Genomic DNA, 112,944 nt, shown 5'->3' with positions numbered 1-112,944 from the left:
GCGGTCTGGGTCGGGAACCACCTCAGACCGTGGCTCCCGACGCTACTGGCCTTGACCGCGAACTCGCCCGTCTACCTGGACCAGGACACCGGCTTCGCGAGCTGGCGTTGGCTGATGTGGTCGAGATGGCCGTGCGCGGGCGCACCGCCGTACCTCGAGTCGGCAGAGCACTACGACAGACTCGTCGGAGTGCATCTGGCGGCGGGCACGATCATGGACGAGCAGATGGTCTATTGGGATGTGCGGCCGTCCACGCATCTGCCGACGATCGAGGTGCGGGTGAGCGATGTCCCGCTGACCGTGGACGAGACGGTGCTGTTGGCGACCCTGGCTCGGGCGCTGGTGATGACTGCGCTGCGGGACGGTGGACCAGGACCGAGGGTCGACCCGGAGGTGTTGCGGGCGGCGTACTGGCTGGCTGCTCGGGACGGGCTCACACGGGACGGGGTGGACGTGTTGGCGGGGGAGACCGTGCCGATGGCGCAGGTGGTCGGCCGGCTGCTGCGAGAGGTCGCTCCGGCGCTCGAAGAACTCGGCGCGGTCGACCTCGTGCGGGACGGCGTCGAGCGGGTGCTGCGTGATGGCAACGGCGCGATGAAGCAACGGCGCGCGTTCCGTGAGGGCGACGACGTGGTCGCCCTCACGGAGGTCGGCTCCTAGCCGCGGAGGAAGTCCTCGAGGCCGTGGAGGTCGTCGGTGTTGAGGTAGTCGACGCCGGCGTCGGTGAGTTCGCGCCAGAGGGCCTCGCGGGCGGCTCCGGGGGTGTCCGGGGTGGCCCAGAAGCGGACCTTGTAGCCGGCGTGGTGTGCGGTGGTGACGATGTCGTGCAGCTTGGTCTTCTCGGCTGCCGGCATCGGTCCGACGCCCTGCCAGGTGAACGCGTTGGTCCAGTTGTCGCTGACCAGCGGCATCAGCGACGCCGGCATCCCGGACTGCAGGTCGGCGAGGCGTCCGTCGTACCCGGCGTAGCGGATCTTCTGCGCCTTGAGTGCGTCGAGTGGGCGGTTGCCGCTGATCACCGAGGTGACGGCGCCCTTCACCACCCGTCCGTCGACGAACGCCGTGCTGATCCCGCGGTACTTCGCCAGCGCCTTGTCGACCGCGGCGTACGTCGACGGTCCGTCGCTCTTGATGTCGATCAGCAACTGGAAGTCCCGCCCGTGCTTGTACACCTGCCCGTGGTTCTCACGAACCCGGTCGGCCAGCGGCTGCAGGTACAGGCTCTCCAGGGTGCGACCTGGCTTGGCGTCGGCGAGGTCATGGGCGACACGCAGTTCACCGTCGACCAGCCACACGTCCGCCTCGACGCTGTTGAACCCACGGTCCACCGCGTCCTGCAGCGGTCGCCGGTGGTCGTAGTCGTTGTGCGCATGCGCGGAAGGCAGCGCGCGGACCGCCGGAGCGTCGTACGCCTTCGGCAGCCGGAACCCGTTCGCCCGTACGACGTCCCGGACCCGGTCGGGGTAGTCGCTGATGATCCCGTCCACACCCTGGTCGACGAACCACTGGAGGGTCGCCGGGTCGTCGACGGTCCACGGGATCACTTCGAGACCGGCGGCGTGCGCCGCCTTCACGGTGTCCTTGGTGAAGTACGGCCGGAACGCCGGGTCGCTGATCGTCCCGCCCTGCGGGAACCCGTCGACCGGCGAGATCGCCGAGGCACCGAAGGACTTGACCGCCTGGATCGGGTCGCCGCCGAAGTCGTCGATGTCGATCCCGCCGAGCCACGGCGACTTGCCCGGCTTGCCGACCTGCAGGAAGTCGTAGTTGTCGAGGGCGACCAGCGGCAGCTCCGGCATCACCTGGCGCATCCGCATCAGCGAGCCCCAGTCGAAGCTCTGGATCGTCACCTGCCGGGCGATCCGGGCCTTGCGGATCTCGCGCGCGACGACCTGGACGAACTGCTCGCGCGGCGCGGTCTCGGACGGCGCACCGGCCTCGACCTTGGTCTCCACGTTCAGCTTCACGTCGTTCGCGTGGTAGCGGTGCACGAGCGCGAAGACGTCCTTCAGCTCGGGCATCCGGGCGCCCGGGTCGGGCTGCTGCTGCGGGACGTTCGAGAGCGGCTGCGAACCACAGTCGAGCTGCTTGACCTGCTTGAGCGTCAGCGTGTTGACGAACTTGCCGACGTACGGGTACTCCGGGTCGCCCGCGGTGTACGGCGCGGTGTCGCGGCACTTCTTGCCGTCGACCTTGCGGTCGTGAGTGACCACGGCGTACCCGTCCTGGGTGATCTGGACGTCGAGTTCGAGCGTGCTGACGCCGAGCCGCAGACCGTGCGAGAACGAGGCGATCGTGCTCTCCACGGTCAGACCGAGTCCGCCGCGGTGGGCCTGGATGTCGAAGTCGCCGCGGGTGGCGGCGGCCGGGGCGGCCGGAAGCAGTAGTCCGGCGATCAGCGCGCAGGGGAGTACTGCGCGGGGAAGGCGGCGCATGAGGGGTCCCTTCCAGAGGGGTGGTGGGCGGACGCCCCTGAGGCTGGCTGCCGCAGGAGTACCCACGTCCTCGTGAAGGTAACCGACAAACGGCCCACTGGTGACCAGACGACTACGGCGCGGAGGTGATCCGCCGTACCGACTGGCTCTCGGCTGTGATCGTGCCGTCCTTGAACGCCTTGTCGATCGTGCCTTCGGTACGCCGGGTCAGCGTGAGGTCGACGGGACAGGTGGTCGCCTGCGTGTTGCCAGGTGAGGTGCCAGGTGAGGTGCCAGCTGACGCTGTGCCCGCGACGGGCTTGATCGAGCCGATCGGGATGCTGGCCGACGTACGGCCTGCCTCCAACTGCAGGCTGCCGGTCTGGACGCACTGGCCGGCCCAGGTGAGGATCGTTGGCGTCTCCGACGGCTGACTCTCGAACCGCACCGGGATCGCCGCCCGGCGCGAATACGTCGTGGCCGCCGGCGGAGCGACCAGACGTACTCGCTCGGGCAGTTTGACGGTGGACTGCGGTGCCGCGTCGTCGTTGCTGCCGCGGGTCTGGTCGAACGTGATCTCGGTGCCTGGATCGACCACGCCGTCGAGCTGACCGGTGTACTCCGTGACTCCGGCCGCACGGTGGTGCTTCAGGTCCACGTCCTTCCCGCCACCGGAGGCTTTGATCGACTCGCCGTCCCCGAGCTCGACGAACGTCAGCGTGCCGACGCGGAACGAGGCGCTGACGTCCGCGGCCTCGGTCGACTCGGGCAGGGTGACCACGTAGGTGGCCGTCATTCCACTGGTGCGGATGTCCTTGGAGTCGACCGTGGAGCAGCCGGCGAGGACGAGCAGCACTGCGAGGGCGGCGATCCGTTTCACGAAGAGCGAAGCTAGCAGCGCGTGGGGTTAGGGCGTGCTCCTGCGGAGGACTACTCGTACTGGAGTGCCTCCAGTGGGTTGAGTCGCGCCGCGCGGCGAGCCGGCCAGATCGCGGCGAAGATCCCGACGACCACCGAAAGGACCGCGAAGATCACCAGCTGGCCGACCGGGACGGTGAACGCGATCTCCTCCAGCCGGGAGGCCAGCAGGGCGGCGAGCACCAGGCCCAGGACGATCCCGATCACCGCGCCGATCAAGGCCGTGATCACGCTCTCCTGCCGGATCATCCGTTTCACCTGGCCTCTGGTCAGACCGATCGCGCGCAGCATGCCGAGCTCGCGGGTCCGCTCGAAGACCGTCAGTACCAGCGTGTTCACGATGCCGAACAGGCTGACCAGCACCGACAACGCGAGCAGGACGTAGAGCACGTTCAGCAGGCTCCTGATGCTGTCCGTCTGGGCCTTCTTGAACTCCTCGATCGTCACGGCCTTGGCGTTCGGGAACGAGCCCAGGGCGTCGTTCAGGGCGGCGGTGTTGGCAGCCGTCACCCCGCCCTGCATCTTCAGGAAGGTGTAGATGTTCTGCGGCTGGGGGTTCACGGCGTCGAAGGTGGTCGTCGCGATCGTCACGTTGCCGAACGGCGATCCGCCCGCGGGCGGCTTGAAGATGCCGCGCACCGTGAACGGGACCTTCTTGCCGGTCACCATCGTCAGCGTGATGGGCGAGCCGAGACTGAGCGAGTGCGCCTTGGCGTAGTCCGAGTCGACGATCGCGCCGTTCGGTGCCAGTGCGGACAGCGACGCCTGGGAGCCGGCCTGCCAGTCGAAGTTCAGCAACCCGGAGGCGTCCTGGTCGACGGCCGTGATCTGGATGGTCTTGTCGAAGGCCTGGGCCTCGCCGCCGCGGACACTGGTCAGCTGCTGGACCTCCGGCACCCTGGCCGCCGCGGCGGCGACCGTCGGCGGCAACGGGCTGAAGTTGTTCTGCGCGGTGATCGCGTAGTCCGAGGTGGAGATCCGGTCGACCGCGTCCTCGAACGGCTTGATCAGGCCGGCCCCGAGCATGGCCACCAGCGTGACGAGCGCGAGCCCGATCATCAGGGCCGCCGCGGTCGACGCGGTTCGATGCGGATCACGCCGGCTGTTCTGGCCGCCGATCCGGACCGCCGGCCGGTCCGGGAGGACGCGGGGGAATTCGGGATGCTTGCCGAACAGCCTCCGGATCGCCCAGAACGGGACCAGGATGATCGGCCAGATCAGCGCCGTCAGGACGACGACCGACCAGCGCGCGACCGGATCCGCGAGGGCCGCCAACGGACGGACGAGGCGCGAGGAGAACGCGGCGATCCCGATGAACAGCAACAGCACCCCGACGCCGAGCAGGGTGAGCAGCGTGCGTGTCTTCAACCCGTTGGCGAACAGACCGACGACCACCAGCGCGATGCCGGCGGCGGCGAGCAGTGCGGCACCCAGCGGACGGAACGGGTGCAACCGGCCGGGCGCGATCGACGCGCCTTCGCGGACCGCGGCGATCGGGGGTACGCGGGTCGCCCGCCAGGCCGGCCGCAGGCTGGCGAGGATCGTCACCACGACGCCGACCACCAGCGCGACCACGATCGTCCGGGTCTTGAAGACCAGCCCGTCGTTGGGCAGCGTGAAACCGATAGAGTCGAACAGGTTGAACAGCCCGGTCGCGATCGCGAGCCCCAGGAACAGCCCGACGATCGCGGACAGCAGTCCGGTGACGAACGCCTCGAGGACGACGGATCCGAGGATCTGCCGGCGGGAGGCGCCGAGGGTCCGGAGCGTGGCGAACTCGCGGGTGCGCTGCGCGATCGTGATCGACAACGAGTTCGCGATCACGAACGATCCGACGAACAGGGCGATCGCGCCGAACACGAGCAGGAACGTCTGCAGGAAGTTCAGGAAACTCGTCGTGTCCGACGCGTCGTTGGCCGCCTGTTGCTCGGCGGTCCGGACCTGGGTCCCCGGCGGGAGGACCCGCTGGACCGCGCTGACGAGCTCCTGGTCGCTGGTGCCGCTCTTTGCGGCGATCAGGATCTGGTCGAGCTTGCCCCGTTTGTCGAACAGTCGCTGTGCGGTCCCGAGGTCGAACCCGGCCAGCGTCGCGCCGCCGATCGACGACACCGCGCCGAACTGGACCAGCCCGGAGATCCGCATCCGCTGTTCGGCGCCACGGGCCTGGATGCCGATCGCGTCGCCGGCGTGGATTCCCTTCTTCTGTGCGGTCTGGGTGTCGATCACCACCTCGCCGGGATGCGGCCAGGACCCGTTGACCAGGGTGAGCGAGTTGAACTGCGGCAGGGCGGGATCGACGCTGAAGCCGAGGTTCGGCGCGCCGCCGAAGACGATCGCCTTGCCGTCCTTGCCGATCAGCTGCGCCGCACCGCTGACCCCGCCGCCGGCCGCGCCGACCTGGGGCAGGTCGCGGACCTTCGGCAACAGGGTCTCGGAGAACGACGGCGCGGTGGATCCGTTCTGGCCCGCTTCGAACGCGGTCTTCCCGGTGATCGCGGCGTCGGTGTTCTTGTAGTTCTGGGTGAAGATCGAGTTGAACGCGGACGTGATCGAGTCGGTCAGGACGTAGGTCCCCGAGATCAGCGAGACCCCGAGCACGACGCCGATCGCGGTCAGCGCGGTCCGGAGTTTGCGCGCCAGCAGGCCCTGCAGGGCGAACCGGATCACTGCAGGTCCAGCGTGTCGATGATCTGCAGGATCTCGTGCTGGTCGGAGCGTCCGGTCTCCTTCACGATCTCGCCGTCGGCCAGGTACAGCACCCGGTCGGCCATCGCGGCCGCGCGGGCGTCGTGGGTGACCATCACGGTGGTCTGCCCGTACTTGTCCACCGACGACCGCATCAGCGTGAGGATCTCGCCGCTGGTCCGGGAGTCGAGGTTACCGGTCGGTTCGTCGGCGAACACCACCGTCGGCCGGGACACCAGGGCGCGCGCGATCGCGACTCGTTGCTGCTGGCCGCCGGACAGCTCCGCCGGGCGGTGCCCGAGGCGGTCGGTGAGGCCGACCCGGTCGACCAGCTCGTCGAAGTACTCCCGCTCCGGTTTCTCGCCGGCGATGGTCAGTGGCAGCACGATGTTGTCCCGCGCGGTGAGCATCGGCAGCAGGTTGAAGAACTGGAAGATGAAGCCGATGTGCCGTCGGCGGAGCTTGGTCAGCGCGTCGTCACCGAGAGTCGTGATCTCGGTGCTGTCGATCTGCACCGAGCCGGACGTCGGGCGGTCCAGGCCTGCGAGGATGTGCATCAGCGTGGACTTGCCCGAGCCGGACGGTCCCATCACCGCCGTCAGCTGGCCGGGTTCGATCCGCACGCTCACGCCGCGCAGCGCGTGGACGGCGGTGTCCCCCTCGCCGTACACGCGGACGACGTCCGCGGCGCGGACGACCTCGGTCGGCCGTCCGGAATCAGTTGTTGTCTGGCCGTTCACGGAGACCATGCGCCCTCCCCGGCGGATCAGCGGCCCCCCGGCCGATCGGTCACCTCTTTCGAGTGTGCGCCTCCTCGGCGATCAGATCTACCCACCCCAGGCGTCATCCGGGCGGCGCGTTGACCCGATGGGCATGCCTCGACGCGGTCCGTGAGCAGACCTGCGGTGGCGACAGCGCCGCGTTGCCCCGGGCAACTCAGAGGTGGTTGCTACCAGCAACAGTTGCCGGGGAAGAAGAAGGCGTCGGACCGGGAAGCGCCTCACGGCGCGTGGCCGCTCGTAGCGGCTTATTTTGGGACCCGGGGCTTGCACCGGCCCGACACCTCGAACAGTGTAGCGGGTGCCCAAACCCCTTGTCCTGTTGAGATCTCGGGCTCCGAGACGCTATAACACCCCGATGCGCCGGACGCAACTACCAGAGATTTCCGGCGCGTTCGGCCCGGGCCGCGGTCTGCAGCTGGTCAGCGGTCTCGACCAGTTTCGACGCGGACAGGACCTGGTCGTGGCCGTCGTCGGCCAGGTGCGCGCGCCCGGTCGCCACGATCCGCGCGAACGCGGCCGCCCGGTCCAGCGTGGTCGCGAAGTCACCGGTCGCGACACCCCGCAGTACGGCGTCCACCATCTCGCGGACCTCGGTCGGGCCCGGGGGCTCCGCGACACCGGCGACGACGGCGTGTACTTCGGCGTACTTGCGGCCGGTGGCGAACTCGCGGGAGACCGCTTCGGCGTTGGAGTGGACCCACGAGCGCAGGACGTACAGTCGCCAGAGGGCGCCCGGCAGTGAGTCGGCGGGGGAGTCGGACCAGAGCTCGGCGAGCTCGTCCAGACCGTACTCGTCGGCGAGTTTGACTACCCGCGCGTGCACCTCGGCGTCCTCGGACTTCCGCACGCCGCGAATCAGCAGCTCGGCGGTCCGGTGGGCGGCCTCGGTCACGGTCGCCGGGTCGGCCGCACCGGGCAGCGACTCGAACAACTTGTTGCCGGGCATGATCGGCCGACGCGGATTGGGGGTCGTCACGGCCTCCATGGTGCCTGACGCGGCCGAGCGCCGCATGCCGACGCGTCCCGGCACCGGGAAAACGCGTTGCAGCGGCTGATCTACTGTTCCCGTGATTCCTCTGGACGGCTCACCGGAAGCCCTCGCCCTCCGGTCCGCGTACGACGAGCAGATCCGCTCCCGCCCGGGCAGCGCGAACGGCGGCCGGATCGAACGCCTCGGTGCGCTGATCCGCAAGGTCGGCTTCGAGGGCGACGGCTTCCTGCAGTACCTCGGCGGTCTCGACGGGGCCGAGCTGGACCAGCTGATCGCCGACCAGGTCGAGTACTTCGGGAAGCTCGGGACGAGGGTCGAGTGGAAGTACTACTCGCACGATCTCCCGGCGGATCTGCCGGCCCGCCTCACCGCGGCCGGATTCGTCCCGGACGAGGAGGAATGCCTGCTCATCGGTGACGTCGCCGAGCTGGCGAGCGACGTCGTACTGCCGGAAGGGATCCGGTTGCGCGAGATCACGTCGCGCGCGGACCTGGAGCGGATGCAGGCGATGGAGGAGGAAGTGTGGGGTCACTCGCACTCCTGGCTGCCGGACGCACTGACCGCGGCGATCGCCGACGACGATCCGGCGACCGTGGTGGTGGCGGAGACCGACGAGGACGACCCGAAGGTCGTCTGCGGGTCGTGGATCCGGTTCCACACCGGCACCGACTTCGCGTCGCTCTGGGGCGGCTCGACGCTGCCGGAGTGGCGCGGCCGGGGCATCTACCGGGCACAGGTCGCGTACCGGCGGAACCTGGCGGTCGAGCGCGGGTACAAGTACCTGCAGGTCGACGCGTCGCCGGACAGCCGCGGCATCCTCGCCCGGCTCGGACTGCGACCGGTCTCGGTGACGGTGCCTTATATCTGGAAGCCGGGCTCCTGACCGGGTGAGTCAGTACGCTCGGCACCATGGCGGGTGCAACGGGCGGGGCCGGCAAGAGCAGTCAGCTGGCCAAGAACCTGGTCAAGTACGGCGTGCGGTACGGGCCGTTGGTCGTCGAGGCGGTCCGGCACGGGCGTGAACCCGCCCAGCAGGCGGTGCAGGCCGCGTGGGCGAAGAGGTCCGCCCGGCGCAAGGCGGTCGAGCATGCTCTCACCGTGCGCGACGGTTCGTTGCTGAAGGTGATCAAGGACGGCGCGGCGATCTTCTTCGTGTTCTCCGGGGACGCGATCGTGACGACGTACCCGGCGGTGCCGCAGAGCAGTTATCCCGAGCTGCTCCGGCACGCGGACCTGGACAAGCGCGAGGCCGCGGTGGTGCTGGCCGCGCGGCGGGTGAAGCTCACGCCGCACCTGCCGAGGGTCCGCCGCAAACGTTGACGCGGGCGTAACATCCCGGACCCGGTGGGGCAACAGGCCGGTCGCAGAGTGGATCGCGTTGGTTAGCAGGTTTCCACGAGGGAGGGCGTCCGCATGCTCTGGAAGATCAGGACCGAACTCGCCGACCGGCCCGGTGCCCTGGCCGAACTCGCTGCACGGTGTGGTGCGGACGACATCAACATCCTCCACCTGGAGGTCTTCACCGCCGAGACCGGTGCGATCGACGAGTTGGTCGTCTCCACCGGGGTCGGATGGACCGCTGACGGTCTGGCGGCTCTGGTCGCGGAAGCCGGTTGCGTCGGTACGACGGTGCGCCCGTGCCAGGCCGACGTACTGAACGATGCCCCGACGCGGTACTTGCGCGCCGTATTGCGGCTGATCGACGACCCGGTGTCGGTGGACGACGAACTGGGGAACCTGCAGGGCTTCGAGGAGTACACGCCGGCCGAATGGGCCCGCGCCGATGTGCTGGTCGAGATCGCCGGCCGGCTGTCCGAGCGCTTCGAGGCGCCGGCGGGGCCCCGGCCCGGGAGCGGCGTACCGATGCTGCGGACGGCGACCGTCGAGGACGCCGACGCCGTCGTGGCGATGCACGAGCGGTGCTCGTACGAGAGCCGAACGCGCCGGTACCACGTCCCGATGCCGAAGCTCACCACCCGGACCGCGCGGCACCTGTCCGCGCCCGCCGGTGGCGTGTCGATCGTGGCCTGCGTCGACGACGCGGTGATCGGGATGGCGACCGCGGCGCCGTGGGAGGAACTCGGGAGTACGACGATGGAGGTCGCCGTCCTGGTCGAGGACGGCTGGCAGGGACAGGGTCTCGGGCTGCGGTTGCTGCGCCAGGTGGTCGACTCCGCCCGGGCGCTCGGCGCCGACCGGGTCGTCTGCATGGTGCAGCCGGAGAACCACGCGATGCTACGGACCCTCGAGCGGTTGCGGATGCGCTCCAGGGTGGTGCGGGACGGCGACAGTCTGATGGTGAGTGTCGCACTGTCCGACCGGAGCCTGTCCTATGCGATGGATCGGCCGTCCGTGCAATATCGTCATACCCGTGCCACCCCTTCCCACCGGTCGGAACCCACACGGTCTGCTGGTCAACCTGCCCGCGAGCACGCGCTCGCCGCTCTTTCAGCTCTTCAGCCGCTTTCTGGTCGCGCTGGGACTGCTGACCGTGATGGTGCTGATCGTGGTGGTCGACCGTGACGGGTACCGGGACAACTACGACGGCAAAGTCGACCTGATCGACAGCATCTACTACGCAACCGTCACGCTCACCACGACCGGGTACGGCGACATCACGCCGGTGACGCCCGCGGCCCGGCTGGTGAACGCCTTCATCGTGACTCCGCTGCGGATCGCGTTCCTGGTGGTTCTGGTCGGTACGACACTGGAAGTGCTGGCCAACGAGGGTCGCCGGATCATGCGCGACACGCGCTGGAGGAAACGGATGAAGGACCACACCATCGTCGTCGGGTACGGCACCAAGGGCCGGTCCGCGGTGCAGACGCTGCTCAGCAACGGGGTGAAGCGGGACAGCATCGTGGTGATCGACCCGCGGGCGCAGGCGATCGGTGACGCCGGCAACGACCAGATGGCCGCGTTCCACGGCGACGCGACCAACCGGACGGTACTGCGGCGCGCCGAGGTGATGTCCGCGCGCGAGGTGATCGTCACCACCGACCGGGACGACTCGGCGGTGCTGGTGACGCTCGCGGTCCGGCAGCTGAACCCGAGCGCGCACATCGTGGTAGCGGTCCGCGAGGAGGACAACGTGCCGCTGCTGCGGCAGAGCGGCGCCGACGCCGTCGTCACCTCGTCCGAGGCGGTCGGCCGGTTGCTCGGCCTGTCCGCGGTCAGCCCGAACCTCGGTGAGGTGATGGAGGACCTGCTGACGTACGGCGAGGGTCTCGAGGTGGCCGAGCGGCCGGTGCTCGGCCGCGAGGTCGGGAAGCCGCCGTCCGCCGTACCGGACCGGGTGGTCTCCGTGGTCCGCGACGGCAAGGTGCACCGGTACTACGACTCGAACGTGTCGGTGCTGGCGGCCGGCGACAAGCTGATCGTGGTCCGGCCGGCCAAGGAGACTCCGTGGGCGGAGCGCCCGGGCGCCGAGGAAGACGACGAGTAGCTCGTCGGACACCACTCGTCACACCGCTCCTCATGCTGTAGATAACAGCTTGGCCATCCGGCCGTCCTGAGGTTGACCGCTGGGCGACGGCGCCCTACTGTCGGGCTTGTAAACGATTACAAGAACGATTACAGGAGGTCGGCGTGAGTCGTCCGACGATCGCCGGGGTGGCCCGGGCGGCCGGGGTCTCGGTGGCGTCGGTGTCGCGTGTGCTGAACGGGCTGCCGGCCACCGAGGAGATGGCCGAGCGCGTCCAGCGGGCCGTCTCCGAGCTCGGGTACGTGCCGGACGCGCGGGCCCGGTCGCTGAAGGTCGGGCGGACGTTCCAGCTGACGCTGGCGGTCGCGGACGTCGGCAACCCGGTGTACGTGACGATGATGCGGGCGGTCGAGGAGGTCGTGGCGGCGGCCGGGTACCGGTTGGTGGTGACCACCACCGGGCCGGACGTGGTCGACGAGATCGCCCTGGTGCGGGGGATGGCCCGCGGGTACGCCGACGGTCTGCTGATCAGCCCGATCCGCGTCGACGAGGATCTGGTGAAGTCGATCCGCGAGTGCGAGGTCCCGGTGGTGGTCGCCGGTAGCGTGCCCGCCAAGGCCGGTGTCGACACGGTCCGCGCCAACTCGCCGAAGGGCATCCTGCTCGCCGTCGACCACCTGCTGTCCTGCGGCCGCAAGCGCATCGCGTTCCTGAACGGCCCCGCCGACACCGTCCCGGGAGCCGCGCGTTCCAAGGGTTTCACCGACGCGCTGAAGGCCCACGACCTGCAAGCCGTCGCGGTCGCCGAGGCAACGGACTTCACGTTCGCCGCGGGACGCGAGGCGGCCGCCGGTCTGCTGGCCGCCGGCGGGTTCGACGCGGTGGTCTGTGCGAACGATCTGCTCGCCGTCGGGTTGATGCACGAGCTCGCGGCCGCCGGACTCGCCGTACCGGCCGATGTGGCCGTGGTCGGGATGGACGACAGCGAACTGGCCGAGCAGAGTTTCCCGCCGTTGACCAGTGTGAACCTGGGGTCGGCGGAGCGCGGGCGGCGAGCCGCCGAGTTGTTGCTGGCCCGCATCGAGGACAACGACCGGACGCCGCGGCGCATCGTCGTACAACCCTCCCTCAGTATCAGGAGGTCTACCCCATGAGCGCGACCCTGACCGCGCCTCCGCAGCTGGAGAAGAAGAAGCCTGGTGGGAAGCCGAGGCAGAACCGGGAGGCGATCTTCCTCTTCCTGCCCGCGCTGCTGCCGGTGCTCGTCCTGAGCGTCTACCCGCTGATCCGCGGGATCGCGCTCGGGTTCACCGACGCGCGCGCCGGCCTGCACGTCGAGACGAACTTCGTCGGCTTCGACAACTTCGCGAAACTCCTGCACAACAACCTGTTCTGGGACTCGTTCCGGATCGGCGTGATCTGGACCTTGTCGGTGACGATCCTGCAGTTCGTCGCCGCCCTCGGCCTCGCGCTGCTGCTGAACACCGACCTGAAGTTCCGCGGTGTCGCCCGGACGCTCGCGCTGATCCCGTGGGCGATGCCCCCGGTGGTGGTCGCGATCATGTGGCGGCTGCTGCTGCACCCGACCAACGGCCCGGTCAACGAGATCCTGCAGAAGCTGCACCTGACCGACCACCCGATCAACTTCCTCGGCGACTTCAGTACGGCGCTCCCTGCGGTGATCGTGGTCGGTATCTGGGTCGGTATGCCGATGACCACCGTCACGCTGCTGGCCGGCCTGCAGGGCATCGATCGGACCCTCTACGAAGCGGCCGCCGTCGACGGCGCCGGTGCGTGGAGCCAGTTCTGGTACATCACGCTGCCGCAGCTGAAGACCGTGATCGTCGCGATCACCAGCCTGGACATGATCTGGAACTTCAACTCGTTCGGCCTGGTCTACGTGCTCACCGCGGGCGGCCCCGGCGGCAAGACGATGCTGCCGATGTTGTTCGCCTACAACGAGGCGTTCCGCTACGGGAACTTCGGGATGGCCGCGGCGATGGGTGACGTGATGGTCGTCATCATCATCGTGTTCCTCTTCTTCTACCTGCGGAACCGGCTGCGGAGCGAGGCATGAGAACGCGTCCGGCCACCCGCTTCCTGCAGTACGTCGCGGTGATCTGCTACCTGGTGTTCCTCGGCTTCCCGCTGCTCTGGCTGATCTCCAGTTCGCTGAAGTCGCCGCAGGAGTTCGCGAGCATCTCGCCGAGCCTGCTGCCGAAGCACTTCGACCTCTCGAACTACTCCGACGCGATGAACGAGCAAGGTCTGGTCCGTGGTCTCGGCAACAGCCTGCAGATCTCGATCTACAGCACGATCCTGGTGCTGATCGTCGCGTTGCCGGTGTCGTACGCGCTGGCGCGGTTCCGCAGCCGGCTGCGTCCGTTGACCAACGGCTGGATCCTGGTCAGCCAGGTGTTCCCGGTGATCCTGATCGTGATCCCGCTGTTCATGATCCTGCGGCCGTTGCACCTGACGAACACGATCCCCGGCGTGGTGATCGTGTACATGGTCTGGTCGCTGCCGTTCGCGCTCTGGATGCTCCAGGGGTACGTCGCCGCGGTGCCGCGCGAACTGGAAGAGGCAGCGTCCGTGGACGGTGCCGGCCGGTTGCGGACGATCGTCTCGATCGTGATGCCGCTGCTCCGGCCGGGACTGATCGCGACCGCGATGTTCACCTTCATCTCGGCGTGGAACGAGTTCTTCTTCGCCCTGGTGCTCTTGCAGGATCCGCAGCTCAAGACCCTTCCGCTGGTACTCGCCCGCTTCGTCGGGGCCGAGGGCCAGGTGCAGTTCGGTCCATTGGCCGCCGCCTCGGTCCTCGCGACCGTGCCAAGTCTCGTGTTCTTCGCCTTCCTCCAACGCCGGTTGACCTCCGGTTTGTTGAGCGGCGCAGTCAAGGGTTAGGAGAAGTAATGAAGAAGGTAATGACCGCGCTGCTCGCGGCAAGCGCCCTGGTGACGCTTGCGGCCTGCGGTGGTAACAGCAACGACAGTTCGGGTTCGAGTGATCCGAACGAGAAGGTGACGCTCAAGTTCCAGAGCCTCGCCTTCCAGAAGACGACGGTGGCCGCGACGAAGAAGATCGTCGACGACTGGAACGCCGCGAACCCGAACATCCAGGTCGAGTACGTCCAGGGCAGCTGGGACTCGGTGCACGACCAGCTGGTCACCCAGTTCCAGGGCGGGACCGCGCCGGACATCATCCACGACGAGTCCGCCGACATCACCGGGTTCATCAACCAGGGGTACCTCGCCGACCTCTCGCCGTACCTGAGCAAGGAGACCAAGGACGCCGTCTCGCAGGGTGTCTGGGACACGGTCTCCAAGGACGGCAAGGTGTACGCCGCGCCGACCCTGCTGCAGTCGTACGTCGTGTTCGCGAACTCGGCGCTGCTCAAGCAGGCCGGGGTGACCGCGGCCGGTGACTCGCTGAGCTGGGACGACCTGGCCGCGGACGCGAAGAAGCTCACCGTCAACGGCAAGTACGGTCTCGGCTGGGGCCTGAAGAGCCCGACCGCGACGATGCTGAACCTCGGCCTGAACTTCGACGCGAAGTTCTTCGACGGCAGCGGCCAGGACGCGAAGGCGACCGTCGGCGACGCCGAGCTCGAGGTGCCGAAGCGGATCCACGCGATGGCCTACGACGACAAGTCGATCGACCCGACCTCGCTGACGCAGAGCGGTTCCGATGTCCTGCCCGGGTTCTACGCCGGGAAGTACGGGATGATCGTGGCCGGCAACTACGTCGCGCAGCAGATCGCCGAAGAGGCCCCGAAGGGCTTCCAGTGGGAGGTGCTGCCGCCGCTGAAGGGGACCAGCAGCAAGCAGGCCGCGAACCCGCAGACGCTGTCGGTGCCCGCCGAGGGCAAGCACGTCGAGCAGTCGGCGAAGTTCGTCGACTACTTCATGAAGGCCGAGAACCTGGCCGCGGTCGGTCAGGGCGACTGGCTGATCCCGACCACGCAGGCGGCCCGGGACGCGATCCAGAAGGCGACCGGCGGCAAGAACGGCTGGCAGCAGATCCTTGCCAGCGGCACCGAGCTGACCAAGGCGCCGTTCCAGAGCGTGGAGAACTACCCGAAGTGGAAGGACCAGATCGCGACGCCGGCGTTCCAGGAGTTCCTGGCGAACAAGACCGACGCCGCGGCGCTGGGGAAGAAGCTGAGCGACGGATGGGGCCAGGTCAACAGCTGATGCCTGCACAAGCCAACACCGCCTTGGAGCAGAAGGCACGAGGAGTCCTCGTCGGTTCCGCGGTCGGTGACGCGATCGGTGGAGCCGTCGAGGGCTGGACGCCCGAGGCGATCCGGGAGCGGCACGGCGGCTGGGTGACCGGCATCGTCGGCCCGTGGTACGACGATTGGCGGACGGCGCGCCCGATCGCGCCGTACCACAAGGGCGACGGCCACATCACCGACGACACCTTGATGACGCACGCACTGGTCGAGGTGTACGACGAGCGGCGGGCCCACCTGGACGCCTACGCGGTCGCCGAGTCGCTGGTCCCGAAGATGCTGAACGGGACCCGCTGGGTCCCGGAGCTCGAGGCGGACGCGCTGCTCCTGCAGCGCGTCTTCCTCGCCGAGAAGTGGCTGGTCGCGCGCCTGCACTACGGGCATGTCGATCCGCGGGAGGCCGGCGTCGGCAACATCGTCAACTGCGGTGCGGCGATGTACATGGCGCCGGTCGGGATCGCCAACGCGGGTGACCCCGAGGGTGCGTACGCCGAGGCGCTCGATGTCGCCGGTGCGCACCAGTCGAGCTACGGGCGGGAGGCGGCCGGCGTGTTCGCGGCCGCCGTCGCCGCCGCGATGATCCCCGGCGCGACGCCCGCGTCGGCGGTCGGAGCCGCACTCGACCTGGCCAAGGACGGCACTCGGAGGGCCGTCGAGGCGGTGGCCGAGGCTGTCTCCCGGGGCGACGGTCTCACCGACTGGGAGGAGGCGATTCCGGTCCTGCGGAAGGCGATCGAGCCCTACGACACGGTCGGTCCGAACTACCGTGAGCTGTCGATGGACGCCCGTCGTCCGAGCCGTACCAAGGCGATCGAGGAGCTCCCGGTGGCGCTCGGCTTCGTGCTGGTCTCCGAGGGAGATGTCCGCCGGGCCGTCCTGGGTGGCACGAACTACGGTCGCGACGCGGACTCGATCGCGTCGATGGCGGGTGCGATCACCGGTGCGTTGAGCGGGCGGGACGGCGTACCGGAGGACTGGGCCGCGAAGATCGCGGACGCGAGCAAGACGGACCTGGACGAGCCGGGTCGCGTGATGGCCTCGGTGGTGCGGGACATCCGTGCGGCCGACGCCGAGCGGTGGGCCCGGCGCGCGGCCGCATTGGACGCGCTGGTCTGAGATGTCAGTTGCTGTCTCAGTCGGCATAGCCCTCGAGTTCGACGATGCGGGAGTAGCCGTGGTCGTTGGAGTCGCGGATGACGAGCTGGACAGCGTCGACCGGACGCGGGTCGAAGCTCACCGTTACGCGGCCCTCGACGTTCCCGCGGATCTCTCCGACGGTGGTCCAGGTGCCGCCGACGCGGACCTGGACGTCGAAGTCGCGGATGCCCATCACGGCCGCGGGGTACGTGGTCGAGTCGAGGGTCTGCAGCACCACGCGGCCGACGCTGGTCGACGCGACGAAGTCGACGCCGTACGTGTCGGGGAAGACGCCCTTGGTGTTGTCGTGCCAACCGCTGGCACCCCACTGCGCGGAGTCCGCGTTGCCGTCGACGCCACCGCAGAGCCGCATGTTGCCGTTGGTGGAGGACGCGACGGCCTGTTCACCGAGCAGGACGTTGTCGCGGGCCGGGACGGGCAGGATGGCGACCGGGACCTTCAGGTGGTCGCGGCCGACGCTCAGGTCGACGGTGTGGGTCGCGGGTGCGGTGCCGCGCGGGACGGTGATCTCGAGCGGCGCCTTCACCAGTTGGCCGGCCGGAAGGTAGCTGGAGAACTGGTGCCGGGACAGCGTCAGCTCGGCGTCGCCGGAGACACGCATGTCGGCGACGGTGGCTTTGTGGCCGGTATTGGTCATCCCGAGCGTGAGCTTGCCGGACGGGAAGCACGGCAGCGGGACGACCTCCACCGGCTGCGGCGTGGCACTGATGTCGATCTGATTGTTGTTGCTGGTAGCAACGAGAGCGGCAGGGGCGAGCAGGAGCAGGAGAGCGGCGCGTTTCATCAGCGTGTCCGTTCAGGCCAGGTGGGTTCCGGGACGGCCGTCCTCGACGACCAGGGTGGCGCGGGTGGACGCCGTACCGCCAGGTGTGGTGACGCGGTCGACGATGCGGAACTCCGACGTCCAGTGCGTGCGGTCGAGGCGGCAGCTGAGGTAGCCGCGCTGGACGTTCTGGAACTTGACGTGCGGGTTCTCGGCGAGCAGTGCGCGGCCGGTCGCGTCGGCGTCGACGCCGTCCTTACCGGACGAGATCGACGTGGTGACGAACTCGGTGCCCACGGCCGGCGTGGACTGATCGGCGAAGTCGACGCGCAGGTCGGAGGCGACGCTGCGGTGCAGGTCTCCGGTCAGTACGACGAAGTTCCGCACGTCCCGGTCCCGGACGCCGGACAGGACGCGGTCGCGCGAGGCGACGTACCCGTTCCAGGTGTCCATCGGGAGCTCGAGTTCCGGCCCGGTCCTGCGGTCGAGCTGGGCCATCGCGACCTGTTGCGCGACGACGCTCCAGCGGCTGGTCGACTTGCCGAGCGTGTCGAGCAGCCAGCGTTCCTGCGCGGCGCCGGTGATGGTGCGGGCCGGGTCGGCCGACACAGCGTCCGGCGGCAGCCAGCCACCGGTGCTGGTCTGGTCGTCGCGGAACTGCCGCGTGTCCAGAACGCTCAGGTCGGCGGTGCGGCCGTAGCGCAGGTGCCGGTGCAAGCGGATCGACGGGCCGTCGGGGGACTGGTCGAGACGCAACGGCATGTGCTCCCAGTACGCGCGGAATCCGTTCGCCCGGCGGACCAGGAACTCGTCGTACGGCAGACCGTCCTCGGAGACGTACCCGGCCCAGTTGCCCTCGACCTCGTGGTCGTCGAGGGTGACGATCCACGGCGCCGCGGCATGCGCGGCCTGCAGGTCGGGGTCGGTCTTGTGCAGGGCGTAGCGCGCCCGGTACTCGTCGAGGGTGAAGATCTCGCCGGCGAAGTCGACCGGGACGGCCTGGTTGCGGACGCCCGCGGCCGGACCGACGCCGACCTCGTAGATGTAGTCACCGAGGAACAGCACGACGTCGTGATCCCGGCGTACGACGTCCTGGTACGCGGTGTAGAAGCCGTCGTAGAAGGCCTGGCAGGACGCGACCGCCATCGTGACGGCGGGCTCGTCGGACGGCGCGGGCGCGGTGCGCGTCCGACCGGTCGGACTGAGTTGGCCGTTGGCGCGGAAGCGGTAGAAGTAGTGGCGCCACGGACGCAGGCCGCGGACGTCGACGTGCACGGTGTGCGCGTACTCCGGACGCGCGTGGGCCGTGCCGCGTCGTACCACCGTGCGGAACGTCGCGTCCTCGGCGACCTCCCACTCGACGTCGACCGCGCGGTCGTCCATCCCGCCGAACGGTTCGAGCGGTCCGGGGGCGAGCCGGGTCCAGATCACCACGGCATCGGGGAGCGGGTCGCCCGAGGCGACCCCGAGCGTGAACAGCGGCCTTTTGTCGGTGCGGTGCGGTATTCCTACCGCATCGGCGAGGTCGGGGAGGTTTCCAGTCAGAGCGAGCGCGGCGGCGGCGCCGGTGGCGGTCAGCAGACCGCGGCGGGTGACCATGGCCGGAAGTATCGGCCCGCGCGGAGCGAACGATCCAGGTGTGTGTTTCGCCTGGCGCAACACGGGAAGGAAGAGCCTCGATGAGATTGACCTGGGTGCAGCCGGAGGACCTCCTCCCGCACCAACTGGTCCAAGCGCGTTCCGAGGGGGTCGACGTCACCGACGTACAGGCCCGCTGGATCGCCGCCGGTGGTACGACGGATGCGCCGGTGTCCGGCGCCTCGGCCGAGCCGGCGACGCCTGCCTTGCGGGCGTTGGCGCGGGAGTTGCTCGACGTACTCGACGCCCGGACCGCGCCGTGGAGTGCGCCGGAGATTCCCGAGCTGCCGTCGCTGGGCGCGCCGGTCGATCTCGAGACCCGGACCTTGAACGCATGGCTCGGCCGCGCCGCCGGGAACCTGCTCGGCAAACCGGTGGAGAAGATTCCGCGCGAAGGCATCCGGGAGATCCTGGCGAGCTCCGGTCAGTGGCCGTTGACGCGGTACATCACCGCGATCGGCGTACCGGACGACGTGCAGCGGCGCTGGCCGTGGAACCGGCGGTCGAAGCCGACCAGCCTGCGCGAGGTCATCGACGGCATGCCCGAGGACGACGACCTCAACTTCGCGATCCTCGCACTCCTGATGCTCGAGCGGTACGGGCGTGGGCTCAGCACCGAGGACGTGGCGCAGAGCTGGCTGAGCGACCTGCCCGCGGGCCGGGTGTTCACCGCCGAGCGCGTTGCCTACCGCAACCTTCTGGAAGGTGTCGAGCCGGCCCGCGCGGCCGTCGTCGGGAACCCGTTCCGCGAGTGGATCGGCGCCCAGATCCGCACCGACGTCTACGGCTGGGCCCACCCGGGCGACCGGACAGCGGCCGCCCGCCTCGCCCTGGTCGACGCCCGGCTCAGTCACACCGGCGCCGGCGTCGACGGGGCACTGTGGGTGGCCGCGATGTCCGCCGCGGCCCTCGTCCTCGACGACCCCGTGAAGGCCGCGATCGCCGGTCTGGACGTGCTCGGCCAGGGCGCGATCGCCCGGGCGGTCCGCTTCGGACTCGGCCTCGCCGACGCCGAGCTGGACGAGGCACTCGACGCGCTGCACGCGGAGTACGGCGACCTGCACTGGGTGCACGCGGTGAACAACACCGCCCTCGCCGCCTACGCGCTGACCGCACCGGACTTCGGTACCGCGATCGGTCGCGCGGTCATGGGTGGCTGGGACACCGACTCGGTGGGCGCCACGGTCGGAGCCGTGTTTGGCGCGACGCGTGGGGTTCCGGCAGAGTGGTCCACACCACTGGACAACCGGGTGGCCACGAGCCTGCCGGGAATGAATCAGATCGCGATCGGCGAGCTGGCGCGGAGGACTGTGGAGGTGGCCAGGGGTGGCGTCTGAGGTCGTGGTCGTGGGCAGCGCGAACGTGGACCTGGTGCTTCCGGTCCAGCGCATCCCGCGGCCGGGGGAGACAGTCTTGGCGGGGCCGATGACCCGTGGTCCCGGTGGCAAGGGCGCCAACCAGGCGGTCGCGTCGGCGCGGGCCGGTGCCCGGACGGCGATGGTCGTCGCCCTGGGCGCCGACGACGGCGGCGCCCTGTTGCGGGCCGCGCTCGAGGACTCCGGTGTCGACCTCTCGCTGGCGACGACCAGCGACGCCCCGACCGGAACGGCGATCATCACGGTCGAGGAGAGCGGTGAGAACTCGATCGTCGTCGCTCCCGGTGCGAACGGCGAGCTGAACCTGTCGGCCGCCGCGGCGGCCGCGATCGGCGATGCGAGAATCGTGCTTTCCCAATTGGAGATCCCGTTCCCGACGGTGCAGGCGGCCGCGGCGGCGTCGGCGTACTTCATCCTGAACGCGGCGCCGGCGGCCGAGCTGTCCGACGCGCTGCTCGCCGGGGTTGACCTGCTGGTGGTGAACGAGTCCGAGGCCGAGGCGATCGCCGGGCCGGACCGGTCCGCGCTGCTGAAGAAGGTGCCGGCCGCGATCGTCACGCTCGGCGGCGACGGCGCGGTGATCCTGACTCGCGACTCGGGCGAGATCGCGGTGCCCGGCGTCCGCGTGGACGTCGTCGACACGACGGCGGCCGGCGACACGTTCTGCGGCGTGCTGGCGGCAGCTTTGGCTTCCGCATCAGCTAACGACTCGATCACGGCAGGCGACCTGACGAACGCGGTCCGACGCGCTAACGTTGCTGCTTCATTGAGTGTTCAGTTCTCGGGGGCGATTCCCTCGGTGCCGCACGGGGATGCAATCGACGCGCGTTATGCGGAGGTGTACCTGTGAATCCGCTCGAACCGCGGCCCATCGACCTACCTGCCCGGGTCGATCTGGGGGCCGGGGCGGACCTGTCGTTCCTGGACGACGCCAAGATCCTCGGCGCCCCCGAGGACCCGGCCGAGCTGCCGCGCTGGCGGGCCAAGCTCGCCGAGTGGCGGTTCGGCGCCTTCGAAAGGACCCGCTACGACGGCTCGCACTACGACGAACCAGGTCGCGAGTGGACGCAGACGGCATACTCCGTGGCGCTGGTCTGGCTCTGGGACGACCTGCTGTACGACGTCGGGACCGGGAAGTTCACGCCGGAGAAGTTCGTCCGGCACGGCGTCGACGAGTTCGGTGGGCACGACGCCATCGTGCTCTGGCACGCCTACCCGGTGATCGGGATCGACGACCGGAACCAGTTCGACTTCTACCGTGATGTCCCGGGCCTGCGGGAGCTGATCGACGACCTGCACCGGCTCGGCCTGAAGGTGTTCTTCGACTACAACCCGTGGGACGTCGGCACCCGCCGCGCGGCCCGCTCGGACGCGGACGAGTTCGCCGCCCTGGTCAGTGACTACGACGTCGACGGCGTCTTCCTGGACACCCTGAAGGAAGGCGACCCGGCGTTCACCCGGGCGATCCGGCAGGCGAACCCGGCGATCGCGCTGGAAGGCGAGTCCCGGTTGCCGATGGCAAGGATCGGGGACCATGCGCTGTCCTGGGCGCAGTGGTTCGCGGACACCGACGCCCCCGGCGTACTGCGGGCGCACCTGTTCGAGCGCCGGCACATGATGCACCACACCCGCCGGTGGAACCGCGACCACAGCGACGAGCTGCAGTCGGCCTGGGTGAACGGCGTCGGCATGCTGATCTGGGAGTCGGTGTTCTCGGCGTGGGTCGGGTGGAACGCCCGCGACCGCGCGACGCTGCGCCGGATGGTCGCCGCCCAGCGCGCGTTCGCGCCGGTGCTGATCAACGGCGACTGGATCCAGCTGACGCCCGAGATCCCGGAGAAGGCCCGTGAGCACGGTGTCCACGGATCGCGGTTCGACCTGGCCGACATCACCTTCTGGACGCTGATCAACCGCGACGAGCAGGACTTCGACGGCATCGTGCTGCGCTCCGAGGACCAGGTCGGCGACTGGTACGACGTGACGACCGGCGTGCCGATCACCGCGGACGACGACGGCGTCCACCTGGTCGTCCCCGGCCGTGGTGTGGCCGGCATCGTCCGGGTCGGCGCGACCGCCGGCGCCTCGTGCCGGGCGACAGCCCGAAGGCTGGGCACGATGCCGCGGGCGCATGTCGACGAGTCCGCGTTCCCGGTGCGACCGGCCGAGCGCGTCGTGGTGCCTGCCGTCGCGGGGCCGGTCGAGATCGGTGCGGCGGTCGTCGTGCCGGCGGGGGAGCGGACGCTGACTGTGACGCACCGGCGGCGCGAAACCGGTTTGTACGACACCGCGCCGTACGTCGAGGAGTGGAAGCCGCTGCCGCCTCGCCTGCACGACATCCAGACCGTGACGCGGGAGGTGTCGCTGCCGGAGGTCTCGGTGGCGATCACCGAGGTGACGAACGCGGAGTACGCCGCGTTCCTGGCCGCGACGGGCTACCGGCCGCTGGTGACGAACCGGTTCCTGAAGCACTGGGTGGACGGCGCGCCGGTGCCGGGCACCGAGGACCAGCCGGTGACGTACGTCGACCTGCCGGACGCGAGGGCCTACGCGGCCTGGCGTGGTGGCCGGCTCCCCACCGAGGACGAGTGGCAGGTCGCTGCCGCCCTCGACGGGTTCGTCCGCTTGGAGCCGCTGGTCTGGAACCTGACCGAGAGCGAGCACCGCGACGGCCGCAGCCGGTTCTGCATCGTGAAGGGCGGCTCGCACTACGTCGCCGAGGGCTCCGACTGGTACGCCGACGGCGGACCGCAGGAACCCGAGGTGAGCTTCAAACTGGTGCTCACCGGTGGCGGTCTCGACCGCTCGGCGACCATCGGTTTCCGGTGCGCGGGATGAGACCTGCAGCGCTTGACGGTGTGAAGGTGCTCGAGGCGGCGACGCTGTTCGCGGGACCGCTGGCGGCGACCTTCCTCGGTGACTTCGGCGCCGACGTGACGAAGATCGAGCACCCGTCCCGGCCGGACGCCGCGCGGACGCACGGCGCTTCGAAGGACGGGGTCGGGCTCTGGTTCAAGACCCTCGGCCGGAACAAGCGGCTCGCGACGCTGGACCTGTCCCGTGGCCGCGAGGTGTTCCTCGACCTGGTCAAGTCCCATGACGTGCTGGTCGAGAACTTCCGGCCCGGCACGCTGGAGCGCTGGGGGCTCGGGCCGGACGTGCTGCTCGAGGCCAATCCGCGGCTGGTGATCGCGCGGGTGACGGCGTTCGGGCAGGTCGGGCCGTGGTCGCGGCGTCCCGGGTTCGGGTCGCTGGCCGAGGCGATGAGTGGTTTCGCGGCGGTCACCGGTGAGCCGGACGGCCCGCCGACGCTGCCGCCGTTCGGTCTCGCCGACGGGATCACCGCGCTCGCGACGGCGTACGCCGTGCTGGTGGCGTTGCGTGAACGGGACCGGTCCGGAGCGGGCCAGGTGATCGACATGGCGATCATCGAGCCGATCCTGATGATGCTCGGGGGCGGGATCACGGCGTACCAGCAGACCGGGTACGTGCAGCCGCGGCTCGGGAACCGGTCGTCGAACAACGCCCCGCGGAACGTGTACCGGACCCTCGACGGGCGCTGGGTCGCGGTGTCGACGAGTTCGCAGAGCATCGCCGAGCGGGTGGTGACGCTGGTCGGCCGCGCCGATCTGGTCGCCGAGCCGTGGTTCGCGACCGGGCGGGAGCGGGCCGAGCATGCCGACGAGCTCGACGACGCGGTCGGATCGTGGATCGCGGAGCGGTCGCTGGAGCTGGTGATGGCGGAGTTCGAGAAGGCCGAGGCCGCGGTCGGACCGGTGCACGACATCCGCGGGATCGTCGCCGATCCGCAGTACGCCGCCCTCGGGACGATCGTCAGCGTCGACGACGAGGAGCTCGGCGGACCGGTCGAGATGCAGAATGTGTTGTTCCGGCTGTCCGAGTCGCCGGGGTCGATCAAGTGGGCCGGACGGCCGCACGGTGCGAACACCGACGAGGTGCTCGCCGAGATCGGAGTGACACCGGACCAGCTCGCGGCACTGCGAGCAGCTGGGGTTGTCTAGGTGTAGTCGCCTGGAGGGGGCTTTCAAGTGCTGACGGCACTGTATGTTCCGGCCAACCGGCCGGACCGGTTCGCAAAGGCTGTTGCCGCGGGCCCTGATCTGGTCGTGTTCGACCTGGAGGACGCGGTCCCGGTCGCGGACAAGGCGGACGCCCGCGGCTGGGCGGTCGCCTGGCTCGCGGCGAACGTGAACGGCCCGGTGGAGATCCGGGTGAACGCCTTGAACTCGCCGTGGATCGAGGACGACCTGGCCGCGATCTCCGCGGTCCCGGCGGTGCGGATCCGGGTGCCGAAGGTGGAGAGCGCGGACGATGTCCGGGCCGTGCTGGACAAGGTGCCGACGGCAAGGATCACCGCGCTGATCGAGTCGCCGCTCGGGGTCGAGCGGGCGTTCGAGATCGCCACGGCGGACCCGCGGGTGGTCGCGATCGGCCTCGGCGAGGCTGACCTGTCGAGTGCGCTCGGCGTCGACGGTCCGGCGGGGCTCGGCTGGGCCCGTGGCCGGTTGGTCTCGGCGTCCCGGGCGGCAGGGCTCGGCGCGCCGATGATGTCGGTGTTCCCGAACGTGCAGGACGTCGACGGACTTCGCCGTACGTCGGAGGAGGGCCGCGGTCTCGGGTTCGTCGGCCGGACGGCGATCCACCCGCGGCAGCTGCCCACCATCGTCGAGGCGTTCACGCCGCCGGCGGATCAGGTGGCCGCGGCGGAGGCGCTGCTGGCGGCGGTGGACGAGGCCGGCGTCGGTGACGGCGGGGTGATCGTGCTGCCCGACGGCCGGATGGTCGACCCGGCGATGGTCGGGCGCGCCCGCGAGCTCAGCACCCTGATGCGGGAGATCGAGTCCCGGTCACGTTAGGCTCGAAGCATGCTGCCGCGCAGTGTTGATGCCGTGGTGATCGGCTCGGGACCGAACGGTCTGGTGAGCGCGATCACGCTCGCCGACGCGGGCTGGGACGTGCTGGTGCTGGAGGCCGCCGACACGTTCGGCGGGGCCGTCCGGTCGACCGAGGAAGGCGGCTGGACGAGCGATCGTTTCAGTTCGAACTACCCGTTGGGCGTCGCGTCCCCGGTGATCCGCGCGCTGGAGCTGGAGAAGTTCGGCCTGAAATGGGCGCACGCGCCGCTGCCGCTGGTGCACCTGCTCGACGAGGACGGCGCCGCGGCCGCGATCCATCCGGACCCGGAGGACACGGCGAAGTCGCTCGGCGCCGAGCACCCGGGCGACGGGGACGCATGGCTGCGGCTGTACCAGCAGTACGTCTCGGTGCGCGAGCCGTTGCTGAACGCGCTGCTCACCACCTGGCCCCCGGTCGTTCCGGGGGTCAAGCTGGCCCGCAAGCTCGGGTCGGTCGGTGAGCTGCTGCGGTTCGCGCGGTTCATGGCGATGCCGATGCACCGGATGGGCCAGGAGCTGTTCACCGGCAAGCACGGTCCGGCGATCATCGCCGGGAACGCGCTGCACGCGGACGCGCCGTTGTCGGGCAGCGTCAGCGGCACGATGGGCTGGCTGCTCGCGATGCTGGCACAGGATGTCGGCTATCCGGTGGCGACCGGCGGCTCGTCCGCGTTCTCGGGAGCGATGGTGCGCCGCGCCGAGCGGGCCGGCGCATTGCTGGTCCCGGGCATGCCGGTGACCCGGGTCGACGTCTCCGCGGGCCGCGTGACCGCCGTAAACACGGCGTCGGGAGAGACGGTCGCGGTCGAGCGGGCGGTCGTCGCGGACACGTCCGCACCGGTCCTGTACGGCGACTTGTTGCCCGAGGCACTGATTCCCGCGGGTCTGCGGCGCGATCTGGACGAGCGGTTCGAATGGGACTACCCGACGGTCAAGCTGAACTTCCGGCTCAGCGGCCCGATCCCGTGGAAGGCGGTCGAGGCCCGGTCGGCGGGCGTCGTCCACCTGGGTGGGACGGCCGATGAGCTCGTGCACCTGTCGGCCGATCTCGACACCGGGCGGGTGCCGTCGCAGCCGTTCCTGCTGATCGGGCAGACGACGAAGGCGGACCCGTCGCGCTCGCCGGAGGGCACCGAGGCGGTCTGGGCGTACGCGCACCTGCCGCGCGGCATCGCCGACGACGCGGCGGCGGAGAAGCTGGCCGGCCGGATGGAGCGGGCGATCGAGCGGTTCGCGCCCGGGTTCGGCGATCTGGTCATCGGCCGCGACCTGCAGCGACCGTCGACGCTGGAGTCGGCGAACGCCGCCCTCGGGTACGGCGCGCTCGGTGGCGGGACGATGCAACTGCACCAGCAGTTGGTGTTCCGCCCGACGATCGGGCTCGGCAGTGCGCGGACGTTCGTCGACGGCCTGTACCTCGGCAGTTCCGCGATTCACCCCGGTGGTGGCGTGCACGGCGCCTGCGGACACCTCGCGGCCCGGACCGCGCTGCGCGACGCGTCGGTCATCGGCCCGATCACCCGCAGGATCCCGACCGCCGCCTTGCGACATCTGCAGCGGTGAAACTCGACGAGGCTGGGTGCCGGGCCCGGGTGGCAGCCGCGCGGGTCGGACGGCTGGCAACGGTCGGCGAGGATCTGCGCCCTCACCTCGTGCCGGTGACGTACGCCGTCCATGGTGACGAACTGTTCATCGCGATCGACCAGAAGCCGAAGACGACGACCGCCCTGAAGCGGTTGCGCAACATCGAGTCGAATCCGCGCGTCGCAGTACTGGTCGACGAGTACGACGAGGACTGGACGCATCTGTGGTGGGTCCGCGTGGATGCTGTCGCACGCGTGGCGGCGGAGCACGCGGCGGCCGTCGAGCTGCTGGTGGCGAAGTACCCGCAGTACGAGGCGGACCCGCCGCGCGGGCCGGTGATCGTGGTCCGGGCGGAGCGATGGTCGGGGTGGGCCTTTCGGTGATCGGCAGCTCGACAGGAGGTGTCCGCCCGGCGCGGGTGCGTTCGCGCTCGGCGACCCGGCCGATCGGGCCCAGTGGACGTATACGTACTGTCGAGCTGCTGACTGTTCGGCGCGTAGGCTCGGCGGGGTGAACGTGGAGGAGTTGCTGCGCGAACTCGCGCCGCAGGTGCTGGGGTTTCTGGTGCGGCGGCACGGGCAGTTCGATCTGTGTGAGGACGCCGTGCAGGAGGCGTTGCTCGCGGCGGCGACGCAGTGGCCGGTGAACGGCGTACCGGAGAACCCGCGCGGGTGGCTGATCACGGTCGCGACTCGGCGGCTGACCGATGCGTTCCGTAGCGAGAGCGCGCGCCGGCGGCGGGAGGACAACGTCGCGGCGATGGCCGGGCCGGAGGAGTTGGTGGCCCCAGGCGCCGATATCGGCGAGGCGCCGGACACCGACGACACGTTGACGCTGCTCTTCCTGTGTTGCCATCCAGCTGTCACTCCGGCCTCGCAGGTCGCGCTGACGTTGCGCGCGGTCGGCGGTCTGAGTACGGCGGAGATCGCCCGCGCCTTCATGGTGCCCGAGGCAACGATGGCGCCGCGGATCAGCCGGGCCAAGAAGAGCATCAAGGCGGCCGGCAGCCGGTTCGAGATGCCGCCCGAGTCCGAGCAGGCCGAGCGGCTGCGCGTCGTACTGCAGGTGCTGTACCTGATCTTCAACGAGGGCTACACCGCGAGCTCGGGGGAGGAGCTGCAGCGGGTCGAGCTGACGGCGGAAGCGATCCGGCTGGCGCGGATGTTGCGCGCGGCGCTGCCGGACGACGGCGAGGTCGCGGGCCTGCTGGCGTTGATGTTGCTGACCGATTCGCGGCGCGCGGCGCGGACGACCGCCGACGGCGAGCTGGTGCCGATCGACGAGCAGGACCGGACGTTGTGGGACCGTGCCCAGATCACCGAGGGTGCGGACCTGACCTTGGAGACGCTGAAGAAGGGCACGGTCGGGCCGTATCAGTTGCAGGCCGCGATCGCCGCCGTACACGCGGAGGCGCCGAGCGCGGAGGAGACCGACTGGCGGCAGATCTACTCGCTGTACCTGGTGCTCGAGCAACTCGCTCCGAACCCGATGGTGACGCTCAACCGGGCGATCGCGCTCGCTCAGGTCGAAGGACCACAGGCGGGTCTCGACCTGCTCGCGACCCTGGAAGGCGATAAGAACATCACCGAGACGCACCGCCTGGACGCCGTCCGCGCGCACCTCTACGAGCGCGCGGGCGACGTCTCCAAGGCGCGCGACCTCTACCTCACCGCCGCCCGCCGTACGACGAGCCTCCCGGAGCAGCGCTACCTGCAGGCGAAGGCCGACGCGATCACCCGGTAGTGACCTTTCGTCCGGTCTCGTGTGACTCGATGGCGGCGTGTGCGAGTTGCAGCGCTCGCCGACCCGCGCGGGCGTGCACCGGCGGCTGCTCACCGGCACGGAGAGCGTCCAGCAGTGCGTCGACATGACGGTCGAAAGTGCCGGCGAAGTTGCGCGCCTCGTCATCGAAGTACGTCGAGTGCCAGCGTTGCTCGACCGGGTCGCCCGCCTTGCTGAACGTCAGCGCGCGGACGGTGTCGTGGATCACCAGGCGGCCTTCTGTGCCGTTGATCTCGATGCGCTGCGTGTCGGGATACGCGTACGACGAGTCGTACGTGCCGAGCATCGTGCCGACCGCGCGGTTCTCGAAGTCGAGCGCGAGGGCGACTGTGCTGAAGGCGCCGTACGTCTTGTCGGTCATGTGCGCGGAGACCGCGGTGATCGCGCCGGCCAGGTGCTCGAGCATGTCGAACCCGTGGCACTGCGTCTCGATCAGGCCCGCATGCGGCGATCCGCCTCGGTTCGCCTCGCCGCCGAACCGCCAGGTCGCGAAGACGAGCTCGCCGAGCTCACCCGCGTCGATCAGCGCCTTCGCGCGCTGGACGGGTTCGGCGTACCGGTGGTTGAAGTTGATCGCGAAGAAGTTGCCGCCCGCCTCGTCGAGCAGCGTGTCCGCCTCGGTGAGGTCGAAGACGAGCGGCTTCTCGACCAGCAGCGGTACGCCGGTGCGCACCAGCCTGAGCGTGATGTCGTAGTGGTCCTCGTTCGGCAGGCAGACCGTGATCAGCTCGGGGCGCGCGTCGCGCAGCATCTCGTCCAGATCCGTGTACGGCGTGGTGCCGTACTGCTGGGCGCGCGCCTCGGTCCGGGCCGCGGTGCGACCGAAGACGCCGACCAGTTCGGTGTCCGGGCGGCGGGAGAAGATCCGCGCGTGGTGCTCGCCCCACCCGCCGGCGCCGACGACCGCGACTCTCACGAGGCGCCCTCCTGGGTGATGACGACCTTGCCCGTCTCGCCGGCCATGAACAGCCGGAACGCTTGGCTGATCTCCTCGACCGGGAAGCGGTGGCTGATGACCCGCGAGATGAGCTCTTGGTGCTCGGACAGGATCGCAAGGTTGCCGGGCATCTCGTCGTACCGGAAGTACTCGCTGCCGAGGACGGCGTGCTCGGGGCTGATCAGGTCGTCGGAGGCGTTCAGTGTCACGCCCTCACCGTGTCCGACGCAGATCAGCGCGCCGCGCTTGCTGATGATGTCGAGCGCGGTCCGGCGTGCGGACTCCTTGCCAGAGGCATCGAACGCGACATCGGGATGGCCGGCCGCGGAGACGTCGTCGGCGAGCAGCGGGATCGCGCCGAACGTCTCGGCGAAGTCGAGCCGCCAGCGGGACACGTCGGAGATGTAGACCGGGACGTCGGCGCCGTACGTGAGCTTGCTCATCACGGTCAGGCCGAGGCCGATCGGGCCGGCGCCGGCGATGTAGACGCTCTCGACGTCCTGGCGGACGAGCGCCGCGCGGCCGAGGGCGTGCGTGCTGGTGCCCATCACGTCGAGCAGCATCGTGGCGTTGCCGATCTCGATGTCGTCGGTGACGGGGAAGAAGTTGGACTCGTGGACGAGTTCGTACGGGCCGTAGCCGCCGTCGTGGGAGAAACCCATGTCGGCGCGTTTCGCGAAGCACTGGTTGGTGGCGCCGTACTTGCAGCTGCGGCACTCGCCGCAGTAGTCCATCAGGAAGACGGCGCCGCGAGTGCCGACCGGGGTGCTGGTGCCTTCACCTGTGAGCAGCACGGTGCCGGCCGCCTCGTGGCCAGGGACCACGGAGGAGCCGTCGAAATACTGGTGGCGGTCGGTGCCGCACAGAGCGTTGGCCTGGACGGAGAGCAGGAGCTGCCCCGGTCCGGGATCGGCGTACTCGTGATCCGCGAACTCGATCTTTCCGGCTCCGGTGAACCTGGGGGCGAGAGCGGTACGTGTCATGGTGCGGGAATTTACTACGTAGCAAATCTGCGCCACAAGAGGTCACGCAGAGATGGTCTCAGCGGGTGCTGCTCTCCCGGATCCGGAGTTCGTAGCCGGCCATCCGGTGCTGCGGGAGGTGGTCCTCGGCGAGTTGTTCCTCGAGCAGGTCCAGCGCGTTGACCGCGATCTCACCCAGCAGCGGCGCGACCGTGCTCAAGGTCGGCGTGGACAGACTCGACTCGACGATGTCGTCGAACCCGATCACCGACACATCACCCGGTACGTCGACGTTCGCGCGCTGCAACGCGCGCAGCGCGCCCAGTGCCGCGGAGTCGTTCATCGCGAAGATCCCGTCGGGTCTCAGGTCCGCGAAGGTCCGCGTAACAGCGTCGGCCGCGGCGGTTGCCGTCCAGCCGCAGTCGACCAGCAGCGCTTCGGTGATCCCGTGCTTCTTGAGAGCGGCCTGGTAGCCCTGGCGGCGGAGCTGGTACGAGCGTTTCGGGCCGTGGTTCGCGCCGAGCAGCAGGATGCGTTTGCGGCCGGTGTCGAGCAGGTGGGTGACCGCGGCCTGGGCCGCCTCGCGGTTCTTGATCCCGACGTGGTCGATCGCACTGCCCGGCTCCCGGTCCCCGACCAGGACGACCGGGCGGGTACTGCGCTGATCGGTGCGGCCGAGCGAGACCGCACTCATGATCACGCCGTCGGTGAGGACCTCGCCGCCGCCGCGAAGCAGTTCGAGTTCGGTCTCGTGGCGACCGCCGGTGGTCTCGACGAGGACCGTCGTACCGCGGTCCCGGGCGGCCGTGACGATCGCTTCGGCGAGGTCGGCGAAGTACCGCTCACGGAAGGTCGGGACGGCCAGCGTGACGGTGCCCGCGCGGCCGGTGCGCAGGCGGCGGGCGGCGGTGTTCGGGCGGTACCCGAGGGCGTCGAGGCTGGCCTGGACGCGGGCGCGGGTGGCGGGGGCGACGTGCACGTAGTTGTTCACGACGTTCGAGACGGTCCGCTGCGACACACCCGCGTGGCGCGCCACATCGGACATGCTGACCGCCACCGCCTGCCCTCCTTCTGCCGAGTTGCGTCAGGTTATCAACGGGCTAGGCGTGACCTGGGTTGTAACTTCGGTTTACAGTAGCCGCATGAGCCTTGACGAGCGGACGCGCGGGCGGCGGGACGCGATCGGCGTCGGAGTCGCCTTCCTGAACCGGCTGGCCCAGTGGCGGGCGATCGACCGCTTCAGGCTGCGCAAACCGGCCGAACGGGTGGTTTTCGAGGCGACCAAGACCGGATTCCGGACAGCAGGAGCGCTCTCCCGGCGGTTCACCGCGGCCTCGAAGCTGGCGTCGCCGTCACGGCTGCCGGCGGCGCCGGGGAGTGGGCGGTTCGACCTGACGCCGACCGACGACCAGCAGATGATGGTCGACGTCGTCCGTTCGTTCGCGTCCGACGTACTGCGGCCGGCCGCATCCGCCGCCGATGTGGAGTGCGCGACCGACGGCAAGGTGCTGGAGTCGTCCGCCGAGCTCGGGCTGAGTCTGATCGAAGTACCCGAGGAGCTCGGCGGCATCGTGACCGAGCGGTCCGAGATGACCGGCGTACTGGTCGCCGAGGCGCTCGCGCACGGCGACATGGGCCAGGCCGTCGCGTGCCTCGCGCCGTCGGCGGTGAGTACCGCGATCTCGTTGTGGGGTGACGAGACGCAGCAGGCGACGTACCTGCCGGCCTTCACCGGATCGTCGGTCCCGGCCGCCGCGCTGGCGTTGCTCGAGCCGCGCGCGTTGTTCGATCCGTTCGCGCCGCAGACGCGGTACACAGGTGGGCTGCTGAACGGCGTGAAGTCACTGGTCCCTCGGGCCGCCGACGCGGAACTGTTCGTGATCGGCGCGCAGACCGATGCCGGGCCGCGGCTGTTCGTGGTCGAGCCGGACCATCCCGGCGTCACGATCGAGGCCGAGCCGTCGATGGGGCTGCGCGCGGCGTCACTCAGCCGGGTGATCCTGAGCGACGTACCGGCGGTCCCGTTGGGGTCGGTCGAGGACTACGCCGAGTGCGTGCGGTTGTCGCGGCTCGGGTGGTGCGCGCTGGCCCTGGGTACGGCGCGGGCGGTGCTCGACTACGTCACGCCGTACGTGAACTCGCGGGAAGCCTTCGGGGAGCCGATCAGCCATCGCCAGTCGGTGGCGTTCATGGTCGCGAACATCGGGATCGAGCTCGAGGGCATGAAGCTCGTCACGTACCGGGCCGGATCGCGTGCCTCACAAGGGCTTCCGTTCGCTCGCGAGGTCGCGCTGGCGCGGCGGTTGTGCACCGAGAAGGGCATGCAGATCGGGACGGACGGCGTACAACTGCTCGGCGGGCACGGGTTCGTCAAGGAGCATCCGGTGGAGCGGTGGTACCGCGACCTGCGGGCCGTCGGCGTGATGGAAGGTGCGGTGCTGGTCTGATGATCAACCTGGAGACGCCCCGGAAGTTCCGCGCCTTCGTCAACCAGGCGCACCAGGTCGCGGCCGAGATGCTGCGGCCGAACTCGCGCCGCTACGACCTCGCCGAGCACGAGTACCCGGTCGAACTGGACATGCTCGCCGCGATGGTCGACGGACTAGGGGCCTCAGGCACCGGTTCCGGAGCGGGCGCGTCCGGGGTACGGCGTACCGCGGCCGCCGATGACGGCGTCGTCAACGGGTCGAACCTGTCGTCGGTGCTGTCGATCATGGAGATGTGCTGGGGCGACGTCGGACTGCTGCTGTCGATGCCGCGCCAGGGCCTCGGCAACTCGGCGATCGCGTCCGTCGCGTCGGACGAACAACTCCAGCGCTTCGACGGCCTCTGGGCCGCGATGGCGATCACCGAGCCCGACTGCGGCTCGGACTCCGCCCGCATCCAGACCACCGCACGTCTCGACGGCGACGCCTACGTTCTCAACGGCGAGAAGATCTTCGTCACCGCCGGCGGCCGCTGCGACGCCGTCGTCGTCTGGGCCACCCTCGACAAGACCCTCGGCCGCGCCGCGATCAAGTCCTTCGTGGTCATGAAGGACACGCCCGGGATGACGGTGGAACGGCTGGAGCACAAGCTGGGGATCCGCGCCTCGGACACCGCCACGCTGCGCTTCGAGAACTGCCGGGTGCCGCGCGAGAACCTGCTGGGCTCGCCTGAGGTGGATGCGGAGAAGGGGTTCGCGGGGGTCATGCAGACCTTCGACAACACCCGCCCGCTGGTCGCCGCGATGGCCGTCGGCTGCGCCCGCGCCGCCCTCGAACTCACCCGCGACCTGCTGTCCGAGGCAGGCGTCGAGATCGACTACGACCGCCCCGCCCACCAGCAGCCCGCCGCGGCCGCGACGTACCTCGCGATGGAAGCCGACTGGGAAGCCGCCTACCTCCTCACCCTCCAGGCCGCCTGGATGGCCGACAACGGCCACCCCAACTCCCTCCAAGCCTCCATGGCCAAAGCCAAAGCCGGCCGCACCGCCAACGACATAACCCTCCGCTGCGTAGAACTGACCGGCCCCCTCGGCTACTCCGAACACCACCTCCTCGAAAAATGGTCCCGAGACACCAAGATCCTCGACATCTTCGAAGGCACCCAACAAATCCAACAACTAATCGTCGCCCGCCGCCTCCTCGGCAAAACCTCCGCCGAGCTCAAATAGCCTTGTTAAAAGGGCTCTCGCCACTCATGGACCTCTTGCTAGAGCAGCCCAAGGCCCGGGTCCGGAGGCGCGTGTTCTGGTCCGGTTTCCGTCCTGGTCCGTGACTGGTCCGTCAGCCGCCGCGCAAGTCGCGTCAGCCGCCGGTCGACAGCCTGCCGGGCGCGGTCGTAGGACGACGGCAGCATATGCGTGTACATCTGGAGCGTGAAGCCCGGGTCGTGGTGGCCGAGGTACTCGGAAAGTTCCTTGATGTTGACGCCGTCCGCGAGCGTGATGCTGGCGAAGTAGTGGCGGAGCGCATGCAGCCCGGTCGTGCGGTCGGTCTTGAACCGCCGGCGTCCGCGGCTGTCCTTGTAGGGCGGCGGGATCACGCCAACTGCTGCGAGAGCAGGCTTCCACACGAGTTCGTCATGCAGACGGGCCGTGAGGTGTCTGCCATCCGGCCAACTGAAGATCAGGTCGTGTTCCTGCACGTCGCCGTCGACTTGCTCCCACGGCAGCGAGATACTTGTCGCTCCAAACCGCTCGAGGTGGCCCTTGACGACCTTCGCGAGTGCGGGAGCCATCGGAACGAAACGCTCCTTGTCGTTCTTGAGGAGCGCAAAGACGAATGTCTTCCCAAGCGGAATCCTCGATCTCCTAGCGGGTGGGGGCGTTGGGATAAGCGTAACGTGAAGCCAATGAAAAGGCGGCACGTCAACCGGGTCTATTGGTACTGTGCCCGCAGGAAGTGGAGCTGCTGATGCGTTTTCCCTTAGAAATTTGGCTTGACTCCAGGTCGGGATGGTGGATCATAGAGCCGCTGTCGAGTGTTCAAGGTGACCTGCATGAATGTGATCTGCTTCGGGTGGCGCTGGAAACGACAGCCGTCGGCAGTGGCATCGCATTGATGGATATCAGTGTCCCTGGCGTTGGTGACGTCCTGCGTCTGTCCTTCGAAACCTCGTCGGCAACTCTTCAGTTGGATGATCTCAGTGGCGTGCCCCGAGATTCGCTCGGTCAAATTTCAGGAACCGACTTTGCCGAACCTGACTGGTTCTCATTGGAAGCGATGCGCGGCGACCTTGAAATGAACTCCAGCAGGCAATTTTACGAATGGGTGAAACGCGACTGATTGCGCGAATCCCGGAGCTCTGCCGACACCGGCGGCCCAGGAGGTCATGAGGGTGAGTGGATTGCTCGGGGATTCTCCAGTCGTGAGTCTACTGCTGGGCTGATGTTGTTGCCGGGTGCCCTGCGGATCCGTAATCTCTGAGGAGCAGCAGCAGGTCATGTCCGTATCGAGTATCCAGGAACATTTGCTGCTCGCGTCGGCCTCGGGCGGTGGGCGGTCGGGCTCGTCGGTGTGGAGCGCGGATGCGGTGCTGACGACGCGCGGCCAGACGTGGTCGGCAGGAGGGTTTGTCTGCGGGAATGGTTGATCGCCAGAGACAGGACGGCGGCACGGAACGGGGACAGGGCGGCTGAACACACAGTCACCACCACCGACGGCGTTGCTGGCACGACACGTTGAGCTGCTGGGTGTTGGTGCTACCGCTTCTTCTCTATCAGAGGTCGAGCAGGATGCGGAGCATACGGTGATGTGGCCGATGGCGTGTTGCGTCGGCTGCTCTTCACCTTGGATTTGATCCCGCCATTCGTCATACTCCGAACGCCGACGCGACCGAGCCTGTGGGCGGTTTGGTCGCGGTCAGAACCTCTTGATTGCTGACATTGCGGGGTTCGCAGGCTGTTGGTGTGATTCAGGCGGGACTCATGGGGGCGCTGTCGCCGCCAGATCTAAGTGGATCAACCACTGGGATCAGCAGTAGGCGATCGCGCGTCAGGCACCTCCTGAAATGGACAGCCAGGGCGACTGGTGCGCTTGTGCTTCGCCGCAGGCGCGGTCGCCTTCGCCGCCAGCTCTGCCTTTAACGTCTACCGATGGAGGAAGAAAGAAATCAGCGGACGCAGGGCTGCCGTCAATATCGGCACAGACCTTCTTCTGGGCCGCATTAAGCCGATCCGGATGGCTCGGGTCAAGTACCGTCAGCGGTGGACGCCGCGCGGTAGAATGGGTTCGAGTTGGCGATGGCGATGGCGATGGCTGCGGCCAGGCGGCGGCATAGGACTTGCCAGGTACGGCGCGGTGAGTCACCGCCGAGCGTTCCGGCAGCATCGGCCGCGGTACATGGGCCGCTGGGGAGCCAATGGTTACAGCAACTACGGTCTTTGGTCTTGACCTCATGTGTGCGGAGGAGCAGCGTGCGGGTGTTGTGCCGGAGAGTCTTCATCGAGGCGCCCCGATGGACGTACCGGCTGATGGGCTCGGCAGGTGGAACCCTGTCCCTGCGCACTGTCCTGCTCTGCGTAGCAGTCGCAGGGTTTGCTGGTGGAGGTTGGGCTTTGATCAGCTGGGTCACAGGCAACCACGGACCGGCCGATGCGTTCTGGTACGGCGCTGTTGCCGGCCTGCTGTTGTTCGTGGTCTGGGCGATCTACTCCGGGATCGTCGGCCTAACGCTTGAGGCTCGCGACCGCCGACGCACGAAGTCGTGAGGATGGCGGGATTGCTCGAGAAGCCTCCGGTCGTGAGCCTGATGTTTTGGGGCTCTTCACGCTTGAGGGTTTAGTTGGGGTCTGAATCCGCCGGTTTCGAGTAGGGATCTGGCGATGTAGTTGGTGAGGTTGCGGAATCCGAGGGCCGAGCCGTACCGCCGCAACCGGGGTCGCGACTTGTACCGATCGCCCCCGTACGACCGAGGAGTCGCCGTGATCGTCATCATGCTTGTGCTGGCAGGGATCACGGCGGCCCTCGTCGTCGCGTCCGTCTGGGGCGATCGACGCCACATCGGCACTCCGAAGGCGTTGATCGTTATAGCGTCTTGGCTGGCCATCCCATCGGTGCTCTACCCCCGCGTGGCGCAGGAGTTCTCCGCCTCCAAGACGCTCCTGATCGTGTGTGGAATCATTTGGTACGCCTTGCTCGTCACTGGTGGGCGTCTCGTCTACATGACCGACCTCATGTTGCGGGAACGGAGCGACGAAGAGCCCATGACGGCGGAAGACAGACGCATCAACAGACGCGTGCGGAGTGCACAGATCGCAATGATTGCCGGGGCTTTGGTTGCTGCGGTGTTCGCCGTTTTCGCAATCCACTGACGTCACGCCGCTCTCACAACGATGCGGCTGACGACAGACCACCTGGGGTATTCCGACGGCATCGGCGATCACCAGTTGAATCACGCCTGCCGGCTCCTGAGCGTGTTCATTGCGGGTGACGCCTTCAGGCAAGTACCGACGCAGCAAGGAAAACCGAACACCGCGGCATCGTCACCACCGCAGCTTCCACCTGGACCTCCACCGCCGCGTACGACGCTGCCGGCACCCTCATCACCCAGAAACTGCCCGGTGGCATCACCCAAACCAACACCATCGACAACACCGGCGAACCCGTCGGCCTCAGCTACACCGGCCAAGTCACCACCACCAACTCCGACGGATCAACCACCATCGACCCCAACGGTCCCTGGCTGTCCTGGTCCCTCCAAAACGACGTCACCGGACGCGTGACCCACGAATGGACCCCCGACGGCAACGCCTTCACTACTGCGGACGGCAGCGTCGGGACGTTGGGGTGTGTCCGACTTCGTGATCAGGACGTTCATGGCGAAGACGTTCGACTCGCGATGCTACCTCGGTCAAGGCAAACGTAAACCCGATCGCGACAGCGACAGTGCATAACGATGTCCTGTGCTCCGCAGGAGATGGGAGCGTCGAACGAGGCCGCTGGGTGACAGACATGGGCTGGTTCTGGCGGGTGTCTGGCATCAGCAGGTCAGATCGATGTCTGCAGGGGCAGCATGTGCAGATAGCGGCCGCTTGTCGAGCGGACTGGTTGCCGCCCTGGCTATGCGCTTGGCGAGGCGATCGTAGGTTCTCCGTTGCCGCGCCTCGACGTCGAACGGCTGGCTTCCGAGGATTCCGGTCCCGTGGATGTTGTACAGCTCTCGGTAGCTGGCAACGTCGCGGACGAGGGAAGCGAAGGCCTCGGTAGATGGGGACACGTGGTGGACGAGGGCCTGGTACCAGGGCGTGGATTCGTTGCGAGCCAGCCAAGCCAGGTGGTTTGCGCGATCGATGATTTGGGGCTTCGAGTTCGTGGAGCGGCGCGATGAGCGTCGGGTCGGTGACGTTGGTGGCTGGAGCGACTAGCCCGGCAAGCAGGATCGGCTGCTGGTCGGGGCGGTTGAGTGATCTGGTGACCAGGCGCTCAACTCTCGTATGGAGAACCGCCGCGAGGTCGTTGGCGTCGCTCAACCGGGACTGATTCACTGCTTGGTGGACTGTCTCTGTCGCGTTGAGACCGATGGCCTCTGCTCGGCGCAGCTCAGCGACGAGGGCGCCGTACGCAGAAGACGCCTCGAGGGCGGCTTGATCGGCGCTGCTCAGCCCGCTGGTCGCTGCGGCGGCGTTACAGCGATTGCGGGCATCGAGCTGGCAGAGGTGCTCGTAGATCGGTATGAGCCGGTCGAGGCGGGTCGCGTTGTCAAGTTCTCGACGCATGACTTCGTGAGCTGATTGTTCGACGCCGGGGACGTTGAGGACGGCTTCGAGGACGTCTTGCATGGTCTGTTCGGGATGGGGCTCGTGGAGATCTGACCAACTCTGATGGGTCGCGACATAGGCCGTGTTGGTGTCGCGTCCGCGGGTCATGCCGACGTACATCAGTGCCCGGGTCAGTTGCTCGGTGACGAGTAGGTGGGCGGTGTCGACGGTGGTGCCTTGGGCTCGGTGGGCCGTGGTGGCGTAGGCGAGCTCGACGGACTCCTGGACATAGGCGCCGGGCAGCGTGACGGTCTCCCCAGTGTGGTTCTGGACAGTGAGCGAGCCATCGGACCACCGTTGGATGACGGTCCAGCTGTCGCCGTTCTTCACGAATTGGCGGCTGCCGTAGGCGAGGCGGCGATTGTTGAGGCGGGTGACGATGTGATCGCCGAGACCGACGTGATTGCCGTTGTGGAGTTCGATGCCGTCGGGTTCGACTTCGCCGGTGATGATGCGATCGAGGCGAGCGCGGGCATTCAGGCGGGCGACGGTCATGTTGTCAGCGGCGATGAGGAGGCTGGCTTTTCCCGTGTTGGTGTCGGCAAGCCAGGCCTTGTAAGCGGCGTCCTCCATCTGGTCGCTGGAGCCGGCGGTTAGGCGGTCGTGGTCGTCGTAGGCGTCGATTGCTGCGCGGTTGCCGGCGCGGAGGGCGAGACTGGCGTCGCGCTCCCACGGGTTGGTGAAGCGCCAGACATCGGTGAGTTCGGCGGCCTCGGTGTCCTTGGCGATGAGACGGAAGGCGCCGCCGGTATCGGCGGCGGACAGCTGAGCGTCGTCTCCGACGAGAAGGAGTTTCGCGCCGCTGGCATCGGCAGCGCGGGGCTCGGGCACGTGTACGCCGCGTCGCGGCCGCTGAGGTCGACGGAGTCGGCGACGCCGTCGACGATGACCGGCACGCCGGCATCGGCTTTCAGCTGGTCGAGCGTGGCGGCCGGCGCAGTGGACTTGAGCGTGACGCTGATCCCGGAGTAGTCGCCGCTGGGCCCGGCCGAGTCGACGACGTCGCTGTGACCGGCCACCAGCTTCTTCACGCGCTGACCGAGCTGGGGGAGGAGCTGCGACAGGCATATCTGACTGCCGATGGACCGCGCCGGCGCGAACTCACGCGGCAACGACACGAGCTCGAGCTCGAGTTCTCGAGCATCCTCGAACCGGGATCCGTGGCCTCGGTTCGTCACGGCGCGGCGAATGGTTGATCTGCTTCGGGCCGAGACCCGCGACGAGCGACTGCAGTTCCGGCGGTGGGTTGCGATCGGCGGCACGTTAGCGTTGCTGAGCAGCCGCATTGTTGGCCGACCTCAAGCACTTAGTCGCGTGCGCCCCGCACGCCAAAGACTCCACCGCCCTTACTCGCGCAGCCCGGCCGCACCCGGACGGAGTGACCGTCGCCGACGTACGGCAAGCGCTGTTGGAAGCCGTGCGGCCCGGGCGGGCGGGTGCGCGCATCCGGATGCCGGACGCCTCCTTCGGCGCCATGCGGATCTGGCACTGAGATCGGGAACTGGAGCAGGCGCAGACATCCCCGCCAGACCGTCCAGGTCCGTCACTCGGCGCAGTCGGCTCCGACGTCCGGGAATCTGCAGCTGTGGAGCGTCGTCGCGGTCCGCGACGCGGATCGTCGTACCCGGCTGGCGAAACTGGCCGGCGAGCAGAACTTCATCGCGCAGGCACCGCTGTTCCTGGTCTGGCTGGCCGACCTCGCGCGGGCTAGGCATGTCACCACTCGTCGGGGCGATCCGCAATCACCCGCTGGAGGTGTCTGACGAACTCGGCCTGCCTTCGCACATCTTTCCCGTCTTCGGGCTGACTGTTGGTCGCCCGGATCAGTTCGACGCGACAGCCGTGAAGCCACGTCTGCCGCAGGGGGCGGTCCTGCATCACGAGCAGTACGAACTCCAGCAACAGGCGGCCCACGTGGAGACCTACGAGCAACTCCTGAACGACTTCTACATCACCGTCGGCCTTCCGTCCGGCTGGATCGATCGCGTCATCACCCGCTTCGGCGCCGTCGCCGGCCTGAAGGGCCGCGAGCATCTCCGTGCGGCCCTCCAGGACAGAGGCTTCGAACTGCGCTGACTGCTACACGTGGGCGCCGAAGAGCTCGTCGATGCGGCGGGCCCAATCGGGGTACTGCTGCATCTTGCGGGCGGCGATCTCATAGACGGCGTTGCCGAGCTCCGGGTCGCTGTCGTCGGTGAAGCGGACGGCGCTCATCTGCTCGAGCTTGTTCAGGATCAGTTCGTCCCCGCTGATGTGTACGGGGTCGTGCATGTAGCGCTCGAGTGCTTCCAGGTCCGGGATCGCCGCGAGGTACGAGTGGGTGAAGCCGTCCGCCGGGTTGCCGAAGTCTTTGCCGACGGCACCGAACGCGACGGGCTCGAGCGACGCCGTCCGGCGCATCACCGCCAGCACTTCCTCCTGCTCCTCGACGGTGACGCCATCCTTGAACCGGATCCGTAACAGATTCACGATCATCACAATCTCCAAATGCACTAGTCAGTGCAATCTACTGTACGCCTGAGTTCAGCAGGTTACCCTGGCCGGGTGACAACCGCGCGCGGACGTATCGACAAGCGCCAGGCGATCCTGGACGCGGCCTTCACCGTCTTCGCCCGGGACGGGTACCGCCAGGCGAGCGTGGACACCGTCGCGGCCACCGCCGGTGTCGCGAAGCACACGATCTACAACCACTTCGGCGACAAGGAGTCGCTGTTCCGCGCCGCGGTCGCCGCGCTCGCCGACGACGCCCTTGCCCGCAATCTGGCGGCGGTCGAGTCGCTGCGCCCGGACCGGGAGCCGGCCGCGGCGCTCGCCGAGGTCGGCCGGGAGCTTGCCGAGTGTTACTGCGACGAGAAGTCGTGGGCACTGCGCCGGCTGCTGTACGCCGAGTTCGGGAGCATGCCGGAGCTGCAGGACATCGTCCGGGACCGCGCGACCGACAAGGTGAACGACGCGCTCGCCGACCGCTTGGCCCGCCTGGCTCTGGCGGGGAAGCTGCGAATCACGGACCCGGCCATGGCCGCCGAACAGTTCGGCGCACTGCTGACCGCGCCACTGGAGACCCGCTCGCGCCTCGGCACGCGGACGCTGAGCAAGGCCGAGCTCGACGAGGTCACGGACAACGCCGTACAGACGTTCCTGCGCGCGTTCGGTGTCTAGCCCGAGGTGCGGACGGCGGTCCGCGCGGAGCCGAACAGTCGGCCTGGCGCGGGGCCGCCGGACGTGTGCCACTCATCAACCGAGGCTTGATGCCTGTGTTCGCGCCTGGCGGGCGGTCGAATTGCGTTTGCGACCGTGCTTCGTGAGTGGCTGGGGTCCGCACGGGTCGCCAGACTCAGAGGAGCCGCCGCCGGACAAGCCGATCAACCGGCCAAAGCGCTCAGTTGGGCTTCGCGGACGGCGGCGGTTTGGCCTTGGACGAGTACGAAGAGGGCTGAGCGGGCGTGGAGTTGGGCCGTGTCGTCGTCGGTCAGGCCGTGGCCGGCGCGGGCTACGAGCAGTGCGCGCGTGAGGGTGGCGAGTGCTTCACCGCTGGCGACCTTGAGGGCGAGCCGCTCCTCGATGCGTTGCGGAGCAGCCGGTCCGGCCGCCGCGACCTCGTCGGTGATCGCGTAGGCCTGCTCCCGGATCCGCGCCACCCGCGGCGCCCATGTGTCGGCAACCCGGTTGGCCGCGGGATGCGACGACGTACGCAACTCGTCCAGAACCGTTGCCGCTAGCCCGAAATGATGTGGACGCGCATCGGCAGCGGCCGCGATGTCCGCGGCGCGCCAGCTCTCCAGGTCCTGCGCGGCGATGATGTGCCGTTCAGGTACGGCGATCCCTTTGAGCGTCACACGTTCGGTACGGCTCCCACCCGCCGCACTCAGCCGCAGCGGCTGCGCGTCGACGCCCTCGCCGACCGGGACCAGTCCGTAGACCACGCGCGGCCCACCCGGGTCACTTTTGTCGACGCCGGCCACGCCAAGCCACTCGTTGAGACCCCAGCCGCTGACCCACGAGATCGTCCCTTCGAAGAGCCAGCCGTCCGAGGTCCGATGCGCCGCGACATACCTGTCGGGATACCGCCGTACGTCGCTCAACGCCGCGCCCAGGAACACCTCCCCACGCAGAATCCGAGCGGTCAGCTCCGGGTCGAGTTCGCGGCTCGCGTCCTCGGCGGCCTGGCGGATGCGGCCGACCTGTGGGCCGTGCTGGGCCCAGACCAGCCAGGTGTTGAAGCAGGCGCCGGCGATGATCTCGTGCAGTTGACGGTCCGCGGCCCGATCGAGGTCCGCGCCGCCGTACTCTGCCGCGGCCAGATGGTTCAGCGTGCCAAGCTGTCCGAGTTCCCGGATTGTGCTGTCCGTCACGCTGCCGCGATCGGTCTCGAGCGCCCGAGGTCGCAGCTGTGCTTCCGCGTACGTCGCGACCCGTCCGAGCAGCGAGCCGGTCACCGCCGGAACCGGCTGATCATCCACCGCCGTCATCTCGTCTCCCACCCTTGATCGCCTGGTGAGACGCGACTCTACTAAGTAATTAATGTCTATAGATTTTCTAGACATAACGTGAGACTCGGGGCCGTAACCAAAGGAAGTTCCACCATGCGCACATCCAGGAGATTCGTCGTCGCAACGACCGCTTTGTCGGTCGCAACGCTGTTGCTGTCGGCCTGTGGTGGATCGTCCGCGGGCAGCGAGAGCGCCGGCGGCACCCCGCAGTACGGGGGCACGCTGACCTTCTACGACCCGGTGTCCTACACGGCATGGGTTCCGACCAACTCGATCTGGTCCAACAGCCAGGTGACCGACAACCTGGCCGAGCGGTTGATCTGGCAGGACCCGGCGACCGGCGACTTCAAGCCCTGGTTGGCAGCGAGCTGGGAGGTCAGCGCCGACCATCTGACGTACACGTTCCATCTGCGCAAGGGCGTGACCTTCAGCAACGGCGACCCGCTCGACGCGGAGACCGTGAAGCTGAACTTCGACCAGCATGGTCTGGGCGACAAGAAGCTGGCGATCCCACCGGACTCGTTCTGGGTCAACTACAGGGGGACCACGGTCGTGGATCCGCAGACGCTGCGCGTGACGCTCACCAAGCCGAACGCCGGCTTCCTGCAGGTGCTTTCGAACTACCGGGCCAGCTCGATCCTCGGCAAGCCGTTCCTGAAGCAGGACCTCAATGGCCAGGGCAAGCTGGAGAACTGGGTCGGTACCGGACCGTTCGTGGTCGAGAAGGTCGACGGCACCACCGGGGTCACCCTCAAGCGCCGCGACGACTACAACTGGGCGCCGGTGGGCTCCGGGCATCAGGGCAAGGCGTACCTGGAGAAGATTGTCTTCAAGACAGTACCCGAGGCCGGCACCCGCGTCGGTGCCTTGCAGTCCGGCGAGGCACAGATCGCTCGCAACATCGCGCCGTACGACGAGCAGACGGTGACTGCGGGCGGCGGGAAGGTCGATGCGATCCCGGTACAGGGTGAGACCAACAAGCTCGCGTTCCAGCTCGATGCGAACCCGTTGACGCAGGACAAGAACATCCGTTTGGCGTTGCAGGCGGCAACGGATCGGCAGGAGATCAACAAGACGGTCCTGTCGCCGAGCTACCCGGTGCCGACGAGTCTGCTGGTGAAGGATACGCCGCTGCGTGGCGACTCGAGCAAGTACCTCACGTACGACTTGGGCAAGGCGAAGTCGCTCCTCGACGCCGACGGCTGGACGGTCGGCGCGGACGGAATCCGGGTGAAGAACGGCCAGCGTCTGCACTTCGACATCTGGGTCTCGCCGTACTACCAGGTCTCGCAGGCGGTGCTCGAGCTGCTGCAGTCCCAGTGGAAGAAGGCGGGCGTCGAGCTCAAGATCAACAGCGCGTCGTTGACCGAGTACCAGGCTCTCGAGACGACGCGCGGCGCCAAGTGGTCGTTCACGCAAGGCCAGACCTCGACAGGTGAACCGAGCGTACTGCGCGCCTCGTACGGCAGTGATCGCTACAACGTGCTGCACAGTCCGAAGCCGGACGCGAAGCTCGAGGCACTGCTGAGCGCCCAGGCGCTGGAGTTCGATCCGGTGAAGCGCAAGGCCGCGATCCAGGCGATCGAGGACTACATCCTCGGGCAGGGCTATGTGATCCCGTTGTACGACGAGACGCAGGTGTTCGGTCTTGCTCCGCGAGTGCACGACTTCGGTACGGAGTCCACCGGGCGGTCCTGGTTCTACAACACGTGGTTGTCGAAATGACGGCGTACATCGGGAAGCGCCTCGCGCAGGCCGTGCTGGTGTTGTGGGCTGCGTACACGTTGTCGTTCGTCCTGCTCAGCGCGTTGCCAGGCGACTCGGTACACAACCGCATCGCGAACCCTGAGGCGCAGATTTCGCCGGAGGCGGCGAAGGTGATGCTGGCGTACTACGGTCTCGATCGGCCGCTCGCCTCGCAATATCTGCATGCGCTGACGGCTGCGTTCCGGGGTGAGTTCGGTTACTCGCTGAGCAGCGGCGAGTCGGTTGGTCACTTGATCGGCGAGGCGTTGCCGAGCACGCTGCACCTGACCGGGCTCGGTCTGGTGTTCGGCGTGCTGTTCGCGGGCGTCGTGGCGGTGTTGATCAACTACGGCCCTTGGCGGTGGTTGCGTTCACTGGTGACTGCGGTGCCTTCGTTGTTCGCGTCGGTGCCGACGTTCGTCGTGGGGATCGTGGCCTTGCAGTACTTGTCGTTCCGGCTGCGGCTGATTCCGTCGGTGGACGACGGGTCGTTGCGTGCCCTGGTCGCGCCCGCGGCGACGCTCGGGCTGGTGGTGGCCGCGCCGTTGGCGCAGGTGCTGGCGACGTCGATGCGGGTGACGCGTCGTCAGCCCTTCGTGCACGTGTTGCAGGCCAAGGGCGCAGGCGAGGGCTACATCTTCCGCAAGGACGTACTGCGCAACTCGTCGCTGCCCGTATTGACGCTGCTGGGCCTGGCGGTCGGTGAGCTGATCGCCGGCTCGGTCGTGACGGAATCGGTCTACGCGCGGGCAGGGATCGGTCAGCTGACGGTCAGCGCGGTCAATACCCAGGACTTACCGGTGGTGCAGGGCGTCGTGCTGCTGAGCACGGCGGCGTACGTCGCGGTCAACCTCGTCGTCGATCTGCTCTATCCGCTGGTCGATCCGCGGATCCTTGTCGAGGGCAGCTCGCGGCGCACCTCACGCCGACGGGCGGCTGAGCCAGGCCTCGACGTGCCCGCTGCGGCTACCCCCGGTCTGTCGCCCGGGGCAGGCGCAGAGCCGCCCGCGCGGCGGCTCCCGGCCGAGGTGGCGATGCCATGAGCGCAGTCGTTGCTGAGGGCATCGGACGGCAGACAGGCCGGGGCTCTCAGGTGTTGCGGTGGATCGCCGGGCACTGGAGCCTGTTGCTGGCGGGCGTGGTCGTGGCGTTGGTGTTGCTCTGGGCGATTGTGCCGGGGTTGTTCACGGCGTACGGGCCGACGGAGGTTGATCCGGCCGGGAAGTTGCAGCCGCCGTCGGGGGCGCACTGGATCGGGACGGATCAGTTGGGGCGGGATCAGTTCGCGCGGCTCGTCTACGGGGCGCGTGCTTCGTTGAGCGGATCGGCGATCGCGGTGCTGGTGGGTGTCGTCATGGGGTCGGTTGTCGGAGTGCTTGCCGGTTGGTTCGGCGGGGTGATCGACAGCGTGGTGATGCGCCTGATCGACGTATTGTTGTCGATTCCGGGTTTCCTGTTCGCGATCACGATCGTGGTGCTGCTCGGGTTCGGGATCGTGCAGGCTGCGGTCGCGGTCGGGCTGACGTCGTCCGCGACATTCGCGCGACTGATCCGGGCGGAGGTACTGCGAGCCCGCGCGAGCGCCTACGTCGACGCTGCGGTCACGAGTGGCGCGTCGACGTACTCGATCCTGCTCCGGCACGTGCTGCCGAACTCGATCGCGCCGACGTTCGCGCTGATCACCGTGCAGTTCGGGATCGCGATCATCTGGATCGCCTCGCTGAGCTTCCTCGGACTGGGCGCCCAGCCGCCGGACCCGGAGTGGGGCCGGCTGGTGGCGGACGGACGCAACTACATCGCGACCCGGGGATACCTGACGCTCTGGCCCGGTCTGACGGTCGTGGCGGTTGTGCTGGCCACGAATCACATCTCGCACCACCTGTCAGGAAGGCGAAGCGCATGACCGAGGACTTGCTGATTGTTGATAACCTGACTGTTGACTATCGCGTTCGGCACGGAGTCAGCCGGGCCGTCGCCGGGGTGTCGTTCGAGCTGGGTCCGGGACGGGTCCTGGCGCTGGTGGGCGAGTCGGGTTCGGGCAAGACCACGACTGGTCACGCGATCCTCGGCCTGCTCGCGGACAACGCGATCGTGACCGGCGGCTCCATCCGGTACCGCGACGAGCCGATCCACGACCTGCCCGCGCACAAGCTGCGCGAGCTGCTCGGTACGTCGATCAGCCTGATCCCGCAGGACCCGACCGTTTCGCTCGATCCGGTCCGGCGGATCGGTCACCAGATCGAGGACGTACTGCGTCTGCACACCGAACTCGATGCGCATCAACGACGGACCAAGGTTCTCGAACTGCTCGAACTGGTCGGCTTCACCGACGTCACGCGCCGGTTTCGGCAGTATCCCCACGAGTTGTCCGGAGGCATGCGGCAGCGGGTGCTGGTCGCTGCCGCGGTTGCGGCCGAGCCGGACCTGATGATCGCGGACGAGCCGACCTCAGGACTCGACGTGACGGTGCAGGCTCAGGTACTCGACCTGATCGACGACCTCCGGGTCCGGACCGGTACGGCCGTCGTACTGATCACGCACGACCTGGGAGTCGCGTCCGATCGCGCTGATCTGATCGGAGTCATGCGACAGGGCGAGCTGGTCGAACTCGGTCCGGCGCGGCAGGTGCTCGACAATCCGCAGCACCCGTACACCCAGCAGCTGCTGGCCAGTGTCCCGTCGCGGCTGGACCTGTCGCGCGAACGGCCGCTCGTCACGGAGCCATCGCGTGAACGGCCGCTCGTCGCGGAGCCGGCGCCGGTGATCGAGGTGCGGAACTTGCGCAAGGTGTACGACGGATTCGTCGCGGTGGACGATGTGTCGTTCACCGTCCACGCCGGACGGACGCTGTCGATCGTGGGGGAGTCCGGCAGCGGAAAGTCCACGACGGCGCGAGTTCTGACCGGTTTGACCGACGCGACGTCGGGAAGCGTGTCGCTCCTCGGGACGGAGATCACCGGGTTGTCCCGCCGCGACTTCCGGCCGTTGCGGCGCGACGTACAGATCGTGTTCCAGAACCCGTACTCGTCGTTCGATCCCAGGTTCGACGTGTACGACGTGGTGGCCGAGCCGCTGCTGTCGTTCACGCCGGCGAGGCAGTGGCCGCCGCGGCGCAGCCGCCGCACGCATGAGGAACGGGTCGTCCAGGCGCTGGAGGCGGCCGCGTTACCGGCGGACTTCGTGGACCGGCGTCCGCGCGAACTGTCGGGTGGCCAGCGGCAGCGCGTCGCGATCGCACGGGCACTGGTCCTCGAGCCGCGGATCGTCGTACTCGACGAACCGATCTCCGCACTGGACGTGTCGGTGCAGGCCCAGATCCTCGAGCTGCTGTGCGAACTGCAGGACCGGCTGGGACTGACGTACGTGTTCATCTCACATGACCTCGCCGTAGTTCGCGCGATCTCCGACCAGGTCGCCGTGATGCACCGCGGCCGCATCGTCGAACAGGGCGATGTGGCGCAGGTGTTCAACGCACCAACTGCCGACTACACGGTCCAATTGCTCAGCGCCGTGGCCGGTAAGGCCCTCGCCGACGCAGGAAAGGGAATCTCATGACCGACCGCGCCAGATCGGCCACCACCTCAACCACCCGAACCCCACCCGCGGCCCCAGCTCAATCCCCGGTGTCGCCCCGCGTCGCAGGGCCGGCGACGCTCGCGGAGGCATTACCCGGGTTCCGGGCGGTGTTCGAGCGGTTGGCGGCGGGGGCGGGGGAACGGGATCTCACCAGGACGCATCCGTTCGAGCTGGTCCGTGAGCTGGCGGAGGTTGGGTTCGGGCGGTTGCGAGTGCCGCTCGAGTACGGCGGGTACGGCGTCGACCTGCCCACGCTGTTCGACCTGCTCGCTGAGGCGGGGCAGGCCGATTCGAACGTGCCGCAGATCCTGCGCGGCCACTTCTCGGCCATCGAGATCCTCCGCAACAGCAACGACCCTGAGAGCGCCGCGTACTGGCTCCGCCGGATCGCCGCAGGCGCGATCTTCGGCAACGCCCAGTCCGAGCCGGCGGGGATCTCCCAGACCCGCCCCGCGGCGGACCAGGCCGTGGCGCGAGGTGTCACTGGGTTCGAGATCTCCACGCGGCTGCATCGGGTCGATGGAAGGTTGGTTGTTTCGGGCACCAAGTTCTACTCGACCGGGTCGCTGTTCGCGGACTTCATCCGGGTGGCGGTGATCGACGAGGACGGGCAGCGGGCGTTTGCCGTCGTACCGGCGCGGCACGCCGGTGTCGTGCATGTGGACGACTGGGACGGTGTGGGGCAGCGCCTCACCGGAAGCGGTACGACGCGCTTCGAAGCGGTCCCGGTCCCCGAACACGGCCTGCTGGGACTGGTCCGGGAGGCGTTGCGGTCTCTCCCGGCCTTCTTCCAGATCGTGCATCTCGCGAACCTCGCCGGTATCGCCCGCAGCATCCGCGACGAGAGCATCGCCGTCGTGCGCTCGCGGCAGCGAACAAGCCTGCACGCCCTCTCGACCGAGGCGACCGCGGATCCGGAGGTGCTCGGCGTCATCGGTACCTTGCACGCGAGATCGCTGACCGCCGACACGCTGCTGCGGCGGGCCGCGGACGGGCTGGAGACAGCCAACGCCGACGGCACACCAGAGGCGTACGCCGCCAACTTCGCCGACGTGTCCGCTGCCCAGGTCGCGATCATCGAGGCCGTCCTCGACGCCGCGACCATCGCGTTCAATGCGGGCGGATCGTCGGCCGTCCGCGAGCGTACGCACCTCGACCGGCACTGGCGCAACGCACGAACGCTCGCCTCCCACAACCCGGTCATCCACAAGCCTCGCGTGGTCGGCGCGTACCTCGTCAACGGCACCCCGCCGGACAGCTCGTTCGACCGCGTGCTGGTCGATCGGAAGGAGAGCGACCATGAGTCGTGAACTGCATCTGAATGTGAACATCCTGAACGCCGGCGTCTTCGGCGGATCCTGGCGGTTTCCGGGAACGGAAGCGACCGCCAGTTACACCATCGACCACTACGCCGAGATCGCGAAGAAGGCCGAGGCTGCTCAGTTGGACGCGATCTTCCTCGCCGACGGTCCGGTGCTCGACCCCCAGGTCCGGCACCGCCCCGGCAACAACCTGGAGCCGACGACCGTGCTGGCACGGATTGCCTCGCAGACGGAGCGGATCGGGCTGATCGGCACGCTGTCGTCGTCGTACAACGACCCGGTCGAGCTGGCCCGCCGGGTCGCCGACCTGGACTATGTGTCCGGCGGCCGGGTCGGCTGGAACGTCGTCACGACCGCCGGGCCGGTTGCCGCAGGCAACTTCGGGCGCGACGGCGAACCGGATCACGCGCTGCGGTACCGCCGGGCCGCGGACTTCGTGGAGCAGGTCGTCACGACGTGGGCGGAGCGGACCGAGCACACCTCGCCGCAGGGCCGCCCGGTGGTCGTGCAAGCAGGTGGGTCCAGCGACGGACGTCGGTTGGCGTCCCGGATCGGTGAGGTGATCTTCTCCGCCGATCAGGACCTCGACCACGCCTGCGCCTTCCGCGACGAGATCCGCGCGGGGGCGGCCGACTTCGGCCGCCGGCCCGAGGAGGTCGTCGTACTGCCAGGGCTTTCGACCGTTGTCGGCAGCACCGAGGCCGAGGCCAGGCAACGACGCGAGGTGCTGGATGAGGTACTGCCCGATGCGTATGCGCGTGGACGCCTCGCCGGGCAGCTGGGGTTCTCCCTCGACGGCCTCGACGACGACAAGCCGATCCCGGCCGACTTGCTGGTCGCGCCCGACGAGGCGGGTGGATCGCAGACGTTCTACCGCATGGTCAAGGGGATCATCGACCGCGAGAACCCGACGTTACGGCAGCTGCTGAAGAAGCTGAGTGGCGGCGGTGGGCACCGGATCGTCGTCGGTACGCCGGAGCAGATCGCCGACGACATCGAGCGCTGGTTCCACGCCGGCGCCGCGGACGGGTTCAACGTGATGCCCGACGTACTGCCGTCCGGATTCGACCACTTCGTCGAGCAGGTCGTTCCCGAGCTGCGTCGGCGTGGGCTGTTCCGGCACGAGTACGCGGGCACGACGCTGCGCGACCACCTCGGTCTCGGCGTACCGGATGTGCCCCGCGGAGCATGGGGTCCCTTGGAGGCCGCCCGATGAGCATTCCGATCGTTCTCGAGTTGGGAGTGGGGCGGCTGGTCGATGCGGATGGGCGTGGGCCCGACTCGCCCCTGGTCACCGACCTGACAAGTGCTGTCCGGATCGCGCAGGTCGCGGAGGCTGCGGGAGTCGCCGGTCTGCGGGTGCTCGACGCGGTACCGGGGTTCGCCGTGCTCGACCCGACAGTGGTCGTGTCGTTCCTGGCCGCGCGTACGTCGGCGCTCGGGTATCTGGCGGACGTACCGACGACGCATCACGCGCCGTACAACCTGGCTCGGCGGACTCTGTCGATCGATCGCGCGACCGGCGGGCGGGCGGGGCTTGTCCTGCGGCCCGGAGAGGGCGACGAGGTGACGGACGCCGTCGTACCCGATCCGTCGGCGAGCGATCCGAAGCAGCGCTGGTGCGAGTATGCGGAGATTCTCCGGCGGTTGTGGGACTCGTTCCCGGCCGAGGCGCTGGTCGGCGATCAGGAGACGGGGGTGTTCGTCCGCGACGAACTGATCCGCCCGGCCGGGTTCGACGGCCGGTTCTACCGGGTCGCCGGTGCGCTCGACGGCCCGTCGTCGGTGCAGGGCCGGCCGGTGCAGGTGGCCGCGGTCACCGACGCCGCCGAGATCGCCTGCGTGGTCGGCCACGCCGACGCCGTGATCGTCGACATTGCCGCCGCGCCACTCGCCGACGCTGCCCTGACCAGCGAGCTGGAACGACGCGGTCGCACGCGCGGCGAGGTCACCTTGCTCGGGCGGATCCAGGTGCCGCCGGGCGTCGACGCGGACTGGCTCCACGACCAGGTGACGACTCAATCCCTGGACGGCCTCGTTCTGACGCTGAACGGCACCATCCACGAATTCCTCACACTGATCGAGAGCGCAGTGTCGCGGCTCGTGGTTCCTGCGCCCACCCACAGCCTGCGGGAGGCCCTCGGCTTGACACGGATCGCACCCGACGGAGCTGCCACTGACACGACACATGCAACGGACTCGGCGGTGAGCGCAGCACCGGACCCGGCAACCGAAGATGCGCCGGACGCGGCAGCGGCGGCGGTGGCGGGAGGGACCGAGGTGGTCGAGGTCGGGGTTGGTGTGGCGAGGCCTGCCGGTGCTGGACGGGAGGGGGTGGCATGACTGCCATCTCTACGGCGGCGAGGCATGGCGCAGGTGTCTCGGTCGAGGGGATCCGGGCTGGCGTTGCTCCGGTGCTGGAGCGGCTTGCTGCGACTGCTCGTGGGCGTGAAGGTACCCGGGACTACCCGTTCGAGGAGGTGAGGGCGCTCGCGGAGCAGCGGATCACGCTGATCGGTGTCGCGGCTGCGGACGGTGGTGCGGGCGGCGCCTTGCGCGACGTCGTGGAGTTGATCATCGCGATCGCCCGTGCGGACTCCAACATCGCGCAGGCGCTTCGTTCGAGCTTCCTGACCGCAGCGAGCGTGATCGCACGCCAGGATCTGCCGCATCGGGAACGGACACTGGAGCGGCTGCGGAACGGCGACCTGTTTGCTGGCACGGCCAACGAGCGCGGCGGAGCTGCGGGCGCGGTCGCGACGAGACTGCTCCGCAAGGGTGGTGCGTATGTGCTCAGCGGTGCGAAGTACTACTCGACCGGTGGCCTGTTCGCGCAGTGGTTCGGTGGTACGGCGACCGACGAGGACGGCAAGATCGTCCGCTTCACGATTCCGGCCGATCGAGAAGGCGTGGAGCGGCTCGATGACTTCGACGCGATCGGGCAACGGCTGACCGCGAGCGGGACGACCCGGCTCAACGACGTGGAGGTCTATCCTGACGAGCTGATCCGTGCCGATGAGGCGCTCCCGCGGAATCCGTGGCAGGGGTCGTTCGCGCAGCTGTACCTCGCGTCGATCGAGGCCGGCATCGCCGGAGCCGCGCTCGACGACGCGATCGCGTTCGCGCGGGACAAGGCCCGGCCGATCAAACACAGCACGGCGGACCGCGCGATCGACGATCCGTACGTTCGCCACGTCGTCGGCGAGATCGCCGCCCGAGCGAACGCAGCCCGGGCCGTCGTACTGCTGGCAGCCGAAGAAGTGGGCGCTGTGCCAACTGCCGTCGCCCACGTGCCGGATACCACGGCTGTGGGCGTGCCAGGCGTGACGGCAGCCGCCCACGACACCCCACTCGCCCCGACTACGCCCACCGATCCGGTGCGGGCTGCGGGTGCTCGTGCGGCGTTGGCCGTGGCGCAGGCGCAGTACGTCGCGGTCGAGTCGGCGCTGCGGGCGGGGGAGTTGGTGTTCGACGTCGGCGGCGGGTCGGCGACGGATGTTGGTGCGGCGCTCGATCGGCACTGGCGGAATGCGCGGACCGTTGCCAACCACAACCCGCGCAACTGGAAGGCCGCGGTCGTCGGCGGATTCCACCTCACCGGCGACGAACCACCCACGTCCGGACTGTTCTGAAAGGACTGACATGGCACTTGAACTCGATCGCCGTCTCGGTCGCACCGGCGTCCTCGTACCACCGCTCACCCTCGGCACGATGAACTTCGGCCGCTGGGCCACCGAAGAAGACAGCATCCCGATCATCCGCGCCGCGATCGACGCCGGAGTGACGGTTCTCGACACGGCCGACGTGTACGGCGACGGCCGCTCCGAGGAGATTGTCGGCAAGGCGATTGTCGATAATCCGACCAGGCGGGAAGACCTGTTCCTGGCGAGCAAGTTCCACGGCCAGGTAGGTGACAACCCGCAGCACGCGGGCAACAGCAGGCGCTGGATCACCCAGGCGGTGGAGAACAGCCTGCGCCGACTCGGCACCGACTACCTCGACCTCTACCAAGCCCATCGACCCGACCCGCACACCGACCTGCTGGAAACCCTCCAGACCCTCGACGGCCTGGTCCGTGCCGGCAAGATCCGGTACTACGGAACTTCGGTTTTCCCGGCGCACCAACTGGTCGAGGCGCACTGGCTCGCGGAGAAGCACGGGCTGATCGCGCCACACACCGAGCAGGTGCCGTACTCGCTGCTGGTTCGCGGTGTGGAGCGCGAGGTGTTCCCCGTCGTACAGAAGTACGGCGTCGGCGTGATCAGCTACGGACCACTCGCCGCGGGATGGTTGTCCGGCAAGTACCGCCTGGGTGGCGCGCAGCCGGACTCGGCTCGCGCGGGCCTGATCGCCGGCCGCTTCGACATCTCGCTCGAACGCAACCAACGCAAACTCGCCGCCGCCGACGCCTTGGCGCAACTTGCTGAGGACAACGACCTGGCGCTCGTGGAACTCGCGATCGCGTTCGCGCTCAACCACCCGGCGGTCAGCAGTGTGATCATCGGACCGCGGACCCGGGAACACCTGGACGCCTATCTGCGCGCGGCCGACGTCCAGCTCGACGGCGAGCTGCTCGACCGGATCGACGAGATCGTTGACCCCGGCACCCAGTTCCTGGAGCGCGACACCGGTCGCGACACCCCGTCCTTACAACCGGCCGCACTCCGCCGGGCAACCCACCGAGAGGTATGAGATGAGCTACAGCGCCGACCCGTCCCGATACGAGACCCTGCCATACCGCCGGGCCGGCTCCTCGGGGCTTGTGCTCCCGGCGGTCTCGTTCGGACTCTGGCAGAAGTTCGGCACGGACTACGCGTACGAGACGCAGCGCGAGATCATCCTGCACGCGTTCGACCTGGGCATCAGCCACTTCGACAACGCGGACCGCTACGGGCCGCCGCACCGTGCTGCGCAGGAGAACTTCGGGCGGGTGCTGACCAAGGACCTGGCCCGGTACCGCGACGAGCTGATCCTGTCCACGAAGGCCGGCAACCCGATCGGCCGGAGCCCTTATCTGACGGGCGGGTCGCGAAAGTCGATCCTGACGTCGCTCGAGCACAGTCTGCGCGACCTCGGCACCGATTACGTCGACATCTTCTACCACCACAGCCCGGATCTGGAGACGCCGCTGGAGGAGAGCGTCGGCGCGCTGGTCAGCGCCGTACAGCAGGGCAAGGCGTTGTACGCCGGGATCAGCAACTACCTGCCCGACCGGGCGCACGCCGCGGCCGAGTTGTTGCGTGCGGCCGGCGTGCCGCTGCTCATCCACCAGACCCGCTACTCCATCTACGACCGTCGCCCAGAGCAGAACGGTCTGCTGGAGACCGCCGGCCAGGACGGTTTCGGGGTCATCGTCTACAGCCCGCTCGCCCAAGGCCTGCTCACGGACAAGTACCTCGACAACATTCCGGACGGCGCACGTGCGAAGAACAGCACGTTCCTCTCACCCGACGTCATCGACGAGACCTACAGGCGCCGTACGACGGAACTCAACAAGCTCGCCGAGTCCCGCGGACAGTCCCTCGCCCAGCTCGCCCTGCAATGGGTCCTCCGCCGCGACGAGGTCACCTCCGCCCTGATCGGCGCCAGTTCCACCACGCAACTGGACCACAACCTCCAGGCGCTGAGCTTCCCACCGCTGACCGACGACGAACTGACGATCGTGAACGAGCACGGCGTCCACGGCACCGGGCTGAAACTGTGAGCGATGCCGCTGCCGCGGGCGAGGTCGTGACGAAGGGCCGTATCGGCGCCGGGACCGATGACGGCCGGCCTTTCCGGCTCGGGTTCTTGCTGCATCTGGACAACGACAACGCGCCGGCGGCCGCGTACCGGCAGGCGATCGAGCTGTTCCAGGCCGCCGAGGAGCTTGGGTACGACTCCGGTTGGGTGATCCACCGGCACTTCCGGCAGGGCAACGAGCACGTCTCGGCGCCGCTGGTACTGCTCGCTGCGATCGCCGAGCACACCAGCCGGATCCATCTCGGCACAGGTGTTTATGTTCTGCCGCTGGAGAATCCGCTAGTCGTGGCGGAGGCGGCCGCGACCCTCGACGAGCTCAGTGGCGGGCGACTGCAGCTGGGGGTCGGCTCGGGTCCGTTCCCGGGTGCCTGGGAGGCGTTCGGCAAGCCGCTGGAGGACCGGCACACGTTGTACGACGCGGGTGTGACCGGCCTGCACCGCTTGTTCTCCGGGCATCCCGTGAACAGTCTGGGCGAGGTGCTCCATCCTCCCGCTCGCGGGTTGCGACGCAGGTTGTGGCAGGCAACGTCGTCGGATCCGGCCGTCGCGATCGCATCCGCTCAGGCGGCCGGCCGTGCAGGCGACGGCTTGCAACTGTCCCGCGCGACGGCGTTCAACCGGCAGCAGACACCTGAGCGGCAGGCGGAGATCGTCGCGGCTTTCCGGGATGCACACACGGCCGCGCACCCCGGGAGAACCCCGCGGGTGCAGGTCTCGCGGGCGATCTATCCGCATCCGGATCGCGCGACGGCCGTGGCTGCTGTCGCGCCCGGAGCTGTCCGCTGGCAGTCGTGGATCGCGTCGCGCCGCGGTTTGCCCGAGCTGACGGTCGAGGAGTTCCTGGCACAGGACACCGCATTGCTCGGTCCGGCGGACGGCATCGCCGCCGGTCTGGCCGCGGACCCGGCCCTCGAGCACGTCACCGACCTACTGGTCAGCTTCGTGCCCGGCGTACCACCACTGGACGAACATCTCCGATTGTTGCAGACGGCAACTGACGTCGTGCGTCTGCTCGGCTGGACGGAGTCACGATGACCTTTCACCTGATCGCCTCGCTGATGACGCCGGGGCACTTCCGGAGCGCCTGGCGCCTGCCGGACGCGGACCCGAACGCGTACCTCGACATCGACTACTTCCGCGGACTCGCGCGGACGGCCGACGAGACCGGGCTGGATGCGATCTTCCTCGGTGACGCGCCGGCGCTCGGACCGGAGATCGCCACCAGCCCTGGCACCGGCATCGATCCGCTGATCCTGCTCGGACACCTGGCGGCCGTCACCGAGCGTGTTGGCGTACTGATCACCAGTTCGACCAGCTACAACTCGCCGTACAACCTGGCCCGCCGTTTCCAGGCGCTCGACATCGTCACCAGGGGCCGCGCCGCGGTCAACCTCGTGACCACCTACGCACCAGCCGCCGCGGCGAACTTCGGGCAGACCGAGCCCGCGGCGAAGGAGACCCGATACCGACGTGCGTACGAGTTCCTCACCGTCGTACGCCGCCTGTGGGACAGCTGGGAGCCAGGCGCGATCGTCGCTGACAAACAGACCGGCCGGTACGCCGATCCCGAACTGATCCACGGAGCCGACCATCACGGCGAGTTCTTCTCCGTCGCAGGACCCCTGCCTGTACCGGGCGAGCATCCCGTGGTGGTCCAGGCAGGCGGATCCGAGGGCGGACTGAAACTCGGCGCCGAACTCGCCGACGTCGTGTTCACCGTCGCACAGACGCAGGCCAAGGCGATCGGCTTCCGCGACGACATCCGCCGCCGGGCCGTCGCCGCGGGACGCGGAGCGGACGACGTCAAGGTCTCCTTGGGCGTCATCGTGCTGGTCGGTGAGACCGAGGACGATGCCCGCGAACGAGCCGACGAGCTGTACGCCACTCTGGGCATCGACCAGCTCGCTCGCGGCGTCCTGACCGCACTCGGCCTCGGGGATCGCGACCTCGACGAACCGATCCGGCCGGAGGACCTCCCATCCGTACCACTGGCCGAGGCCGGCTCCGTCGGCTTCCAGGTCAGCACCCGGGCCCTGCTGGCTGACAAACCACTGTCGGCCCGGGAGTTGGCGCGGCACGCCCCGGGCAGTGGCCATCGTCTGCTGATCGGCACCGCGCAGCACATCGCCGACGACCTGACTGCGTGGTGGCACGCAGGCACCGCGGACGGTTTCACGATCATGTACGCCGACACCACCGTCGACTTCGACCGCTTCGCCCGACTGGTCGTACCGCTGCTGATCGAACGCGGGCTGTTCACACCGGCGGAGTACGGCTCGACGTTGCGCGAGCGGTTGGGCGTACCGCAGTACGGACAGCGTCGTGCCGACGACACGGCAGCGGCAGGCTGAGGCAATGCACTTCGATGCCTGGTGATCAGGCCTCTTGGGACAGGACCAGCTCCGGATTCCAGATCGCGTGCTCGTAGGCGGCTCGCAGCGACTCCGGCTTCGCCTGCGCCGGTGTCGCCGGCGCCGGGAGATGCTGGTCCTCCAGGAAGAGGTCACGACCGATGGCGTCGACCAGGCGGGGGATTCCGGTCGCGAGGCTCTGGACGTCGCCGACCGGGATCCCGAAGCTGAGTCCGGCGGCGGCCGAGAAGACATGGATCCGCCCGGCCCACGGCGCTGTACCGGCCCGCTTCTCGACGAGCTCGTAGCCGTCGCCGAGATAGGGATAGCCTCCAAGTGCCTCGTCGGCGAGCTCGCTCGGCGGCTCGTAGCGATCGGCCCACAGTGCCACCTGGTCTGCGATCTCGGCCAGCTCCGGACGGGTGTGCGGGTCGTACTGGTAGCCGGTGCCCGCGATCACGAAGTCGAACAGGTGCGAACCGTCAGCCGCGTCGACACGAATTCTGCCGTCCTCGATGCGGTCCGCGACATCCTCATGGAGTGCGGCCGCCGCCGTCTTGTCGGCGGTCAGGAGGACATGATCATCGACATCGCACTCACCATGGCCGCGAGGAAGGCCGTCGCCCCTGCTTGACTGGCGCAACCGTGCGTGTCTGAGACTCGGAACCTGTCGTCAGCACGAGTCAGTTGTGCGGTCAGTGGTCGCGACAGCTACGAGGCCTTGGCCCGTGCGCAGACTCACACTGCGCAGCTTAGTGGCGCCGGTTCAGTCCGCTTCGGCCAGTTCGCCGACAGCGAGTGCGCTCCCAGGCAAGCGCGACGCCAGGTCGTGCGCCTTGGTGCTGACCCCGCCACTTGCGTCGGTGACGACGAAGACGTCGTACTCCTCGTCCAGGGCGTGGATGGCGGGCATGGCGACGCAGAACTCCGTCCACAGTCCCGCGATGATCAGCTTCTCGGGCGCGGTGTTCTCCACGGCGTCGACCACACGCCGGTCTTCCCAGGTGTTGACGGAGGTGGGGTTGATCGGCTGCTGGTCGGGAAGACGTCCTGACGTGTCACGTTGTTTCCTTCTCTGTGATGGGCTGAAGGCCAGCGGGATGGGCGGATTCAGAGCTGTTCGGGCGTGGCCATTCGGTAGACGAACTGGCCGAGCCCGGACTGCGCGATGGAGAAGAGCACCCCGGCCAGCCCCTCTTGGGTGCCGGCCATACCTAGATCGCCCAGGCGGACCGCTTCGTAGCCCGCGTCGAGACTGAGTTGCTTGACGAGACCTTCGGCCTGATCGTCACCTGCCCACAGGTTGCTCGGTCGTACCCGGGCATCGGCGAGCTGCCCGAAGAGGGAGGCGAAGTTGGCGCTGAACGCCTTCGCGGTCGGCCCGCCCGTCATCGCCTTGACGTACTCGGCGTTGGAGGCGAACCCGGCCGGAGGCTGCGCACCGCCGTAGAGGTTCGTGGCATCGAGCACCGCCTTGCCCTCGAGCCCCACGACGGACGACAGTGCCGACTCCACGGCCGTGCCCGGAACGGCGAGCAGCACCGCATCTGCCGCACCGGCATCCCCGCCGTCACGCCCCAGCCGTGTCACCTGGTGCCCAGCGCGTCCCCACAAGTCGGCCAGCCCACCGCCGATGTTGCCTCGCCCGATCACCGTGATGTTCATGTCTTCTCCTCGTCATGGCTGTGTCCGACGCCGGGGGAGGCCGACCGCCGATCGGATCCGGCCAAGCCCGACCGGACCTGACGGGACAGGGCGGAGCCTCTCCCGTGGCGTGTAACGACGCTATGGCGACCACCTGGCAGGCGTCCAAGACTTGTCCTGAGGCCGGACGATAAGATCTGTCTATCGATATCAACCCCCGCCTCCTGCGCTACTTCCTCGCCGTGGCCGAGGAGCTTCACTTCGGTCGCGCAGCCATGCGCCTCTACATCTCCCAGCCGTCCTTGAGCCATCAGATCCGCAAGCTCGAGGGAACCCTCGGTACGCCGCTGTTCGTGCGCTCCAGTCGTTGGGTTCAGCTCACCGCTGCGGGCCGGACGCTGCTGAAGGAGGCGCCGGCAGCGCTGGCCGCGCTGGAAAAAGCTGTGGAGCTCACTCGCCTGGCCGGAGCGGGGTCCGCGACCACGATCCGGTTGGGCTATACCCCGGTCGCGAGTTTCGGCACGTTCGCCGTGCTCTTGGACGCTCTCCAGGAGGCGCATCCTGACTTCGTGATCGATGCTCGAGAGATCTTCAGCGCCGAGATCCCCGAGCGGCTCTGCGCCGGTGACCTGGACATCGGCCTCGCTCTGTCCCCGCCGGCCTTCGACGGCGTGGACAGTGAGATCCTGCGCCGGGAGGTTGTCTCCGCGCTGCTGAGCACGCGCCACCGCCTCAGCGAGACGCCGAAGATCCCATTGAAGGACCTCCGCGACGAGACGCTGCTGCTCTTCCCACGCCGACTCGCTCCGGCGTACTACGACGGCATCGTCGCCGCGTGCCAGGAGGCGGGCTTCGCACCTCAGATCTGCGCTTTCGAGGACCCACCGGTCAACGCCATGCTCGCCCGGCTCTCCGGCGGCCGCGAGGTTGGCCTGGCTCCCGCGTCGTTCGCGGAGCACGCCGCGAAGCTCGGCACCACCCTCACCGTTCGCGACGTCGTCGATCCGCCGATCGCGGCAGACCTGTCGATCCTGTGGCCGACGAACGATCCGTCACCTGCGATCGCGAGTGTGCTGGCCACAGCGCGACGCTGCGCCGAACGCCACGAATGGCTGGGCAGTCCCATCGCGTGACAGGAGCGACGATGTGCGGGGCGCGCTTGTGGCGAACCAGGCGAGCGGCACTACCCGAGTTACCCCGAACTGAGCTCGTGCGCTCGCTTCAACACATCCAGTTGAGCCGAGTTGTAGAGCGCCCGCAGGGCCTGGCCAACGGCGTGCCTCGCCGCCTCGGCCTGGTGAGCGGTCGCGGCCTTGGGCTCCAGCGTCAGCGACCCGTTGGCGCCGACGAACGGTGCCATCCGTTCAGCGAGCGCTTGTCGCGTCGCCTCGTCCGCGTCCGCTGGAAGGTCGCGAAATGCTTCGTCGAGGGCCTCGTGGGGATTGGCCTCGAGGAGCTGCCGCAAAGCGGCCATGGACTCCTCGGAGAACAGTTGTGCGTAGATCGTCAGGAGCGCGCGGTCGTTGTCGCGTAGGGGCTGCGCGACGTCGTGGAAGGTGGTGGGCACGTCGGGCGTCGCGCCGTGCTGGGACAGTGTGGCCAGCTCTCGCCGGATGCTCTGGATCCGTTGAACCGTCGCCTCCAGTTCGGCGTCGATCTCCCGGAAGACGGAGTGGTGTCCGTCGGCGGCTGTTCCCAGCTCCGCGACCTGCGCCAGCGACAGCCCCAGGCCCGTCAGCCGCTTGATCTGTAACAGTCGCGTCAGGTGGTGCACCTCGTAGCTCTTGTTGTATCCGTTGGGTTCGCGGTCGGGCTCGTCGAGCAGTCCGATCTCGTGGTAGTAGCGCACCGTCTTCACTGTCGTGCCCGACAGCTCGGCGATCTCGCGCGTGCTCCACGTCATGGTGCCTCCCTTCCTCGGTGGGGCTGGACGGTATGACGTGACGCCGTCGTCGTCACGTCATACCTTCTAGCCCTTAACGCGTGCGCGGCGCTCACGCATCCAGACCAGGGCGACCATTGCGACGTTGACAGCGGCGAGGATCAGCAGGGATGCGTCGCCGGTGTCGCTGGATCGGTCGATCGTGTAGCCCTTGCCGTCCGCCATCAGGGTGTTGACGCTCGAGAACAGGACGTTGTTGGCGATGTGGAATGCTGCCGACGCCTCGATGCCGTGGCTGATGATCGCCACCAGTCCCGTGGCGACGCCGATGAAGGTGTAGTAGCCGAACAGCCAAGGGTCGCTGGAGCCGTGGACGACCGCGAAGGCAACGCTGGAGACCACCAGACCGACGGCCAGCGCAGGGCGAACCGCGCGGACCCAGGACGCGGCGGCTGGGAGCACTGTGCTGCGGAACATCAACTCCTCGCCGACCGATTGGATGGGGGTGCTCAGGAGCGTGACCACCAGCATGAGGATCGTCGTACCGGAGACCCCGAACGCCACCCATCCCGGAGACTCGGGTGCGACAAGCGCCACGACGCCGATGCCGGTACCCACCAGCACGGCGGCGCCGAGCAGATACTGCGCGAGACGTCGGCCGTCGAATGTCCGCGGTGCGCTGATCAGGCTGCGCCACGGCACCTTGGCCAGCGAGGCGAGCAGCAGGATCGCCAGTACGCCCGCCATTCCCACGCTCAGGTTGATCGCGAGGAACTTCAGCGGCGTGAAGGTGGCCGACATCGGGTCGTCGGAGCCCTCGATGACGCCGACGACCTGGTAGAAGACGATCTGGAGCACGACCATCACCAGGCCGGCACGATGATGACGACGAACGGTTTACACCAACTCATCTGCAGGTGCGCGCCGAACGGGCGCGAACTGTCAACACTTGCGACGGTCGGTACCTGTCCTGTGGGGCTGCCGGATTCCGATGTGCGCACGAGGAGCGTTCCTTTCTCGAGGGTGGATCGATGGATCCACCGACGAGTGGACACTGTGCCGTAGGGGCAGATGCAAACGCGCTGTGTCGTGGTTCCCCGCGCGGCTGGGTGGTCGGCGTCTGAACCGCAGGGTAGCCGCTTCCGAACCGGCTGATCGATAGACAGGTCCTATCGTCCGGCGTCGGGACAAGTCTTGGACGCCCCTCAGGCAGTTGCCGTAGCGTCGTGTCACGCCACGGGAGAGGCTGCGGCGTGCCTGGTCGGGTCCGGTCGAGCTTGGCCGGGTCCGGTCGGGGTCGGCGTACCTCGGCGCCGGACACAGCCGTGGCGAGGAGAAGCATGACGAACGTTGGCCCAAACCGCGACAGCGGCCCACGAAAAGGACAGCCAGGTGACTGAGGAATTGATCGACAACAACGGTGCCTCCGTGACGGTCAGACTCGTTGTAGATCGCCCGATCAGCTCCTACACGGTGAACCTTGCCGAGAAATCGCCTGTCGGCAGGGCAGACTTCGTCGATTCTCCCGGCGGTGACCGCATCTTCTTTCACACCGAGGTAGACCCGGAGTTCGGTGGACGGGGTCTGGCCGGGCTACTGGTACGCGAGGCGCTGACAGACAGCATTCGCAAGAACCTCACCGTCGTGCCTGTGTGCCCGCTGTTCGCTCGCCACCTGAGCAAGCACGGCGATGAATTCGTCGCCAAGGGTGGTGTGTTCCGCCGGCCGACACCCGCCGACATCGCACTGGCCGAAGAAGCAGTAGCAGAGGCCACGTGAATGCAAGTGTTCATCATCGGGATGAGCGGCGCGATCGGTGGTCTGCTCGCCGACCGGCTGCGTGACCGCGGTGTCGTCGTCCGTGGGCTCGTCCGTGGTGCGAACCAGCAGGCCGATCTTCAGTCGAAGGGTGTCGAGGCCACGGTTGGCAACCTGGGCACGATGTCGGTTGACGAGCTGGCGCGGGCCGTCGAAGGCTCTGACGTCATCGTGTACACCGCAGGATCCAACGGCGGTGCACGTGACATCACCGACACGATCGACGGCAACGGGGTCTCGACCGCCCTGAAGGCGGCCGAACAGGCGGGTGTCAGACGATTCGCGCTGGTGTCGGTCTTCCCTGAATCGTGGCGTGAGCGCGCCCTGGGCGAAGAGGTCGAGCACTACTTCGCGGTCAAGAAGGCTGCGGACGTGGCGGTCACGCGCAGCGGGCTCGACTGGTTGATCTTGAGACCCTCCCTCCTGCTGGACGACCCGGGAGTTGGGACGATCTCGCTGGGTCCTGCGGAAGTGCACGACGACATCGCCCGAGAGGATGTCGCCGACACGTTGGCCGAACTGCTCTGCGAGCCGCGGATCTCGTGCCAGATCCTCGAGCTGAATCGCGGTACGACTCCGATCGGGAAGGCCGTCGCCGCCAACGTCCGAAGCGTCTGAACCGCACAAGATGCACCGTTTCTGAGCCGCGAGTTCCGACGCGAACCTCGACCCGGCACGTTCCAACCACACAACGTCAACTCGCGGCAAGCGACCGGCAGCGGGCCGGTCGGCCACGAAAGGAAGAGATCATGGGCTACATCGCCGTCGGTGAAGAGAACAGCACCGCGATCGAGTTGTACTACGAGGACCAGGGGTCGGGTCAGCCCGTCGTCCTGATCCACGGGTATCCGTTGAACGGGCACAGCTGGGAGCGTCAGACGCGCGAACTCCTTGCTGCGGGATATCGGGTGATCACGTATGACCGTCGTGGGTTCGGACAGTCGTCGAAGGTTGCCTCCGGCTACGACTACGACACGTTCGCCGCGGATTTGAACACGGTCCTGGAGACCCTGGACCTCCGTGATGTCGTACTGGTCGGCTTCTCCATGGGCACCGGGGAACTCGCCCGTTACGTAGCACGCTACGGTCACGAGCGAGTGGCGAAGCTCGCGTTCCTCGCGTCGCTGGAACCGTTCCTCGTCGCACAGGACGACAATCCCGACGGCGTGCCGCAGAAAGTCTTCGACGGTATCGCGGCAGCGGCGAAGAGCGACCGGTATGCATGGTTCACGCAGTTCTTCGCGGACTTCTACAACCTCGACGAGAACCTTGGCTCGCGCATCAGTCAGGCGGTCGTCGACGGCAGCTGGAATGTCGCGATCAGCAGCGCCCCGGTGGCCGCGTACGCCGTCGTCCCGTCGTGGATCGAAGACTTCCGCGGTGACATCGAGGCGGTGCGCGGCAGTGGCAAGCCGACGCTGATCCTGCACGGCACCAAGGACAACATCCTTCCCATCGATGCCACCGGACGCCGCTTCCACGCCGCGTTCCCCGAGGCAGAGTACGTCGAGATCGAGGGCGCCCCGCACGGCCTCCTCTGGACTCACGCGGACGAGGTCAACACCGCGCTGAAGGCGTTCCTCTCGTAGCTGCATTCGGACAGGAGGTCACGCCAGCCTCCGGCCGGTACACGTTCTGCGGACTGCACTCTGCCGACCAGGGCCTCCTCCTGCCTCAAGCGCGCGGCTGGCTCGCGCCCGAAAGTTCCCGGCCGCGCAAGTCGTCGCGAGAGTCGGCACCAGGCTCGTCCGACGGGTGAAGAACCGTCGTATCAGCCGGCGCTCGACCTGCCTGCCGTGCCTGGTTCCGGAACTGTGCGGGCGACGCGCCGACCACGCGGCGGAACGCAGTACTGAAGGCGCTCTCGGACAGGTAGCCGGTGGCCCGTGCGAGCTCGGAGATCGACAACGTGTCGCGGGCGAGGGCGTCGCGGGCCAGACTCATTCGCCACTGGATCAGGTACTCCAGGGGTGGGACCCCGACGTGGCTCTTGAAGGCCTGGGCAAAGGCGGACCGTGACATGTGACTGAGCTCCGCGAGCTCGTTGAGGCTCCAGGGATGCGCCACGTCCGCATGTACGGCACGCAGGGCGGCGCCGATGCCATCCTCGTTCAGGGCGCCCAGCCAGCCGGTGGGCCGGTCGGTCTGGGCGGCGTGAGCGCGCAGCATGTGCACGAGCAGGATCTGTGCGAGGTGGTTCTGCACCAGCGGGCCGCCCGCTGCGGTGACCCCGACCTCGTCGGCCAGGAGATTGATCAGTTGCGCGAGCTGCAGGCCATGAGGATCGGCCTCGCGGACAATCACGAGCGGCAGCAGGAGATCGGTCAGGAGGGCAGCGTTCTGGTCGTCGAACGCGATGTGCCCGACGCAGAGATAGAGGTCCCCCTCAGAGGCCGGGCCGATCTGCACGAGCCCGTCTTCGGCGGCGGCCAACACCGGCGCCGCGGGGCGCGGGGTCGCGTCGAGCGTGCTGGCCAGGACGTACGGCGGAGGGTTGCCCAGCATGAACGTGTCACCCTGCTGCAGGAGCACTGGCTCGTGCCCGTCGAGGACGAGCCAGCAGGTACCGCTGACGAGGCCCCCGATCCGCACGTGCGGGAACGTGTCGAACCGCAACGCCCACTCGCCCACAGCGCGGACGCTGGGCCCGATCACCGTACGGGGCCGGAGCAGGCCGATCGCATCGGCCACTGGATCCCGAAAGCCGAGCACCACACCATCCTCCTGGACGATACGTAAAGAAGTCCGGACTCTTCCTTATGGATAGTATCCCAGGCCTCCTGAATGATCGATGGTGCAGGCGAACCATGAGTACACGACCTCAGCCCCGGGACACCCGGGCGAGAAAGGCAAGTCATGTCCGACTTCACCATCCGAGAGTTCTACGACCGCTACACCGAGGCGCTCAACGCGCACGAGTTCGACCGCATGGACGAGTTCGTCGCCGAGTCGATCCTCTCGCACGGCCGGCCGGCCACCCGGGCCGACGTCGTCGCGGCGCTCAAGGGCATTGCCGACGCGGTTCCCGACATCCGTTGGGAGATCAAGGAGGTCGTGATCGACGCCGAAGGTGAGACCCTGTCGTGCCACTCGGTCAACCACGGCACCCCCACCAAGGAATGGCTCGGGGTGGCTCCCACAGGCGCTCAGATCGAGATCGATGAGATCGCCATGTACAAGGTCCACGACGGAAAGTTCGTCCAGATGTCGAACGTCCACGATGTCGAGGCCCTGAAGAAGCAGCTCGCGGGCTGACCCCCGGGGCTAAGCCACGTGAGCCCGACGTATGCGGCGCCTCGCCCGGACGGGCAGGGCGCCGCATACTCAACGGCGCCAGCCCCCGCCCGGCTGTGCCGGGGCCGCCAACGGCCGACTCCCGCGAGGCCGGATCCGACCGCCCTCGGCGCTCGAGCATGCCGACCACGTCTCAGACAGGAAGCGAAACCCCATGTCAGGTTCGAACCCCTACGAGTGGTTAGGGGACTTCGTCGGACAAGTACCCGAGTTCGTCCAGCCCATCATCGTTGGGGTCGCCGGTGCGATCCCGTACATCGAGGGCGAGGGATCAGCGGCACTGGGCGTCTTCGCGGGCATTCACCCCGTGGTGGCCGCCATGTCGGGCGCGGCAGGCAACATCATCGCCGTGGTCCTGGTCGTTCTGCTCAGTTCCCGGGTCCGCACGGCCGCGCTGGCGCGCCGTACCCACCGCACCACGACAACGGTTTCCACCGCGCTCTCGACGGAGTCGCCTGGCGCCGCAGCCGGTGCGACGGACGGGCACACACGGGAGAGCGAGCGAGTCGAGAAGCAATCCAGGGGTCACAAGCGACTGCGCCGGTGGCTGGTCCGGTTCGGTGTCCCCGGTGCCAGCCTCCTGGGTCCCTTGGCTTTGGGGACTCATTTCACCGCCGCGACGCTGGTCGCCACGGGCGTGAGCAAGCGCTGGGTCATCCTCTGGCAGGTGATCGCGATCATGCTGTGGGCAGCCCTGCTCGCCCTGGCCGCGAGTGGCCTGGTCACCCTAATCGAGGCCGAATGACCGTCGGCCGACCTGGCGAGGAAAGTGGCGCGAAGGCAAAGGGCCGAAGCGGGCCTCGAACGGTCGCGCCGCGCCGGAACGCGCCTTGGCGTTCCGTGTGGTTGTGGGTGCCGTCGGTTCTCCTGGCGATCCTCGTCTCGGTGCTGCTGTGGCTCAACCGCAGCCCAGGGTGGGGCTGGAGCCAGCTCGCGGGGCTGTTTGCCGCGTTCGTCGTGGTCGCGCCGTGCTGGGCGCGACGCGGCGTCCTGTTCGGAGTGGGCGGGTGGCTCGTTGCGGCGGCCGTGCTCAGTGGTGCTGCGGTGCTGGCCTACCCGGCGCCACAGATACGCATCGCCGGTGGCGACGATCCGCGCCCCACGCAGGCCGTCGCGACGCGCGAGGGACCGGTGACGGGTGTGCGCAACGACGCCGGTACGGTCGAGATCTTCGCGGGCATCCCGTACGCACTGCCACCCGTGGGGGACTTGCGGTGGCGAGCGCCGCAGCCACCTGCGCGGCGCACCGGAGTGCTGACCGCGGACCGGTTCTCCGCCGCGCCGGTACAGGGCACTTCCACGTTCTTCACCCGCGCTTTGTCCCAGGTCGTCGATGTGCCGCTGGAGAACACACTCCTGAACCCGTACCCGGTCAGCGAGGACAGCCTGTACCTCAACATCTGGCGCGCTACGACACCAACCTCGAACAAGCTGCCGGTGCTGGTGTACATACCGGGTGGCGGCTTCGCTACAGGTTCAGGCGCCTTGCCGCTGTACGACGGCGAGGCACTAGCCTCCAGCGGTGAGGTCATCGAGGTCACGATCAACTACCGGCTAGGTGTGCTGGGTTTCCTCTCCCATCCCGAGCTGGCCGCCGAGTCCGGGTACCGTGCCTCGGGCAACTACGGGATCCTGGACCAGATCGCCGCCCTGGACTGGCTCCGTCACAACATCGCCGGCTTCGGTGGGGACCCTGACCGGGTCACGGTCGCCGGTGAGTCGGCAGGCGGTGAGAGCGTCTGCCTCCTGGGCGCGACACCGCTGGCAGAAGGGCTCCTTGACGGCATCATCGGCGCCAGCGGGGCCTGCATGGGGACCACCGGGAACACCGAGGACGGCGACCAGGCCGACACCCGGGCGGTGGCCGAGGCGGCCGGCCGGCGGCTGGTGCGGGAGCTGGGCGGTCCCACGATCAACGAGATGCGGCGCATGCCCGTCGACCAGATCACGAAGGCGGCCGCGGCGGTCGGCCCGCACTGGCGGCCCTCGATCGACGGTCACCTGCTGGATCGGTCACCCGCGGAGATCTACGCCAGCGGTGCCCAGCTCGACGTACCCCTGCTCGTCGGGAGCAACGCGAACGAGAGCTCCCTGGCACTGGCCCGCCCGCCGAACACGGACGTGGACGCCTACCAGACGTCAGTTCGGGAGAAATACGGCGACGACGCCCGGCAGTTCCTCGAGCTGTACCCCGGTGCGACCGAGGAACAGGTCCTCAACTCGCTCCTGCACTCTCAGACGGATCAGGTCATGACCCGGGCGATGCACCGCTGGGCACACCTCCAGACGCAGAGCGGCCGGGCTCCGGCATACCTGTACTTCTTCACGCACACACCTCCCGAGGAGGGCCTGGAGAAGTACGGCGCCTATCACGGCGCAGAGGTGATGTACGCCTACGACAATCTCGGCAAGGACGGCGACGCCGACTACGGCCCGACCGACTACCGACTGCGTGACCTGATGCGCGGCTACTGGCTGAACTTCGTCGCTACCGGGGATCCGAACGGGGGTGGCCTGCCGGCCTGGTCGACGGTGGGCCAGGCCCCTCAGCGCGTCATGGAGCTTGGCGCGGACAGCGCCATGAGACCCCGCCCGCGACCTCGGGCCATCGACTTCTGGATGAGCTATACCGGGCCGACACCTTGAGGTTCCCCGACGCCCAGGTTGTTCGCTCGTCGACCCGCCCCGCCCCGGGGAGCCATAGTGGCCGAGCATTTTCGGCCGGGGTGAGCCAGTCGCGCGCTTGATGTGGGCGGACCGGCCTGATCGGCAGACTGAAGGCCGTTGGAAGACGCGTGCCCGCTCGCGGAAGAGAAGGCCGGCGCCGTCGACCGCGATGCGGTCCTCCACCGCGGAAACGATCAGCGAGGAGGTGCCCGTGATCGGCGCTTCGCCGTCCGCGCCGAAGACGAGCATCTGGGACTGCACGGTGGCCGAAGCCGTGGGCGGGTGATCCGCTCAGCGGGATCCCTGCGGTAAGTCAGTCGTTCCCGGTCACCGGGAACGACTGCTCGCGCGGCGCGATGTTGGCCGGGGACGCTGGGGCGGACCAACCTCCGAGAAGGGTGCCATGACCAGCGAGCTAACTATCAACTTGGCCGCAGACAGGTTGTGCGAGGCAACCAACCGCAGCCGGCCGGTCGCTCCGGTTCGCGATCTGCTGACCGGCATCGACGACGCCTATCGAGTCCAGCAGGAGCTGGTACGGCGCCGGACCACGGAAAACGCACGTGTCGTCGGCCGCAAGATCGGGTTGACGTCGGACGCCGTGCAACGTCAACTCGGCGTCGACCAGCCGGACTACGGCGTGCTGTTCGATGACATGGCCTACGTCGATGGCGCGACAGTTCCCACGGATCGGTTGTTGCAACCGCGGATCGAGGCGGAGGTCGCCTTCGTTCTCGCCGAGGATCTCCGTGGCGACATCGGTCCGGCTGAGGTGCGGGCGGCGGTGGCCGCCGTACTACCGGCGTTGGAGATCGTCGACAGCCGGATTGCCGATTGGGATATCACGATCGTCGACACGGTGGCGGACAACGGCTCGAGCGGGCTCTATGTCCTGGGCTCGGAGCCGCGCTCGCTGGACCAGGTCGAGCCGAAGGACGTGAAGATGACGATGGCGATCGATGGGGCTGTGGTGTCAACGGGGGACGGTTCGGCCTGTCTCGGTGATCCGCTGGCGGCGTTGCTCTGGCTTGCCCGGCTCGCCGATCGCACTGGCGATCCGCTCAGGGCCGGCCAAGTCGTGCTGTCGGGTGCGCTCGGCCCGATGGTTCCGGTGGCCCTGGGCAACGAGATTCGTGCCCAGATCGACCCGCTCGGATCGGTGGCGGTGCGAATCGGTGTACCGGCGTGCGAAGCGGAAGGACAGCCATGAGCCGGACGAAGGTGGCGGTGATCGGCTCGGGCAATATCGGGACCGATCTGATGATCAAGATCCGGCGCTTGTCGACGACGCTCGAGCTTGCCGCCATGGTCGGCATCGATCCTGCGTCCGACGGTCTCGCCCGGGCCGCGAGGTTCGGGGTGCCGACGACGTCCGACGGTGTGGACGGGCTGCTGGCGATGGACGGTTTCGACGAGATCGCGATCGTCTTCGACGCGACGTCGGCCAAGGCGCACGAGGTCAACGCGGCCAAGCTCGCACCGTATGGCAAGCGACTGATCGACCTGACTCCGGCTGCCATCGGGCCGTACGTCGTGCCGCCGGTGAATCTCGGCGAGCACCTCGACGCGCGCAACCTGAACATGGTGACCTGCGGCGGTCAGGCAACCATCCCGATCGTGGCCGCGATCTCGCGGGTCACCGCCGTCGCGTACGCCGAGATCGTGGCATCGATCGCGTCCCGTTCCGCGGGTCCTGGGACCAGGGCCAACATCGACGAGTTCACCGAGACCACGGCGGCCGCGATCGAGACCGTCGGTGGGGCACGGCGTGGCAAGGCGATCATCGTCCTCAATCCGGCCGAGCCACCCCTGATCATGCGCGACACCGTGCTCGCCTTGATCGGCGATGCCGACCACGAAGCGATTCGCGCCGCGGTTGATGCCATGGTGCAGGAAGTGGCGACATACGTGCCTGGCTATCGCCTCAAGCAGCGGGTCCAGTTCCGTGCGCTCTCCGCCGACGAACCGCTGCACACGCTGACGCCGTTGGCGGTGACGCACCAGGTGAGTGTCTTCCTGGAAGTCGAAGGTGCTGCGCACTACCTCCCGGCCTACGCGGGGAACCTGGACATCATGACCTCAGCGGCGCTCCGGACCGCGGAGTCGCTCGCGGCCCGGCTCCACACCACGGAGGCTGCCCGATGACCGACCTCTATCTACAGGACGTGACGCTCCGGGACGGGCTGCACGCCTTGCGGCACCGCATCGATCCGGCGACCGTACGGCAGATTGTCGCCGCGGCCGATGCCGCGGGTGTTGACGCGATCGAGGTCGCGCATGGTGACGGCCTGGCAGGCGGTTCGCTGAACTACGGGCCGGGGAGCCATCTGGACTGGGAGTGGATCGAGGCCGCCTCCGAGGTCATCGACAACGCCCGTCTGACGACGCTCCTGCTTCCAGGCATCGGCACGATCCACGAGCTTCGGCGTGCCTTCGACCTCGGCGTTCGGTCGGTCCGGGTGGCGACACACTGCACCGAAGCGGACGTTTCGGCGCAGCACATAGCGGCGGCGCGGGAGCTCGGGATGGATGTGTCGGGATTCCTGATGATGAGTCACCTGGCGTCGCCGGCGGATCTGGCGGCGCAGGCGAAATTGATGGAGTCGTACGGCGCGCATTGTGTGTATGTCACCGACTCGGGCGGTCACCTGACCATGAACGGCGTACGGGATCGAGTTCGGGCATACCGCGATGTTCTCGGTCCGGCCACGGAGATCGGCATCCACGCGCATCAGAACCTCAGTCTCGCGGTGGCGAACAGTGTGGTGGCGGTCGAGGAGGGTGTTCGCCGGGTGGATGCTTCGCTGGCCGGCTTGGGAGCCGGTGCCGGCAACTGCCCGATCGAGCCGTTCGTCGCCGTGGCGACTCTGCAGGGTTGGTCGCATCGATGCGATCTGGCTGCGCTCGAGGACGCGGCCGACGAGGTCGTGAGGCCGCTGATGGATCGCCCGGTGCAGGTCGATCGCGAGACGCTGACTCTGGGGTTCGCCGGTGTCTACTCGAGCTTCCTGCGGCATGCGGAGGCCGCGTCCGCGCGGTACGGCGTCGATGTCCGGGAGATCCTCACGGAGGTCGGGCGTCGCCAGTTGATCGGGGGTCAGGAGGACATGATCGTCGACATCGCCCTCGACCATCTGGCGTCGCGGGTCAGCTGAGATCGCTGACGATCAGCGACTCCAGTACGTCGGCCAGCTGAGCCGGCCGCGAGCCGAACGGAGCGTGGCCGGTGTCGATCGTGGCCCGGGCGAAGGCGGTTGCGGGCGCGAGTTCGTCTGCTTGCCGGATCATCACGTCCTGGAGCTCGATCGGCAGGGCCCGGTCCTTCGACGTGCGGATGTACGCGCGGGGGATCCGGCCCCATCGGGCGGCCGTCGCGCCTGTCTCGGACGCCAGGAAGGAGACCGGCTGGTCCGGCGTCAACGTGAGGGCGTAGGCAAGGAACTCCTCTCGGCCGAGGTCGCCGAAGTAGGCGTCGTGCAACTCCTCGAGATAGCCGGGGTCGATCGATCGGGGGTTGATCCGGACGGCGCCTGTCTGCGAGGGATCGCCCAGATATAGGCCACTGCCGAGCACTGTCCGCGCCTGCGGCAGCGCGAGGTACGCACCGGCCGTGGCGAGCTGCGTCGGGACGAATGCGGCGACGTACACGAGCTGACCGATCAGTTCCGGCGCGAGTTCCGCTGCGCGCGTGACGATCGCGCCGCCCATGCTGTGCGCGACCACGATCGGCCGGCGCCGCCAGGTCCCGAGCAGGTCGACGACGGCCTGTGCGGCGACATCCAGCGTGACATCAGCGATCGGCGATCTCTCGGTCGCCAGCTGCTCGGCGTCCTGACTCAGATAGGCGGCCGGGAAGCGCGCCCGGATGCCGTGCCCTGGAAGGTCGGGAGCGACAACCTGGTGGCCTCGGGCAACCAGTTCGCTGGTCAGCGCTCCCCAGTGTGCGCCGCCGTGCCAGGCTCCGTGGATCAGCATGAAATCAGACATTGTCGCCACCTTTCGCCGACAGGATCGTCACCAGTACGGCGGCGAGCTCTGCCGGCTGCTCCTCGGGGACATAATGGCCGCTGCGCTCCACCAGGTACGTCGACACGTCCACGGCAGCCGCCTGCGCGACCGATTCGAGCCAGGTCAGCCCGACGCCGTACCTCGCACCGATCACGTTCACCGGCATCGTCAGTGGTGTGTCCCGGCTCAACCTCTTGTTGTCGGACAGGTCGATCGGAAGGCTGCGGTAGTAGCCCATAACGGCCCGTAGAGCGCCCGGCGCCGCCAGCGCCCTGGCGTAATGGGCGAGAGCGTCGTCGTCGATCGCGTCCGTGACGAACAGGCCGATCGAGTCGCGCCGGAACATGAACTCGAGATACGCACGTTCACGGCCGGTGATGAGCAGCTCGGGCAGGTCGGGGACCATATTGAACCCGAAGTGCCAGGACCCACCGAGCAACGGGTTGGCAGCGTGCTCGCTACCGCCGAGTCCTGGGATCCCGGCCTCGACCAGGGTGACGCTTCGCACCGCGTCGGGGAACTTCGCGGCCAGTGGGTACGCGACCTGGCCGCCGACATCGTGTCCCACTACGTGGAAGGTCTCGAAGCCGAGCAGTTGCATGAGCTCGTGCATGACCTGCGCGACCGACACCTTGTCGTACTCCCGCAGGTGGCGCGAGCTCGCGCCGAAGCCGGGCAGGTCGGGTACGACGACGGTGAACTCCTGCTCGAGCAGCGGAGCGACGTGTCGCCAGGCGTGGCGCGTTTGCGGCCACCCGTGCAACAGCAGGACCGGTGGACCGGTACCGGAGACCGAGCAGTTGATCACGGCCTGCGAGAGCCGGAGCCGAACAGGTTGGTTCATGCTCAGCACTCTCCCGCACTCGCCGGACCCGGGCTGCGGGCGGTTTCCGGTGGGTGGGAAGGGTGCGTTGAGGGTGCTGGAGTCGCGACCCTACGGTCTCGGCAGGCGATCCCCGAACGAATCCCGGAGGCCATCGTGATCGACGGCATGAGAGTCCTGAGCTTCTCGCACTTCGTGCAGGGGCCGGCGGCTTCGCAGTACCTCGCCGACCTCGGCGCCGACGTCGTCAAGGTCGAGCCGCCGTCGGGTTCCTGGGAACGCAAGGTCGGCAGCGCCGGGATCCGCCTCGCGGACGTTAGCGTCACGTTCCTTGCGGTCAATCGGAACAAGCGGTCGATCGCGGTCGACCTGAAGCATCCGGACGCGCAGGCGGTGCTCCGGCCGTTGATCGAGCGTGCGGACGTGGTGATGGAGAACTATCGCGGGGGCGCACTGGAGAAGCTCGGGTTCGGGTACGACGCGGTCCGGGCGATCAAGCCGGACATCATCTATGCGTCGGCGACCGGCTGGGGGAGCCGCGGACCGATGGCTGCGCGGCCCGGTGTCGATCTTCTCGTGCAGGCGCGGACCGGCATGGTATCGGTGACCGGCGAATCCGACCGGCCCGTGGCGGCCGGCACGCCGGTGGTCGATCACCATGGCGCGGCGCTGCTCGCGATGGGTGTGCTCGCGGCGTATGTCCGAAAGCTCACTACCGGTGAAGGGACTCGAGTCGAGTCGAGCCTGCTCGGTGCGGGAATGGATCTGCAGGCCGAGTCGCTCGCCCTGTACCTGTCCGGGCGAAAGACGCCGGCCGACGTCCAGCGGCCCCACGAGCTCGCATGCTGGTCGATCGATGCGCCTTACGGCGTCTACGAGCTCAAGGACGGGTACGCGGTGATCGCGCTCAGCGGCACGATGGACGACTTCGCGGATGCGCTGGGTTCGGATGCGCTGGCGGGATTCGACCAGCTCGATCGGCGCCGTCGTCGTACCGAATTCACCGAGATCCTCGCAGACCTTCTCCGCGGCTGGACCTATCAGCAGTTGGACGAGACGCTCACACCGCGCGGCTTCTGGATCGAGCGGGTCGCCGGGTACGACGACGTACGGCAGGATCCGCAGATTGCCGCCGAGGGGTTACTTGGACAGATCCCCGTCCAGGGCGAGGTGGCCACCGTCGTCAACCATCCGATTCGGTACGACGGGGAGCTGCCCGGACTGCGGACAGCGCCGGCCGAGCTGGGTGCGCACACCCGTTCGGTGCTTGCCGAGGCGGGCTTCAGCCTGGCGGAGATCGATGCCTTCGTGTCGTCGGGCGCCGTACGTGAGCAGGCCGTCCGATGAGGGCCTTGGTGTGTCCTCGCCTCGGGACCCCGGACGTTCTGGACCTGGTGGAGCTCCCGGATCCGGTGCCGGGCCAGGGAGAGATCGTGGTCGCTGTCAGCCACGTGGGTCTCAACTTCCACGACACCTTGGTGATCGCCGGAACTCATGTCGTGAAACCGGATCCGCCGTTCTCACCAGGCAGTGAGTACGCCGGCGTCGTCAGCGCGATCGGCCCAGGCGTACACACAGTGTCGATCGGTGATCGCGTTGTCGGCAACGAGGAGTACGGCTGCGCACGCGAGGCCGTCGTCGTCAGGGCAGACCGGGTCACACGCATCCCGGATGGGGTATCCCAACGAGATGCCGCGGCGGTTCTGGTCGCGTATTCCACGGCGTACCACGCGCTCGTGCAGCGGGCGGATCTGCGACCGGGGGAGACGCTCGTCGTGCTGGGCGCCGGCGGCGGCGTCGGTTCGGCAGCAGTGGACGTGGGGAAGCTGCTCGGGGCAAAGGTGATTGCGGCGGCCTCGGCCCGCGACCGCGCCGAGACAGCACTCGCCAGGGGCGCGGACGACTGCTTCTCGTACGGCGGCGAGCCGGTGAAGGAGGCGATCCGGGATCGAACCGGAGGTGCGGGGGCCGACGTGATCTTCGACCCGATCGGCGGCCCGGTTGCTGAGTCCGCTGTCCGCGCGTTGCGCTGGCAGGGACGGCACCTGGTGGTCGGGTTCGCGACCGGCAAGATCCCTCGCATCGCGTTCAACATCCCGCTGGTCAAGGGTGCGTCGGTCGTCGGTGTCTTCCTCGGCGAGTTCATCCGGCGCGATCGCGCGACCCACGAGGAGAACCTGCGGCGCATCTTCGACTGGGTGATCGAGCGCCGGTTGCAGCCGCTCGTGCACGGTGTCGTCCCGCTGGCCGACGGGCCGGACGCGCTGCGGTTGCTGGCTGCCGGACAGGCGCGCGGCAAATTGTTGCTCCACGCGATCGGCTCAGGTACGCCGTGAACCGGCGGCTGTGGATCGGCCTGGCCGCGCTGATGTGCGGCACTCTTCTCGCGCCGCTGAACTCCTCGATGATCGCTGTGGCGCTGACCCCGATCCAACGGCACTACGAACTGACTGTCGCCGGTGCCAGCTGGCTCGTCACGATCTTCTACCTGACGGCCGGCGTGGCCCAGCCGGTCATGGGCCGGATCGCCGATGCGTTCGGTCCTCGCAGGGTGTTCGCTTGCGGCATGGTCGCCGCCACGATCGCCGCTGGATTCGCCCCGTTCGCGCCGTCACCGCTCTGGCTGGTGCTGTGCCGAGCCGTCCAGGCGATCGGTGTCTCGACCTCGTTCCCTTCCGCCTTGGTGATCTTGCGGCGTCACGGACAGGGCGGACGACTCAGTGTCGTCGCGACCGTGAACACGATCAGCGGGGCGGTCGGGCCGGTGCTCGGCGGTGTGCTCACCACGACGTTCGGCTGGACCTCGCTGTTCTGGATCAACCTGCCGCTGACCATCGGCGCTCTCGTCGTCGCTCTGACAGTGCTGGGACCGGACGTGCGGACAGTCGCTCCGGGCTTTCGTGCGACGGTGTCGGCAATCGATCCGCTGGGCGTCCTCGCCTTCGCGGCCACGATCGTTTGTCTGCTCGACGTGATGCTCGGTCTGCCGCATCTCGACGTCCTGCCCGGACTTCTCGGCGTCTTGGTCGCCGGCACGTTGTTCCTGTGGCGCGAGCGCCGCGCACGGCTGCCGTTCGTCGACGTGGTTGCCCTTCACCGGTCACCGGGGTTGCTGAGCGTGCTCGCGACGTTCGTCCTCTTCAACCTGGCCTACTACGGTGCCTTCTACGGGCTGCCGTTGTGGTTCCAGAACGTCAGAGGACTGGCTGCGAGAGATGCGGGACTGCTGATCTTTCCGATCGCGGCCTTCGGTGCGCTGGCGACCATGGCGGGCAGCCGGCTGATGCAGTTGGCCGGCCTCGGCCGGACACTGATCGTCAGCGCGATGCTGCTCGTCGCGGGCCTGGCCGGCGTCATGCTGTTCGGTCCGGACACGCAGATCTGGCAGATCGTTGCTGTAGGCATCGTGCTCGGCGTTCCGTACGGTCTGTCCAACCTCGGTCTGCAGCGGTTGATGTACGAGCGCACACCGGAGCACCTGACCGGAGTCGTCGGCGGTCTGTTCCAGTCGTCGCGCTACCTCGGTGCGATCCTGGCGGTCGGATTGGTCGGTTCGACCGCACAGTCCGGGATCGGCGCGCTGGCCGCCGCGATGGCAGCGGTGGCGGTAGTAGCTCTGCTGATGACATGGCGTGACACCCGGGTGCGGCGTCCACCTGGTGCGACACGGCCTGGCGCCGTGGTCCGAGAGGTAAACTCGCGGTGACCAGCGACAGCCGGATCGACTCCGGGCATGCGCGGAGAGTGATGACAATGGCTCTTCCAACAGACGTCCCCAGCGATCCCAGTCGCTCGGTGTCCAGCCGGGTGTTCGCGCTGTTGAACGCGTTCACCCCGGATAGCCCCGCGCTGCGCCTCGTCGACCTGCAGGCGGCGACCGGTCTGCCGGTGTCGACCGTCCACCGGATTGCTGCCGAACTGGTCGAGCTCGGTGCCCTCGAGAAGGATCGCGACGGGTATTACCGCATCGGACTGCGGATGTGGGAGCTCGGCTCCCTGTGTCCGCAGCCGCGGACGCTACGCGATGTGTCGCTGCCGTTCATGCACGATCTGTACGAAGCAACGTCCGAGAACATCCACTTGGCCGTGCTGGACGGCGACGACGTGCTGTACGTCGAACGCGTGTGGGGTGCGCGATCGGTGGATGTGGCCTCGCTCGTCGGCGGCCGCTACCCGTTGCACGCCACCGGCGTCGGCAAGGTGTTACTCAGTTACTCGTCGCAGCAGTTCCAGGAGTCCGTGCTGCGCGCCGGGCTGAAGCGGTACACGCCGCACACGATCATCATGCCGGGCATGCTGATGCGGGCGCTGAGCGACGTACGCAAGACCGGAATCGCTCGTTGCATCGAGGAGTTGACGCTCGGTACGGTCTCGGTCGCGGTGCCGATCTTCGCGCCCGACCGGCGAGTGGTGGCGGCGCTGTCGGTCGTGATGCACACCAGGGCGCGTTCGCTGGCGGGCGTTGAGCCGGCGCTGCGCCTGGCCGCCAGTTCGATCACCCGCGAGCTCGCCAAGGGCTACGACGAGACCTACCACGAGCGCGGCTTCAAGCGCGACGGGCGAGAAGTCCGTCGATCGTGACACCTTCGATGCGCTGCCGCTGCTGCGTCGGCAGATCGAGTGCCGCCACCGTCGCCCGCGGGTCGAGGTCGGCGAGGTCGAACGGGTAGTCGGTTCCGAGCAGGACGTGGTCCGAACCGAAATCCTCTACGAGGCGGCGCAGCAGCGGCGTGGAGAACGTGGCGGTGTCGTAGTACAGGCGGGACAGGTAGTTGCTCGGTGGCTGTGCGGTGGTGTGTGCGATCTCCTTGCGTTCCCAGCCAAGATCGAGCCGGCCCTGCAACGCGGGCAGGCAACCGCCGCCGTGGGCGAGGCAGAGTGTGAGGTCATGTCTGTCCAAGACCCCGCCGAGGACGAGGCGGCTGACGGCGAGCGCGGTCTCCAGGGGGAAGCCGGCCAACTGCGGAAGCCAGTACGACCCCAGTCGCTCGCCGCCGGGGACGGCGTTCGGATGTAGGAACACGAACACCTGGCGATCGGCCAGCATCTCCCACAACGACTCGTGCCGTGGATCGTCGAGCTCGGCGCGGTATCCGTGCGTACCGAGCGCGATCCCGGCGCAGGACAGTTCGTCGAGACACCTGGTCGCCTCGCCGAGCGCGTCCGGCGAGCCGAGCGGGACGAAGCCTAGTGGAATGAACTTGTCCGTGTCGGCGCACAGCAGGTCCACGAGTGCATCGTTGGCACGTCGCGCGACGTCGATGACCCGCTGAGGATCGCGTTCGTCCGGGCAGGTGACGAACGGCGGGAGTGACACCAGTTGCTGATCCACGCCCATGCGCTGCATGTCCACGACCCGCTCATCCAGGTCGTACTGCGTGCGCGGCAGCGGGATCGGAGCGCCGCGACCGATACCCGAGACGGCGGGATCGATGCGGACCACGTCACGATCGACCGCCGCGAGTCCCTGACCGGTGAGCCAGTCGAGCAACGGCATCGGCAGCGCATGGCTGTGAACATCGACAACTCTTTCGCCGTTCATCCGACCGACACCATCCCCCGAAGAGCGCCGCAGTCGACCCGGCCCATGACGTTGCGTGGCAGCACCGGAACCGCGACAACGTCGACGAACCTGATAGGCGCTGCAGGCAACGGTATGTCGTGGGCCTCTGCCGACTCGGCGAACAGCACGGCCTCCATGGGCCCAACCTTCACCACGGCGCTCTGCAGGCCGGTCGTGTTTGCGATCTCTTCCTCCAGGTCGGCCGGGCAGACGAACTTGTGATCGACGACGAAGACATCAGTCAGCCGGTTGAGGTAGTGCAGGTAACCGATCTCGTCGATCCTGCACACGTCACCGGTGCGGACCCAGCCGTCGCGGAATGCGGATGCGTCGTGCGCGGGATCCAGGTAGCCGTCCATGGCCGATGGTCCGCGTACGCACAGCTCGCCGGCTACACCGGTGGGCAGTTGACGGCCGGCGAGGTCGTGGATCTGGAGGGTCATGCCCGGATACGGCAGACCGAGTGAGGTGCGTCGTCGTAGGTCGGAGGACGCATGGTCGGCGGGCGTCGTCATCGCAATGGTCTTGGGTACTTCGACCTGGCCGAAGATTCCGCAGAGGACCTGTCCGAACAGCTCGTGCGCCCGGTCGATCTCTGCGGGTTCGAGCACTGCACCGCTGTAGCAGAGCAGCTCGACGGACGACCAGTCGGCGTCGTCGACGCCTCGGTGTGACATCAGCGCTCGGAGTGCCGGCGGCATCATCATCAAGATGTTCGGATGATGCCGGCGCGTGGCGTCGATCAGTGTCGCCGCGTCGAAGCGCTCCAGCATGACGAAGGTGCCGCCGCGCGCCAGTGTCGGCAGCACCATGTTGCCGAAGCCACCCGACACGGGTTCCGGACACAGCACGCGCGGCTGATCCGGCCAGGGAAGCTGTGCCATCGTCAGGGTGGCGACCGCGCAGAGGGCACCGCTGGACAGCAGCACGCCTCTGACTCCGCCGCTCGTGCCGGAGGTGTAGGCGAGCCGAACAAGCGAGGAGGGAGGGGCGACCTCGCCCACGGTCACGGACCGACTCGTCAGATCGACGGGCGGGCTCGCCAGGTCGTGACGCAGATTGCGCCAGCCGGCGACGTCGGCGTCGGTCCACCAGTGGATGTCCTGGTCGGACGAACGGCTCTCGAACAGCCCAGCGGCAAGGGTTCGGTCGACGATCACTGCGGCCGGGTCGGTGGCGCCTAGCCGCCCAAGCAGGTCCGCGTCATCGAGGCCGGTCATCGGCAGCGCCGCCGAGCGGAATCCTGCGACGTAGCAGGCGGCGTTGATGAGCCACTGCAACGGGTCGTTCCGCCTGATCTGTACGACGGTGTCGCCCGGACCGACGCCGTACGAGCGCAGCAACCCGACGATGCGCACGACTGCGGACTCGGCGTCGCGGTACGTGATCTCCTCCGTGCCGCACACCAGGGCGGTCCGCTCCGGGTACCTGCGCAGCGCGGTCAGGACCAGGTCTCCGATCGAACCGAAGGACCGATCCGCAGCGTTGGTCACAGGCGTTCGTCCGGCATGACGGTTCCGCAGTGTTTGCAGGTCCGCGCATCGATGTCGGCGTAGAAGCGCTGGTACGCCCCTGCCACCGGGTCGGTGGTGTAGTCGGCCACGTGCACGCTCTCCTCATGCAGGAAAACGTCACACCCTGGGCAGAACCAACGGAACCGGTCGAGCTCGCCGGGCTTGCGGAGCCGCTCGATGACGAGCACGTAGGAGTCGGGCCCGAACCGCGGCGAGTGCGCGACACCGGTCGGTGTGAAGATCGACGCGCCCTCGGGGATGACTGCGACGCCCTCGGTCTGGTCCTCGTTGCGGTAGTGCAGGTTCATCTCGCCACGGATCATGAACATCACCTCGTCGCTCGGGTTGAGGTGGAATTCGCTGCGGTACTCACGGCCACGGGCGATGAACGCGAGCGACTCGCTCTCCTGCCACAGGACCTTGACGCGCTTGCCGCTCGCGCCGAGTTCTGCCGCGAACTTGTCCAGTTCGACGATGGGCATCTGGCTGGGGATCATGATCGTCCTTCCTTGGCTGCTTCAGCTGAGTTGGTGCGGGTCGAAGACCGGTTGCCCGGCGACCAGCGTCAGCTCGACCTGGGTTTCGAGGAGACTTTTGTCGTCGACGGTGAGCGGGTCGCGGTCGAGGACGGCGAGATCGGCGTACTTGCCCGGTTCGATCGTCCCTTTTCGATGCAGTTCGCCGGTGTGCGCCGCTCCGGAGCGGGTGTAGAGCGCCAGCGCCTCCGCTCGCGACACTGCTTGTCGAGTACCTGTCACGACGCCCTGCGCGTCGGCCCGTGTTGTCATCGCGTAGATGTTCTGGAACGGGGCGAGCCGGTTGATCGGGTAGTCGGTTCCGGCCGCGACGTGGCCCAGGCCTGCGACGTCTACGAGATCTCTGAGCGGTACGGCGTCCGCGGTGCGCTGCCGGCCGAGATGACCCTCGATCGTCCGCACGTTCCGCCACAGGAAGGGGGTCTGCGCCGCGACGAGTACTCCGAGCGCGGCGGCGCGCTTGATTTGGTCGGGCTGGATGAGGCTGGCGTGGATCAGTACGTCTGGGGCGAGACCAGGCGTTCGTGATGTCTCCATGACGTCGAGAGCCAGATCGATCGCCGCGTCGCCGACGACGTGAATACCGACCGGCCAGCCGGACCGATGGGCGACAGTCACCAGTTCCGTCAGCCTCGAGCGATCCACGATCAGCTCGCCGTGGTAGTCGTCGCGGTTGGCGTAGGGGTCGCGGGTGGCCGCCGTACCCAGGGTCATGCCGCCGTCGATCTGGAGCTTGATACCGCGCTCCTGCAGCCAGGGACTGGCCGGCCGGGGCCCGCCGGCGAGCAAGTCCGACCACTCGGACGCGCTGACGGAGGGATTGAGCTCGCCGGACGGTGTCACCATCGCCGCGACCCGAAGCGTTGAGCGTCCGTCGAGCTTCGCCAGGACTTCGACGTCCTGGCGTGCTGTCGCGCCGGCGACCACCGACGTGATGCCGTGAGCATTGAGGACTGCCATCGCATCGGCGAGTTGCCGGGTCCGCTGTTCGTCGGTCCAGACCGGTACGACGCGGGCCACGAACTGCATGCCGTCCTCGATCAGATGGCCGGACGGATGACCGCCGGCCTCGCGGTCGACGATGCTCGCGGGATGATCGCTGCGCTCGTCGAGTCCGGCCGCTCGCAAGGCCGCCGTGCTCGCCGCGGCGCTGTGGCCGAACGGGAGGTAGACGGGTCTGCCACCAGTTGCCGCGTCGAGCTCGTGCCGGTTCGGCGCACGGCGTTCGGCGAGTTGGTTCGCCGGGTTCCACATGCGGCCCCGGACCCAGCTGTCCGTGGGCAGCGTGGCTGCGTGGGCGCGGATCCGATCGAGGGCTTCGGCCAGCGTGGTGACGCCCTCGAAGCCGACCGTGTCGTGATCGAGGCCGGCGTCCTCGAAATGACAGTGTGAGTCGATCAGTCCTGGTACGACGGTTCGGCCGGCGAGGTCGACGGCACGTGTAGCAGGCCCGGAGTACTGGCGCAGCTCGTCGCGGGAGCCGACGGCGATGATCGTCCCGGCACGAACCGCGACGGCTTCGGCGATCGTGCCCGCGTCGTCCAGTGTGTGGACCGTTCCACCGGTCAGCAACAGGTCCGCACTCGGCGTGGTCATCGTGGTGCTACTCCTGCACGACGGCGGCGATGCACTCGATCTCGACCAGCACGCCGGTCCGGTGCGGTGTCGCGATCAGCGTCGTACGCGCGGGGAAGTGCGGGTTCGACTCGAAGAACCGGCGATAAACGGCGTTGAACGCCGGGAAGTCCTCGACGTTGCGGAGGTAGCAGTTGCATTTCAGGATGCTCGCGCTGCTGCCGCCGGCGGCCTCGACCACCGAGACGAGGTTCTTCAGCGTCTGCTCGGCCTGTTGCTCGAAGTCCTCGGAGACGATCGTCCGGGTTGCCGGGTCCAGCGGACCGGTTCCTGAGCAGTAGATGGTTCCGTTGTGCACGATCGCCTGTGACAGCGGTGCCTTCGTTCCGGTCGAGAAGCCGACGGTCGGTGCGTTCTGGGTGCTGATCGACTGAATGGTCATCGTGTCTCCTGCTGGTCGGAAGGCGTCTCAGGCATTGGCGATCTCCATCACGATCGCCTTCGGCTCGGTGAAGAACTCCCGGCTGTATGTTCCTCCCTCACGGCCGACGCCCGAGTTCTTGGCCCCTCCGAACGGCGCCCGAAGGTCCCGGACGAAGAAGCAGTTGGTCCAGACCGTGCCGACGCGTAGCGCCCTGGACACCCGATGCGCGCGGGACAGGTCGCGGGTGAACAGCATGGCGTTGAGGCCGTACGGCGTGTCGTTCGCCGCGGCGATCGCGGCGGGTTCGTCGTCGAAGGGCAAGATGACGACGACCGGGCCGAACACCTCCTCCTGGGTGATCCGGGCGTGCTGTTCGGCGCCGATGACGACGGTCGGCCGGACGGTCCAGCCGCCTCCGACACCGCCGGTGTGGAGCCGCGCACCGTCGGCCACCGCGATGTCCAGATAGCCGCTGACCTTGCGGAAGTGCTCCTCCGAGGACAGCGGGCCGATCTGCGTTCCGTCACGCTTGGGATCGCCGATGACGAGCTGGTCCGCCGCGCGGGTGAAGCGCTCCAGGAATTCGTCGAAGATGCCACGCTGGACGTACAGCCGGCTGCCGGCCAGGCACACCTGGCCGCTGTTGCTGTAGATCGCCTTGATCGACCAGGACACGGCCTGTTCGAGATCGGCGTCGTCGAACACGATGTTCGCGCCCTTGCCGCCCAGCTCCAGGCTGACCGGGGTGAGGTTCAGTGCCGCGGCCCGGGAGATGGCGCGGCCGGTCGTCGACTCACCGGTGAAGGTGATCCGGTCGACGAGCGGCGACTCTGTCAGGGCCTGGCCCACGGAGCGCGGGCCGAATCCGTGGACGACGTTGAGCACGCCCGGCGGCAGACCTGCCTCGAGAGCCAGCCGCGCCAGGATCGTTGCCGAGGCGGGGGATTGCTCGGCCGGCTTCAGGACGACGGTGTTGCCCCAGGCAAGGGCCGGGGCGACTTTCCAGCTGGCCATCATCAACGGGAAGTTCCAGGGCGCGATCGCGGCCACCACGCCGGCCGGCTCGTACTGCGTGTAGGCGTGGTGACCGCTGGGCATCGGGTACGACTCGGCCGGGGTCACCGTCGAGTGGTCCGCGAAGAACCGGAAGTTCTGTGCCGAACGCTGGACGTCGTGACCGCGGGTCTCGCTGATCGGTTTGCCCATGTCGGTCGTGTCGGCGAGTGCGAGCTCGTCGGCGTTGGCCAGGATCAGGTCGGCCAGCCGGTGCAGCACCTGGCCGCGCTCGGCCAGGCTCATCCGTGCCCATGGTCCGTCGTCGAAGGCCTTCCGGGCCGCGTCGACGGCGCGTTCGGCGTCGGGGACCGAGCCGAGCGCAACGGTTGACCATGGAGCCTGCTCCCACGGATCGACGGACGGGAAGGTGGCGCCGTCGATCGAGGGCACCTCCTCACCCGCGATGACGTGACCGAACGACTCCATCGCCGTGCCTCCTGTGCTGTCCTCGCGGACCTGTTTGGCCCGCTGACGACGTCACTGTCCGTCGGCCGGTCCGTCCGGGACAATCACCACTTTCCATCCACCGGAAACGGGGCTCGCGCTGCACCCCGCACCTGGAAGGTCGGTCGCTTCCCGGTGACCGGAAGGCACAGCTTGGCCGCTCCGGTCGGCGCTGCCCAGCATGGGTTGTCCACCAGCGCTTGGGAGCAACTGTGAACGAAACACTACGCACACGTGCGGACGCTACGACCTTCCATCCGGAGGGGACGCCGGTGCCCTTGGACGGCCTCCGCCATCCGCGGATCGCGCCGTCCCTGGCCTTTGTCCTCACCCGGCCGGTTGCCGGCCGGACCCTGAATGTCGCGGAGGTACTGGCAGCCGTCGGATTCGTCGTGCCCGCCCTGGCACTCACCGATTCGCGTGCGGCAGATCCGGCGCGTGACGACCTGCTCGCGGACAATGCGGCGGCTGTCGGTGCGGTGCTCGGTTCCCGCCGTACGCCGATCGAATCCATCGACCCGCGCCTCGAGGGATGCACACTGCACCATCGCGGACTGCTCGTCGGAACCGGTGTCGCAGCGGCTGTGGGGTCGCCTCTGACGGCCCTCGCGTGGTTGGTCAACGAACGCCTGGGTCGCGGCGAGGAGCTGCCGGCCGGACAGGTGCTGCTCGTCGGGCCGATCGTTCCGCCGGTACCGGTGCGAGCCGGAGACACGGTGACCGCCGCGTTCACGCATCTCGGCCGGGTGACAGCTGCCTTCCTCGAGGCCCCGAAAGGCGACCGATGACCTACAAGTGGAATGTCTCCAGCGCCGCGCACACGCTGATCGACGCCGAGAACCGGAGACAGGAACTCGGCAAGATCACCGACGAGTGGCCGGAGCTGGATCTCGACGTCGCCTACCAGGTTCAGGACGAGACGCTGGCCCGCAGGTTGATGCGGGGCGAGCACGTCACCGGTGTCAAGCTCGGGCTGACCTCGCGGGCGAAGCAGGAACGGATGGGAATCAGCTCACCCCTGACAGCGTGGCTGACCGACGCGATGACGCTGGCCGAAGGCGTTCCACTCCAGCTCGACAGCCTGATCCACCCACGGGTCGAGCCGGAGATCGTCTTCGTTCTGGGGGAGGCGATCGAAGGTCCGGGGATCACTGCGGCGGTCGCGCTGCAGGCGGTTCGCTCGGTGCACGCTGGACTGGAGGTCATCGACAGTCGCTACCGGGACTTCGACTTCCGGTTGCCTGACGTAGTGGCGGACAACGCCTCCTCCGGTCGAATCGTCACCGGAGGGCTGTCCGTCGCACCGGCCGGCCTCGACCTCGCACTGGAACCGTGCGTCCTGCACGTCAACGGCGAGGTCGTGCACACCGCCACGGGTGCGGCCGTTCAAGGACATCCGGCGGAGGCGCTGGCGCTGGCGGCGAACACACTGGCTGCCCGAGGGGTGGCGCTCCAGCCCGGCTGGATCGTGTACACCGGCGGACTGACCGACGCAGTACACCTCCAGGCCGGAGACCACGTCGTCGCCGAGTTCGGCCATCTGGGTTCGGTCGTGATGACTGCTTCCTGAGGCATTCGTCAGCGGCCGCGGACGGTCTCGGACCAGGCCTTCCAGTGCTCGCGGAAGGCCTCACTCCGGACCGCCCGCAGCTGCTCGGTGATCTCGCGATCGATCACCTCGTTGAGCGAGTGCGTGGCGCCTGCCCTGATCAGGCGCTTCGTTGCTGCCGCGGCGGCCACCGGCGCCTCGGCGAGCCGGCCGGCGTATCGGAGAGCTTGTCCGAGGCAATCGTCGGCGACCGTGTCGAGCAGGCCGATGCGCAATGCTTCGGCCGCGCCGACGCGGCGCCCGGTGAGCGCGATCTCGGTCGCCCGGCCAGGACCGACCGCGTTCGCCAGCAGCCACGACGCGCCGAAGTCCGGGACCAGGGCCATCTTGATGAACGGGCTGGAGAAGACCGCTGCGTCGCTTCCGACGCGAAGGTCGCAGGCCAGCGCGAGGGCCATCCCCGCACCGACGGCTGCCCCGTCGACGCTCGCGACTGTCGGCTTACCGGTGCCGGCGAGCTCGCTGACCGACGAGAACTCCCGAGTCATCCGGGTGCGAGCCGCCTCGGGGGACTCGTCGCCCATGTCGCCGATCACATCCAGGTCGCCACCGGCGCAGAACGATCCGCCCCTGCCGGAGAGCACGATGACACGAACCTGGTCGTCGTCGTTGAGGCTCTGGAGCATGCCAGGTAGGCCATCCAGCAGCGCTCGATCCAACGCGTTGCGCCGATGCGGCCGGTCCAGCTCCACCAGCGCGACGCCATTCGCCGAACGCGTCAGGATGAGGCCAGGGATCTGCTCGTCGAGAGTGGCGGCGGTGCGGTCGATTGTCGTCATGGGTTCCCTCGGTCGGTGGTCGGTGCTGCCGAGGTTGCCAGCGGGGCCGCGGCACGGCCACGTGTTGTTCTCGCACAATGGGAAGGGCTGCTGGTCTCTGGCCCGCGCGGATCGCATGCTCGCCGCGAGACAGCCGCACATCGCAGATCGGAGAAAGTTGTGACTAGCAACGAAGAGCACGTCGGACCGCGGCAGCTGAGCGGGAAGACGGCGGTGGTCACCGGCGCGGCATCCGGTATCGGACGGGAGACCGCGCTGGTGTTCGCCGCCCGCGGGGCACGGGTGCTCGCGGTGGACCTGAACCCCGACGGTCTGGAGTCGCTCCGGCTGGAGGAGCCGGCGATCGAGATCCTGGCGCAGGACCTGACGGCCTCCGACGCAGCCGGGCGGGTGTTCACGGCGTGTCAGGAGCGGCACGGTACGCCCAACGTGCTCGCGAACATCGCCGGCAAGGCAGGCGACCGGCCGGTCGCCGACACCTCCGACGACGACTTCGAGTTCTTCGTCCGGCTGAACCTGACGACGACGTTCGCGATGAGCCGCGAGGCGGTCGCCGCGTTCGGGCCGGACGGCGGGGCGATCGTCAACACGTCATCGACGTTCGGGCTGGTCGGTGTCCAGGGCTCGGCGCCGTACTCCGCGGCCAAAGGAGCGGTCAGCAGCCTGACGCGGCAGATGGCCGCCGACTACGGACGGCAGAACATCCGCGTGAATGCCGTCGCCCCAGGCCTGATCGAGACCCCGGCGACGGCGGCGAAGGTCGCCGAGGGCGTGTTCGACGACCTCGTCACGAGGTCACGACCGTTGCCGCGGATCGGCCGACCGGCCGACATCGCCCACACCTTCGCTTTCCTCGCGAGCGACGACGCCGCCTTCATCACCGGAGTCACCATTCCCGTCTGCGGCGGCTGGAGCACCACCCGCTTCCGCGAGCGCTGAGCGGCGTTCCTCGATGGTCCTCCCGCCGGCTGCCCAGCGGTTCGGCGGGAGCTCGCGGACGAGGATCCGGACCGACTCGGGTGGCGCTTGCAGGCTCTGGACCGTTGCGATGTGCAGTGCGTCGATCAGAGCGCGGATCTGCTCGTCGGTCCGGCCGGCCAGCAGCGAGACTTCGATGATGGGCATCGCTTTCCTTTCGTACGGCGGCTGTGCGCCTGACGCTCGCGCACAGCCGCCGTGTTGAGTCGCCTTCGGGTCAGTTCTGGCCGGCGGAGACTTCCGCGGGCTCGTCCAGGGTGACGTCCGCGAGGTCGACGCCCTTCGTTTCCGGCAAGGTGAAGACCAGGATGGCCAGGCCGATGGCCATCGCGATGACCGGATACCACAAGGCGGTGGTGAAGCTGCCGACCTGTGCGCCTATTGCGACCATGGTCGCCGGCAGCAGGCCGCCGAAGACGCCGACGCCGAGCTGGTAAGGAACAGACAGCGCGGTCGCCCGGATCCGGGTCGGGAACACCTCTGCCATCGCCGCCGAGGCCGGCCCCTGTGCCAGCTGGGCGTACGCGACCAGGAGCAGCAAGAGGAGTGCGACTTTCAGGACGGCGCTGTCGAAGAAGTCTCCGAGGCCGCCGATCTTGATCGAGGTCGCCGAGCCCTTGACGGGATATCCAGCCGAGCCGAGTGCCTTGGTCAGGTCGGCGTCGAGAGTAGGACCGGATACCTCGATGTCGTTGACCTGGACCGTCGTGGGGCCGGTTGTGTTCACCCGGTCGAAGGTCACCGAGTTCGACTGCAGGATCTTCCGGGCCCGATCGCAGTCCGAGGTGAATTTCGTCGTACCGGCCGGGTTGAACTGGAACGAGCAGGTGCTCGGGTCGGCCTTGATCGTCACGGTCGTCCGGTCCTGGGCGTGCTTCAGTTCCGGGTTGGCCGTCCCGCTGATCGCGTTGGTGATCGGGAACACGGTCAGTGCGGCCAGAGCCAGGCCTGCGAACAGCACCGGCCGGCGCCCGATCCGGTCCGACAGCCAGCACGCGAACACGCAGAGGAAGAATCCGATCAGCATGATCACGAGGAAGATGCAGTTCACCGTGAAGGAGTCGATCTTCAGGTTGGTCTTCATCGTGGTGAGCATGTAGACGGTGGACAGGTAGCCGATGAACGACTGGGCCGACGCCATCACGAACACGACGGCGACCATCCGGATCCGCTTGCGGGAGCCGAACGCCTCGCGCAGAGGCGCCTTGGCCTGCGTTCCCTGCGCCTTCATCTGCTGGAACAGCGGACTCTCGTGCAGCTTCGACCGGATCCACACCGACAGCGCCAGCGGGAGGATCGAGACCAGGAACGGGACTCGCCAGCCCCAGGCCGCGTACGCCTCCGAGCCGACGATTCGCTCGACGACGAGTTGGACCGCGAGTGACAGGCTCAGCGCGAGTGCCGTCGTACCGGTCAGCCAGCCGACGAAGAAGCCACGCTGGCTCCTCGGCGCGTACTCCGACACGTAGGTGACGGCCGCACCGAACTCCCCGCTGACGGCGAGACCTTGCAGGATCCGGCAACTCACCAGCAGGATCGGTGCCAGAACGCCGATCTGCGCTGACGTGGGCAGGATGCCGACGACCACCGTCGAGAGTCCCATCAGGATCAGCGTGATGAGAAAGACCACCTTGCGGCCGACCATGTCGGTCAGCCGGGCGAACAGCAGCGCCCCGATCGGACGGACGATGAAGCCCGCGGCGAACGTCAGCAGGGCGAACACCGTCTGTGCCGACGGGCTGTAGTCGCCGAAGAACTTCGCTCCGATCACTGGGACCAAGGCCCCGTAGAGGAAGAAGTCGTACCACTCGAAGGCCGTTCCGACGGCCGACGCCCCGACGATCTTGAGTTCTTGTCTGTTCATGGCACTGTCCTTTGTCCATCCCGGCCGCGCTGTGCGGTGGGGTGACGCTAGGCCTGTGTGTGACGTCTCCAACGCAGTCTCTTCCCATCAGATGGAAAGGGCACGGAAGGAGACGCCGCTTCCCGATGGGTGGAAATGCGGGGGCGGTTTCGCGGTGTGCAGGCGCTGACACTGAGGCCTGCATCGCTCGATCCGTGACCCCAGGAGTTTCCGTTGGCCAGCACACGACATGCAAGAACCTCGATCGCATCGTTGATCGCTGTGAGCGCCCTGCTGCTCGCGGGCTGCTCGTCGACCGGTAACGCGGCCGAAGCCCAGTCTCGGTTGACCGTCGGCCTGAGCTCGACGGTCGACTGTCTGGATCCACATCAGACGCCGAACACACCGCCGTTGCACGTGGCCCGGCAGTTCGTCGACAGCCTGACCGATCAGGACCCCGCATCGGGACGTCTGACTCCATGGCTGGCGACCTCCTGGACCGCGAACTCCGACGCGACCGTGTTCACCTTCACCTTGCGCGAGCGCGCGACGTTCAGCGACGGTACGGCGGTTGACGCGGCCGCGGTCGTCGCGAACCTGAAGGACGTGGCCGCACTCGGTGCCAAGTCGCCGCTTGGCGCCGGCTATCTGCGGGACTTCGCCGGTGCGACGGCGACCGGGGCGAACCGCGTCACCGTGAGGTTCGCCAAGCCCAATGCGCAGTTCCTGCAGGCCACCTCGATGGTGACCCTCGGGTTGTTGTCGACGAGAACACTGTCGCTGGACTCGAAACGACGCTGCGCAGGTGAGCTTGTCGGCTCGGGCCCGTTCGTACTCAAGAGCGTCGACGAGAACGAAGAGATCAAGCTGGTACGGCGTGACGGCTACGACTGGGCCGGTGCACAGGCCAAGCACATGGGTCCGGCGCATCTCGCCGAGCTCGACTTCTCGATCGTTCCTGACGCCAGTGCTCGGCACGGCAGTCTCGCCTCCGGTCAGCTCGACGTCGACACACAGGTTCTGCAGCAGGACGAGAGGAGCTTCGGCACGGGTGGTTCGAGCCTGCTGTCAGCGACTCGCCCGGGCATCGTGTACACGCTGCTGCCCAACGAATCCCGCCTGGTCCTTCAGGATCCCGCCGTACGCCGGGCGATCGCAGCCGGGATCGATCGCTCGGCCTTCGCGCCGTTGCTGTCCAAGGCCGAGCGCGCCGCGACCAGTGCGCTGGCCTCGACCACTCCCGGCTACACCGACCAGTCGAGCCTGCTGCGCTATGCGCCCGACGAGGCGAAGCGTTTGCTCGACAGCGCCGGTTGGAGCGGTGGCCCCGGCGGAATTCGTACCAAGCAGGGCCGTCCGCTTGCCCTGACGCTCGTCTACTCGGCAACCGAACGCTATGGAACCGTTTACCAGTTGATGGCTCAGCAGTTGCGTGAGATCGGGGTCGACCTGCAGCTGAAGCCTCTCGACGACGCCACCAACAACGCACGTCAGGCGGCAGGAGACTACGACTTCGTGTCCTGGTCCGTGACTCGTGCAGACCCGACCATCTTGGCGAGCATCTACCCGGTCGCGAGTGCGGATCCGCTCCGACGGACCAAGGCCGATGTACTCGACACTTCGATCGCAGCGATCGGATCGGTCGTCGATGACGCCCGGCGTACCCCACTGGTCACTGCCGCGGTTCGGGCGATCCTCGACGGCGCGCACGGCATCCCGTTGTTCGAGCAGGCGGCGTCAGTCGGACTCGGCCGAGGCGTGAACGGGGTACGGTTCGACGCCTCGAGCCGTCCGATCTTCTACGACGCGGAGGCGGCACGATGAGAGAAGCGGTCGATCAGCGCACCGCCTGGAACGACTTCGGCAACGGCACCATGGTCGGCGCGGAAGCGTTCGTCCGCGCCGCAGACGCCTTGCTGGCGTCGGCGCTCGAGCACATCGGCGGTGGCGACGCGGCGCGGGATGATCTCGTGGCAGGCCTGCAGGCGATCCTCACCGTCGACACGTCGTACTCGACCTTGCGGCTGGATGTCGGTCCGGTCGGTCACGGCCCGCGGCAGGAACTCGCACGGAACGCCGAGGCAGTCTCGGCGTACATCCTCTCGTTGGTACGGCGGGCCGCGGCCGAACCGGTGCACCGGCTCGCCGACATCCGGAGCAGCTGCGTGGGCTACCTGTGGACCGAACCGGTGATCGAGCGGCTGATCGGGGCCGGCGACAACCATCCCGCTCGCAACCTCTACAACGAGTGGCAGTGGCAGCTCGTCCTGTTGCGTGACCTGTTGATGGTGTTCGCCAATCCGGACGCTGTGCGCTTTTGCGCGGATCATGACGGACTGACGCGGCTGCAGACGGCGCGAGACGGCTTCGTGGTGCAGGCAATGACTCGGAGGATCGCCCATGTCGCGGTCGTCGATCTCGCGGCGGACTTCCTCGTCGGACACCACGAGTCCGGAGCCTTCGGCTTCACTGATGGTGGTGCCTCCGTCCTGCCCTCTGTTGTCAGTGCGCCGGCGCTCGACGTACCGGCGTACCTGCTGACCTACTCGCCGACATCGGAGGTCGGTACGACGTTCTTCTTCCCGGAACGGGACGACTACTACTCACCCTCTGTCGTGCAGCCGGAGCCGGACCCGAAGCCGGTAGAGGAGATCGAGGTCGTCGAGCTGTCGAGCCGGGTGACCGACGGTCCGGTACGCGGCGACGGGCACCGGACCCTCCGGCTGACTGTCGGATTCGATGAGCACGAGTGGTCGGTGGATCTCGGACAGGCGCTGCGCGGACACCGATACGCCCGGCGCCCGGATCTGCCGTCCGGTGAGGCGGCAACCGGCCTGAGCGGGTGGTCAGGCTGCGCCGTCCTTCGCGCCGAGGACAACGTCAGCGGTCGTGGCGGGTTCCAGCTGATTCCAACCGGTGGGCAGCCGGCGCTCGGGCTGGCTTTGCTCGGACGGCTCCGCCCCGGCAACGTTGTGCTCTACGCCGGACAGGACCTGGAGGCGTTGTCGGCACGGCTCGGCCCAGACCTGGTACTGATCGATGTGCGGGGTTGAGATGAGCACTGTCCCCAGGTTCGTGATCACCAGGATCGCTCAAGCGGTCTTGGTGGTGTGGATCGCGTACACGGTGACCTTTCTCGCGCTCTTCATCCTGCCGTCGGACCCGATCCGGCTGATGATCGGCCCGGAGAACAAGGTCAGCGATCAGAGCGTCGCGGCGCTGGAGCACGAGTACGGCTTCGATCGGCCCTGGCTCGTGCGGTACGGCGACGGGCTGTGGCACGCCGTACGCGGCGACTTCGGTGTCTCGCTCAGGACCGGGCGATCCGTCACCGGGTCGATCACGGCCGCGCTGCCTCGGACCATCGAGCTGGCGGGGCTGGCCCTGGCGATCGCAGTCGTCGTGGGAGCAGCGGTGGCCTGGTTCAGTGCATACACCCGTCGTCGTTGGCTGCGGCAACTACTGCTGGCGGTGCCGGCGATCTCGCTTTCACTGCCGACGTTCTGGTTAGGGATCCTGCTGTTGCAGGCGTTCTCCTTCGGCTACCGGATCTTCCCGGCGCGCGGTGGGCTGGTGCTGCCCGCGGTGACGCTGGCGGTGCCTTCTTCCGCACTGCTGGCGCAAGTGCTTTCGGCGCGGCTGATCGAGGCGATGGGGGATCCGTACGTCGATACCGCTCGCGCGCAGGGCGCCACGCGTGCCCGGGCTCTCAACGCGCATGCTCTGCGCAATGCGGTCATGCCGGCCTTGACGATGCTGGCGTTGCTGATCGGCTGGGTGATGTCCGGGTCCGTTGTGATCGAGACCGTCTTCGCCCGCAACGGTGTGGGCAGGCTCATCACGAGCGCAGTGGCCGGACAGGACCTGACGATGATGCTCGCGCTGGTGACCCTGACGACCTCGATCTTCGTGGTCGTGACCCTGGTCGTCGATCTGCTGCACCCGTTGATCGATCCTCGTGTGCTGCTCGACCGTCGGACCGCATGATGCGATCACTTCGGATTGCGTGGATCCTCGTGTGCTGTTCGGTTGTCGGACTGGTTGTCGCGTGCGCGTTGTTCCCCGGTCTCTTCACCTCTGCCGATCCGATCCGCGGACTTGTCGCGGATCGCCTGCGGCCGCCGAGCAGCGCACACCTGCTCGGCACGGACGAGCTCGGTCGAGACGTGTTGAGCCGAGTAGTCCACGGGGCGTCGCTGTCGCTGCAGGCCGCGGTGATCGCTGTGACCGTCGCTGTCGTTGCTGGGTCCACCGTCGGTCTGGTGGCCGGAACTGGGTCCCGGTCGATCGACGACTTCCTGATGCGGGTCGTCGAGGTGATGCTGTCGATCCCGTCGTTCCTGCTCGTCCTGGCGATTGTGCTCGCGCTGGGTTTCGGCACGATCCACGTGGCCGTCGCGGTCGGGATCTCGGCATCGGCCAGTTCCGCCCGGATCATCCGCTCCGAGGCCGTGCGGGTCCGGACATCGGGATACGTCGAGGCGGCCCGGGCGTGCGGAACACGATGGCCGGTCACGATCGTCCGGCACATCCTGCCGAACTCGCTGACCCCGGTCGCGGCGCTCGCTTCTGTCGAGTTCGGCAACGCCGTACTCGCGGTCGCCGCGCTCAGCTTCCTCGGGTTCGGCGCCACGCCACCGACGCCCGAGTGGGGAGCGATGATCGCCGGCGGCCAGGACTACCTCGACTCCGCGTGGTGGCTGACCGCCTGCCCCGGACTCGTGCTGACCGTCGTCGTGCTCGCGGCGAACCAACTCGCAGCGATCTTGCGGCACGGTGCGCGATGACGCTGTCCGTCGAGGGACTGTCGATCCGATACGGCCGGCAGCGAGCTGTCGAGGCTGTGACACTTCGGGTCGGTCGCGGGGAGGTGGTCGCTGTGGTGGGGGAGTCCGGGTCGGGCAAGTCGACCTTGGCTCACGCGCTCGCCGGCTTGCTCCCGGACGAGGCACGGCTCGATGCGGGGACGATCACCTTCGCGGGTCGGCAGGTCCAGGCACTGTCCGATCGAGGCTGGACCCGGCTGCGCGGGCGGCAGATCGCCTTTGTCCCTCAGGATCCAGGCACCGCATTGAACCCGCTGCTGACCGTCCGGCGACAGATCACCGAAGCTCTGCGACAACAAGGCCTGACCGAGCCCAGCGCCGAGAGCGCGCTGATCGATATGGGCGTTCCGGATCCGGAGCGGATCCTCAAGATGTTGCCGCACGAGCTGTCCGGCGGCTACCGTCAGCGAGTACTGCTCGCGATGGCCACGATCGGCCGGCCCGCACTGCTGATCGCCGACGAGCCGACGTCGGCGCTGGATGTGACCGTGCAGCGGACCGTTCTGGATCGCCTGCAACTGGTCGTACGGCGGGACGACGCGGCGCTCGTTCTGATCACGCATGACCTGGCGGTTGCCGCGGAGCGTGCCGATCGGATCGTTGTCCTGCGCAACGGCCGCGTTGTCGAGCAGGGGGCCACGTCCGAAGTGCTCGGGAACCCCCAACGCGAGTACACCCGGCTGTTGCTCCGCTCAACGCCACGGATCGTGGTGCCGGAATTCCGCGGGCCCGTCGGAGGGCGCCCCTTGCTGCGGCTGACCGCTGTGTCCAAGACGTACTCCGGCCGCCGCGGGACGACCACGGCTGTGCAGGACGTCTCGCTGTCGATCCAGCCGGGGCGGACGCTCGGCCTGGTGGGCGCCTCGGGCTGTGGCAAGTCGACACTCGCGCGGATGATCAACCTGCTCGTCGAACCAACCACTGGCAGCATCGAGCTGAACGGAGCCACTGTCTCGGGGAACCGGCGGGACTTCCGGCAGCAGGTGCAGCTGGTTGCCCAGAACCCGTACGACGCCCTCGATCCGCGGATGACCGTCGAGAAGATCATCGGTGAGCCGCTACGGGCGTTCCACGTCGGCTCCCGGCGTGAACGACGTACCCGTGTGCGCGAGCTTCTCGAGGACGTCGGACTCGAGCCAGAGCTGGCAGATCGAAGGCCGCGGGCATTGTCCGGCGGCCAGCGTCAGCGGGTGGCCATCGCCCGCGCGCTTGCCCTGAATCCCAGCTTGCTCGTTCTGGACGAACCCGTGTCCGCGCTGGATGTCGTCGTACAGGCGCGGATCCTGGAACTCCTCCTCAGGCTGCAGCAGGAGCGCGACCTTGCCTACTTGCTGATCTCGCACGACCTCGCGGTCGTCAGCTCGTTGTCGGACACGATCGCGGTCATGGACGCCGGCCGCGTCGTCGAACACGGGCCTACCGCTGAGGTAGTCACCACTCCCGACAACCCCATCACGAGATCCTTGCTCGAGGCTGTCCCGTCCGGCGGCCGCCTGTCAGGAACGATCTGAGAGCGGGAAGTTCAGAGGGCGTCTTCGTAGGTTCTCAGGATCTTCAGGAAGAGCCTTGAGCCGTTTGGTGCGGCCCACCATCCGCGGCATCAGGAGCAGGAACGATGCGTACGAGGAAGGCCACCTCGGCCCAGCGCTGGACGCGGCTTAGGGCTGCCGTCCCCACATGGTCGACGGCGAGCTGCTGTGTGGCTCAGGTGCAGTCGGTGTCGAGGAGTGGGGAGGGGCTCAGGGTTGTGCCTTGCTCGATCGGGAGGGTTGAGTCGGCGGACCACGCTGACCACGAGTCGACGTACAGGCCTATGGGTTGGCCGATGAGGGCCGCTCCGAAGACCAGGAGCGAGCTCGATACTCCGCCGCCGCAGTAGGCGCCGACCTCCTGCCCGCCGACCGCGCGGCGACGCAGGAACCACTTGCGCAGTTCGGTTGCCGGGACTAACCGGCCGTCGGGGCCGACGAGGTCGGTCGACGGTGCGTGGACGGCGTGTGGCACATGACCGCTGCGAGGTTCGTCGAGACTGCCGTTGTAGGCAGCGGCGGAGCGGGCGTCGAGCAGGGTGCCGTACTGCGAGATCTCGAGTACCTGTTCCACGTCGAGAACCCGGACGGCCCCGGCTGCCAAAGGCGCGGGAGCGGGCGGTCGTGTGCGCGGTGGCTCGAGAGGCGCTGTCCGGCCGCCAGTACCAACCCAAGCGGGCAGGCCACCGTCGAGGACGCGGACGGAGCGGTATCCGGCCCAGGTCAGCGTGAACCAGGCGCGGGTGGCGGAAGACAGTTCCTCGGTGCGGCGGGTGTACACGACGATGTCGTCGGTCGCCTGGACGCCGTACGCACGCAGTACGGCGTGCAGGTCACCGGCATGGGGCAGCGGGAGGTGGCCGCTGGTGGCGGTGGGGGAGCCGGCGAAGTCATCTTTGACCGTGGTCGCGACGGCGCCGGGGATGCTGCCGAGGACGGGATCCGGTCCGTCGGCCATCACCCGCCAGGGAGCGACCTCGAGGAAGACGAGGTGCGCGGCATCGCGCTGCGCTGTCGCGGCGTCGATCAGGTACTCCGTCGCGCGGCCGCTGATCGCGGACGATGTCACTGCTGCAGCTCGGATGTGTGCGGGACGAAGACGACCGGCAGGCTTTCTTTCAGGGCGTTGTAGATCCGGCAGCGTTTCTTGTACTCGGCGACGAGTTGGTCCGCCGTGAGATTGTCGACGCCGTCGATGAAGCACTCCATGATCAGCGTCCCGAGGTAGTCGCCCTCGACCTTCCGTTCGATCCGGGCAAAGATCTCCACCTGCCGCTCTGGTTGCCCACGCTCGACGAAATCGTGCCGGAAGGCGTTCAGCGCGCAGGACACCAGCGATGCGATCAGTAGGTCGAGGGAGCTGGCCTCCTCGCCCGGACCGCCGCTGCGTACAGAGCCGTCGGACACGATCTCGAAACCCGGGCCACTGATGGTGTAGCGCCCGCGAACGTCAGTGGTCTGGCCGTGCAGGTTGCTGACCACAGTGACGCGTTCGTTCATCGCACGAGTCTATGAACGAGCAGCGTCGCCGGTGAGTGCTTCCGGATGCTGGACGGTACGGGTGGTGGCGGTGCGCAGCTCGTCGGCGAGCAGTGCGACGACCCTGGTCAGCGACCGGTTGTCCTCCTGCAGTACGGCGACCTGGTGCTCGAGATCGGCGATCTTCGCCTCCAGGTCCCGCCGGCCGCCCTTGCGCTGTCTGGGTGCGGGCGCCGGGTCCCACCCGTCGGTGTCGCCGGCGTCGTAGTCGTAGCTGCCGTCGTCGTAGCGCGCGACCCACTTGCGCAGCGACTGCGGGCCGACCTCGAACTCCTCGGAGACCTCACGGACGATCGAGCGGTTGTCGGGTTCGTCCCGGCGGCGCTGCAGCACCCGCTCGACGGCGCGCTCGCGAACCTCGTCGCTGTACTTCTTGTCGAACACCACGCCGCGATACTACGCGCATGCAAGAGGTTATGTATCCACTATCACACTGAAAGTCGACTAAGTTGCTCGACATATGAGACATGTCCTGACGCTCATCGCGGCCGTGTCACGATGTCGGCAACACACGATCCAGTCGCTTCGCTATATAGCGTCATGTGATCTTTTACTGAGAGGAATCCGCCGTGCCCAGCTTCCGTCGGCTTGCCGGAGTGGTCGCCACCTTCGCCTTGCTCGCCACTGCCGCCTGCTCCGGGAACTCGCCCCAAGCAGCTACCTCGGGGGCGGATCGCAACGGCGGCACCCTGAACATCGGCCTGAGTGCGGAGCCCACCGGGATCGACGCGGCCGTGGTCAACCAGGTCTGGCGAACGGTGGCTCGTGCCCTGTCGGACTCGCTGGTGTTCTACAACCCGGACACCAAGAAGCTCGAGCCGTGGCTGGCGACCAGCTGGACCGAGAGCGCCGACGCCCGGACGTACTCGTTCAAGCTGCGCGACGACGTCACGTTCCACGACGGCACGAAGCTCACGTCGGCGGTGGTCAAGGCCAACCTGGAGAGCCTGAACCGGCCGGGGATCCACTCCAGTGCGAAGACGATCGTCCAGGGAATCAGCAAGATCACGACGCCGACGGAGCACGACATCACCGTCCAGTTCGCGAAGCCGAACGCCGCGTTCCTGGTATCGCTGTCGCGGGCGTACGTCGGCATCGTGTCGGAGAAGACGGCCAAGCTCCCGGTCGCCGAGCGGCAGAAGTGGATCGACGGGTCCGGCCCCTTCTACCTGCAGGAGTACGTGCCGAACCAGCACATCGTGCTGAAGAAGCGCGACGACTACCACTGGGCTCCGAAGTACTTCAAGCACGATGGACCGGCGTACCTGGACGAGGTCGTCTACAAGATCATCCCGGAGGACTCGGTCCGCAACGGCGCCGTGATCGGTGACGACGAGCTTCAGTTCATCTACTGGGTGAACGCCAAGTACGTGCCGCAGTTGCAGGGCGCCGGGCTGACGATCTCGAAGACGCTGAACCCGGCGACCGGTCTGGAGCTGCCGATCAACTCCTCGTCCAAGTTCCTCAAGGACGTCCGCGTCCGGCAGGCGTTGCAGGTCGGGGTGAACCGGGAGGAGCTCGTCAAGATCGCCTCCGGCGGCATCGACCAGCCGGCGACCGGACCGCTGAGCAAGGACAACCCGTTCTACTCGGATCAGAGCGCGCTGCTGAAGTACGACCCGGACAAGGCGAAGTCCCTGCTGGAGCAGGCCGGCTGGAGCAAGGTCGGCGCCGACGGCATCCGGGTGAACGCGGCGGGACAGCGGCTGTCGCTGCGGGCGCCTCGCGACGACGCCGCGTTCCAGGTGCTGCAGGACCAGTGGAAGAAGCTCGGCATCGAGTTGGTGCTCGATCCGCCGCTAGCGGCCGAGGCGAACGAGAAGCTGCTGAGTGGCACGTACGACGTCGCCTACTGGTACGCGTCCTCGCCGGAGCCCGACGTACTGCGCGCCAACTACGGCACCACGACGGGCTCGAACCGGAGCTTCATCGCGAAGGACGACTCGAAGGGCCAGGAGCTGGACCGGCTGCTGCAGGAGCAGAACCAGACGATCGACAAGGCCAAGCGTCAGCAGCTTGTCGATCAGGCCTCGCGGATCCTGGTCGAGCAGGCCTATGACATCCCGGTGTCCAACGACGTCGACGTCTGGGCCTACTCGCCGCGGTTGCACGACATCTTGCCGGTGGGTCTCGACCAGTTCCTGATCAATGCCTGGCTCGAGAAGAAGTGACCCGATGCTGAGGTACGGCGTGCGCCGGCTGCTGTACGGCGGCATCGTGATCTGGGGCGCTTTCACCGGGGCGTTCTTCCTGCTCTACATCGTTCCCGGTGACGCGGCCGGTGGTCTGACGGCGGGGGCCGACGGTGCGGACGTGAAGCAGTTGCTGGCCGAGCAGCGCGAGCTGCTCGGCTTGAACCGGCCGGTCCTGGTGCAGTACTGGGACGCGCTGACCGGGGCGCTGACCGGCGACTTCGGTCAGAGCGTCTATCAGCGGCGCCCCGCCGTGCAGGTCTACTTCGAGTCGTTCCCGGAGACGCTGAAGCTGGCGTTCCTCGGGTTGCTCCTGGCGGTCGTGCTCGGCGTGACGCTGTCGGTCCTCATCGAGTTGACGAACTGGCGATGGGCCCGCGAGCTGCTGATCTCGTTGCCTCCGGTCGCGGTCTCGTTGCCACCGTTCCTCGTCGGCCTCGTGCTGCTCCAGATCTTCGCGTTCCAGCTGCACCTGATCAAAGCTGTCGGAGACAAGGGATTCGGCGGACTGCTGGTCGCATCGATCGCGCTGGCGGTCGCGGGCGGCGGCAGCATCTCGCAGTTGCTCACCGCGAACCTCCGCGGCGCGCTGACGTCGCCGTACGTCGAGACCGCGCGGAACTGGGGCCTGAGCCGCTTCGACATCGTCGTGCGGCACGCACTGAAGAACGCCGCGCTCCCGGTGATCACGTCGCTCGGAACGACCGTCGGCGTGATGGTCGGCGGAACCGTGCTCACCGAGACGGTGTTCTCCCGGCTCGGTGTCGGCCGGCTGGTCGTCGACGCGGTCAACGGCCGGGACATGCCGCTGGTTCTGGTCGCGGTGACGATCAGCGCGGTGATCTTCGTGGTGGTGAATCTGGTGGTCGACGCCGTCTATCCACTGATCGACAAGCGGATCCGATTGGACGCATGACATGGCGACACTCGAGCTCAACGCGCCGGCGATCTCCAGCCGGCTGGTCGCCGTACTTCGGTCGCCCGGCCTGCTGGCGTCGTACCTGTGGGTCCTGGTGATCGTGCTCGCGGCGATCCATCCGGGACTGTTCGTCTCCGGCGATCCGCTCCAGCAGGACGCGTCGCAGATGCTGCTGCCGCCGAGCGCGCACCACCTGTTCGGTACCGACGACTTCGGCCGGGACCAGTTCACCCGGACCGTCCATGGCACCCGACTGTCGCTGCAGGCGGCCGTGGTCGCGGTCCTGATCGGCCTGATCAGTGGATCGCTGCTCGGCCTGATCGCCGGTGCGCTGCGCGGCAAGGTCGACAGCGTGCTGATGCGGGTCGTCGACATCATGCTGGCGGTGCCGAGCCTGATCGTGTCGCTGGCGATCATCTCCGCGCTCGGCCGCGGCACGCTGAACATCGCCGTTGCCATCGGCATCAACAGTACGGCGGGATTCGCGCGGCTGATGCGTGCCGAAGTGCTGAAGGTGAGCAATTCCAAGTACGTCGAGGCGTCGGTCTTCGCGGGGCACGGGTACGTGTACCGGCTGTTCCGGCACGTCGTCCCGAACGCGTCCCGCTCCGTGCTGGCCGCCGCGACGATGGACATCGGCACGGCGATCCTCACGGTTGCCGCGCTGAGCTTCCTCGGCCTCGGTGCGCCGCCGCCGACGCCGGAATGGGGCCTGCTGGTCGCCGCGGGCCGCACCTTCATCGGCGTCCAGTGGTGGCTCAGCCTGCTGCCCGGGCTCGTCATCGTTCTGACGGTGCTCGCCGTCTACCGGATCGGCCGGTCGTTCAACCGCGGGAGGACAAGTGTCATCGCCTGAATCCGAGCCTGAACCGCTGCTCAGCCTGCGCAACGTCGGCGTCGAGTTCAGCCTGCCCGGCCGGCCCGCGGCCAGGGTGCTGGACGACGTCAGCCTGACTGTCGCCGCCGGGTCGGTGGTGGCGGTCGTCGGTGAGTCCGGATCGGGGAAGTCCACGCTCGGCCGCGTCGTCACCGGCACCCTGGCGGAGAACGGCCGGATCACCGGCGGCACCGTCGTCCTCGGTGGCAGGACCCTGACCGGACTGTCCGAGCGGCAGTACCGCGGTGTCCGCGGCAAGGAGATCGGCTACATCCCGCAGGACGCACTGCTCGGCCTGAACCCGCTGGTGCCGGTCGGTGTGCAGGCGGGCGAACCGTTGCGCGCTCACGGACTGGCATCCAAGCCGGAGCGGCGGGAGCGGGTCATCGACCTGTTCGCGAAGGTCGGTCTGCGAAACCCGGAGAAGCTGTACTCGCGCTATCCGCACGAGCTCTCCGGAGGGATGTGCCAGCGCGTGCTGATCGCGGCGGCGATGTCCACCCAGCCGCGGCTGCTGATCGCCGACGAGCCGACGACCGCACTCGACGTCACCGTTCAGAAGACGATCCTCGACCTGCTGTCCGGACTCGTGGAGACCGAGGATCTCGCGATCCTGCTCGTCACGCACGACCTCGGCGTCGCCGGCGAGCGGGCGGACGAGATCGCCGTACTGAAGGACGGACGGCTGGTTCGCGGCGGGCGGACCGAGGAGGTCGTGGCCGACCCGGGAGACGAGTACACCGGACGGCTGCTGCGGTCCTCGTCGCTCGGCTTCTCCGGTGTCCGCGCGGCGAACAAGCGGCTGGAGTACTCGCGGACGGTCCCGGCGGACTCGCCGGTCGTGGTGGAGGCGAAGGGCATCAAGAAGGCCTTCGGTGACGTCACGGCGGTCGCCGGTGCCGATTTCCAGGTGCGCAAGGGGACGACGCTCGGGATCGTCGGCGAGTCGGGATCCGGTAAGACAACGCTGGTCCGGATCTTGGCCGGCCTGACCGCGGCCGACGCCGGCACCGTCGAGATCGACGCCGCACCGGTCGTGCATCATCGTCGCGGCGCGGGTCTGGCCGACCTGTACCGCAAGGTGCAGTTGGTCTACCAGGACCCGTTCGCCTCGCTGAATCCACGCTCCACCGTGCGCGCGATCCTCGACGAGCCGCTCAAGGGCCACAAGATCGGCAACGCGACGCAGCGGGCCCAGCGGATCGACGAACTGCTGGACGTGACCGGGCTCCCGGCGTCCGTCGCCGATCGGTACACCGCGGAACTGTCCGGCGGTCAGCGGCAGCGGGTCGCCATCGCCCGCGCGCTCGCGCCCCACCCCGAGGTGGTGATCCTGGACGAGCCGGTGTCCGCGCTCGACGTCACGGTCCAGCGGCAGATCCTCGACCTGCTCGGCACGTTGCAGCGCGAGCTCGCTCTCACCTATCTGTTCATCTCGCACGACCTGGGCGTCATCGCCGAGGTGTCCGACGAGATCGTCGTACTCCAGCACGGGCGGATCGTGGAGCGCGGCGCCGCGCTCGGGATCCTCACCCAGCCGCGGACCGACTACGTCAAGGAACTGCTGGCGTCGATCCCCGGCGCCGCCGAACCCTCGTCTGCACTTTCCTCATGAGGAGACCCATGCGCCAGCTCCATCTGGGCTACATGTACTGGCTGAACGGCACCCACTGGGGTGGCTGGCGGCATCCGGACGCGCCGACGGCGCACGCGTTCGAGCTGGAGTACGCGACAAAGGCGCTGAGGATCGTCGAGGACGCGAAGTTCGACTTCTTCTTCCTCGGCGACACACTGCCCGGCGACATCGTCCGTGAGCAGTGGATCACCACCCACAACACCGGGCGGCTCGAACCGTTCACGCTGGCCTCGCAGCTCGCCCTGCAGTCGTCGAAGATCGGGCTCGTCGTCACGGCGCACCCGACGTTCTACGAGCCGTACATCCTGGCCCGTCTCACCGCTTCGCTGGACCACCTCAGCGGCGGCCGGCTGGCCTGGAACGTCGTCCTCGGCGCCAACGATCTGGCAGCGCGGAACTTCAGCCTTCCCGACCTCGGGGGAGCCGACCGATACGAGCGTGCGGACGAGTTCATCGCGGTCATCCAGCGGCTGTGGGACAGCATCGAGCAAGGCGCCTACCTGCAGGACAAGAGCACCGGGCGGTACATCGACGAGAGCAAGATCCACCGCCTGAACTGGCAGGGCAAGTACTTCCAGGTGGCCGGCACGCTGCCACTGGAGCGGCCGCCACAGGGGCACATTCCGTTGCTGTACGCCGGGGCGTCCGAGCTGTCCCGGGAGCTGACCGCGAGGTGGGCCGACGTGAACTTCACCGGCCCCGCGACGCCGGAGGAGTCGATCGCGTTCAACGCCGACGTCCGGCAACGCGCCGTACGCCTGCGGGGGCGGACCGATCCGATCTTCTTCCTGCCCGGCATCGCTCCGCTCATCGGTGACACTCGCGCGGATGCGATCGAGTTGTACGAAGGACTGAACACGCTGCTGCCGTTCGACGACGACCTGGTCGAAGGCGACCAGGACGAGTCGTTCTGGTCAGGTCCGGACTGGGAGCGGATCGCTTCCTCGCGCTTCCCGCTGCCGAAGGGGGTGCGCAGCGTCCGGTCGTTGTCCGAGCGGATCGGGGCCGACCTGCGGCCGCTCGGCCCGGACGGCGTGATCAAGCCGGACGCCGCCGAGCGGTTCAACGACTACGGCCAGGGACTGCTGCGAGCGTTGACGGATCGGACCGACCGCACGGTCGACACGGGGGCGGTGCGGGTGCGCGACCTGCTGCACGCTGCCGTCGCCGGCGGCTTCCCGCTGGTCATCGGGACCGCGGAACACGTCGCCGACACCCTGATCGACTGGTTCGACCGCGGCGCGGCCGAGGGCTTCAACGTGAACTCGCCGTACCTGTGGAACCAGCTCGAGCGCTTCACCGGTGAGGTGGTGCCGATCCTGCAGGAGCGCGGCGTGTTCCGTACCGAGTACACCACCGACACCTTCCGCGGGCACTTCGGCCTCGATGTCCCGCCCAACACGTTCACACAGGAGTGACATGTCGAATCGACGGAAGCTGCGCCTCGGCCTGGCGGCGTACGGCACCGGCTGGGACCTGGATGCCTGGCGCTTGCCAGAGGCAACCAACACCGGACTCCGCGACCCCAGCGTGATCCTCGACATCGCCCGGACCGCCGAGCGCGGCAAGCTGGACTACGTGTTCGCCGGCAGTGCGCTGGGCAGCGAGCCGGACCGGCTGAACCGGATCTACCGCTGGGACAACTTCGTGTACGCCGGGTACGCGGCCGCGCTGACCAAGAACCTGGGCTTCCTGATGTCGGTGAACTCGTCCTTCGAGCACCCGTACGCGGTCGCCCGGCAACTCGCCACGCTGGACAATTTCACTGCCGGCCGGACTGCACTGAACGTGGTCTTCGGTATCGACCGCGACGGAGACCCGATCGGCAACTACGGCAAGAACCCGGTGCCCACCGAGGAGACGAAGTACGACCGGGCGCGCGAGTTCACGGCGGTCGTGAACCGGCTGCTGTACGAGAGCTGGGACGACGACCTGCTGCTCGACGACAAGGCCGGCGGCACGCTGATCAAGCCGGGGTCCTGGCACCAGATCGATCACCACGGTGAGCATTTCGACGTCCGGGGACCGCTGAACGTGCCGCCGCCGGTGCAGCCGCACATCCCGATCGTGCAGGTCGGGTTGTCCGAGGAGTCACTGCGGTTCGGGGCCGACTACGCGCAGGTGCGGTTCTCGCCGTACTTCGGGATCAGCCGCGGCAAAGAGGAGTACCGCAAGCTGAAGGAGCGGGTCGCGGCGAACGGGCGGGACCCGGAGAAGTTCAAGATCATCCCGGGGATCACGTTCTATCTGGCCGGTACCACGCGGGAAGCCGTGGCCAAGTTCAACGAGATCAACGCGCTGCAGCTGACCGAGGACATCCCGGCCGCGTTCTCGGCCGCGCTCGGCGTGGATCTCTCGCGGGTTCGCGATACCGAGCGGGTGCTCGACGTCGTGGACGTGGAGGCGCTCGACGACGCGGCCTTGAGGCCCTTCATCAGCGATCGTGCGCGGGACGTGAAGAACGACCGGGAGCTGCTACGGCAGGTGCTGACCACGCAGGTGGGTGAGGACGCGACGCTGCGGGAGCTCTACCAGTATGTGCAGCGCTCGCGGCACGAACAGCAGCCGGCGGTGGTCGGGGACGCCGCCAAGATCGCGGACTGGCTGGAGGAGAACATCGAGGAGAACGTACTCGACGGGGTGCAGTTGTTCCCGCCGTACCACCGCGGTCCTGCTGATCTGTTCGTGGATCTGGTGGTGCCGGAACTGCAGCGGCGCGGGATCTTCCGAAGCGAGTACGAGGCGTCCACGCTGCAGGGCCTCCTCGACACCGACGAGTACTGAGGAGAGTGTTGTGGGTCATCGGCAACTGGGGTCGTCCGGTTTGGTGTTGTCCGAGATCGGGGTCGGCGCCAGCACGTTCGGCCGCTCGGGGATGCGGGCGACCGATCAGGACACTGTCACCGCGATCGTCGACCGCGCTCTGGAGCTCGACGTGACGTACTTCGATCTGGCCGAGGGGTACGGCGACCACCCCGGCCAGAGCGAGGAACTGTTCGCCGCGGCACTCGGCAACCGTCGAGAGAAGGTTGTCATCGGCACCAAGTTCGGCCTCAACCTGTCGCGCGCACGTGGCCCGGCGTACTCGAGGCCCGGTTCGCGGAAGTACATCGTCGCCGCAGTGGAGGAGTCGCTCCGGCGCCTGCGCACCGACTACATCGACCTCTACCAGATCCACTTCCCGGACCCGTCGACGCCGATCGAGGAGACCTTGTCGGCGCTCGACACGCTGGTGCGGTCCGGGAAGGTCCGGTACGTCGGTGCGTCCAACTTCAAGGCCTGGCAGTTGGCGGACGCCGATCACGTCGCCCGCGACAACGGCCTGAGCCGGTTCGTGTCGACGACCGACGAGTACAACCTGCTGTGGCGCAAGCCCGAGGAAGAGCTGATCCCCGCGCTCAGGCACTACGGGCTGGGCTTCATCCCGTACTTCCCGCTGCAGAACGGTCTGCTCACCGGCAAGTACGCCGCCGATCGCGCGCCCGCCGAGGCGAAGATCACCAACCTCAAGCGGTACCTGCTGCGATCCGCGCCGTGGGAGGCGCTGGCGAAGTTCGAGCAGTTCGCCCGCGACCGGGGTATCACGCCGAGCACCGCGGCCCTGGGCTGGCTCCTGGCTCAGCCGACCGTGACCAGCGTGATCGCCGGCACCACCGTGCCGGAGCAACTCGACGAGAACGTCCTCGCCACGCGCTGGACCCCGACCACCGACGAGGAAGCCGAGCTGCGCGGCCTCTTCGCCGGTGACCTGTCCGGCGGCCCAGGAGTCGTCGACCGCGGCTGACACCGGCCGCCGGCGGTTGGGGGCGTGTCAGCCAGGGTGGGCGCCGGGGCGGTCGCCCGTTGCGGACGGGCGCGCCGGGTCGGTGATCCACTGTGACCACGAGCCCGGGTACAGCGCCACCTCGATCCCGAGTTGCGCCAGCGCGAGCACAGTCGTGCTCGCTGACACCCCGCTTCCGCAGTACGCACCGATCTCACGTCCATCGAGATACGTCCCGTACAGCTCCTTCAGGGCCTCCGTGTCGAGCAGCTCGCCGTCCGCGAAGTTGGCCGAGCCGGGAACGCTGTGGGCGCCGGGGATGTGCCCGGCCCGTGGGAGCTGCGGGTCGCCGAGGTACGCCGCCGTACCGCGGGCGTCGAGCAGGTGCCCGGTCGATGCGAGCCGAGCGGCGTCGTCGGGGGAGAGGACCGGCAACGAGCCGGGGCGAACCACCACCGAACCCTCGGCGGACTTCGGAACGTCGGTGTCCAGCTCCTCGCCGACTCGTTGCCACGCCCGCAGTCCGCCATCGAGGAACCGCACGTCCGCGAGACCCGCCCAGCGCAGCGTCCACCAGGCCCGGATCGCGACCGCGGGGTTGTCCCGCGAGTAGACGACGACTGTGCTGCCGTCGTCCACGCCGCACCGCCGCAACACGCCCTGCAGTTCACCGGCGTCCGGCAGCGGCGCGTTGCCGGACGTCTCTGTCCGGCGCCCGACGAGATCCAGCTCCAGCACGATCGAGTGTGCCCCGGGCAGATGCCCGTCCAGGTACCCCGCATCCGAGTCCCGACCGACCTCGAGGACGACGGTCGGCACCCCGTGCCGCAACCGGGCGGCAAGCCGCTCCGCCGAGATGACCATCGAACCCACTCCTCGCCAGTCGATATGTGTCGCAGGTGGTAATACTAAATAGCGAGAAGGTTGTTCTATGTATCAGATCGCATCGCGGACAGGTTTGCTCAATTCCGGTAGTAGGCATCTCCACGGAGGTCGTCGAGCCACGTCGCCCGGGTGGCCTTCCAGCCCAGCAGCTCATGGGTGCGGTGCGCGGACGCCGGGCCGTCGGTCGACCAGAAGCCGCCGAGGAAGCCGAGGTAGCCGCCGATCTGGGATTCCGGCACCGAGATCGCGGGCAGGCCGAGGCCGGCCGCAATCGCCTCGGCGACCTCGCGGATCGGTACGCCTTCCTCGCCGACCGCGTGCAGGACCGAGCCCGCCGGGGCCGACTCCGCCGCGAGCCGGAACAGGGTCGCGGCGTCGTCCCGATGCACCGCCGGCCATCTGTTGGCGCCGTCGCCCGCGTACGCCGACGCGCCCGCAGCCCTGGCGGCCGCCACAGCCGCCGCGGTGAACCCGTTGTCGCCGGCGCCGTGCGTGGCCGGCGGAAGCCTGACGATGCTCGACCGGATGTCGCGATCCGCGAGCGAGAGTACGTGCCGCGCGGTCTCGGACCGGTCTCCACCGCCGCTGATCGGCCCGGCCGCGGCGTGCGCGATGCGGCCGTCGTTCTCGGTCGCAACGACGCCAGGTGCCACACCGACGACGCCGAGGATCCCCGATGCGACCACCAGCGCCTTGCCGGTGCCGGACAGCCGCTCCGCGAACACGTCGACCACGGCCCTGTCGTCCTGTGCCGCCTGGGCGTAGTTCCCGGCGAACGCGAGGTCGTGCTTGAAACCCAGGTGCACCACCGCGTCCGCGCTCGCCGCCGCGGCGCCGAGGACGTCGTGGTCGTCGAGTGTCCCGGGTACGACGTCCACGCCGGTCGACCGTAAAGCGGTCGCGGAACGATCCGAGCGCGCCAGCGCGGAGACCGTGTGGTCGTGCGCAACGAGGTCTGGGACCAGGCGGGAACCGATCCACCCGGATGCGCCGGTGACGAAGATGTGCATATCTGCCTCCTGTGGGACTGCTGCCTGACGCCAATTATTGATACGATCGTTCAAGGAATTCAAGCGAAAGGATTGCGATGGCCGGCAGGCCCGTGAATCAGCAGCGTCGTGACGAACTCCTCGACGCCGTCGTCGGATACGCCGTCGAGCACAGCTTCGCGGAGCTCACCTGGCGGCCGCTGGCGTCGGCGCTCGGTGTTACGCCGACCACGCTCGTGCACCGGTTCGGGAGCAAAGAACAGATGATCCAGGCTGTCCAGGAGCGGCTCCGGGAGCGGATCCTCGCCGAGACGGCACCACCTGACGGTGCGGACACGGAACTGCCGGCGTATGTGCGGCGAGTCTGGGACCGTGCGTCCGCGCCGGAGCGGGCCGGCGAGTTCCGGCTGTTCTTCGCGGTTTACGGGCAGGCGCTCCAGGCGCCTGGGAGCTTCACGGACTTCCTCGACCACGTCATCGCCGACCCGGTCAACGCGTTCGCGGCCGGCGCGGATGATCCTGATGCCCGACGTACGGCGACGCTGGTGATCGCGATGTTGCGCGGTCTTCTCCTCGACCTGCTCACGACCGGCGACCGCGTGCGAGTCGACGCGGCGGCGGACGCGTTCATCGCCACCCTCGAGTCGGGGTGCTGACTCAGGAGGCGAGCCGGGGCCGGTCGTGCGGGTCGGTGAGCGTGGCGACCAGGTCCTGGACGGCGCGCGTGGGGCGGGATTCGCGGCGTTGGAGAACGACCATCGTGACGGCTGTGCGGTCGTCCGCGATGGGGCGGCTCGTGATCAGGCCGGTGCGGGTCAGGAGATCGTCGGTCACGCTGTAGTCGGGGAGCACGGTCAGGCCGAAACCTTCGGCGACCATCGTCTTGCCCATCTCGGCACCGTCGGTGCTGTGCCAGTCGCGGGGGAGTGCCGAACCGAAGATCCGGTGCGCGAAGCGGTGCATCACGTAGCCGGCGCGCATGCCGACGAAGGGCTCGGCGCGCAGTTCGTCGACGGTTACCTCTGCCCGGGAGGCGAGTTCGTGGCCGGTCGGCATGACCACCACCGGATGTCCGTGGCGGACCGGCGTACCTTCCAGGCCGGGTGGCGTGTCGTCGCCGCTGAGCAGGTTGACGAGGCCGACGTCGAGACCGCCCTCGGCGAGCGAGGTTTCGATCTCGCTCTGTTGGAGGTTGCGGATCTCGACGGTCGCGCCGGGCCGGGCGGCCTGGAATCTGCGCAGCGCGGGCAGCAGCAGGGACGACGTACCGGCGTTCACCGTGCCGATGCGGAGCATGCGGGCGGCAGCTGTCCGGTCGCCGGCGGCGGACTTCAGCCGGTCGACCGCTTCCAGGACCTCGATCATGTTCCGCAGCAGGTCGCGTCCCTCGGCGCTGATCCGGGCTCCGGACCGGCGACGGTCGAGCAGTGGTACGCCGAGTTCGCGTTCGAGCTTCGCGATCGCCTCACTGAGCGCCGGCTGGGAGATGTGCAGATGCTCGCTCGCGCGGCGCAGTGAACCGTGCTGGGTCACGGCCGCGATGAACTCGAGCTGCTCGATACGCATCTCCACCTCCGTCGTTCTCGGATCCACCGATCCGGTGATCGGCAATAGCTGGCAGCAACACCCTTGAACCCTTCCCATTGTCCAGTAATCCTGTCGACATTAACCACCGAATCAGAACGTGAGACGGGCGTCGTCGAGGGAGCCGGCACATGACCAGCAGAGATCCGCTGAAGTTCGCCTACTGGGTGCCGAACGTGAGTGGCGGCCTGGTGGTCAGCAAGATCGAGCAGCGCACCGACTGGAGCTACGAGTACAACCGGCAGCTCGCCGTCCTGGCCGAGAACAACGGGTTCGAGTATGCGCTGACCCAGGTCCGCTACATCGCGTCGTACGGCGCGGCGTACCAGCACGAGTCCACGAGCTTCAGCCTCGCGCTGCTGCTGGCCACCGAGCGGCTGAAGGTGATCGCGGCGATCCACCCGGGCCTGTGGCAGCCCGGTGTGCTCGCGAAGTTCATCGCAAGCGCCGACCAGATGTCCGGTGGCCGGGCCGCGATCAACGTGGTGAGCGGCTGGTTCAAGGACGAGTTCACCAAGCTTGGCGAGCCGTGGCTGGAGCACGGTGAGCGATACCGGCGTTCGGAGGAGTTCATCCGGTACGTGCGGGAGATCTGGACGTCGGAGCACGCCGAGTTCAGCGGCGACTTCTACCGGTTGCACGACTTCGACTTGAAACCGAAGCCGGTCGTGTCCGCGGGACGGCCGTACCCGGAGATCTTCCAGGGCGGCAACTCGAGTGACGCCCGCGGCATGGCCGGCCGGGTCTCGGACTGGTACTTCGCGAACGGCAACACGCCCGAGGGGATCGAGGAACAGATCCGCGACGTGAGTGACGTGGCCCAGGTGCACGGCCGGTCGGTGCGGTTCGGGGTGAACGGGTTCGTGGTGGCGCGGGACACCGAGGTGGAGGCCCGAGACGTGCTGCGGGAGATCATCGACAAGGCCGACCACGAGGCGGTCGAGGGCTTCGGCGCGGCGGTCAGGCAGGCGGGGCAGTCGACGTCGGACAAGAAGGGCATGTGGCAGGACTCGGAGTTCGCCGACCTGGTGCAGTACAACGACGGCTTCCGGACCGGTCTGATCGGTACGCCGGAGCAGGTCGCGGAGCGCATCGTGGAGTACAAGCGGCGTGGGGTGGACCTGTTCCTCCTCGGCTTCCTGCACTACCTCGAGGACGTCGAGTACTTCGGTCAGAAGGTTCTGCCGATCGTCCGTGAGCTGGAGGCCGCCGAGCGGGAGCGGGTCGGATGACGCTCACGCCGGCGGCGGCAGCGCGGGTCCCGGTCCTCGATGCCGAGGAGGCAACGCTGGTCGCCCGGCGGCAGGCGGCCGAGATCGCCGTCGGCGCGGTGGAGCGGGACTCCAAGAGGCTCCTCCCGGTCGTCGAGGTCCGCGGACTGGCCGAGAGCGGCCTGTTGGCGATCACGGTGCCGCCGGAGTACGGCGGGGCGGGTCTCCCGCCGTCCGTGGTGGCCGAGGTGTTCCGCATCGTCGCGGTCGCCGACCCGAACGTCGCGCAGATCCCGCACAGCCACTTCGTCTACCTGAACCAGGCGGTCCAGCAGGGTACGGAGGAGCAGAAGCAGCAGATCTTCGGCGAGGTCCTCCGCGGGCGGACCATCGGTAACGCGCAGTCCGAGCGAGGTACGGCCCATGTCCGCGACTTCCGGACGACGCTGACGCCCGACGGTCCCGGTCGTTGGCGGCTGGACGGCACCAAGTTCTACTGCACCG

Annotated in this window: 106 protein-coding genes and 1 pseudogene (2 of these 107 cut by a window edge); 71 read left to right on the top strand and 36 right to left on the bottom strand. The window is 68.1% G+C overall.

Going from position 1 to position 112,944, the window contains the following annotated elements:
* Positions 1-660, top strand: partial view of a glutamate--cysteine ligase gene (locus ACFYRH_RS18790; RefSeq protein ID WP_387776218.1) — the 3' portion only. Its footprint begins 399 nt before the window's first position; the window shows 660 of its 1,059 coding nt (coding positions 400-1,059); the start codon falls outside the window, past its left edge; it ends in the stop codon at positions 658-660.
* Here the strand turns inward: ACFYRH_RS18790 and ACFYRH_RS18785 are convergent.
* From ACFYRH_RS18785 to ACFYRH_RS18765, 5 genes are all read right to left on the bottom strand, one after another.
* Positions 657-2,435, bottom strand: coding sequence for a glycerophosphodiester phosphodiesterase family protein (locus ACFYRH_RS18785; RefSeq protein WP_387776215.1), 1,779 nt, complete (start codon positions 2,433-2,435; stop codon positions 657-659). The two genes, ACFYRH_RS18790 and ACFYRH_RS18785, sit on opposite strands and share 4 nt — an antisense overlap.
* A gap of 112 nt (positions 2,436-2,547) precedes the next feature.
* Entirely contained in the window at positions 2,548-3,294 is a 747-nt protein-coding gene (locus ACFYRH_RS18780; protein ID WP_387776212.1) for a hypothetical protein, read from the bottom strand.
* Positions 3,295-3,344: 50 nt separating this feature from the next.
* Positions 3,345-5,999, bottom strand: a complete 2,655-nt coding sequence (locus tag ACFYRH_RS18775) for an ABC transporter permease (protein ID WP_387776209.1) — start codon at positions 5,997-5,999, stop codon at positions 3,345-3,347.
* On the bottom strand, positions 5,996-6,766 hold the full coding sequence (locus ACFYRH_RS18770; RefSeq protein ID WP_387776206.1) for an ABC transporter ATP-binding protein: 771 nt from the start codon (positions 6,764-6,766) through the stop codon (positions 5,996-5,998). Before ACFYRH_RS18770 ends, ACFYRH_RS18775 begins: the two co-directional genes overlap by 4 nt.
* A 403-nt stretch (positions 6,767-7,169) precedes the next feature.
* Positions 7,170-7,784 carry a hypothetical protein gene (locus tag ACFYRH_RS18765; RefSeq protein ID WP_387776203.1) on the bottom strand — a complete coding sequence of 205 codons (615 nt, stop codon included), beginning with the start codon at positions 7,782-7,784 and terminating at the stop codon, positions 7,170-7,172.
* 82 nt (positions 7,785-7,866) lie between these two features.
* On the opposite strand from ACFYRH_RS18765, the gene ACFYRH_RS18760 reads away from it, so the two are divergent.
* The 9 genes from ACFYRH_RS18760 (at position 7,867) to ACFYRH_RS18720 (ending at position 16,567) form a co-directional block, all read left to right on the top strand.
* On the top strand, positions 7,867-8,673 hold the full coding sequence (locus tag ACFYRH_RS18760; protein WP_387776200.1) for a GNAT family N-acetyltransferase: 807 nt from the start codon (positions 7,867-7,869) through the stop codon (positions 8,671-8,673).
* A 26-nt stretch (positions 8,674-8,699) separates the two neighbouring features.
* Positions 8,700-9,110: a hypothetical protein gene (locus ACFYRH_RS18755; protein ID WP_387776197.1), complete on the top strand. Its 411-nt coding sequence runs from the start codon at positions 8,700-8,702 to the stop codon at positions 9,108-9,110.
* A 93-nt stretch (positions 9,111-9,203) separates the two neighbouring features.
* Positions 9,204-10,313 (top strand): GNAT family N-acetyltransferase, encoded by a 1,110-nt coding sequence (locus ACFYRH_RS18750; protein WP_387776194.1) that lies wholly within the window; start codon positions 9,204-9,206, stop codon positions 10,311-10,313.
* Positions 10,285-11,235 (top strand): potassium channel family protein, encoded by a 951-nt coding sequence (locus tag ACFYRH_RS18745; RefSeq protein WP_387776191.1) that lies wholly within the window; start codon positions 10,285-10,287, stop codon positions 11,233-11,235. The genes ACFYRH_RS18750 and ACFYRH_RS18745 overlap by 29 nt, the downstream gene beginning before the upstream one ends.
* Positions 11,236-11,378: 143 nt before the next feature.
* A complete protein-coding gene (locus ACFYRH_RS18740) occupies positions 11,379-12,368 on the top strand; it encodes a LacI family DNA-binding transcriptional regulator (RefSeq protein ID WP_387776188.1) in 990 nt (329 codons plus the stop codon).
* Positions 12,365-13,291: a carbohydrate ABC transporter permease gene (locus tag ACFYRH_RS18735; RefSeq protein WP_387776185.1), complete on the top strand. Its 927-nt coding sequence runs from the start codon at positions 12,365-12,367 to the stop codon at positions 13,289-13,291. Before ACFYRH_RS18740 ends, ACFYRH_RS18735 begins: the two co-directional genes overlap by 4 nt.
* Positions 13,288-14,121 (top strand): carbohydrate ABC transporter permease, encoded by an 834-nt coding sequence (locus ACFYRH_RS18730; RefSeq protein ID WP_387776182.1) that lies wholly within the window; start codon positions 13,288-13,290, stop codon positions 14,119-14,121. Before ACFYRH_RS18735 ends, ACFYRH_RS18730 begins: the two co-directional genes overlap by 4 nt.
* A gap of 8 nt (positions 14,122-14,129) precedes the next feature.
* Entirely contained in the window at positions 14,130-15,410 is a 1,281-nt protein-coding gene (locus ACFYRH_RS18725) for an ABC transporter substrate-binding protein (protein WP_387776179.1), read from the top strand.
* Positions 15,410-16,567 (top strand): ADP-ribosylglycohydrolase family protein, encoded by a 1,158-nt coding sequence (locus tag ACFYRH_RS18720; RefSeq protein ID WP_387776177.1) that lies wholly within the window; start codon positions 15,410-15,412, stop codon positions 16,565-16,567. The genes ACFYRH_RS18725 and ACFYRH_RS18720 overlap by 1 nt, the downstream gene beginning before the upstream one ends.
* Before the next feature lie 16 nt (positions 16,568-16,583).
* Here the strand turns inward: ACFYRH_RS18720 and ACFYRH_RS18715 are convergent, their stop codons facing one another.
* Both ACFYRH_RS18715 and ACFYRH_RS18710 read right to left on the bottom strand, forming a co-directional pair.
* Entirely contained in the window at positions 16,584-17,393 is an 810-nt protein-coding gene (locus ACFYRH_RS18715) for a hypothetical protein (protein WP_387776174.1), read from the bottom strand.
* A gap of 12 nt (positions 17,394-17,405) precedes the next feature.
* Complete coding sequence (locus ACFYRH_RS18710; RefSeq protein ID WP_387776171.1) at positions 17,406-18,971, bottom strand: alkaline phosphatase D family protein; 1,566 nt, start codon at positions 18,969-18,971, stop codon at positions 17,406-17,408.
* A gap of 80 nt (positions 18,972-19,051) precedes the next feature.
* On the opposite strand from ACFYRH_RS18710, the gene ACFYRH_RS18705 reads away from it, so the two are divergent.
* The 8 genes from ACFYRH_RS18705 (at position 19,052) to ACFYRH_RS18670 (ending at position 28,626) form a co-directional block, all read left to right on the top strand.
* Positions 19,052-20,347: an ADP-ribosylglycohydrolase family protein gene (locus ACFYRH_RS18705; RefSeq protein WP_387776168.1), complete on the top strand. Its 1,296-nt coding sequence runs from the start codon at positions 19,052-19,054 to the stop codon at positions 20,345-20,347.
* A complete protein-coding gene (locus ACFYRH_RS18700) occupies positions 20,337-21,236 on the top strand; it encodes a ribokinase (protein ID WP_387776165.1) in 900 nt (299 codons plus the stop codon). Before ACFYRH_RS18705 ends, ACFYRH_RS18700 begins: the two co-directional genes overlap by 11 nt.
* Entirely contained in the window at positions 21,233-23,221 is a 1,989-nt protein-coding gene (locus ACFYRH_RS18695) for an SUMF1/EgtB/PvdO family nonheme iron enzyme (protein WP_387776162.1), read from the top strand. The genes ACFYRH_RS18700 and ACFYRH_RS18695 overlap by 4 nt, the downstream gene beginning before the upstream one ends.
* On the top strand, positions 23,218-24,405 hold the full coding sequence (locus tag ACFYRH_RS18690; RefSeq protein ID WP_387776159.1) for a CaiB/BaiF CoA transferase family protein: 1,188 nt from the start codon (positions 23,218-23,220) through the stop codon (positions 24,403-24,405). The genes ACFYRH_RS18695 and ACFYRH_RS18690 overlap by 4 nt, the downstream gene beginning before the upstream one ends.
* Positions 24,406-24,432: 27 nt before the next feature.
* Positions 24,433-25,260 carry an HpcH/HpaI aldolase/citrate lyase family protein gene (locus tag ACFYRH_RS18685; protein WP_387776156.1) on the top strand — a complete coding sequence of 276 codons (828 nt, stop codon included), beginning with the start codon at positions 24,433-24,435 and terminating at the stop codon, positions 25,258-25,260.
* A 9-nt stretch (positions 25,261-25,269) separates the two neighbouring features.
* Positions 25,270-26,862 carry a phytoene desaturase family protein gene (locus ACFYRH_RS18680; protein ID WP_387776153.1) on the top strand — a complete coding sequence of 531 codons (1,593 nt, stop codon included), beginning with the start codon at positions 25,270-25,272 and terminating at the stop codon, positions 26,860-26,862.
* Positions 26,859-27,266 (top strand): TIGR03668 family PPOX class F420-dependent oxidoreductase, encoded by a 408-nt coding sequence (locus ACFYRH_RS18675; RefSeq protein ID WP_387776150.1) that lies wholly within the window; start codon positions 26,859-26,861, stop codon positions 27,264-27,266. Before ACFYRH_RS18680 ends, ACFYRH_RS18675 begins: the two co-directional genes overlap by 4 nt.
* 127 nt (positions 27,267-27,393) lie before the next feature.
* Positions 27,394-28,626 (top strand): RNA polymerase sigma factor, encoded by a 1,233-nt coding sequence (locus tag ACFYRH_RS18670; protein ID WP_387776147.1) that lies wholly within the window; start codon positions 27,394-27,396, stop codon positions 28,624-28,626.
* Here ACFYRH_RS18670 and ACFYRH_RS18665 read toward each other — a convergent pair.
* The 3 genes from ACFYRH_RS18665 to ACFYRH_RS18655 are packed head-to-tail and all read right to left on the bottom strand — an operon-like array spanning position 28,616 to position 31,621.
* Positions 28,616-29,581, bottom strand: a complete 966-nt coding sequence (locus tag ACFYRH_RS18665) for a Gfo/Idh/MocA family protein (RefSeq protein ID WP_387776144.1) — start codon at positions 29,579-29,581, stop codon at positions 28,616-28,618. The two genes, ACFYRH_RS18670 and ACFYRH_RS18665, sit on opposite strands and share 11 nt — an antisense overlap.
* Complete coding sequence (locus ACFYRH_RS18660) at positions 29,578-30,585, bottom strand: alcohol dehydrogenase catalytic domain-containing protein (protein ID WP_387776141.1); 1,008 nt, start codon at positions 30,583-30,585, stop codon at positions 29,578-29,580. Before ACFYRH_RS18660 ends, ACFYRH_RS18665 begins: the two co-directional genes overlap by 4 nt.
* A gap of 58 nt (positions 30,586-30,643) precedes the next feature.
* Complete coding sequence (locus ACFYRH_RS18655) at positions 30,644-31,621, bottom strand: LacI family DNA-binding transcriptional regulator (RefSeq protein ID WP_387776139.1); 978 nt, start codon at positions 31,619-31,621, stop codon at positions 30,644-30,646.
* A gap of 85 nt (positions 31,622-31,706) precedes the next feature.
* Between ACFYRH_RS18655 and ACFYRH_RS18650 the strand changes: the two genes are divergently transcribed.
* Complete coding sequence (locus ACFYRH_RS18650) at positions 31,707-33,011, top strand: acyl-CoA dehydrogenase family protein (RefSeq protein ID WP_387776136.1); 1,305 nt, start codon at positions 31,707-31,709, stop codon at positions 33,009-33,011.
* Positions 33,011-34,219 (top strand): acyl-CoA dehydrogenase family protein, encoded by a 1,209-nt coding sequence (locus ACFYRH_RS18645; protein ID WP_387776133.1) that lies wholly within the window; start codon positions 33,011-33,013, stop codon positions 34,217-34,219. The genes ACFYRH_RS18650 and ACFYRH_RS18645 overlap by 1 nt, the downstream gene beginning before the upstream one ends.
* 38 nt (positions 34,220-34,257) lie before the next feature.
* Here ACFYRH_RS18645 and ACFYRH_RS18640 read toward each other — a convergent pair whose 3' ends face one another.
* The gene (locus ACFYRH_RS18640) at positions 34,258-34,914 is read right to left on the bottom strand and encodes a tyrosine-type recombinase/integrase (RefSeq protein WP_387776130.1); all 657 of its coding nucleotides are present in this window, start codon (positions 34,912-34,914) and stop codon (positions 34,258-34,260) included.
* Between the two features lie 35 nt (positions 34,915-34,949).
* On the opposite strand from ACFYRH_RS18640, the gene ACFYRH_RS18635 reads away from it, so the two are divergent.
* The 3 genes from ACFYRH_RS18635 (at position 34,950) to ACFYRH_RS18625 (ending at position 37,360) form a co-directional block, all read left to right on the top strand.
* Positions 34,950-35,333 (top strand): hypothetical protein, encoded by a 384-nt coding sequence (locus ACFYRH_RS18635; RefSeq protein ID WP_387776127.1) that lies wholly within the window; start codon positions 34,950-34,952, stop codon positions 35,331-35,333.
* A gap of 1,271 nt (positions 35,334-36,604) precedes the next feature.
* Positions 36,605-36,757, top strand: a complete 153-nt coding sequence (locus ACFYRH_RS18630) for a hypothetical protein (protein ID WP_387776124.1) — start codon at positions 36,605-36,607, stop codon at positions 36,755-36,757.
* Positions 36,758-36,970: 213 nt separating this feature from the next.
* Positions 36,971-37,360 (top strand): hypothetical protein, encoded by a 390-nt coding sequence (locus ACFYRH_RS18625; RefSeq protein WP_387776121.1) that lies wholly within the window; start codon positions 36,971-36,973, stop codon positions 37,358-37,360.
* Between the two features lie 444 nt (positions 37,361-37,804).
* Here the strand turns inward: ACFYRH_RS18625 and ACFYRH_RS18620 are convergent, their stop codons facing one another.
* Complete coding sequence (locus tag ACFYRH_RS18620) at positions 37,805-39,637, bottom strand: ATP-dependent RecD-like DNA helicase (protein WP_387776118.1); 1,833 nt, start codon at positions 39,635-39,637, stop codon at positions 37,805-37,807.
* Between the two features lie 605 nt (positions 39,638-40,242).
* Here ACFYRH_RS18620 and ACFYRH_RS18615 point away from each other — a divergent pair.
* Both ACFYRH_RS18615 and ACFYRH_RS18610 read left to right on the top strand, forming a co-directional pair.
* Positions 40,243-40,569 carry a nitroreductase family protein gene (locus tag ACFYRH_RS18615; protein WP_387776115.1) on the top strand — a complete coding sequence of 109 codons (327 nt, stop codon included), beginning with the start codon at positions 40,243-40,245 and terminating at the stop codon, positions 40,567-40,569.
* On the top strand, positions 40,562-40,882 hold the full coding sequence (locus ACFYRH_RS18610) for a hypothetical protein (RefSeq protein WP_387776112.1): 321 nt from the start codon (positions 40,562-40,564) through the stop codon (positions 40,880-40,882). Before ACFYRH_RS18615 ends, ACFYRH_RS18610 begins: the two co-directional genes overlap by 8 nt.
* A gap of 3 nt (positions 40,883-40,885) precedes the next feature.
* On the opposite strand, the gene ACFYRH_RS18605 is transcribed toward ACFYRH_RS18610, so the two are convergent.
* Positions 40,886-41,281 (bottom strand): Dabb family protein, encoded by a 396-nt coding sequence (locus ACFYRH_RS18605; RefSeq protein WP_387776109.1) that lies wholly within the window; start codon positions 41,279-41,281, stop codon positions 40,886-40,888.
* 69 nt (positions 41,282-41,350) lie between these two features.
* On the opposite strand from ACFYRH_RS18605, the gene ACFYRH_RS18600 reads away from it, so the two are divergent.
* The gene (locus tag ACFYRH_RS18600) at positions 41,351-41,965 is read left to right on the top strand and encodes a TetR/AcrR family transcriptional regulator (RefSeq protein WP_387776106.1); all 615 of its coding nucleotides are present in this window, start codon (positions 41,351-41,353) and stop codon (positions 41,963-41,965) included.
* 203 nt (positions 41,966-42,168) lie between these two features.
* Here the strand turns inward: ACFYRH_RS18600 and ACFYRH_RS18595 are convergent, their stop codons facing one another.
* Positions 42,169-43,275 (bottom strand): acyl-CoA dehydrogenase family protein, encoded by a 1,107-nt coding sequence (locus tag ACFYRH_RS18595; protein ID WP_387776103.1) that lies wholly within the window; start codon positions 43,273-43,275, stop codon positions 42,169-42,171.
* A gap of 114 nt (positions 43,276-43,389) precedes the next feature.
* Between ACFYRH_RS18595 and ACFYRH_RS18590 the strand changes: the two genes are divergently transcribed.
* The 13 genes from ACFYRH_RS18590 to ACFYRH_RS18530 all read left to right on the top strand — a co-directional run bounded on the left by ACFYRH_RS18590 (position 43,390) and on the right by ACFYRH_RS18530 (position 58,667).
* Positions 43,390-45,021: an ABC transporter substrate-binding protein gene (locus tag ACFYRH_RS18590; RefSeq protein WP_387776100.1), complete on the top strand. Its 1,632-nt coding sequence runs from the start codon at positions 43,390-43,392 to the stop codon at positions 45,019-45,021.
* Complete coding sequence (locus tag ACFYRH_RS18585; protein WP_387776098.1) at positions 45,018-46,085, top strand: ABC transporter permease; 1,068 nt, start codon at positions 45,018-45,020, stop codon at positions 46,083-46,085. The genes ACFYRH_RS18590 and ACFYRH_RS18585 overlap by 4 nt, the downstream gene beginning before the upstream one ends.
* On the top strand, positions 46,082-46,945 hold the full coding sequence (locus tag ACFYRH_RS18580; protein ID WP_387776095.1) for an ABC transporter permease: 864 nt from the start codon (positions 46,082-46,084) through the stop codon (positions 46,943-46,945). Before ACFYRH_RS18585 ends, ACFYRH_RS18580 begins: the two co-directional genes overlap by 4 nt.
* Entirely contained in the window at positions 46,942-48,597 is a 1,656-nt protein-coding gene (locus ACFYRH_RS18575; protein ID WP_387776092.1) for a dipeptide ABC transporter ATP-binding protein, read from the top strand. The genes ACFYRH_RS18580 and ACFYRH_RS18575 overlap by 4 nt, the downstream gene beginning before the upstream one ends.
* 128 nt (positions 48,598-48,725) lie before the next feature.
* Positions 48,726-49,928, top strand: a complete 1,203-nt coding sequence (locus ACFYRH_RS18570; RefSeq protein WP_387776089.1) for an acyl-CoA dehydrogenase family protein — start codon at positions 48,726-48,728, stop codon at positions 49,926-49,928.
* A complete protein-coding gene (locus ACFYRH_RS18565) occupies positions 49,918-51,156 on the top strand; it encodes an LLM class flavin-dependent oxidoreductase (RefSeq protein ID WP_387776086.1) in 1,239 nt (412 codons plus the stop codon). Before ACFYRH_RS18570 ends, ACFYRH_RS18565 begins: the two co-directional genes overlap by 11 nt.
* The gene (locus ACFYRH_RS18560; protein WP_387776084.1) at positions 51,153-52,283 is read left to right on the top strand and encodes an LLM class flavin-dependent oxidoreductase; all 1,131 of its coding nucleotides are present in this window, start codon (positions 51,153-51,155) and stop codon (positions 52,281-52,283) included. Before ACFYRH_RS18565 ends, ACFYRH_RS18560 begins: the two co-directional genes overlap by 4 nt.
* Entirely contained in the window at positions 52,280-53,572 is a 1,293-nt protein-coding gene (locus ACFYRH_RS18555) for a hypothetical protein (protein ID WP_387776081.1), read from the top strand. The genes ACFYRH_RS18560 and ACFYRH_RS18555 overlap by 4 nt, the downstream gene beginning before the upstream one ends.
* Positions 53,573-53,582: 10 nt before the next feature.
* A complete protein-coding gene (locus ACFYRH_RS18550; RefSeq protein ID WP_387776078.1) occupies positions 53,583-54,632 on the top strand; it encodes an aldo/keto reductase in 1,050 nt (349 codons plus the stop codon).
* Between the two features lies 1 nt (position 54,633).
* A complete protein-coding gene (locus tag ACFYRH_RS18545; RefSeq protein ID WP_387776075.1) occupies positions 54,634-55,644 on the top strand; it encodes an aldo/keto reductase in 1,011 nt (336 codons plus the stop codon).
* Entirely contained in the window at positions 55,641-56,717 is a 1,077-nt protein-coding gene (locus tag ACFYRH_RS18540) for an LLM class flavin-dependent oxidoreductase (RefSeq protein ID WP_387776072.1), read from the top strand. Before ACFYRH_RS18545 ends, ACFYRH_RS18540 begins: the two co-directional genes overlap by 4 nt.
* Entirely contained in the window at positions 56,714-58,033 is a 1,320-nt protein-coding gene (locus ACFYRH_RS18535; RefSeq protein WP_387776069.1) for an NtaA/DmoA family FMN-dependent monooxygenase, read from the top strand. The genes ACFYRH_RS18540 and ACFYRH_RS18535 overlap by 4 nt, the downstream gene beginning before the upstream one ends.
* A gap of 130 nt (positions 58,034-58,163) precedes the next feature.
* Positions 58,164-58,667 (top strand): hypothetical protein, encoded by a 504-nt coding sequence (locus tag ACFYRH_RS18530; RefSeq protein WP_387776066.1) that lies wholly within the window; start codon positions 58,164-58,166, stop codon positions 58,665-58,667.
* Positions 58,668-58,799: 132 nt separating this feature from the next.
* Here ACFYRH_RS18530 and ACFYRH_RS18525 read toward each other — a convergent pair whose 3' ends face one another.
* Together ACFYRH_RS18525 and ACFYRH_RS18520 are read right to left on the bottom strand one after the other, a co-directional pair.
* Positions 58,800-59,129 carry an isochorismatase family protein gene (locus ACFYRH_RS18525; protein WP_387778298.1) on the bottom strand — a complete coding sequence of 110 codons (330 nt, stop codon included), beginning with the start codon at positions 59,127-59,129 and terminating at the stop codon, positions 58,800-58,802.
* A 14-nt stretch (positions 59,130-59,143) separates the two neighbouring features.
* Entirely contained in the window at positions 59,144-59,698 is a 555-nt protein-coding gene (locus tag ACFYRH_RS18520) for a hypothetical protein (RefSeq protein WP_387776063.1), read from the bottom strand.
* A gap of 176 nt (positions 59,699-59,874) precedes the next feature.
* On the opposite strand from ACFYRH_RS18520, the gene ACFYRH_RS18515 reads away from it, so the two are divergent.
* Entirely contained in the window at positions 59,875-60,810 is a 936-nt protein-coding gene (locus ACFYRH_RS18515) for a LysR substrate-binding domain-containing protein (RefSeq protein ID WP_387778295.1), read from the top strand.
* A 59-nt stretch (positions 60,811-60,869) separates the two neighbouring features.
* On the opposite strand, the gene ACFYRH_RS18510 is transcribed toward ACFYRH_RS18515, so the two are convergent.
* Complete coding sequence (locus ACFYRH_RS18510) at positions 60,870-61,580, bottom strand: MerR family transcriptional regulator (protein ID WP_387776061.1); 711 nt, start codon at positions 61,578-61,580, stop codon at positions 60,870-60,872.
* A gap of 66 nt (positions 61,581-61,646) precedes the next feature.
* Positions 61,647-62,423, bottom strand: coding sequence for a CPBP family intramembrane glutamic endopeptidase (locus ACFYRH_RS18505; protein WP_387778292.1), 777 nt, complete (start codon positions 62,421-62,423; stop codon positions 61,647-61,649).
* Between the two features lie 528 nt (positions 62,424-62,951).
* Between ACFYRH_RS18505 and ACFYRH_RS18500 the strand changes: the two genes are divergently transcribed.
* From ACFYRH_RS18500 to ACFYRH_RS18490, 3 genes are all read left to right on the top strand, one after another.
* Positions 62,952-63,338, top strand: coding sequence for a GNAT family N-acetyltransferase (locus ACFYRH_RS18500; RefSeq protein ID WP_387776058.1), 387 nt, complete (start codon positions 62,952-62,954; stop codon positions 63,336-63,338).
* Positions 63,339-63,995, top strand: coding sequence for an NAD(P)-binding oxidoreductase (locus ACFYRH_RS18495; RefSeq protein ID WP_387776055.1), 657 nt, complete (start codon positions 63,339-63,341; stop codon positions 63,993-63,995). It begins immediately after the preceding gene.
* A gap of 131 nt (positions 63,996-64,126) precedes the next feature.
* Positions 64,127-64,966 carry an alpha/beta fold hydrolase gene (locus tag ACFYRH_RS18490; protein ID WP_387776052.1) on the top strand — a complete coding sequence of 280 codons (840 nt, stop codon included), beginning with the start codon at positions 64,127-64,129 and terminating at the stop codon, positions 64,964-64,966.
* Positions 64,967-65,051: 85 nt separating this feature from the next.
* Here ACFYRH_RS18490 and ACFYRH_RS18485 read toward each other — a convergent pair whose 3' ends face one another.
* Positions 65,052-66,092, bottom strand: coding sequence for an AraC family transcriptional regulator (locus tag ACFYRH_RS18485; protein ID WP_387776049.1), 1,041 nt, complete (start codon positions 66,090-66,092; stop codon positions 65,052-65,054).
* 141 nt (positions 66,093-66,233) lie between these two features.
* Between ACFYRH_RS18485 and ACFYRH_RS18480 the strand changes: the two genes are divergently transcribed.
* The 6 genes from ACFYRH_RS18480 (at position 66,234) to dmpG (ending at position 72,493) form a co-directional block, all read left to right on the top strand.
* Entirely contained in the window at positions 66,234-66,632 is a 399-nt protein-coding gene (locus ACFYRH_RS18480) for an ester cyclase (RefSeq protein WP_387776046.1), read from the top strand.
* A 193-nt stretch (positions 66,633-66,825) separates the two neighbouring features.
* The gene (locus ACFYRH_RS18475; RefSeq protein WP_387776043.1) at positions 66,826-67,416 is read left to right on the top strand and encodes a hypothetical protein; all 591 of its coding nucleotides are present in this window, start codon (positions 66,826-66,828) and stop codon (positions 67,414-67,416) included.
* 107 nt (positions 67,417-67,523) lie between these two features.
* Positions 67,524-69,317, top strand: coding sequence for a carboxylesterase/lipase family protein (locus ACFYRH_RS18470; RefSeq protein WP_387776040.1), 1,794 nt, complete (start codon positions 67,524-67,526; stop codon positions 69,315-69,317).
* 424 nt (positions 69,318-69,741) lie between these two features.
* Entirely contained in the window at positions 69,742-70,548 is an 807-nt protein-coding gene (locus ACFYRH_RS18465; RefSeq protein ID WP_387776037.1) for a 2-keto-4-pentenoate hydratase, read from the top strand.
* Positions 70,545-71,483 (top strand): acetaldehyde dehydrogenase (acetylating), encoded by a 939-nt coding sequence (locus ACFYRH_RS18460; RefSeq protein ID WP_387776034.1) that lies wholly within the window; start codon positions 70,545-70,547, stop codon positions 71,481-71,483. Before ACFYRH_RS18465 ends, ACFYRH_RS18460 begins: the two co-directional genes overlap by 4 nt.
* Complete coding sequence (gene dmpG, locus ACFYRH_RS18455; RefSeq protein ID WP_387776031.1) at positions 71,480-72,493, top strand: 4-hydroxy-2-oxovalerate aldolase; 1,014 nt, start codon at positions 71,480-71,482, stop codon at positions 72,491-72,493. Before ACFYRH_RS18460 ends, dmpG begins: the two co-directional genes overlap by 4 nt.
* Here dmpG and ACFYRH_RS18450 read toward each other — a convergent pair.
* Positions 72,486-73,325, bottom strand: coding sequence for an alpha/beta hydrolase (locus ACFYRH_RS18450; RefSeq protein ID WP_387776028.1), 840 nt, complete (start codon positions 73,323-73,325; stop codon positions 72,486-72,488). The two genes, dmpG and ACFYRH_RS18450, sit on opposite strands and share 8 nt — an antisense overlap.
* The gene (locus ACFYRH_RS18445; RefSeq protein ID WP_387776025.1) at positions 73,318-74,190 is read right to left on the bottom strand and encodes an alpha/beta fold hydrolase; all 873 of its coding nucleotides are present in this window, start codon (positions 74,188-74,190) and stop codon (positions 73,318-73,320) included. Before ACFYRH_RS18445 ends, ACFYRH_RS18450 begins: the two co-directional genes overlap by 8 nt.
* 147 nt (positions 74,191-74,337) lie before the next feature.
* Between ACFYRH_RS18445 and ACFYRH_RS18440 the strand changes: the two genes are divergently transcribed.
* Genes ACFYRH_RS18440 through ACFYRH_RS18425 form a run of 4 tightly spaced genes read left to right on the top strand, consistent with a single transcriptional unit; the run spans position 74,338 to position 78,750 of the window.
* Positions 74,338-75,516 carry a CaiB/BaiF CoA transferase family protein gene (locus ACFYRH_RS18440; RefSeq protein ID WP_387776022.1) on the top strand — a complete coding sequence of 393 codons (1,179 nt, stop codon included), beginning with the start codon at positions 74,338-74,340 and terminating at the stop codon, positions 75,514-75,516.
* Complete coding sequence (locus ACFYRH_RS18435; RefSeq protein WP_387776019.1) at positions 75,513-76,505, top strand: NADPH:quinone oxidoreductase family protein; 993 nt, start codon at positions 75,513-75,515, stop codon at positions 76,503-76,505. Before ACFYRH_RS18440 ends, ACFYRH_RS18435 begins: the two co-directional genes overlap by 4 nt.
* The gene (locus ACFYRH_RS18430) at positions 76,502-77,875 is read left to right on the top strand and encodes an MFS transporter (protein WP_387776016.1); all 1,374 of its coding nucleotides are present in this window, start codon (positions 76,502-76,504) and stop codon (positions 77,873-77,875) included. The genes ACFYRH_RS18435 and ACFYRH_RS18430 overlap by 4 nt, the downstream gene beginning before the upstream one ends.
* 47 nt (positions 77,876-77,922) lie before the next feature.
* Positions 77,923-78,750, top strand: coding sequence for an IclR family transcriptional regulator (locus ACFYRH_RS18425; RefSeq protein ID WP_387776014.1), 828 nt, complete (start codon positions 77,923-77,925; stop codon positions 78,748-78,750).
* Here ACFYRH_RS18425 and ACFYRH_RS18420 read toward each other — a convergent pair.
* Genes ACFYRH_RS18420 through ACFYRH_RS18395 form a run of 6 tightly spaced genes read right to left on the bottom strand, consistent with a single transcriptional unit; the run spans position 78,716 to position 85,263 of the window.
* Positions 78,716-79,711 carry an amidohydrolase family protein gene (locus ACFYRH_RS18420; RefSeq protein WP_387776012.1) on the bottom strand — a complete coding sequence of 332 codons (996 nt, stop codon included), beginning with the start codon at positions 79,709-79,711 and terminating at the stop codon, positions 78,716-78,718. The two genes, ACFYRH_RS18425 and ACFYRH_RS18420, sit on opposite strands and share 35 nt — an antisense overlap.
* Entirely contained in the window at positions 79,708-81,225 is a 1,518-nt protein-coding gene (locus ACFYRH_RS18415; RefSeq protein WP_387776010.1) for an AMP-binding protein, read from the bottom strand. Before ACFYRH_RS18415 ends, ACFYRH_RS18420 begins: the two co-directional genes overlap by 4 nt.
* A complete protein-coding gene (locus ACFYRH_RS18410) occupies positions 81,222-81,743 on the bottom strand; it encodes a 3-hydroxyanthranilate 3,4-dioxygenase (protein WP_387776008.1) in 522 nt (173 codons plus the stop codon). The genes ACFYRH_RS18415 and ACFYRH_RS18410 overlap by 4 nt, the downstream gene beginning before the upstream one ends.
* Before the next feature lie 21 nt (positions 81,744-81,764).
* Positions 81,765-83,378, bottom strand: coding sequence for an amidohydrolase (locus ACFYRH_RS18405; RefSeq protein ID WP_387776006.1), 1,614 nt, complete (start codon positions 83,376-83,378; stop codon positions 81,765-81,767).
* A 7-nt stretch (positions 83,379-83,385) separates the two neighbouring features.
* Positions 83,386-83,799 (bottom strand): RidA family protein, encoded by a 414-nt coding sequence (locus tag ACFYRH_RS18400; protein ID WP_387776003.1) that lies wholly within the window; start codon positions 83,797-83,799, stop codon positions 83,386-83,388.
* A gap of 27 nt (positions 83,800-83,826) precedes the next feature.
* Positions 83,827-85,263 (bottom strand): aldehyde dehydrogenase, encoded by a 1,437-nt coding sequence (locus tag ACFYRH_RS18395; protein WP_387776001.1) that lies wholly within the window; start codon positions 85,261-85,263, stop codon positions 83,827-83,829.
* A gap of 290 nt (positions 85,264-85,553) precedes the next feature.
* On the opposite strand from ACFYRH_RS18395, the gene ACFYRH_RS18390 reads away from it, so the two are divergent.
* A complete protein-coding gene (locus ACFYRH_RS18390) occupies positions 85,554-86,069 on the top strand; it encodes a 2-keto-4-pentenoate hydratase (protein ID WP_387775998.1) in 516 nt (171 codons plus the stop codon).
* Positions 86,066-86,851 (top strand): 2-keto-4-pentenoate hydratase, encoded by a 786-nt coding sequence (locus ACFYRH_RS18385; protein ID WP_387775995.1) that lies wholly within the window; start codon positions 86,066-86,068, stop codon positions 86,849-86,851. Before ACFYRH_RS18390 ends, ACFYRH_RS18385 begins: the two co-directional genes overlap by 4 nt.
* Before the next feature lie 8 nt (positions 86,852-86,859).
* On the opposite strand, the gene ACFYRH_RS18380 is transcribed toward ACFYRH_RS18385, so the two are convergent.
* Positions 86,860-87,669, bottom strand: a complete 810-nt coding sequence (locus ACFYRH_RS18380) for an enoyl-CoA hydratase/isomerase family protein (protein WP_387775992.1) — start codon at positions 87,667-87,669, stop codon at positions 86,860-86,862.
* 159 nt (positions 87,670-87,828) lie between these two features.
* Here ACFYRH_RS18380 and ACFYRH_RS18375 point away from each other — a divergent pair, with 159 nt between their 5' ends.
* A complete protein-coding gene (locus ACFYRH_RS18375; protein ID WP_387775989.1) occupies positions 87,829-88,608 on the top strand; it encodes an SDR family NAD(P)-dependent oxidoreductase in 780 nt (259 codons plus the stop codon).
* A gap of 18 nt (positions 88,609-88,626) precedes the next feature.
* On the opposite strand, the pseudogene ACFYRH_RS18370 reads toward ACFYRH_RS18375, so the two are convergent.
* Together ACFYRH_RS18370 and ACFYRH_RS18365 are read right to left on the bottom strand one after the other, a co-directional pair.
* A pseudogene (locus ACFYRH_RS18370) lies at positions 88,627-88,794 on the bottom strand (4-oxalocrotonate tautomerase family protein); the annotation flags it as partial.
* A 70-nt stretch (positions 88,795-88,864) separates the two neighbouring features.
* Positions 88,865-90,511, bottom strand: a complete 1,647-nt coding sequence (locus ACFYRH_RS18365) for an MFS transporter (protein WP_387775986.1) — start codon at positions 90,509-90,511, stop codon at positions 88,865-88,867.
* A gap of 261 nt (positions 90,512-90,772) precedes the next feature.
* Here ACFYRH_RS18365 and ACFYRH_RS18360 point away from each other — a divergent pair, with 261 nt between their 5' ends.
* The 5 genes from ACFYRH_RS18360 to ACFYRH_RS18340 are packed head-to-tail and all read left to right on the top strand — an operon-like array spanning position 90,773 to position 96,827.
* Entirely contained in the window at positions 90,773-92,314 is a 1,542-nt protein-coding gene (locus ACFYRH_RS18360; RefSeq protein WP_387775983.1) for an ABC transporter substrate-binding protein, read from the top strand.
* Positions 92,311-93,543 carry a hypothetical protein gene (locus ACFYRH_RS18355; RefSeq protein ID WP_387775981.1) on the top strand — a complete coding sequence of 411 codons (1,233 nt, stop codon included), beginning with the start codon at positions 92,311-92,313 and terminating at the stop codon, positions 93,541-93,543. The genes ACFYRH_RS18360 and ACFYRH_RS18355 overlap by 4 nt, the downstream gene beginning before the upstream one ends.
* Before the next feature lies 1 nt (position 93,544).
* On the top strand, positions 93,545-94,477 hold the full coding sequence (locus ACFYRH_RS18350; protein ID WP_387775978.1) for an ABC transporter permease: 933 nt from the start codon (positions 93,545-93,547) through the stop codon (positions 94,475-94,477).
* Positions 94,474-95,277 carry an ABC transporter permease gene (locus ACFYRH_RS18345; RefSeq protein WP_387775975.1) on the top strand — a complete coding sequence of 268 codons (804 nt, stop codon included), beginning with the start codon at positions 94,474-94,476 and terminating at the stop codon, positions 95,275-95,277. Before ACFYRH_RS18350 ends, ACFYRH_RS18345 begins: the two co-directional genes overlap by 4 nt.
* Positions 95,274-96,827 carry a dipeptide ABC transporter ATP-binding protein gene (locus ACFYRH_RS18340; RefSeq protein WP_387775972.1) on the top strand — a complete coding sequence of 518 codons (1,554 nt, stop codon included), beginning with the start codon at positions 95,274-95,276 and terminating at the stop codon, positions 96,825-96,827. Before ACFYRH_RS18345 ends, ACFYRH_RS18340 begins: the two co-directional genes overlap by 4 nt.
* Before the next feature lie 193 nt (positions 96,828-97,020).
* On the opposite strand, the gene ACFYRH_RS18335 is transcribed toward ACFYRH_RS18340, so the two are convergent.
* From ACFYRH_RS18335 to ACFYRH_RS18325, 3 genes are read right to left on the bottom strand one after another with little or no spacing between them, the layout of a single operon-like run.
* A complete protein-coding gene (locus tag ACFYRH_RS18335) occupies positions 97,021-97,914 on the bottom strand; it encodes a sulfurtransferase (protein ID WP_387775969.1) in 894 nt (297 codons plus the stop codon).
* On the bottom strand, positions 97,911-98,345 hold the full coding sequence (locus ACFYRH_RS18330; protein WP_387775966.1) for an OsmC family protein: 435 nt from the start codon (positions 98,343-98,345) through the stop codon (positions 97,911-97,913). Before ACFYRH_RS18330 ends, ACFYRH_RS18335 begins: the two co-directional genes overlap by 4 nt.
* Before the next feature lie 9 nt (positions 98,346-98,354).
* Positions 98,355-98,771 (bottom strand): transposase, encoded by a 417-nt coding sequence (locus tag ACFYRH_RS18325; protein WP_387775963.1) that lies wholly within the window; start codon positions 98,769-98,771, stop codon positions 98,355-98,357.
* 182 nt (positions 98,772-98,953) lie between these two features.
* Here ACFYRH_RS18325 and ACFYRH_RS18320 point away from each other — a divergent pair, with 182 nt between their 5' ends.
* From ACFYRH_RS18320 to ACFYRH_RS18290, 7 genes are read left to right on the top strand one after another with little or no spacing between them, the layout of a single operon-like run.
* A complete protein-coding gene (locus ACFYRH_RS18320; RefSeq protein ID WP_387775961.1) occupies positions 98,954-100,555 on the top strand; it encodes an ABC transporter substrate-binding protein in 1,602 nt (533 codons plus the stop codon).
* A 4-nt stretch (positions 100,556-100,559) separates the two neighbouring features.
* Positions 100,560-101,492, top strand: a complete 933-nt coding sequence (locus ACFYRH_RS18315; RefSeq protein WP_387775958.1) for an ABC transporter permease — start codon at positions 100,560-100,562, stop codon at positions 101,490-101,492.
* 1 nt (position 101,493) lies between these two features.
* On the top strand, positions 101,494-102,351 hold the full coding sequence (locus tag ACFYRH_RS18310; RefSeq protein ID WP_387775955.1) for an ABC transporter permease: 858 nt from the start codon (positions 101,494-101,496) through the stop codon (positions 102,349-102,351).
* On the top strand, positions 102,338-103,987 hold the full coding sequence (locus ACFYRH_RS18305; RefSeq protein ID WP_387775952.1) for a dipeptide ABC transporter ATP-binding protein: 1,650 nt from the start codon (positions 102,338-102,340) through the stop codon (positions 103,985-103,987). The genes ACFYRH_RS18310 and ACFYRH_RS18305 overlap by 14 nt, the downstream gene beginning before the upstream one ends.
* Positions 103,988-103,995: 8 nt before the next feature.
* Positions 103,996-105,426, top strand: a complete 1,431-nt coding sequence (locus ACFYRH_RS18300) for an NtaA/DmoA family FMN-dependent monooxygenase (protein ID WP_387775949.1) — start codon at positions 103,996-103,998, stop codon at positions 105,424-105,426.
* Between the two features lies 1 nt (position 105,427).
* A complete protein-coding gene (locus tag ACFYRH_RS18295; RefSeq protein WP_387775946.1) occupies positions 105,428-106,792 on the top strand; it encodes an NtaA/DmoA family FMN-dependent monooxygenase in 1,365 nt (454 codons plus the stop codon).
* A 10-nt stretch (positions 106,793-106,802) separates the two neighbouring features.
* Positions 106,803-107,792, top strand: coding sequence for an aldo/keto reductase (locus ACFYRH_RS18290; protein ID WP_387775943.1), 990 nt, complete (start codon positions 106,803-106,805; stop codon positions 107,790-107,792).
* 27 nt (positions 107,793-107,819) lie between these two features.
* On the opposite strand, the gene ACFYRH_RS18285 is transcribed toward ACFYRH_RS18290, so the two are convergent.
* Entirely contained in the window at positions 107,820-108,635 is an 816-nt protein-coding gene (locus tag ACFYRH_RS18285; protein WP_387775941.1) for a sulfurtransferase, read from the bottom strand.
* Positions 108,636-108,733: 98 nt separating this feature from the next.
* Positions 108,734-109,666: an NAD-dependent epimerase/dehydratase family protein gene (locus ACFYRH_RS18280; protein ID WP_387775938.1), complete on the bottom strand. Its 933-nt coding sequence runs from the start codon at positions 109,664-109,666 to the stop codon at positions 108,734-108,736.
* Positions 109,667-109,743: 77 nt separating this feature from the next.
* On the opposite strand from ACFYRH_RS18280, the gene ACFYRH_RS18275 reads away from it, so the two are divergent.
* A complete protein-coding gene (locus ACFYRH_RS18275; protein ID WP_387775935.1) occupies positions 109,744-110,301 on the top strand; it encodes a TetR/AcrR family transcriptional regulator in 558 nt (185 codons plus the stop codon).
* A 1-nt stretch (position 110,302) separates the two neighbouring features.
* Here ACFYRH_RS18275 and ACFYRH_RS18270 read toward each other — a convergent pair whose 3' ends face one another.
* Complete coding sequence (locus tag ACFYRH_RS18270) at positions 110,303-111,211, bottom strand: LysR family transcriptional regulator (RefSeq protein ID WP_387775932.1); 909 nt, start codon at positions 111,209-111,211, stop codon at positions 110,303-110,305.
* A 149-nt stretch (positions 111,212-111,360) separates the two neighbouring features.
* Between ACFYRH_RS18270 and sfnG the strand changes: the two genes are divergently transcribed.
* Both sfnG and ACFYRH_RS18260 read left to right on the top strand, forming a co-directional pair.
* Positions 111,361-112,461 carry a dimethylsulfone monooxygenase SfnG gene (gene sfnG, locus ACFYRH_RS18265; RefSeq protein ID WP_387775929.1) on the top strand — a complete coding sequence of 367 codons (1,101 nt, stop codon included), beginning with the start codon at positions 111,361-111,363 and terminating at the stop codon, positions 112,459-112,461.
* A protein-coding gene (locus tag ACFYRH_RS18260; protein WP_387775926.1) for an SfnB family sulfur acquisition oxidoreductase crosses the window boundary here: on the top strand, positions 112,458-112,944 show its start. It continues 722 nt past the right edge of the window; 487 of the gene's 1,209 nt are visible here — the first part of the coding sequence; the start codon lies at positions 112,458-112,460; its stop codon lies off the right edge, out of view. Before sfnG ends, ACFYRH_RS18260 begins: the two co-directional genes overlap by 4 nt.

It is taken from the genome of Kribbella sp. NPDC004875, from assembly GCF_042873375.1.
GTDB lineage: Bacteria > Actinomycetota > Actinomycetes > Propionibacteriales > Kribbellaceae > Kribbella.
This window is presented reverse-complemented; position numbering and strand designations above follow the sequence as displayed.

What these genes read in the sequence shown, in the direction of transcription:
- ACFYRH_RS18785 (WP_387776215.1), bottom strand. Translation starts at nt 2,435, where the DNA reads ATGCGCCGCCTTCCCCGCGCAGTACTCCCCTGCGCGCTGATCGCCGGA.
- ACFYRH_RS18770 (WP_387776206.1), bottom strand. Translation starts at nt 6,766, where the DNA reads ATGGTCTCCGTGAACGGCCAGACAACAACTGATTCCGGACGGCCGACC.
- ACFYRH_RS18765 (WP_387776203.1), bottom strand. Translation starts at nt 7,784, where the DNA reads ATGGAGGCCGTGACGACCCCCAATCCGCGTCGGCCGATCATGCCCGGC.
- ACFYRH_RS18755 (WP_387776197.1), top strand. Translation starts at nt 8,700, where the DNA reads ATGGCGGGTGCAACGGGCGGGGCCGGCAAGAGCAGTCAGCTGGCCAAG.
- ACFYRH_RS18750 (WP_387776194.1), top strand. Translation starts at nt 9,204, where the DNA reads ATGCTCTGGAAGATCAGGACCGAACTCGCCGACCGGCCCGGTGCCCTG.
- ACFYRH_RS18745 (WP_387776191.1), top strand. Translation starts at nt 10,285, where the DNA reads ATGGTGCTGATCGTGGTGGTCGACCGTGACGGGTACCGGGACAACTAC.
- ACFYRH_RS18735 (WP_387776185.1), top strand. Translation starts at nt 12,365, where the DNA reads ATGAGCGCGACCCTGACCGCGCCTCCGCAGCTGGAGAAGAAGAAGCCT.
- ACFYRH_RS18730 (WP_387776182.1), top strand. Translation starts at nt 13,288, where the DNA reads ATGAGAACGCGTCCGGCCACCCGCTTCCTGCAGTACGTCGCGGTGATC.
- ACFYRH_RS18725 (WP_387776179.1), top strand. Translation starts at nt 14,130, where the DNA reads ATGAAGAAGGTAATGACCGCGCTGCTCGCGGCAAGCGCCCTGGTGACG.
- ACFYRH_RS18720 (WP_387776177.1), top strand. Translation starts at nt 15,410, where the DNA reads ATGCCTGCACAAGCCAACACCGCCTTGGAGCAGAAGGCACGAGGAGTC.
- ACFYRH_RS18715 (WP_387776174.1), bottom strand. Translation starts at nt 17,393, where the DNA reads ATGAAACGCGCCGCTCTCCTGCTCCTGCTCGCCCCTGCCGCTCTCGTT.
- ACFYRH_RS18710 (WP_387776171.1), bottom strand. Translation starts at nt 18,971, where the DNA reads ATGGTCACCCGCCGCGGTCTGCTGACCGCCACCGGCGCCGCCGCCGCG.
- ACFYRH_RS18705 (WP_387776168.1), top strand. Translation starts at nt 19,052, where the DNA reads ATGAGATTGACCTGGGTGCAGCCGGAGGACCTCCTCCCGCACCAACTG.
- ACFYRH_RS18690 (WP_387776159.1), top strand. Translation starts at nt 23,218, where the DNA reads ATGAGACCTGCAGCGCTTGACGGTGTGAAGGTGCTCGAGGCGGCGACG.
- ACFYRH_RS18680 (WP_387776153.1), top strand. Translation starts at nt 25,270, where the DNA reads ATGCTGCCGCGCAGTGTTGATGCCGTGGTGATCGGCTCGGGACCGAAC.
- ACFYRH_RS18660 (WP_387776141.1), bottom strand. Translation starts at nt 30,585, where the DNA reads ATGACACGTACCGCTCTCGCCCCCAGGTTCACCGGAGCCGGAAAGATC.
- ACFYRH_RS18650 (WP_387776136.1), top strand. Translation starts at nt 31,707, where the DNA reads ATGAGCCTTGACGAGCGGACGCGCGGGCGGCGGGACGCGATCGGCGTC.
- ACFYRH_RS18645 (WP_387776133.1), top strand. Translation starts at nt 33,011, where the DNA reads ATGATCAACCTGGAGACGCCCCGGAAGTTCCGCGCCTTCGTCAACCAG.
- ACFYRH_RS18605 (WP_387776109.1), bottom strand. Translation starts at nt 41,281, where the DNA reads ATGATCGTGAATCTGTTACGGATCCGGTTCAAGGATGGCGTCACCGTC.
- ACFYRH_RS18595 (WP_387776103.1), bottom strand. Translation starts at nt 43,275, where the DNA reads ATGACGGCGGTGGATGATCAGCCGGTTCCGGCGGTGACCGGCTCGCTG.
- ACFYRH_RS18590 (WP_387776100.1), top strand. Translation starts at nt 43,390, where the DNA reads ATGCGCACATCCAGGAGATTCGTCGTCGCAACGACCGCTTTGTCGGTC.
- ACFYRH_RS18585 (WP_387776098.1), top strand. Translation starts at nt 45,018, where the DNA reads ATGACGGCGTACATCGGGAAGCGCCTCGCGCAGGCCGTGCTGGTGTTG.
- ACFYRH_RS18580 (WP_387776095.1), top strand. Translation starts at nt 46,082, where the DNA reads ATGAGCGCAGTCGTTGCTGAGGGCATCGGACGGCAGACAGGCCGGGGC.
- ACFYRH_RS18575 (WP_387776092.1), top strand. Translation starts at nt 46,942, where the DNA reads ATGACCGAGGACTTGCTGATTGTTGATAACCTGACTGTTGACTATCGC.
- ACFYRH_RS18565 (WP_387776086.1), top strand. Translation starts at nt 49,918, where the DNA reads ATGAGTCGTGAACTGCATCTGAATGTGAACATCCTGAACGCCGGCGTC.
- ACFYRH_RS18560 (WP_387776084.1), top strand. Translation starts at nt 51,153, where the DNA reads ATGAGCATTCCGATCGTTCTCGAGTTGGGAGTGGGGCGGCTGGTCGAT.
- ACFYRH_RS18555 (WP_387776081.1), top strand. Translation starts at nt 52,280, where the DNA reads ATGACTGCCATCTCTACGGCGGCGAGGCATGGCGCAGGTGTCTCGGTC.
- ACFYRH_RS18550 (WP_387776078.1), top strand. Translation starts at nt 53,583, where the DNA reads ATGGCACTTGAACTCGATCGCCGTCTCGGTCGCACCGGCGTCCTCGTA.
- ACFYRH_RS18545 (WP_387776075.1), top strand. Translation starts at nt 54,634, where the DNA reads ATGAGCTACAGCGCCGACCCGTCCCGATACGAGACCCTGCCATACCGC.
- ACFYRH_RS18535 (WP_387776069.1), top strand. Translation starts at nt 56,714, where the DNA reads ATGACCTTTCACCTGATCGCCTCGCTGATGACGCCGGGGCACTTCCGG.
- ACFYRH_RS18530 (WP_387776066.1), top strand. Translation starts at nt 58,164, where the DNA reads ATGCTGGTCCTCCAGGAAGAGGTCACGACCGATGGCGTCGACCAGGCG.
- ACFYRH_RS18520 (WP_387776063.1), bottom strand. Translation starts at nt 59,698, where the DNA reads ATGAACATCACGGTGATCGGGCGAGGCAACATCGGCGGTGGGCTGGCC.
- ACFYRH_RS18510 (WP_387776061.1), bottom strand. Translation starts at nt 61,580, where the DNA reads ATGACGTGGAGCACGCGCGAGATCGCCGAGCTGTCGGGCACGACAGTG.
- ACFYRH_RS18505 (WP_387778292.1), bottom strand. Translation starts at nt 62,423, where the DNA reads ATGGTCGTGCTCCAGATCGTCTTCTACCAGGTCGTCGGCGTCATCGAG.
- ACFYRH_RS18495 (WP_387776055.1), top strand. Translation starts at nt 63,339, where the DNA reads ATGCAAGTGTTCATCATCGGGATGAGCGGCGCGATCGGTGGTCTGCTC.
- ACFYRH_RS18490 (WP_387776052.1), top strand. Translation starts at nt 64,127, where the DNA reads ATGGGCTACATCGCCGTCGGTGAAGAGAACAGCACCGCGATCGAGTTG.
- ACFYRH_RS18480 (WP_387776046.1), top strand. Translation starts at nt 66,234, where the DNA reads ATGTCCGACTTCACCATCCGAGAGTTCTACGACCGCTACACCGAGGCG.
- ACFYRH_RS18475 (WP_387776043.1), top strand. Translation starts at nt 66,826, where the DNA reads ATGTCAGGTTCGAACCCCTACGAGTGGTTAGGGGACTTCGTCGGACAA.
- ACFYRH_RS18465 (WP_387776037.1), top strand. Translation starts at nt 69,742, where the DNA reads ATGACCAGCGAGCTAACTATCAACTTGGCCGCAGACAGGTTGTGCGAG.
- ACFYRH_RS18460 (WP_387776034.1), top strand. Translation starts at nt 70,545, where the DNA reads ATGAGCCGGACGAAGGTGGCGGTGATCGGCTCGGGCAATATCGGGACC.
- dmpG (WP_387776031.1), top strand. Translation starts at nt 71,480, where the DNA reads ATGACCGACCTCTATCTACAGGACGTGACGCTCCGGGACGGGCTGCAC.
- ACFYRH_RS18450 (WP_387776028.1), bottom strand. Translation starts at nt 73,325, where the DNA reads ATGTCTGATTTCATGCTGATCCACGGAGCCTGGCACGGCGGCGCACAC.
- ACFYRH_RS18445 (WP_387776025.1), bottom strand. Translation starts at nt 74,190, where the DNA reads ATGAACCAACCTGTTCGGCTCCGGCTCTCGCAGGCCGTGATCAACTGC.
- ACFYRH_RS18440 (WP_387776022.1), top strand. Translation starts at nt 74,338, where the DNA reads ATGAGAGTCCTGAGCTTCTCGCACTTCGTGCAGGGGCCGGCGGCTTCG.
- ACFYRH_RS18435 (WP_387776019.1), top strand. Translation starts at nt 75,513, where the DNA reads ATGAGGGCCTTGGTGTGTCCTCGCCTCGGGACCCCGGACGTTCTGGAC.
- ACFYRH_RS18425 (WP_387776014.1), top strand. Translation starts at nt 77,923, where the DNA reads ATGGCTCTTCCAACAGACGTCCCCAGCGATCCCAGTCGCTCGGTGTCC.
- ACFYRH_RS18420 (WP_387776012.1), bottom strand. Translation starts at nt 79,711, where the DNA reads ATGAACGGCGAAAGAGTTGTCGATGTTCACAGCCATGCGCTGCCGATG.
- ACFYRH_RS18410 (WP_387776008.1), bottom strand. Translation starts at nt 81,743, where the DNA reads ATGATCCCCAGCCAGATGCCCATCGTCGAACTGGACAAGTTCGCGGCA.
- ACFYRH_RS18405 (WP_387776006.1), bottom strand. Translation starts at nt 83,378, where the DNA reads ATGACCACGCCGAGTGCGGACCTGTTGCTGACCGGTGGAACGGTCCAC.
- ACFYRH_RS18400 (WP_387776003.1), bottom strand. Translation starts at nt 83,799, where the DNA reads ATGACCATTCAGTCGATCAGCACCCAGAACGCACCGACCGTCGGCTTC.
- ACFYRH_RS18395 (WP_387776001.1), bottom strand. Translation starts at nt 85,263, where the DNA reads ATGGAGTCGTTCGGTCACGTCATCGCGGGTGAGGAGGTGCCCTCGATC.
- ACFYRH_RS18385 (WP_387775995.1), top strand. Translation starts at nt 86,066, where the DNA reads ATGACCTACAAGTGGAATGTCTCCAGCGCCGCGCACACGCTGATCGAC.
- ACFYRH_RS18380 (WP_387775992.1), bottom strand. Translation starts at nt 87,669, where the DNA reads ATGACGACAATCGACCGCACCGCCGCCACTCTCGACGAGCAGATCCCT.
- ACFYRH_RS18365 (WP_387775986.1), bottom strand. Translation starts at nt 90,511, where the DNA reads ATGAACAGACAAGAACTCAAGATCGTCGGGGCGTCGGCCGTCGGAACG.
- ACFYRH_RS18355 (WP_387775981.1), top strand. Translation starts at nt 92,311, where the DNA reads ATGAGAGAAGCGGTCGATCAGCGCACCGCCTGGAACGACTTCGGCAAC.
- ACFYRH_RS18350 (WP_387775978.1), top strand. Translation starts at nt 93,545, where the DNA reads ATGAGCACTGTCCCCAGGTTCGTGATCACCAGGATCGCTCAAGCGGTC.
- ACFYRH_RS18345 (WP_387775975.1), top strand. Translation starts at nt 94,474, where the DNA reads ATGATGCGATCACTTCGGATTGCGTGGATCCTCGTGTGCTGTTCGGTT.
- ACFYRH_RS18340 (WP_387775972.1), top strand. Translation starts at nt 95,274, where the DNA reads ATGACGCTGTCCGTCGAGGGACTGTCGATCCGATACGGCCGGCAGCGA.
- ACFYRH_RS18330 (WP_387775966.1), bottom strand. Translation starts at nt 98,345, where the DNA reads ATGAACGAACGCGTCACTGTGGTCAGCAACCTGCACGGCCAGACCACT.
- ACFYRH_RS18315 (WP_387775958.1), top strand. Translation starts at nt 100,560, where the DNA reads ATGCTGAGGTACGGCGTGCGCCGGCTGCTGTACGGCGGCATCGTGATC.
- ACFYRH_RS18310 (WP_387775955.1), top strand. Translation starts at nt 101,494, where the DNA reads ATGGCGACACTCGAGCTCAACGCGCCGGCGATCTCCAGCCGGCTGGTC.
- ACFYRH_RS18300 (WP_387775949.1), top strand. Translation starts at nt 103,996, where the DNA reads ATGCGCCAGCTCCATCTGGGCTACATGTACTGGCTGAACGGCACCCAC.
- ACFYRH_RS18295 (WP_387775946.1), top strand. Translation starts at nt 105,428, where the DNA reads ATGTCGAATCGACGGAAGCTGCGCCTCGGCCTGGCGGCGTACGGCACC.
- ACFYRH_RS18285 (WP_387775941.1), bottom strand. Translation starts at nt 108,635, where the DNA reads ATGGTCATCTCGGCGGAGCGGCTTGCCGCCCGGTTGCGGCACGGGGTG.
- ACFYRH_RS18280 (WP_387775938.1), bottom strand. Translation starts at nt 109,666, where the DNA reads ATGCACATCTTCGTCACCGGCGCATCCGGGTGGATCGGTTCCCGCCTG.
- ACFYRH_RS18275 (WP_387775935.1), top strand. Translation starts at nt 109,744, where the DNA reads ATGGCCGGCAGGCCCGTGAATCAGCAGCGTCGTGACGAACTCCTCGAC.
- ACFYRH_RS18270 (WP_387775932.1), bottom strand. Translation starts at nt 111,211, where the DNA reads ATGCGTATCGAGCAGCTCGAGTTCATCGCGGCCGTGACCCAGCACGGT.
- sfnG (WP_387775929.1), top strand. Translation starts at nt 111,361, where the DNA reads ATGACCAGCAGAGATCCGCTGAAGTTCGCCTACTGGGTGCCGAACGTG.